Genomic DNA, 115,343 nt, shown 5'->3' on the forward strand with positions numbered 1-115,343 from the left:
TACCAACTGAGCTAATGACCCACTAAATTGTTTCGCTGCAAGAAGTGTGTAACACTATTGGCTGCTGCGGGCGCTTATAATACTTATTTAAAAATCTTGTGCAACCGAAATCGCCTGTTTTTTTCAATTTTCGCGTCTAAGCGCCTAATTTTAAATCACTCTGAGAAAAATTCAGCCATTTATATTTTGCTGAGTCGTTCTGTCGCCAGTTTTGCCGCTGTGGTACTGGGGTATTCTTTGATTAAATTCTCAAACAGAGCCTTTGCTTCAGCAGATTGCCCCACTTTTTGCAGTAAGGTTCCCAGCTTTAACATCGCATCAGGTCGCTTATTTGAGTCAGCAAACTGATCAACCACGGTACGGAAGTGCACCATGGCCTGATTGTCCTGATTCTTTATGGACTGTAACTGACCCAGCCAGTAATGCGCATTAGGAATATAGACAGAGTTTGGAAACTGCTTGAGGAAGCCTTCAAATTCTGGGATAGCGGCATCGTAGCGCTTATCTTTCATGATCAAAGCAACCGCTCTGTCATACGCCTCATTCTCGGATAAATCTGTGCTCACAGCCTGCGCAGTCGCACTATCAGGTGTTACAGCAGGTTGTAACTGCTTGCTTTGTTCATAGACTTGCGTAACTCGCGTTTCTATTTCCTGATAAAGCTCACGCTGGCGCTGCAACACTTTTTCGAGCTTATAACTTTGCTCTTCCGTTACACCACGGATCTGGCTTACTTCATCCTGAAGTTGATCAAGTTGCGTTTGTAATTCAGCCTGGATCAGGTTACGGTTTCGCATCAGGTTTTCAAGCACAGACAAACGTTGTTCAATAGTTTGGTTAGAACCAGCAGCATCAGATACAGCAGCGGGAGCTGCCCACAATTGGGAGCTCCCGCTGACTAAGATGATGGCTGCCAAAAAAGTATTCGGCTTCATAGCATCTCTTTACAATTAGTATACCAGTACCGCACGGCGGTTCTTAGCAAAGGCTTCTTCGGTACGCGCTTTATCCATTGGCTTTTCTTCACCATAGCTCACAACAGACATTTGGCTGTCAGACACGCCCAGACTCTGCAGGTATTTAGCAACCGCTTTACCACGGCTTTCACCCAGTGCGATGTTGTACTCAGGCGTACCACGCTCATCAGCATGACCTTCAATCAGTACTTTAACGCTAGGGTTTTTAACCAGGAAGTCAGCGTGTGCTTGCAGAAGCTCTACGAACTCGCTGCGAACAGTAGACTTGTCGAAATCGAAGTATACGATCTGCTTTTGACGCAACGCTTCATATTTCTTTCTCAGTTGCTCTTCTGCTGTCTCCTGAGGTGTCATTGTACCTACATCAACATTGCTGCCACTGTCCGCAGTTGCTGCGTTTGTTTCGCTGCCAGCACCTTCACCTGTGTTTGTTGAAGAGCTACATGCAGCCAGCGTCATCACAGGCAACGCGACCAAAAGGGCCTTGAGAGTTTTGTTAAGTTGCATCGAGTATATTCCTATATCTTTTATAAGTCTTACCAGCAAAATTACTGTAAAAATGGCGACCAAGCTGGTGCCTTAACCTGTCCGTCTAACACCGGCAGGCGGGCCTTAAAGCGGCCATCCATCGACACCAACGCAAGTACCTGCTTATTATTATGCAAGGTACTGTAAATAATCATAGAGCCGTTCGGCGCAATACTCGGTGATTCATCGAGTCTGGTACGCGTTAATACTTGAAACAGCCCAGAATCCAATTCTTTCTTGGCAATATGGTAACGACCCAAGGTACGATTTACCATTACCAATTGTTTACCATCTGGCGTGATCGATCCAGCTAAGTTCATGTCGCCGTCGAAAGTTACACGCCGTGATCTTCCTGTATCTAAATTTAACTTATAAATCTGGGCATTACCACCCCTTTCAGATGTATAGACTATTTCTTTGCCATTTGGGTGCCAGGTTGGCTCAGTATCTATACTACGATGCTTAGTCAGGCGTCTCTCTTTGCGCGTTTCCAGGTCAATTAAATACACTTCGGTTGCGCCGCCTTTGTCTTTAGACAACACGATCAGCATTTGTGTACCATCCGGCGAAAACTGAGGTGCGCCATTGATTCCAGGATAACTGGTCAAGATCTCACGTTTGCCCGTATAAATATCCTGAATGTAGATCTGCGACTGTCGATTCTCAAACGTCACGTACGCCAGCTTGTTACCATCAGGTGACCAGGCCGGAGACATCAGAGGTTCTTTAGAACGCAATAATACCTGCTCGTTAAAACCATCATAGTCAGCAACAACAAGCTGATAAGGCTTGTCCTGCTCTTCTCTTACAATCACATACGCAATCTTAGTGCGAAATGCCCCTTTTTCACCCGTCAGAGCTTCATAGACCACATCACTTATCTGATGTGCGTAATAACGAAAGCTTTGAGCATCAATCACACTTTGCCGTGCTTCCAAAACGTGATCCTGACTCTTCATCAGCTGGCCGTTAGTCATCATGCGGGTCTCACCACCGGTGATCTGCGCACGTATGACATCAATCAACTCGTACTTAACAAGGTAACGATTTGCAGGCTGCTGGGTAATGGTCCCGACCACAACGGCTTCCACGCCCAACTCAACCCAGGCATCGTAATCGACTTCTTCATCGGTTGTGGGTAGCTGAGGCATTTGCTCTTCTGCTACCGGCTTGAACTTACCACTACGGATCAAATCCGCTGCAATCACAGAACTTATTTCAGCTGGCGCTTCGCCGTTGCCAATGTATTTAAACGGAGCTATCGCGATAGGCCGGGCACTGTCGACCCCTTCTGTTATCACGATCTCCAGTGCTGCGTAGGCGACCCCTTGCGCAGCGAAAGCCAGAACCAAGAGTAAATTTCTTAAATGGTTGTACATGGTCTTCCTTTATAGAGTTGGTTTTATCGTCAGGTTAATGTTCTTAAGTTGTTCGAAAACATCTTTATTCTCTGAAACAGGTAAGGTATCTGCCATTCGCACAGCACGCAAAGCAGCCTCACACACCAGCTTATCACCACCCAGTGATTCTGCTTGTGTCACCAGCCCATTAAAGCCCAGGCGAATATTCAGGCGACATTGCTTGCCTTTCATTTTTTCATCTATTAACAAGTTAGATTGGATCCGCTGCATGATTAGCGCCTTATACTTATCAACTTCGGTTAGGACCTGCTGCTGACGAATTTTCGCTCTCGCTGCTTGTTCCTGAGCCAGTTGTTCTTGAAGCAGTTGCTCTTGTAACGCCTTCTGACGCGCCTCTTCGGCAGCTTGTGCTTTGCGCTTAGCTTCTTCCTCTTGCTGTTTACGTTTCGCCTCAGCCTGTCTCAACCTGTCCTCTTCTGCTTTACGTTTCTGCGCAGCAGCTTTGGCAGCCTTTTCAGCAGCCAGCGCTTCCTGACGCGCTTTTTCAGCTTGCTGACGCTCTTTGTTTTGAATTTCTTGTGCACGTTTAGCTTGCGCTTCCGCTTTACGTTTCTCTTCCAGCTTAGCGAGGCGTTGTTGTTCCAATTTTTTGATCCGTCTGGCTTCAGCTTCACGATCCTTACGGGCCTGCACGGCTCGGCGCTCTAAATCACGGATCCTTTGCTCTTCTGCGCGCTTTTGCTGCGCTTCTTTTTCCCGTAACTGCGCAATTTTTCGCTCAACTGCCTGCTGGTCAACTGAGATAGCAGAGACCGCTTTCACTTCTTCAATTTCGTTAATGGCGGGATTAAGCTGAACTTCCATTACAGTAGGACTAGAGAACTGAAAGTTGGCAGTCGCAAATAGTAGTCCGGCAATAGCGAAATGGAGTAAAAACGACTTTAATATTCCGCTGGTTAAAGCATCCATTAACTGTCCTCAAACGATTTTGTCATTAGCCCGACCGACGGTACGCCCGCATTTTTCAAAAAGTCCATCAACAAAAGTACTTCCTGATATGACACACGACCAGACCCTTTTATCATTACGGGGGTGTCGGGATTTTGCTGTAGCTTAAGCTTGATGACCGCAGCCACTTCTACCGCATCCATGGGCGCTTCTGGGTCGGTTCCTACCGACACATAGTAGCGGCCTTGCGCATCAATACTGGCAATAATCGGCGGCGCGTCCTTAGTTTCGACCAGATCTGACTCTTCCATTTGTGGTAGGTCGACCTTAACCCCATGGGTAATCAACGGAGCGGTTGCCATAAAGATAATAAGCAGCACCAGCATAACATCAATGTATGGCACCACATTGATCTCTGCGACAGGACGGCGTCTCTTATGCTGGTACATTTTGCTTGGCCTCAGTTAAGCTGGCAGCCTGACGATGCAAGATATTGGCGAACTCTTCCATAAAGTTGATGTAGTTTGATTCCAGTTTTTCTACATTTTTAGCAAAACGGTTGTATGCCATGACCGCCGGAATCGCCGCAAATAAACCCATTGCTGTTGCTATCAGGGCTTCAGCGATACCTGGTGCAACCATTTGCAGTGTTGCCTGCTTCACCTCTCCCAGGGCAATAAATGCGTTCATGATCCCCCAGACTGTACCAAACAGACCAATATAAGGACTGATAGACCCCACAGTTGCCAGGAACGAAAGTCCAGACTCAACTTTCTCTACTTCACGAGACAATGCAACACGCATCGAGCGGTGTGTACCTTCTATGATCATGCTCGCCGATCCTGTGTTTTGCTTTTTATGGCGTGCAAATTCTTTAAAACCGGATACAAACAGAGCTTCCAAGCCGCTTGAACTACCCGCTCTGGCAGTAATTTCATTATATAACTTGCCTAAGTCCATGCCCGACCAGAACTTCTGTTCAAATTTTTTTGCATCTGCCAGAGATTGCGCCAGTATGCTTCGGCGCTGAAAGATAATCGCCCATGAGGCAACCGACATGCCGACCAGTGTCAACATAACAAGTTGTACAAGGATACTGGCTTCTAAAATGAGATCTATGAAATTAAGTCCCGATTCCACGTTGTTATACTCCTAGAAAATAATTGTGTTCTCGGCCAAGGCAGCCTTCACCGTATTGACTGTAAGCCAGCAAAAAGGTTCAGGTAGTTTAACCACACTAATAAGGGCTTACAATCTCAATGCCGTAAAATTCACTTAAATGCCGATAATTCGCACATTCGTTACCTTGACTCGCATTCTTGCCCGGATAGACAGACGTCAGCCCGGTTGCACTTCACACCAAACACTACTGACATTGGACGTCATCAACGGCAAAAAATACCAGTGCCAAAGTTAAACTTGCCCTGAATTACAACGCCCGGCGTGTGATTGTGAAAGAAAATTTAAGTGGTCGGAGCTGTCGACTCCCCTCTGTGTTTATTTATTTATGCAAGCTGCATAAAAGTGTTGTTTTATTCACTATCTGAGAATAAACCCTCAAAACACGATTGGTAATACCAATTAACAACAAATAATCTAATATTCACAAATTGAGCATAATAAAGACAATCCTATATTTTACATGCACTTGAAGAGCATCTTGAGTTCACGATTTGTACAATACCTGACTTGAAAGACCCATCGCATTAGTTTTTTTTATAGCAAAACTGTAATTTTTCTAGTTTGATAAAATGCGTCAGTGGGCTTATTATACTCCCCGTACTGAGCGAGCAGCATCTCTCAATGCAAATGCACAGTTACTTAGGCCGCAGAAGTCTGATTTATTCTGCAGTCATGATGAGAAACTTTTGGATAACACCTTAACGGACTCATCAGTTCCCTGGATTACTTCCTTCAACTTGTTGTTTTCGCCCGCACACTGTGCGGGCTTTTTTTTGCCTGCGATTTACTCATATCCAGTTCACTCTCCTTTAAGGGGAGATACAAGTTCTTGCGCTAACCTAAAGGAAGTGGAATGAGCGTTAGATGAATGGCCAGAGAAACTGGAGAAGTATATAAAGCAAAGAAGCGCTTTCGAAGCGCCTCTAAGTGGTCAGAATTAATTGCTGAAGGACATCTTCATGCTGATGGTTTGGTTAAGTCAAAGTGCAAATAGGCTCTGTCAGAAACGATCCGCCCCCTCGGAGTCCGCTGGATAAACCCCTGCTGGATCAGGTAGGGCTCTATCACGTCCTCTATGGTTTCTCGCTCTTCACCGATGGCAGCTGCCAGGTTATCCAAACCGACCGGCCCACCGGTGAACTTTTCAATAATTGCAAGTAAGTACTTACGATCCATGTAATCAAAACCACATTTATCAACGTCGACCATGTCCAGCGCCTGACTGGCAATCACTTCATCTACGCTACCATCCCCTTTTACCTGAGCGAAATCCCGGACGCGTCTGAGTAAACGGTTGGCAATACGCGGAGTACCTCGTGCACGTTTGGCCACCTCTATTGCACCCGCATCACTGATTTCAAGATTCAAAAAATGCGCAGAGCGTGACACAATCGAAGCCAGCTCAGCCACAGAATAAAACTCAAGACGTTGCACAATACCGAAACGGTCTCTCAGTGGTGAAGTCAGAGACCCTGCGCGGGTCGTAGCCCCCACCAGCGTAAAAGGTGGCAAGTCCAGTTTAATTGAACGCGCTGCCGGCCCTTCACCAATCATAATATCGAGCTGATAATCTTCCATCGCGGGGTAGAGGATCTCTTCAACCTGGGGACTCAGGCGATGTATTTCATCAATAAACAACACATCCCCCTGCTCCAGATTGGTGAGCATTGCGGCCAGATCGCCGGCTTTTTCAAGCACAGGCCCTGAGGTGGTTTTGATATTCACACCCAGCTCATTGGCAACAATGTTGGCCAGTGTCGTTTTACCTAACCCCGGCGGGCCGAATATCAACAAATGGTCCAGCGCTTCTTCGCGGCTGCGCGCCGCTTCGATGAAGATCTCCATCTGCTGCTTTACATGCTGCTGGCCGGTATAGTCCGACAGTAGTTTAGGCCGTATCGCTCTGTCTACTGCCTCTTCACTGCCCTGCACTTCTGGCTCAATGAGTCTGTCTGCTTCTATCATAATTACTTAATCAGCCTTTCTTACATCATAGATCTCAGGGCTTCTTTGATCAGCCCTTCTGTATCCATGCCTGGTTTACTCACCGCTTTCAATGCTTTTTGTGCTTGTGCGGGTTTATAACCTAACGCAAGTAATGCAGCCAGCGCATCATCTTCAGGCATATTCGCCACGGTGGGGTCTTCCTGAGGTGCCAAAATGGCATCATCGCTGAATGGAGTCAGCAGATCATGGCCAAAGTTTTTCAATTTGTCCTTCATCTCAAGCACCAAACGCTCAGCGGTTTTCTTGCCTACACCCGGGATTTTCACCAAAGTAGAGGCATCGCCCTGATTGACGCAGTGAACAAACTGCTCTGCCGACATACCCGACAAAATGGCCAGTGCCAGCTTGGGACCGACGCCATTAGCCTTAATTAATTCGCGAAATAATGCTCTCTCTGTTTTATGGTTAAAACCAAACAATAATTGTGCATCTTCTCGCACCACAAAATGAGTATAGATGGTTGCCTCATTACCCGCCTGAGGTAACTCATAAAAACATGTCATCGGCATTTGTACTTCATAACCGACGCCACTGACGTCTAACAGGATCTCTGGTGGCTGTTTTTCTACCAGAATACCTTTGAGTCTGCCTATCATAATTACCTCAATCTTCCTCGTACGGTTTTTTTCGCATTGCCTGCCAGCTTAATCAGGTTTTGCTCGGAGTGTGCATGGCAAATTGCAATGGCCAGCGCATCGGCAGCATCGGCCTGGGGAGTACCCGGGAGTTTTAATAGTCGCTTGACCATTTCCTGAACCTGCGATTTATTCGCCCCGCCGGTGCCAACCACGGCTTGCTTAACCTGCCGGGCCGAATACTCAAACACCTCTATCTCTTTCATGGTGGCAGCGACGATGGCCGCCCCGCGTGCCTGACCTAGTTTTAAAGCAGAATCTGGGTTATGTGCCATAAAGACTTGCTCAATGGCAAACCCCTGCGGATTAAACTGCTCGATGATCTGGCTAACACCCTGATAAATCATCTGCAGCCGTTGTGGAAATGGTTTATCGCCAAGTCGAATACAACCACTGCCCAGATACTGAAACTGACTTCCCTGACGCTTAACTACTCCATATCCGGTCAGTCTGGAACCTGGATCTATGCCTAAAATTACTGCCAAGGCGCATACTCTCGTTGTTTTTTCGCTATCATGCCAAAATACTGTATAGATTTCCAGTTACCTTGGGTTTGCAGAATAAAAAAAAGCGGCTCAATCGCCGCTTTTTTATTCTTTTTGCTGCAATTAATCAGCGTCTTTTTGCTGTGCAGTCACTGTCACCGCGAGCTCTTTCAATGCATCCGGGTTAGCAACGCTCGGCGCATTGGTCATCAGACACGACGCCTGAGTCGTTTTCGGGAACGCAATCACATCACGGATGTTGTCTGTGCCACACAGCAACATCACCAGGCGGTCAAGGCCAAACGCCAGACCTGCGTGTGGTGGCGTACCGTACTTCAGAGCGTCCAGCAGGAAGCCGAACTTATCTTGCTGTTCTTGTTCATCAATGCCCAGGATACGGAAAGCCGCCTGCTGCATATCGTTGTTGTGGATCCGTACCGAACCACCACCGACTTCATAGCCGTTCAGTACCATGTCGTATGCATCTGAAATAGCGCCGGCCGGATTAGCTTCCAGTTCTGCCGCTGAAATGTCTTTAGGAGCCGTGAACGGGTGGTGAACTGCATGCAGGTTACCCTCGTCGTCTTCCTCAAACATTGGGAAGTCAACAACCCACAGTGGTGCCCACTGACCAAGGTTGGTCAGCTCAAGGTCCAGACCTACTTTCAGACGCAGTGCACCCATTGCTTCGTTGACCACGTTGCGCTTGTCAGCACCGAACAAAATGATATCGCCGGTCTGTGCGTTAGTGCGTTCAAGAATACCTTTGATCACTGCTTCGTTCAGGAACTTAGCAATTGGCGACTGAATACCTTCAAGGCCAGCGTCCAGGTCGTTGACCTTCATCCAGGCCAGACCTTTTGCGCCATAGATACCAACAAATTTGGTGTACTCATCAATTTGCTTACGAGATAGTGATGCACCACCCGGTACAGTCAACACCGCCACGCGGCCTTTTTCATCGTTTGCAGGACCTGCCAGTACTTTGAATTCGACGTCCTTAACCAAGTCGGCAACATCAATCAGTTCAAGCGGGTTACGTAAGTCCGGCTTGTCTGAACCGTAACGACGCATGGCTTCCTCGTAGCTCATGACCGGGAACTGGCCCAGATCAACGTCAAGCAGCTCTTGCCACATTTCACAGATCAAACGCTCAGTGATATCACGCACCTGTGCGGATGTCATGAACGAGGTTTCTAAATCGATTTGAGTGAATTCAGGCTGGCGATCAGCACGTAAGTCTTCATCGCGGAAACATTTAACAATCTGGTAGTAACGGTCAAAACCAGACATCATCAGCAGCTGTTTAAACAGCTGAGGCGACTGTGGCAATGCGTAGAAGCTGCCTTTATGGACACGGCTTGGTACCAGATAGTCGCGTGCACCTTCTGGTGTTGCTTTTGTCAGTACCGGTGTTTCGATGTCCAGGAAGTCATTGCTGTCTAAGAAGCGACGTACAAAGCTCGATGCTTTGGCGCGCAGTTTAATGCGGTCGCTCATTTCAAGACGACGCAGGTCGAGGTAACGATAGGTCAGTCGACGCTCTTCCGAGTTTTCCTGGTTAAAGTCCAGAGGCAAAGGTTCTGCACGGTTGATGATAGTCAGACCAGTGCCCAGGATCTCAACTTCACCAGTGGCCATGTCCTGATTGATTTGGCTCTCTGGGCGCGCACGAACAGTACCTGTAACCTGAACGCAAAACTCTTGACGTAAAGTGTTTGCAACATCCATCAGGCCTTCTACTTCAGGATCAAACACGACCTGGACCAAACCTTCGCGATCTCGCAGATCAATGAAGATCAAACCACCCAGATCACGACGTTTGTTGATCCAACCACATAGCTCCACTTCCTGACCTACATGGTCCTTGTTTAATTTTCCGCAGTATATTGAGCGCATAATAATCCTATTTGCCTACTAACTCTAAAGGGCATAATGAATGATAAATTTAATCGACAATTATATAAAATTGCCACGCTTTGTCATCCCACAAAACCGGGATTCTTTCGCTGTTACGATTTTTTCTCCTTCTGGACTTTGTTAGACTCTTCTTCAAGTCAATCAGGGAGCAAAATTCATGCTGTATTTGGGGTGTCCTCAGTGGAGCTCTGCACACTGGAAAGGTCGGTTTTTCAGCAGCGACTGCAAAGCCGCGGATATGTTGAGCGAATATGCGCAGATCTTTAACAGTGTTGAGGGTAATACCAGCTTCTATGCCAGCCCAAAACCAGACACCATCGCCACCTGGTCAAATTCGGTGCCAGAAGACTTTCGCTTTACCTTTAAAATACCCAAACAGATCTCTCACGAGCTGGCGTTGACTCATTGTCAGCAAGAGCTCAAGCAATGGCTCGAGCTGTTTTCGCCATTATTTTCACGACTTGGGATGGTGCTGCTGCAACTGCCTGCCAGCTGTAGCCCGCAATATCTTGGCCGGATAGCCGATTTTATCGCACAATTACCTGAGGAGTTGACCCTGGGCATTGAAGTCAGGCACAGAGCGTTTTTTGCCAAAGGCGACGCTGAAAAGCGTTTTAACCAGCTGCTGATGCAGACCGGCGTAAATCGCATTATTATGGATACTCGGCCTTTGTTTAGTGAATCGCCCAGTACCCCGGCCATTATTGATGCCCAGCAAAAGAAACCACGCGTGCCCGTCAATGTGATTGCAACGGCTCAGGCGCCCATGCTGCGTTTTGTCGGGTGCTCAGACTTGGCTGCAAACCGCACCTTTTATGCCCCCTGGCTCAACAAAATTCGCGACTGGCTAAACGAGGGGCGTACCCCTTATGTGTTCTTTCACACCGCCGACAATTATGATGCACCCCTGCTGGCCAGGCAGTTTATTCAGGATCTGGGCGTTGCGCATCAAGTACTCGAGCCATTTCCGGCAGAGCGCCAACCACAGCAACAGGCGTTAATTTAAGCACTTGACAAGTATCATGTTTTACAGGATGTTAGACGTTGAATAAAACAACAATAAGGAAAATACCATGTTATTAAAACTCAATAAAAAACCTGTAAAACAACTCTCTGATGACCAGTCTGCATTACCAGCCAAAGCGACCCGTGCCATTGGCGCAGGCAGAGCGGAAACTCAGAAAAGCGGTGGTAACTCACGCGCATCTGATTGCTGTGCACTGGCGGATAATTTACACTAAGTTCACTTACTGAAAGCACTGATATGGCAATGCCTGTGCCATATTTTCTTACATCAAAATGTACATGTAATTAAGCAATTTAGTATAAATTACGAAAATCAGGGCCCAGATGTGGCCCTATATATCACTCCCTGCCCGGCTCTTTACCTTCATAGTAAGGAAGCTTCGCATCTAACTCTTCCCAATTTGCTTTTGAGGTCACGTAGTTATGTGACATCGGCCGCTCCGCTATATCAGAATCAAGAATACCGAGTCGTAACCTGAGTTTTTCAGGGTTGTCCTGATTTGAACTGTATAAAGGAGATGCACAAATTCCGCAAAAGTGACGTAACCTGCCAGGTTTAAATGCGTAGTGACGAATATGCTCCTCGCCGGCAATCACTTTTAATTCATCACGATTAACAAAACCGTTAGTTGCATAAGCGGTGCCAGACGACTTGCGGCATAAAGAACAGTGGCAATGGATGATACTGGAAATAACTCCGTGCAATGCCAACTTAACCGCACCGCATAAACAACTTGCCTGATACATTTATTATTATTCCTGTTATGATCTTGTGTACACCAGCTTAGAATTTCCGAGTTAGAATTACTACCGTCATCATGAATTATTTGCCGTATTTTCAGCACTACCCTGCTGCGTTGCAGTCCCAGATCAAAACCTTGCTGGAACCTGATAAACTTGCAGCTTACTTCAAAGGTAAATATCCGCAGGGTCATCAGCTCCAGAGTACACAAGCACTTTATGATTACTGCCACAGCTACAAAAACAAATACCTTAAGAATGTGCCTCGTCTGCATAAGGTAAGCTATGCAAAGGGCCGGGATCTGATGACGGGAACGTTGGGACATCACAGCCAAACACGTAAACAGCACGGCGGAAAAGTAAAAACCCGCTATGAGATTGCGCTGTCCCAGCAGCTAAAATATGCGCCTGAAGCCGTATTGCGTGCATTGGTTGTCCATGAGCTCGCGCACTTCAAAGAGCTGGATCACAACAAGGCCTTTTATCAGCTCTGTTGCCATATGGAGCCTGAGTACCATCAGCTGGAATTGGACCTCAGGCTGTTTATTGTGCTCAATAAGCTGGGCGTCAGCTTCTACGACAATTCAGCCCAGCCAGATTAAGTTCATCGACAGGCCGGGCTGCGACCCTGACGGTTAGCGTCCTGCGCAAGGGTATTGGCCTGCGTCATTTTGCTTTGTAATAGCGCAATGCGGTTTTCTGGAGACGGGTGAGTCGACAAAAACTCCATAGGGCGCTCTCCCCCTGCTTTTTCCATGTTTTGCCATAACTCGACGGCCCCCTGCGGTTTAAAGCCCGCCTTCGCCATTAAGTCGAGTCCAATGACATCCGCCTCACTTTCATGACTACGGCTAAATGGTAGTGCAATTCCATACTGTGCCCCAAGCCCTAAGCCTTGCATAATGGCATTACGATACTGCACATTACCCATTTCAAGTGCCGCATTGCCAGCTTGCAGGCCAAGCTGTAACAAGCTATTTTGAGACACCCGCTCGTTAGCATGTTCTGCGATAACGTGTCCCACTTCATGTCCCATAACAGCAGCAAGTTGATGCTGGTTTTGTGCCACCTTCAGCAGACCGGTATGCACTCCAATCTTGCCACCAGGCAAAGCAAAGGCGTTTGCACTGGGCTCTTTAAATACCACGACTTCCCATTGCTGTTGTGCATACTGTGCCGGTAGTTGCGCAATCAGGGCATCTGCTATGCATTTTACATAGCCGTTGATCTTGGCATCGTTTTCTATCGTCTGCTCCTGCTTCATTTGCTCGAAGCTGGCGACACCCATCTTATCCATTTGTTGTTCTGAATATAGGGCTATTTGGGTACGTCCGGTGGGAGAGGTTTTACAACCAGCGAGGGTGATGGCCATAGCAGCAATAGCAAGTAGTTTTTTGTTCATGGACTTATGCCTAGAGTGAATTCACTTTTCTATTTTAAAAGGTGACGCGATCTGATGCAAATCAGATCAAAAAAGCCCGCAATCGCGGGCTTATAAATCAGGTAGTTACAACTTATTCAGCAGCTTTTGATACCATAACCATTGCGGGGCGTAATAAACGACCATTCAGGGTATACCCTTTTTGCATAACTGCTAAAACGGTATTTGGTGATACATCGTTGCTCGGTTGCATTGACATTGCCTGGTGTAACTCTGGGTTGAACGCTTCACCTTGTGGGCTTACAGCCTCAACACCAAATTTAGCCAGTGCGTCGTTGAATGACTTCAGCGTCATCTCAATACCTTCAAGGATTGACTTGGTCGCTTCGTTTTCTTTATCAGCAAATTCAATTGCACGCTCCAGGTTGTCAACCACAGGGAGCAGCTCATTAGAAAACTTTTCTAATGCAAACTTCTGCGCTTTCTCAACATCTTGTGCAGCACGGCGACGGACATTCTCGGCATCTGCGGCTGCACGGATCACGCTGTCTTTCTGACCTTCAATTGTTTGCTTAGCTGCTTCCAGTTCTGCATACAGGCCTGCAATCTCTTCTTCTGGGCTCAACTCAGCTTGCTCAGTTTGTGCACTCTCCTGCGCTTGTTCAGCTTGCTCTGCAGCACTTTCCTGTACGTCTTCTTGCACTAACTCTTGTTCCTGCTCTTGGGCTTTTGTCTGCTCAGACATGAAAAATTCTCTCCGATTCTTTACAACTGCCGTAATTATGGGGATTCAAATTTGTTATTCAAGCATCTTTTTTTGGGATTTGTGTAAATTCGCTGATTATTGCCTCAATCGGCGCATCAGCGGGACAAATCACGCAAAAGCGACTCTGGTACTCGCTCGACGTGAAGTAAGGTACACTCAAGACCACAAATCGCTCCAGATTCAGATAACTCAGCTCACTGCCCAGTAACACCGACAGGCCATTCTTTAGCGCTAACTGATCTTCCACCTGGTGTAAGAAGCTCACCCCCAGGTTGAGTTCATTATTCCCTTCAAGGCGGTTATACAGATAACGCTCTCCGACCACTATGCTATTGTCGGTACCCAACTGCAAGCTTAGCTCGCGACTCCATTGCATCAAAGAGCCACGGCAATCTGCCATCGCACTTTTCGCCATAGCCCGCATTCGGTGCAACCCCTCTTTTAGCGTTTGCGCACTGAATACAGTGTTCATCCAAGCCGCGAACTGATACCTTACCTGATCGGAATTCGATTCTGGTTTATTAATAAGGATATTATTGGACTGCCCGGTTCTGTCTATCAGTAATACCAGCCAATGTTTGCGATCAAAATCTAGTACTTCGACCCGAAATATGGTTTGTTCACTAACCTGAGGTAAACCAACAATACAGCACACCTGATACTTTTGGCTTAGGGTATGAGCAAAACCAGTCAGCTCCTCTCGCTCTGGTTCCCAGTAAGGGGCGATGTCTTCTAAGCCAAAGTACTCCTGCAACCAGTACTTAATTCCCAGATCAGAGGGAACCCGCCCAGCCGAAGTGTGAGGTGAAAAAAGTAGCCCCTGGTTTTCCAGGCGAGCCATAGCATTGCGTACCGTTGCAGAGCACACCGCCATACCTTTTAGTTTTGCTATCTTGCTCGATGCTACGGGATGGCCCTCACCGTTACAGTAAAGACTCATCACAGCAGAGAAGACTTGTTTGTCACGTGCACTAAGTTTCATAACATCATAAATAAGGTTAAATTTGCGAGTTTCAAGCGAATTCATTTTAAGATAATCTTGGCAACAGAAATTTTGCCAAGGAAACTCACTGAATGAGCGCACCATTTAAAACCATCGGCCTGATTGGTAAACCAAACCATGATGGCGCCGCACTGACATTACAACGCTTGTATACATTTTTGCAAGCACTTGGCTATGAAGTTTTTGTTGAGCAACGCGTTGGCAAACAAATCGCTGAATTGCCCGAGACAAACATACTCGATGTTGTGGCTTTGGGAGAGCGCTGTGACCTGGCTGTAGTGGTCGGCGGTGATGGTAATATGCTGGGTGCAGCTCGCGTACTGGCCCGCTTTGACGTTGCCGTGATAGGCGTTAACCGGGGTAATTTAGGGTTTCTGACCGATTTAGACCCCGATGGTTTTGAGGCAGAACTGGAGCAAGTCCTCAGCGGGAAATTCGTAGAAGAACAACGCTTTTTGCTTGAAGTCGAAGTGTTCCGTCACGCAGAACTTAAAAGTGCCAACCTGGCAGTAAATGAAGCTGTGCTACACGCTGACAAAGTCGCCCACATGATCGAGTTTGAGGCCTTTATTGACGAGCAGTTTGTCTTTTCTCAGCGTTCTGATGGGCTAATCGTTACTACTCCAACCGGCTCAACGGCTTACTCATTGTCCGGTGGTGGCCCTATCTTAACCCCTGAGCTAAACGCGATGGCCCTTGTCCCAATGTTTCCGCATACATTATCCAGCAGACCCCTGGTTGTTGACGCAAATAAACAAGTCAAACTGAAGCTCAGCCCAGAAAACACCGCAAGCTTGCAGGTAAGTTGTGACAGTCACGTCGTGCTCGCATTGCTTCCGGGTGACGAAGTGGTCATAAAAAAAGCAGAAAAAAAACTCCGTTTGATCCACCCTGTCAGTTATTCCTACTACAATGTTCTGAGACAGAAATTAAATTGGGGTAGCAGGCTTTACTAAGCGAACGAAGTTCAGCAAAATAAGTAAAATTTATTTTCTATTTTAGGGAAAAGTAAACCAACATGAGCTACGTTGTTTTCGTATCTATTACCTTATTGATCACCATTTTGGGGGTTTATGTGGTGATTGAGAATAACCGTAAAAAAGCACGCGAAGCCGAAAAGCGGGTGTTCAATGAACGTCTGAAAGAAATCAGCAATCACTTCAAAAGCAAAATTAGTGAATTCGTAAGTTATAAGCTGATCCGCCCAAAGCACGCGCCTCAGTTTAACGCCATTGTCGGCAACTTCTTTGTTGTTCAAGCCCACAATGACGAAAACTTGGAAGCACTCGAGCGTGTGACTGATCATTTGCTCGCCACAATTGGTACTGAATTAAATAAGTGTCGTGAAAATGGCAATATGGAGCTATTGGCCGATCAATTGTTTATGTTTGTCAGTGAGCTGCCCTCTGCCGGGATAGCCTATAACAAGGCATTTTACAGTGAAATTCTGCCAGCACTGATTTCACGGATCCAGACACCTGATACACCTGTGCAAACTGACACGCCGGAAACAGGGCAGGGTGAGGAAGAAGCCTCAGCTCAAACCGAGAACAACGACCCCTCGGTACAGCAACGAAAAGCCGCAGCCCTGTAAAAACCCTGGTAGTAAAACGCAATTTCAAGTTGCATTTCCAATAAATGCTGTATAAATTAACAGTAACTGTACTGTTTGGATATACAGCATGCTTCTTAGTCTGCAAATCAAAAACTTTGCCATTGTTAACGAATTAACCATTGACTGGCGCTCAGGTATGACTGCCATCACCGGTGAAACCGGTGCTGGTAAATCCATTGCAATCGATGCCCTCTCTCTGTGCTTGGGTGAACGGGCAGACGTTGCCAGTATCCGCCCTGGTGCCGCAAAAGCAGAGATAACCGCTCAATTTGATATCAGGCAGCTCCCCAACGCTCAGCAGTTTTTGAACGATCTCATGTTAGATGATGAAGAACAAAACTGCATTTTACGCCGTGTTGTTATGCAAAATGGCCGCAGTAAAAGCTTCATTAATGGCAACTCTGTAACGGCTGCGCAATTAAAAGAACTCGGCCAGCGACTCATTGCCATTCATGGTCAGCATGCCCACCAGCTGTTACTTAAACCCGAACATCAGCTGGGTTTGCTGGATGCCTATGCGGGTCACGATACCCTGTTACACGCTGTACGTGCTCAGTATCAGCATTATCACACATTACAAAAAGAACACGCGGAGCTCATCAAACAACAACAGGCGCAGGCGGCCAAAAAGCAACTGCTCGAATATCAAGTTCAGGAACTGGATGAGTTTGCGCTGGAAGAAGGCGAGTATGAGCAGATTGAAACTGAGCATACCCGATTGAGTCATAGCCAGACGCTGGCTGAAAGTTGTCAGCGCGAACTGATGTGTCTGTCTGAGCAAGATGACCAGACTGTTTTAGGGCAGCTTCAGCACAGTGTACAAACTTTCATTGAGCTGAGCAATTATGACCCTAAACTGCAGGAAATCAGCCAACTGCTGGGGGAGGCTGCAGTGCAGCTCGAAGAAGGCTGCCGAGAACTGCGTGCCTATGGTGAAAACATCGAGCAAGACCCAGAGCGTCTGCAGGCTGTCGAAGACAGGCTGGCGCAAGCAATGACCTTATCACGTAAACACCAGATCAGCCCCGAGTTGCTGCATCAGCATCATCAACAGTTGCACGAAGAGCTGGCATCTATCTGCTCTAACAATGAGCGCATCGAAGATCTACAGCACGAAATAGCTGAAGCGCTTCATGCCTATCAAATATCAGCGGCACAACTGAGTGAAAGCCGTGCGCAGGCTGCACTGACTTTGAATGATTTAATCAGTGAGAGCATGCATGAGCTGTCGATGGAAAATGGCCAGTTTGCTATTGAGCTTAACCAGCATGAAGACAGACGCCCCAACGAGCTGGGCATGGATAAAATCGAGTTTCTGGTTTCGACCAACCCGGGTCAGCCTCTACAAGCCCTGGCGAAAGTCGCATCGGGTGGTGAACTGTCACGGATCAGCCTGGCTATTCAGGTGATTATCGCGAACAGAGTTACCACCCCTACTCTGATATTTGATGAAGTAGACGTTGGTATTTCAGGTCCCACAGCCTCTCAGGTGGGTAAACAGCTTCGCCAGCTTGGTAACTCAACCCAAGTGATCTGTGTAACTCACTTGCCTCAGGTTGCCTGCAGTGGCCATCATCAATTCTTTGTTTCCAAACGTGTAGAAGGCGGTGAAACTTTTACGTCTATGCTGCCATTGGTGCAGGAACAACGCGTTGACGAAATCGCTCGCCTACTTGGCGGTGACAAAGTCAGCAGCACCACACGAGCCAGCGCTAAGGAACTGCTTGAGGTGCAGGGGGCGTAGCACCAGACGGGGGGGTTCCTAGATACCTCTTTGTGCAAGAGTCTCCGCTCTTATTTAAAGTTGTAGATAACCTCAGTGGTAGCCCTAGCAAGATTGGTTGCTCATCCGCTCAGTACCGATATACAGGTACGGGCGGTCCTGCGGTTAAATGCATGCCCCACATTACGCCAGATGCTTGGTCCATAACCCAAAGTTTGCCGTTCTTAACGACGGCAGATTCAGCACTTTTATACTGCCTTTCCTTGCAATATTTCGTGTGCTCTGGGTAACGGAATTATTACACCTCACAGAGCAGCCTTTAATTCTTAACCCAACACCCGCGACTTTCGCTCTGCCCTTCTATCTGAGGTGTTCGCACCTTCATTAGCGCTTCGCAGCACAGTGTTATTCGTCAGCCGGCGAACTGCTTGCTCATTTGCTCAGATTATCCCAACCAGATAACCCTTTCACACAATAAACCACTGTTCCTGACACATTTGCAACACAAAACCCGTTATAGTTATCGACAGGCGGCACTTCAAATCCTGATATTCCATTAACTGTGATCTTGGTATTTTTTCCGTTAATAACTTTGGATACTTGTATACCATTCTCATATTCCCAGCCAACAGACTGATCATGGATGTTCCCACACATAAATGCTTCGCAAGTAATACCAATTTGCTTAATTAAGTGTTCTATTTTGAGGCGAGAAAATATGTTCGATAACCAGGCAAAGATTTTGCTATTTAGCTGTTCTAAATGAGAAATCTTTAACACAGTTAGCGTCATATTTGCTCCGTCAAATTGAACAGGTATTAGGTGAAATTGGTATACAGTGGTGTTTTTGACTCGGCTGAATAATAGAGCAGGACGTATCAATCACCGCACATGCCGCGTGCACTGTGATGGTAGAACACAGGCAGATAAGAACAAGTCCTGTCCTTGATGCAATTTTTAATTGGGTATTCATTCCATTAGTTTTTCCTAAGTAATTTCCATTATGACTGTCTGTCCATATAACCTACGTATATAGTGAGAGCAGTGAACCGTCTACCCATGCCCGTGTCGGCAGCTGACCGCTCTCAAGACAAATCGAGTTTCCTTCTGAAGCCGGGTACGCAAAATATACACACTCTTCATCGACATGCGTTGCCCAATCGTTCACAGCATACATGCCCACTAAATTATGCTGTGTATCTATTACGACTAAGCGCGTAGCCGCCCTCAGTCCGGCGTTAAAATAACGACGATAATTAAATATCTTGTCTCCATTATTCAGCGAACCGAGAAACTGAAACTCTGTGTGCTCATCAACAATAAGGAGATCGGACTTTAACGCGATATTTTTAAATACCTGATTAGCATCTGCAAAAACTGGCAAAGATGCCAAAGCAATTAGGACGACAATATAGTTCATAATTCCTTCAAGTATAACCAAACTTCATGCTTAGCCTGAGCCTACCCTACTGAGTGTTCTAATCCAAGTGATGAACAAATTGGTAGGTTCAAAAAGCAAAAAACCTGCTGTTAACCAAAATGATTAACGGCAGGCTTATTTTTAAAGTACACCATACTCTGGCAGATAAACGACTTTACACGCCTAAATAATCCATGATCCCTTCTGCTGCGTTACGGCCTTCGAAGATGGCGGTGACCACCAAATCCGAGCCGCGAACAGCATCACCGCCGGCGAAGATTTTTTCGTTGCTGGTTTGGTGTGTAAATGCGCCCTTTTCAGGCGCAACAATACCGCCCCATTCGTTTATAGCAACATCATAGGCTGCCAGCCAGTCAAGGTTGTGGGGTTTAAACCCGAACGCCATGATAACGGCGTCAGCTTCAATCAAGTGCTCAGACCCAGGCACCTCTTGTGCCCGTCTGCGACCATTTTCATCCGGATCACCCAGCTCAGTCCGCACCATGCGAACACCCGCAACCTGACCGTGTTGATCGAGTTCAATGCCTTTAGGCTGAACATTGAAGCTAAACTTCACGCCCTCCTCTTTGGCATTCTTAACCTCACGACGCGACCCAGGCATATTGGCTTCGTCCCGGCGATACGCGCAGGTCACAGACTGTGCGCCCTGACGCACAGAGGTGCGCACGCAGTCCATCGCAGTATCACCGCCGCCCAGCACCACCACACGTTTACCAGCCATATCTATGTACGCCTGTTTGCTTTCGTCATAACCCATAACTCGATTGGTGTTACCAATCAAAAAGGGAAGCGCATCATACACATGATCTGCATCTTCATTGTCCAGTCCGGCGCGCATATATTGGTATGTACCGACCCCAATAAATACCGCGTCATAGTGTGCGAGTAGCTCGTCCATACTGATATCTTTGCCAATCTCCGTATTAAGGCAAAACTCGACCCCCATTTCTGAAAAAATCTCACGACGTTTCTCCATCACCGATTTTTCCAGCTTGAATGAAGGGATGCCAAACGTCAGTAATCCCCCGATCTCCGGGTTGCGATCAAACACCACAGGTTTTACCCCATTACGCACTAATATATCCGCACAACCAAGCCCGGCAGGACCCGCGCCGATAATGGCCACCTTTTTGTCAGTCCAGGTGACATAAGACATGTCAGGTTTCCAGCCTTGTGCAAATGCGGTATCCGTGATGTACTTTTCAATGTTACCAATCGTCACGGCACCAAATTCGTCATTGAGTGTGCATGAGCCCTCACACAGCCTGTCCTGTGGGCAAACCCGGCCACACACTTCAGGCAGGCTATTGGTCCGATGCGACAATTCTGCCGCCTCGAGGATCCTGCCCGTACGGATCAACTTTAGCCACTGCGGAATATAGTTGTGCACCGGACACTTCCACTCGCAATAAGGATTACCGCAATCCAAGCAGCGATCAGCCTGAGAGCTGACCTGCTGCTTTGAAAACGGCTCATAAATTTCGACGAAAGAGCTCTTGCGTGTCGTGATAGGCTTCTTTCTCGGGTCGATGCGCTGTACATCGATAAATTGATAGACATTTTCGCTCATACTTCCCCCTATTGTGCCTGGACACGCAATTCAGCACTGCTACGTGCACGGTGCCCCAACAAGCTCTTTACATCACTTGATTTTGGTTTGATCAGCCTGAACATAGGCACATACAACTCAAAATTAGCCAGGATCTGCTCCGCTCTGCAAGAGGCTGTGTTCTCCAGGTGCTCAGCAATCAAGCCTCGTAAATGCTCCTGCATGGTTGCTAACCCTTCCAAAGAGAGCACTTCAACCAGCTCAGGGTTATAGCGCTTGTCGAAATCTCCCGCCTCGTCCAGTACATAGGCAAATCCCCCGGTCATCCCGGCGCCAAAGTTAACGCCTACCTGACCAAGTACACAGACAACGCCACCCGTCATATATTCACAGCCGTTATCACCTAACCCTTCGACAGTCGCTTGCACTCCTGAGTTACGTACGGCAAATCGCTCTCCGGCTCGCCCGGCAGCGAACAACTTGCCACCGGTTGCACCATACAAACAGGTGTTACCCGCAATAGTGGCCTGATGTGTCAGAAAACTAGAGCCTACAGGTGGCCGTATCACCAACTTGCCACCAGCCATGCCCTTACCCACATAGTCGTTAGCATCACCAACCAGTGTCATTTCAAGGCCACCTGCATTCCACACACCAAATGCCTGCCCTGCGGTGCCGTGTAGTTCGATCACCACAGGATCAGCAGCCATACCTTGGTTACCGTGACGAGAAGCTATATACCCAGACAACATTGCACCCACAGAGCGGTCAGTATTTTTAATACGACTCACCAAAGAGGTACCCGTTTTGTCGTCTATCGCTTGTTTCGCTTTCTCAAGCAAGCTCTCATTGAGTTGACCCTGATAGTGCGACGTGTTCGGCGCACTGCAATAGAGTGTTTCGCCCGACGGATTCGCCGGTTTTGCCAGCAAAGGTTGTAGATCAAGCTTTTGCTGTCTTGCGGTTGTTCCATCCAGCACCTCGAGTAAGTCCGTACGCCCGATTAAATCGGTCAACTTGTTTGTGCCCAAAGATGCCATAATTTCGCGCGCTTCCTGAGCAATAAAGCGGAAATAATTCATCGCCATTTCTGGCAGGCCATGATAGTGCTTCTGGCGCAGCGTCTCATCCTGAGTAGCGACGCCAGTCGCACAGTTATTCAGATGACAAATACGCAGATATTTACATCCCAGAGCAACCATAGGCCCTGTACCGAACCCAAAACTTTCGGCGCCCAGAATAGCCGCCTTGATAATATCAAGACCGGTCTTGAGACCACCATCAGTTTGCAATCGAATGCGGTGGCGCAGGCCATTTTCTACCAATGCCTGCTGTGTCTCAGCCAGGCCAAGCTCCCACGGGCTACCTGCATACTTGACCGACGTGAGCGGGCTCGCCCCCGTTCCACCATCGTAACCTGCGATCGTAATCAAGTCCGCATAGGCTTTCGCAACCCCCGTTGCAATGGTGCCTACACCAGGTTCAGACACCAGCTTGACGGAAATCATTGCCTTGGGGTTGACCTGCTTAAGATCAAAGATCAATTGCGCCAGATCCTCAATTGAATAGATATCGTGGTGCGGCGGTGGCGAAATCAAAGTAACACCAGGCACAGAATATCTCAGTTTGGCAATGTAAGGTGTCACCTTTTCACCCGGCAACTGACCACCTTCACCAGGCTTAGCCCCTTGCGCAACTTTTATCTGGATCACATCCGCACTTTGCAGATAATGGGGTGTTACGCCAAATCGGCCGGAGGCCACCTGCTTGATACGTGAATTTTTCTCTGTACCAAATCGTAACTTATCTTCGCCCCCTTCCCCGGAATTAGAGCAGCCTCCCAGGCGGTTCATTGCAATCGCCAGTGCTTCATGCGCTTCCGGCGATAAAGCACCAATACTCATCGCAGCAGAATCGAAACGTTTGTACAATTCAGTTGCAGGTTCTACCTCATCAATGTTAATGGCGGTACAATCCGTTTTAAGCGCCAGCAGGTCTCGCAAATTGGTCACAGGCCGATTGTTTACAAGATTGGCGTACTTTTGATAATCGTCGTAGTTTCCTGATCGCACGGCAACCTGCAACGACTGCACCACGTCCGGGTTATAGGCGTGGTACTCACCACCATGAACAAATTTAAGCAAACCACCGTGAGAGAGCAACTTACGCTTACTATATGCCAGCTTGTGCAACTGTGAACCATCCGCTTCGAACTCTGCAAAACCAGCCCCCTGAATACGACTGCTGACGCCATTGAAGCACAGCTCCACAATTTCATCAGACAACCCCACCGCTTCAAATAACATCGAACAGCGATAAGAGGCAATGGTGCTGATCCCCATCTTGGACATGATCTTGTACAAGCCTTTATTAATCGCATTGCGATACGCCAACGTTACTTCGCGATAAGTTTTTTCAATCACTTTGCTGTCACACAGCGCAACCAAAGTCTCGTAAGCCAGATAAGGGTATATCGCTGTTGCGCCGAATCCGAGTAGTACCGCAAATTGATGCGGATCACGTGCACTGCCCGTTTCAACAATAATGTTAGAGTCACAGCGCAGGTTAGTATTCACCAACCTATGTTGCACAGCCCCAACGGCCATTGCCGCAGGTATGGGCATAGTATCCTGAGTGATATCGCGATCACTTAGCAACAACATCACGCATCCGGATGCAGCTTTGTTCTGGGCTTCATCACAAACACGTTCAATGGCGCCTTTCAGGCTTTCTATCTGTGGATTGTAGTTCAGAGATATGCGACACACACTGTAATGATCATCATCTGCCGCCAACAGCTGTTGAATATCAGAGAAGGTCAGGACAGGTGAATCAAATTGCAGACGCTTGGCATGGCCTGTTGTCTCGTTAAATACATTTTGCTCACGACCAATACAGGTTGCAAGTGACATCACGTGATTCTCACGTAACGGATCGATTGGCGGGTTAGTTACCTGAGCAAATTTTTGTCTGAAATAGTCATATAGCGAGCGTACTCCCTCGGAGAGCACTGCAAAAGGTGTGTCGTCTCCCATAGAGCCAGTGGCTTCCTGACCATTTTGGCCCATCACACGGATCACCTGATCGACCTCTTCGTTGCTGTAGGCGAACAACTTTTGATAAACGAGCAGTGTCTCGTCATTAAAATCACGCTTACCCGCGTCCGCTTCATTAAGCGCTTCAAATGGCGTTAGTCGCTTGACATTTTGCTCTAGCCAGGTCTTGTAAGGATGCCTGGCTTTCAGATCTTCATCAATTTCGTCAGACTGCCAGATCTTGCCATGCAGTGTATCCACCACCAGCAACTCACCCGGGCCAACACGCCCTTTCTCAACCACTTCATCGGGCTCGTAATCCCATATCCCTACTTCAGAAGCCAAAGTGATGAACCCATCCTGCGTAATGACATAGCGCGCAGGACGAAGACCATTTCTATCGAGATTGCAGGCCGCAAAGCGGCCATCAGACATAACGATGCCAGCGGGACCATCCCAGGGTTCCATGTGCATCGAGTTAAAATCGTAAAATGCTCTGAGTTCGTCATCCATCGCTCGGTTTTTCTGCCAGGCGGGCGGAACCAGCATACGCATAGCGCGAAAGATATCCATGCCACCGGCGAGAAACAACTCCAGCATATTATCCAGACTGGATGAGTCTGAACCACTTTCGTTTACAAATGGCGCTGCACTTTGTAAGTCAGGCAACAGAGGCGAGGCAAACTTATATGCACGCGCTTTGGCCCACTGTCGGTTTCCTGTAATCGTGTTTATCTCGCCATTGTGCGCCAGGTAACGAAATGGCTGGGCTAATGGCCAACGTGGTTGCGTATTGGTCGAAAAGCGCTGGTGAAACACACAAATTGCACTGGTCATTCGGATATCAGCCAGATCAAGATAAAAGTTAGGCAGATCCGCTGGCATCATCAGACCTTTATAGATGGTTACCAGACCCGACAGACTCGCGATATAAAAGTCTGGATCTGACTCCAGCTGCTTCTCAATACGCCGACGTGCAATATAAAGTCGACGTTCAAGGTCTTTTGGACGCCATCCCTCCGGTGCAGACACGAACACCTGTTCAAACAGGGGCAGCTGTTCCGTTGCAATAGGGCCAAGCATGCCAGGGTCAGTGGGGACAGTGCGCCAGCCCACCAATGTCAGTGTTTCTTTTTCTAGTTCGTTGTTGATGATGTCACGGGCTTGTTTGGCAAGCGATGGGTCTTGACTAAGGAACACCATACCAACCGCATAATTTTTACCCAGATGCCAATCATTTTCAGCCGCTACAGCTCTGAAAAAGCTGTCTGGCTTTTGTAATAATAAGCCACACCCATCCCCAGTCTTGCCGTCCGCAGCAATGCCCCCGCGGTGCTGCATTCTGTCCAGACCGGTAATTGCCGTGCGGATCAACTTATGGCTGGCCTGACCTTGTGTGTGTGCGATCAAACCAAAACCACAGTTTTCTTTTTCTAATGCCGAGTCATATAACATGGACTCCTCCCCTTGCTACAACTGCCAGCCGGTAATTTCAGACGAATTACTGGCAGATAATCAAAGCTAGCCCTGATTAGTATTCGAGTCAATACAATAAAGAATAGTTATTCACATACATGAATATTTCTCATAAAAAAGGTACTTAAATAATGCCCTTGAGTTTTACAAATATTTCAACACCCGTAGAAAAACACAAAATGACACCGGTATCAAACCAAAAAATCGATAAAAAAAACACACCAAAGGGGAAGTTTACGTTAACGTAACACCCAACATAACATTGAATAAATATTCATTATTTCGAGTGTGAATTTGGCAACCCCTTAATCTATGCAGGGTTGATGCTTGACGCATGCGTAAACTTAGTGTTGCAAAAGCTAAAATAGGCCGTGAAATTAACAACAAGACCTCAATGATTAGAAAAGGTGTTCGCAGGGAGGGGTTGGTAAAAATAGAAAACAATGACACATAAAAAAGGGCATGCAACTCACGCTGACATGCCCTGATACGACTTAAAACAGAATTACTCTGCTGTTTCCGCGTCGTCTTCTTTGTATTTTGCAGCCGTTTCTGCAATCAGAGGTTGCAACTCACCTTTTTGAAACATTTCAATGATGATGTCACAGCCGCCAATCAACTCACCTTCAACCCAAAGCTGCGGAAATGTTGGCCAGTTGGCATAATGAGGCAGCTCAGCACGGATGTCTGGGTTCAGCAGAATATCGACGTAAGCAAATTGCTCGCCACACGCCATCAGCGCTTGAGATGCCTGCGAAGAAAAACCGCAGTTAGGTAATTTGGGCGATCCTTTCATATAAAGGATGATAGGATTCTCTGCGATTTGCTGTTTAATCTTTTCAATGGTTTCCATTATTTACCTCAAAATGACGATAGCATAGCTCAGCATATCATCCACTTTGCCCGTCAACCTCTTTCTTCTGTCAGTTAGCCCGTACAAAATGAATGCAATCTAAGCCATTCATTCTACAAGTCTTGGCTATTGCCATTGCTGTTTGCCAAAACTTGAGTAAAATACTCAGGAATTATAGTATCACTATATGCCGTCAAATCGTATAGAAATGTAAGCTAAGATAGAGATTGCTTCTATTTGCTTTGGCAATTTAACAACGAAATGGAGATTAACATGGCTTTTGAACTACCGTCACTTCCTTATGCTATCAACGCGCTTGAGCCGCATATTTCTCAGGAAACTCTTGAGTTCCACCACGGTAAACACCACAACACGTACGTTGTAAAACTGAACGGCCTTATCCAGGGCACAGACCTTGAGAACAAATCTTTAGAAGAAATCGTGTGCAACTCTGAAGGCGGCGTATTCAATAACGCAGCACAGATCTGGAACCACACTTTCTACTGGCATAGCCTGGCACCAAATGGTGGTGGCGAGCCAACTGGTAAAGTAGCAGACCTGATCAACGCGAAATGGGGCTCATTCGCTGCATTCCAGGAAGCATTCAATGACAAAGCAGTTAACAACTTCGGCTCTAGCTGGACTTGGTTAGTACAGCTTGCCGACGGTACTTTAGATATCGTTAACACATCTAATGCGGCAACACCACTGACAGAAGAAGGCGTAACGCCAATCATTACTGTCGACCTGTGGGAACACGCTTACTACATCGATTACCGCAATGTACGTCCAGACTACCTGAAAGGCTTCTGGGCACTGGTTAACTGGGATTTTGCAAACGGCAACCTTGCTTAATTTCCAACTATGTAAAAAGGCGCTTTCAGAGTGCCTTTTTTGTGCTTTGAGGTCTTTCTCTCCTTCCTGAGGCATTTGTTCTTACCGCTTTTTTTGCCTCTTTACAGCTAAAAATCCGTATACAAATACCAACTCTGTCAGTGCCTGACTGTCATGCCCTTTGCAACTTTGGCCGCGAACGCGCATTGTCCTCAGCTTCAAACCAAATCCTAAGTAAAAACTGCATTCACAGTGCACAATTTAGCTCGTAATGAGAGGTTTTTTTCTCCTAATTTGAGCATTTGTTTGAAAAACTCGATTAAATGTACTGTAAAGCTCAATTGATGAAAAAATTTCACACCAGCACAGAGCGTTTAGTGAACATTAAATTACTGGAATTTTTGGGCAAATTTTAAATATCCCTACTAAGCTTTAAGTAGCCTTGCATTAAGAGACCGCATCATCAACAGGTTATTGGAGTTCATTATGAGTATATTTGAGCATTACCAGTCCAGATACGAAGCGTCCCAAGAAGAAGAGTTCACCATAGCGGAATATTTGGAAATATGTAAAGAAGACAAAGCAGCATACGCAAGCGCACCAGAACGTTTGCTGATGGCAATTGGTGAACCAGAAATGGTGGATACTTCAACGGATGCTCGGCTTAGTCGCCTGTTTTCGAACCGAGTTATTGCTCGCTACCCTGCATTTCACGAGTTTTATGGCATGGAAGACGCCATCGAACAGATCGTATCTTACCTCAAGCATGCTGCGCAGGGCCTTGAAGAATACAAGCAAGTACTGTATTTGCTTGGTCCTGTCGGGGGTGGTAAGTCATCTATTGCAGAGAAACTCAAATATTTAATGCAGCAGGTACCTATTTACGCAATCAAGGGCTCTCCTGTAAACGACCACCCTCTTAGCCTGTTTAACCCGCTTGAAGACGGTGAGTTACTAGACAAAGAGTACGGGATAAACAGCCGTTACTTACGCACTGTGATGTCTCCCTGGGCGACCAAACGATTACATGAATACAACGGCGATATTTCTAAATTCCGGGTCGTAAAACGCTATCCTTCTATTTTGGATCAAACCGCTATCGCCAAAACGGAACCTGGCGATGAAAACAACCAGGATATTTCAGCTTTGGTTGGTAAAGTTGATATTCGTAAACTAGAACATTATGCCCAGAATGATCCGGACGCCTATTCTTATTCAGGAGCATTGTGTCTGGCCAACCAAGGGTTGATGGAATTCGTGGAAATGTTTAAAGCGCCGATTAAAGTTCTGCACCCTTTGCTTACCGCTACACAGGAAGGCAACTATAATGGCACTGAAGGCATTTCCGCCCTGCCCTTTAACGGTATCATTCTTGCTCACTCCAATGAGTCAGAATGGCAATCGTTCAAGAACAACAAAAACAATGAAGCATTTTTGGATCGGGTTTTCATTGTTAAAGTGCCCTATTGCCTGCGGGTTTCTGAAGAAGTTAAAATCTACAAGAAACTTATTGAAAACAGTGAGCTAAGAACTGCACCTTGCGCACCTGGTACGCTCGAAACACTCGCGAAATTTTCTACGTTGTCGCGTATCAATGAGCCTGAAAACTCCAGTATATACTCAAAAATGCGCGTTTATGATGGTGAAAGTCTCAAAGACACAGATCCAAAGGCTAAGTCCTACCAGGAATATAGAGATTATGCTGGCGTTGACGAAGGGATGACTGGCCTCTCTACCCGTTTTGCCTTCAAGATATTATCTCGGGTCTTCAACTTTGACCATGCTGAAGTTGCAGCGAACCCAGTGCATCTATTCTATGTACTGGAACAGCAAATCGAGCGTGAACAGTTCAGCGCAGAAATTCAGGAACGTTACTTAAGTCACCTGAAAGGCTATTTGATCCCGCAATATGTTGAGTTTATTGGCAAGGAGCTACAAACCGCGTATCTCGAATCTTATTCTGAGTACGGGCAAAATATTTTTGACCGCTATGTCACTTATGCCGACTTTTGGATTCAGGATCAAGAGTACCGGGATCCTGATACAGGGCAGCTATTCGACAGAGCAGCCCTCAACGCAGAACTTGAGAAAATAGAGAAGCCGGCTGGCATCTCAAACCCTAAGGATTTTCGTAATGAAATTGTTAACTTTGTGTTGAGAGCACGAGCTCATCATAACGGCGCAAATCCTGTCTGGACCAGTTATGAAAAACTCAGAACAGTAATAGAGAAGAAAATGTTCTCGAATACAGAAGAGTTGCTACCGGTCATTTCTTTCAATGCAAAAACCTCTGCCGAAGATCAGAAAAAACACGAAGACTTTGTCAATCGAATGATGGAAAAAGGCTATACCCAGAAACAAGTCCGCTTACTATCTGAGTGGTATTTACGGGTTAGAAAATCTCAATAACATTAGCGGTTGGAGGGTGTTCTATGGCACATTTCATCGATCGTCGACTGAATGGCAAGAACAAAAGTACGCTGAACCGTCAGCGCTTTATCAGACGTTATAAAAAGCAGATCAAAGAAGCGGTTTCGGATGCCATTAACAAAAGAAGCGTCACTGATGTCTCTAGTGGAGAAAGTATTTCTATACCGCAAAGGGATATCAGTGAACCCATTTTTCATCAAGGGAAAGGGGGAAATAGAGAGCACATTCACCCTGGCAATGATCAATTCACGACGGGAGACAAAATTCAGCGCCCCCCCTCTGGTCAGGGTGGCGGTGCTGGAGAAGGTAACGCAAGTGACCAAGGTGAGGGTCAAGATGACTTTGTGTTTTCTATTTCAAAGGATGAATATCTGGATCTCTTATTCGAGGACTTGGAGCTGCCTAACCTGCAAAAAAGTCAGCTCGATAAATTAGTGCAAATGAAAACACACAGGGCCGGGTTTTGTAACGATGGCATGCCAAGTAACTTGGATATCGTAAGATCGTTGAAAGGCTCAGTGGCCAGACGAATCGCAATGACTGCCAGTAAAAGAAAGCAGCTTAAAGAGTTAGAAGAGCGATTGGCCGCTTTGCTACAAGAACCTGTACCTAAGCAAACGCAAATTCAACAGCTTGAACAAGAAATATCAGAACTAAAACGTAAGATAGATGCAGTGCCGTTCATTGATAACTATGACCTGCGATTCAGAAATTATGAAAAGCGACCACACCCGACAAGCAAAGCTGTTATGTTTTGCCTGATGGATGTATCTGGGTCCATGGACCAGGCGACCAAAGATATGGCGAAGCGCTTTTATATTCTACTCTATCAGTTCTTAACACGTACGTATAAAGATATCGAAGTTGTCTACATCAGGCACCACACGCAAGCGAAAGAAGTCGATGAACAAGAGTTTTTCTATTCTCAAGAGACAGGGGGCACTATCGTCTCAAGTGCGTTGAAACTGATGGATGAAATCATCGCAGACAGATATGCACAGGGAGATTGGAACATCTACGCCGCACAGGCATCTGATGGTGACAACTGGGCAGATGATTCTCCACACTGTACTGACCTACTGACGAACAAGCTATTAAAAGTGGTGCGTTATTATGCCTATATCGAAATCACCACACGCGCCCATCAAAGCCTTTGGCGTGAGTATCAGGGCATTGCGGATACATTTGACAACTTTGCTATGCAACACATTCGTTCTGTCGAAGATATATATCCGATATTCAGAGAGTTGTTCAAGAAAAACCGACAACAAAACGCAGCCTAACAGGGGGAGTGCCTATGACATATAACCCGCTAAATGATGGCCCGGACTGGACGTTCGACTTGCTTGAAGAATATCAGGCTGAGATTGCTCGAGTAGCGGCCCACTACAGACTGGATACCTATCCGAATCAGATTGAGGTGATCACCGCGGAACAGATGATGGATGCCTACTCGAGCGTAGGCATGCCTATTGGTTATGCACACTGGTCTTACGGTAAGAAATTCATCCAGACGGAGCAAACTTACAAACGGGGTCAAATGGGCCTCGCTTATGAAATTGTGATCAACTCAGACCCATGTATCGCATACCTGATGGAAGAAAATACCATGCCAATGCAGGCACTGGTCATGGCACATGCCTGCTACGGCCATAATTCATTTTTCAAAGGGAATTATCTTTTCAGAGCATGGACGGATGCATCGTCTATTATTGACTATCTGGTCTTTGCAAAGAACTATGTCGCCAAGTGCGAGCAAAAATATGGCATAGATGAGGTTGAAAATCTGCTCGACTCCTGCCATGCACTAATGAACTATGGGGTAGATCGTTATAAACGGCCACAACAAATCTCTATGTATGAGGAACAGAAACGTCAAAAAGAACGAGAGGACTATCTACAGTCTCAGGTCAATGAACTCTGGCGAACTATTCCCAAGGGTAAACAGCAGGATGAACGAGAAGATGTTAAGTTTCCATCCGAGCCTCAGGAAAATATCTTGTACTTTATTGAAAAGAACGCTCCATTGCTCGAATCCTGGCAACGAGAGATTATTCGAATAGTACGCAAGGTATCTCAATACTTTTATCCGCAGAGACAAACTCAGGTGATGAATGAGGGCTGGGCAACGTTCTGGCATTATACGATATTGAACCACCTATATGACGAAGGTAAGTTGAGCGACGCTTTTATGTTAGAGTTTCTACAAAGTCACACCAATGTCGTATATCAACCTCCTTACAACAGTAAGTTTTACTCTGGTATAAACCCGTATGCACTGGGTTTTAATATGATGGTAGATATTCGCAGGATCTGTGAAAACCCAACTGACGAAGACAAGTACTGGTTTCCGGAGTTTGCTGGTAAGAATTGGCTCGACACCCTTCATTTTGCCATGGAAAATTTCAAAGATGAAAGCTTTGTCAGCCAGTTTCTGTCACCCAAGATAATGAGGGATTTTAAGTTATTTACTATCATAGACCAGGAGAAATCACCTCACCTGGAGGTGGGTGCAATTCACGATGAGTCAGGTTATCAAAAGGTCAGAAATAGTTTGTCCGCGCATTATAATCTGAGTAATCACGAGCCCAATATTCAGGTATACAATGTGGATATACGAGGCGATCGCTCACTCACATTGAGGTACGTTCCACATAACAAGGTGCCTCTAGCTGATTCGAAAAAAGAAGTGCTTAAGCATCTTTACCGACTTTGGGGATTTCCAGTTAAACTTGAAGAGCAACAGGACGACGGCACTGTGAACATTCTGGGGCAGTGTCCTCAGGAAAATAAAGAAGACTCACTTTAGCAAAAAGCCCTTATAACAAGGGCTTTTTAGCATCTGTAAGTGATGTATCAGTTAAGACTAATGTGCCATAGACGGATCATACACAGTGACTATGTTCCGACCATTTTCTTTAGAGTGATAAAGCGCGGTGTCAGCGGCTTCAATCCACTGTTCATATTTTTCAAAATTGTCATCGCAGCAAGCAATACCCAGACTTACAGTCAGCTTAATCTCTTTATCGTCGTAATAGATTACTGAGTTTTCAATCAGACTACGTAGCCTTTCGGCAAACACCTTTGCGCCTTCAGCATCGGTATCAACCAAAGTTACAGCAAATTCTTCGCCACCATAACGCCCCGCTACGTCGGTTTCACGTAGTGTCTTTTGTAATAGATCAGAGATGTGGCGAATAGCCTCATCACCGCCGCTATGACCATAGGCATCATTGATACGCTTAAAGAAATCAATATCAAACATTAACAAACTGCTACTTCCGTGGCTTCGCTGTAAACGTTTAAACTCGGTTCTTAGACTTTGCTCCCAATAGCCACGATTAGCAAGCTTAGTGAGGCTATCTGTGCGGCTCATTTTTTCCAGCGTTTTGTTAACCCGCTCGAGCTCAAGCTTGTTCATTGCCTCATCGGTCACATCGTAAATAATCACACAAATATGTGCCACTTCACCTGTGACTGTCGTCAGTGGGATAAAGGTCGCATTCTGATACATGTAATCGGCTTTCCCTGTAATAGGCCGATAATTTTTAAAGCGGAAAATATATGGCTGCTGTTCCCAAATCGTAAATGATCGATTTTTGAGTACAAATACAGGTTCAGATTTGCTCTTAAACCAGGCCTCGTCAATACTAGGAAACAAATCAAAGACATCTTTGTCTTTTACCGCGCTAGGTAGCAGACCCGAGTGGTTTTCCATAAACCCATTCCAAACACACACTCGATAGTTCCTGTCCAAAACGACCAGGCCGACATCAACTGTGTTAAACATATCCATCAACCAATGGATCTCATTCATGTCAAAATCAGATGCAGGCATAATTCTAATCTTCTAACAGGTACTCAACTTTATATTTGAGCGTTTTAAGTGAGTCTTCAGTAAACAACAACATTAAATCGCAATTAATATTGTGGTCTTCAATTCCGTAACTTATTTCAATCGCTAACGTACGTTGCCAGCGGTCTTTGTTCGCTTTGACGAGCTCAGAAACTTCACAATGCTGCCCAAGCACAACCGGGTGTCCTTGGCTAAATGGCATATCTAATTGCTTTGATAAGCCCGTTAGGATGGCGCCGATTAGAATATTGCTAATATCCATCAGCAGCTCAAGCTCTACTTTTTGATTGAGCTCGCCCGTATAGCTCATCAGCGACGCAATTTCTTTAAAGCTGGAGTCATTGAGTAAAAGCAAAGCTTCTCCCGATACCCCGCCTCCGATAAAGCCCTGACATACACCCGACGTCGTTGCGCTCGCGTCAATCGCTTGCAACGCCATGTGCAGCTCATTAACCTCTAGCACGTTTACATTTGGGATAGGTAATTCTACGAATACGTTAAGTAGTCGAGCAAGCAAATCACCTGCCTGCCCCATTGCGACATTCGTGATCTCTTGATATATGTCTCGGATTTCAGGTTCAAGTTGCTCACCGAGTTTATGCACCAGATTGGCACGAATGGCTTTGTCTTTGATCCCATGATGCGTGATAATTTCTTCTAATTTTGCAGCATCACATGGCTTGCGTATAAAATCAATTGCACCTAATTCCATGACTCTTTGGTGCGCATTTGGCTGGATATCTCCAGAGACGACAACTGTCAAAACATTCAATCCTTGTTCGTTTATTGCTTGTAATACCTCATACCCATCCATGTGAGGCATATTTAAATCTAAAAAGAGAATCTCGGGTGATATCGCTTTTATTTTCTCAATGCAGTCCAAGCCATGTTCTGCAAATTCCACTTTAATATCCCAGTCATCTGGCAATGATCTCGCCAGTTGCCGGCGAGCCAATTTTGAATCATCGCATATCAGGACAGGTGTTGACATAAAAGCTCTCTTCGCATTTTTAGCTAACAGGTTGTGTTAAGCCAAAAATTTTCTATTTATAGTTATGACATAGCAGCATTTTAGGACTTACATGGTAATCAAAGCTTAACCGATTTACAATCCAATTTACTGCAAAGGTTGGTTATATAATTCCAGTATAATACACTGACGGGAATTGCGAAAAATTAAAAAGGGAATACGTTATGCGAATCATATCCTTGCTTACAGCATCACTGTTGACGTTGACTAACCCAGCCTATGCCAGTGAGCTACAAGAAAACCAGGTTGACGCAGGAAAAGTCAGTGCACAGGGGAAGCCTGTCACTCTATTAGGTCAGGGCATTAAAGTGGGCGATTCGGCCCCCGATTTTAAAGTGGTTGATGGCAGCTTCGTGCCAGTGACATTAGCCAATTACGTCGGTAAACCCGTTTTGATCAGCGTCGTGCCTAGCCTGGATACCGGGATCTGCTCTTTGCAGACCAAGTATTTTAACGAAAAAGTGGCAAAAGAGTTCTCGGATGTCGCGATGCTTACCATTAGCGCGGACCTGCCCTTCGCTCAAAAACGCTTCTGTAAAACAGAAAACATTGATCAGATTGATACATTATCAGATTCAGTTTGGCGCGATTTTGGAGCCAAATATGGTCTCTACATCAAGGATATGGGACTGCTGAGTCGAGCGGTGCTGGTGCTGGACAAAAATCATAAGGTCGTATACAAGCAACTTGTTAGCAATCTGGCCAGTGAACCTGATTATCAGGGCGCCATTGAGGCGTTGAAGCAACTTTAGTTCCCAAAGAAGTAATCGACTTTGACGGTGCACAGATGTAAGTACAGGGTTACCGCCACATCTATGCGCCGTTTCATATCCTAAGATAGTACCATATCTATGTGTTCAATACCGTCTTCCAGATAAGCCTCACTGCATACTTCAAACCCTAGAGACTGATAAAATTGAATCAAATAGGTCTGTGCCGAGATATGTATGGGTTGCAAGCCATAATGTGTACGGCAGACTTCTATTGCTCTACTCATCAAGGACTGGGCTATCCCTTTACCACGACAGGCTTGTGAAACAAGAACACGACCAATCGCACTGACGCCCAACGCAGATTTATAGCACCTCGCATAAGCCTGTAACTCGCCTTCCTCGATTAAAAAAACATGTAAGGTATCTGACTTTTTATCTGTCTCATCAATTTCCTGGTAAGCACAGGCTTGCTCTACAACAAACACCGCAATACGCGTCTGAAAAATACTAAACAGCTCGTCGTGGGAAAGTTCGTAAAAGGTTTTAACTTGCATGGATTTATCACTTGAAAAGAAACGCCTCTGACGAGGCGTAATAATGGTTTAGGCGAATAGCCTTTCCAATTGGTCACATAACTGAGATAAGTTCACCTGGTCATGCTCAATAGTCAGGTCAACATAGCCATCACCTCGAAACGCCCTGTCCAGCTCAATCAGCACATGCGTGCGATGTGCTTCGGGGACAAATGACAGTTCTACTTCCTGAAGGCCAAACAAAGAGGTGTTAGCCGGGCGATATTCTATCTCCTGATAACACCCCGATACAGACTGAAAGTTAGATGCCTTCAGGTATCCTCGTTCAACATCCGCCTTCACCATTCTAAAACCAAGTTTATCCATGGCCATAAGACAGTTTTTAACGGCTTCATTGGGATAGATATGTAACAAATCTTTGTCACTAGGATCCATGGCCAAATCAATGTCTAGCCCTGTTTCCAGCCAAACATAGCTATGATTATATGGCGCATTAATTTCAGTAATCGGGGTTTCAGAATGCAAGCGAGCCTCAAATGGGATCACTTTTTTCTCGCCCGGCGCAATTGTGAACTTGCTGCCAACACGCCACTTTTCGATTACCTGATTTGCATAGTACTCACCACTGTCGCCTTCAACCTTGACCTTTGTCATCAACGCCAGCTCCAGACCACTCACTTCTTGCTCTACATCACCACCCAACACAACTATTTGCGCTTGGAATTTTTGACCTGGATGCAAATGTTCTGTTTCTAAAATTGTATCTACTTTCGCGGCACCAATACCTACGGATGCCAAGAGCTTTTTAAACATCTTATCTCCTCTCGAGGATGTCCCCTTATCCGCATCTTAACCACATTTTTTCTGGTTTGTCAGCGAAAATTTATAGCAATCAGATAAATAGTTGACCGCCATTGCCTAAACGCTCCCTTTGAGGCCTATATTAGTTAATCAATGTACTAATTTTTCATTTATAAATCAGTTTGTTTTGTTACACTGCTAACACCTTCGACTTGACTGAATCACTATGGAATTACTGTACTTCGCCGTTGCCTTTGCCTGTGGCTTTTCCGTCTATCAACTCAAACTCCCACCATTAATTGGCTTTTTGTTGGCGGGCTTTGTCCTCAACTTGTTGGGGCACAGCAGTACCGACTTACTCACCCAGCTGGCCGACTTAGGTGTGACTCTACTGTTGTTCAGTATTGGCTTAAAACTAAAAGTATCCAACCTGATTAAGCCCCAAGTTTGGGCGCCAGCTAGCCTGCATCTAGTCACCAGTATTGCTTTTTTCGCCTCCTTATTATTGATGTTAGGCGCATTTGGTTTACCCTTATTTGTCGACTTGTCATGGCAAAGTGCCTGTCTGGTTGGCTTTGCTTTTAGCTTTTCCAGCACTGTGTTCGCAGTTAAAGTGCTAGAAGAAAGAGGAGAGATGGCCAGTTTGCACGGTAAAATCTCTATTGGGATCCTGGTTATGCAGGATATCTTTGCAGTGATCTTCCTTGCTATCAGCACAGGCAAGTCGCCTAATATATGGGCACTTGCTCTGCTTGTTGGCTTACCGCTATTGCGGCCACTGTTGTTCTGGGTACTTAACCGCTCAAAACATGGTGAACTTTTGCCATTGTTCGGTTTTTTCTTTGCCTTGGTACTGGGCTACCACGGATTCGAGCTGGCTGGCCTGAAAGGTGATTTAGGTGCCCTGATCATCGGTATGTTGTTTGCGCCACACAAAAAAGCAGGGGAACTGTCTAAAGCACTACTGAATGTCAAAGATATATTGTTGGTTGGCTTTTTCCTTAACATCGGCCTGAATGCCAATATTTCTCTCGAAGCTGTGCTGATTGCCGTGCTACTTGCAATCGTGCTGCCTGTCAAAGTCTTCATTTACTACCTCTACACCAACATGTTCAGACTGCGCGCCCGAACCTCACTGCTTAGTGCATTTACCTTGTCCAACTACAGCGAGTTTGGCCTGATTGTCTGTGCGGTAGCCGCCAGCAGTGGCATGATCACCGCCGACTGGCTTGCTGTAGTCGCATTGGCTGTGTCAGTCACCTTTGTACTGGCCACCCCATTGAATAAAAAAGCCAATGAAATATACGTTAAGCTTGAACCGCTGCTCGTTAAGTTTGAGAGTGATAAACGGCTTGAAGAAGAGCTGCCGGTTAACCTGACCGACACACGGATCGTGATATTTGGTATGGGCCGAATTGGAACCGGTGCCTATGAGACCATTCACGCTTCCCACCCTGGCGCTGTCGCAGGTGTCGATATCAAACCTGAGGTAGTTGAAAAACACATCAGCCTAGAGCGTCGGGTACTGCTCGCGGATGCAACTGACCCTGATTTCTGGCAAAGGGTAAACCATTCCAATGTCGACATGGTCATGCTGGCAATGCCCAAGCATATGCAGAATATTTACGCCCTGGAACAGCTCAAGGCATCTGGGTTCTCAGGTCAGGTTACCGCCATTGCAAACTATCCGGATCAACAAAAAGAGCTGGAAGATTTGGGCGTCCATTCTACTTATAACTTCTATTTAGAAGCTGGTAGCGGCTTTGCTGAACACGTTAAAGAAAAATTATTTTCATAGTCTGCAAAATAATTCTCAGTATCAATAGGGGTACTGAGAATTATTTCTAATTCCGCATCATACACTTACATCTAGACGTCTAAATATCAGGCACATAATCGTGGCATCTTTGTAACTATACGATTTACAAAGCTTTACATCATCGTTGGTAATTGCCCCTCAATTCGAAGTAAACTGGCTTCAGTAGGTTAGTTGCACTAATCTATTTTCTCAATTTAAATCTGATACTTATACCCCTCAATCAGGAACATTGAGTGGGCACTCTAATTATTCGAGAGGGCAAGCATGTTAAAAAATAAATCAGCTTCTTACTTTCCTGCAGCGGTGGATGATGCAAATGCAGGCCCGCTCGCAAAATTGCAAGCGCAACTGGATGCTATTCAAGATTCGGGAATGACAGCGTTGACAATTAGGGACATCCTTTTTCAAAAAATGCTCGATATGCATTCTGTCCCCAAAAAGCACTTTTTACGTGACCAGGATACGCCTGACAGACTTGATGACCCGGCTATCATTGAGCAATTGAACGCGCTGGGTTTCTATCGCACCTCACAAGGTCAGGTGCACTAAGATACAGTTTTATGGGAGCCTACTCTCCCTCATAGGCTGGCAATGCCCGTCGCCAGCCTATTTCTCTCTCCTTATAACAGCACTTATCCGCTTAGGTAATAAGCAGCCAGCTGCCTCTTTGAGTGGTTTAAAGTAAATGGCAACTAAACTGTCATGTCCAGCATCATAACGACCCACCCCTATTTCTATTTTCTCAACTTGCGACGCGCGGATCAAAGAGCCTCCTAGCCTGTCCCATATTGCTAATGCAGAGCCCAGATTGGTATCAAAGTGGGCAGGATCAGCGCTGTGGTGAATTTGGTGTTGTGCTGGGCTGATAAACCAGTTTTCAACCTTATCTCCCCAGCTAAACCAGATATGCGAATGACGTAAATTTGAGCCAAAAATATTAAATAAGAAAACGAAGGCATTAGCCCCGAGAATATCGAACATGCTCAATGCCGTCCCAAACAGGAAATATCCTAGCCCCACCACCACGCCTTGAGTCAGTGCCATGCGACAAGCGTATAAGTAGCTTTCTACTGGGTGTGAGCGATAGATTGTAAACGGCGTCAGCACTTTGGCAGAGTGGTGTACTTTGTGAAACTCCCACAAAAATGGAATCTTATGAAGCGCAAGGTGTAACAGATACCGCGTCAAGTCATCAACCAGAAACAGCATCAGCGTAAACAAAAAAATCACCACTGAGTCATCCCAGGCCAAATGTAGGGGGGCGCCAAACAACCATTCGAGGCCATCTGAAATTGCGATAGCAACCGGCACCATAGTCAATACTATGGGAGCAAAGGTGAGCGCTTTGATTAGTTTGTTGGCAACAAACAAGCCGTAATCCAGTTTTGCACTGTCAGATAGCCAAACGTCACGCGGGAACAAAAATCCCAAAAAACCTTTAAGTGAGCGTGGGCCATTCAACTTGCTGTATACCAGACCCGCCATAGCAATAGCACTGAGAAGGTACAGCCAATAGATTCGTTTATTCGCATCCAATAAATAACCGGGCAAAGAAGATAGGCTTTGCCAGAGCGTTTCTATCATAAAGTGGACTGACTCCTTTAAAAAAGGCCACTAATTAGCGGCCCTGTAAGTATACAGATGCGCAGCTGATCGCGCATCTGTGATTGGTTTACACATTTTAGAATGCGTATTTATAACCCAGTGTAAACTGGCGAGGCTTACCAGGTCGTGCTCCATAAGGACGACGACTCACGATCTTCGTCTCGTCCAGCAAGTTATCAACTTTAGCATACACCTGACCGTACTTGCCTAACTCATAGACCGCTGACAGGTCAACAGTTGTAATCGCTGACACTTCTTTACCCTCAAGCACCAGATCATAGCTACCATTGGGCGCATTAGGATCTGTGCTGCTATCCCAACTACGACCCGCAGCTTCAGACATTGAACCGACGTACTTCACCGCCAACGAGACACGCCAGTCAGGGGCTGAAACGCCTATGTTAAAGCTGGCCTGATGCTCGGGTAAATACGGAAGTTCATCGCCGCTTTTTACATGGCCCCATTGCGCGAAGTTAGTGTACCTGTCATTTTTAAACTCCCCTTTGGTATAGGTATAAACAAAGCCATAAGGGATATCAATTTGCAGATTCAGCGGATAACGCTGGCTAAACTGAGCTTCCAATCCATAGACATGCGCCTCGCCGCCATTGAACTCTTTGCCTACTTCAAGCGCGCCACAGTTAGATTGACCGCAACTTTCTTTCAGGTTACTGTAATCATTGAAGAAACTGACTACTTCCAGCTGAGTCACGCCATCGTTAAAGCGACCACCAAATTCATAGTTAGTACTTTTCTCAATTTCGATATCAACCGACTGCTGTGGTGAAGCAGGCGAGAACCCCTGATGTACACCAAACAGAATGCCAGAATCTTCAGACAGCTGGTAGAAGCCACTCAAACCAGGCAACCAGATACGTGTCGTTTTATTCTGCCAGTCATCTGCATCCACCGTATTCTGATAAGCCATGTCCATCAGTTCACCACGAATACCTAAACCAAGCGTCAGCGCGTCAATAGTCACCTTATCCTCGACATAAACAGACCAGGCTTTGGTATTTTCGGTGTTTTGATCGGTATAAACTTTGTCCAGCCCCAGATTAAATGCACTTCCCTCTTTCATGCCGTACGTTTCGGTGAAGTGTTTACGCTCAATCTCATCTTCATGAAAGCGTACACCGAACGATAACGTATTTTCGTAGCCAGCGAGGTTAAATTTGGCAGAACCATCAATCTGGATACCCTGCGAGAAATACTCACGGTCATTGGTACCCATAGTCAAAAAGTTAGGCCGCCCACTAAAGGGAATTGAGTCTTCTGTACCACTAAGAACCTGATACAGACGCTGATACTTTTCATCTTCCGGATTTGCCAGTATCTCTGGCAAAGTCGCGTCAGTATTCGTCAGGCCGTTTAGCTTCAGCCAGGCACGTTCATAGTCATTGCGGTACACGCGCGAAGTCAGGCTGATATCCTGATACTTCAGATGATGTGAAAACATCACCTGGCTGTGTTTGGTGTCCATATTATCAGGCTGAGATGCTGCATAACGACGATAAGGGGTGGCGTCAAAATCCGCATCCGTCAGACCAAGATAGGTTTCGTTCGACAACTCATCCGCATAACTGAGTTTCAACCCAAACGTATGCTCAAACTCACCTTGCTGCATCTTATAGTTGAACTTAGCCAGTAAATCATTTTTCTCGAATCCTGTGTCTGCACCGCCATCCAGGTCTTTAAAACCGTCCGCTTGCAGATTAACACCTTCGAGCAGGAAGCCAACATTATTGACTACTGAGCCAAAATACGCATGCGCTTTGGTGTAACCATCACTGCCCGTTGCCAAGTCAATGGCCCCTTCCGAAAACTCTGGCACGGCACGAGTCACCAAGTTTAGTGCACCAGCAACAGTCTGAGGACCATGTTTAATGGCTGCTGGGCCTTTGAAGACTTCAACGGCCGTCATACGGGTTGTGACGGGAAAATAATAGGCCGCTGGAGCCGAATATGGTGCCGGGCCAATCAACACCCCATCTTCCATAATGGTGATTTTTTTGCTTCGCTCAGGTGTTACACCCCGAAAGCCGATATTTGGGCGCAGACCATAGCCATCTTCCTCACGGATATTCACACCCGGTACCGAAGACAAGATACGATGAATGTCATCATATTCAAATTCTGCTAACTGCTCTTCACTTAACAAAGTTGCCGAGCCGGCTTCGGTACGCAGCTTATCGTAATGACTCAGGATCTGAATGTGCTCCATGTCGTCATTTTTTGTATCATCATTTGCCAGTGCCTGAGGTACAGCCAGCGCCACAGCTATGGCCAACACAGATCTTTTCATCATGGGTCCTTTAGTCATTGTCACCTGCCGATGTTTTTGGAAGTTCCAGAGCCAGCTTTTGGATGAAATCGTTCTTAAGCTGATCGGTGACGTCTTTCACCTTTGCGTGTGTATTCGTCACGCCTGCTTTGTCTTCGTTCAGCGCTTGTTGTAAATTATCATTCAGTGCTGCTGTCGCGGCCTTAGCATTTGCGATGCCCTGGATCATAACGTCTTTGGTTTGACTGGCAGACTGATTGTCCAGGAAATCATCAAATCCGGTTGTATCGTCACTGTCTGTGCCTTGTCCAAGGAAGATCTGCTCAAACGCGGCAATATTCGCCTGAATATTCTCAATAGAATGCTTAGCATATCGTGACTCAACGGCTTCAGGACATATTTCAGTACCACACTGGTTGGCAAACAAGCCCAATGGAGTCGCTAATTTGTAATCCTTTAACTCTTCAGTCATGTAGAACAGTGCATCAGAAATACGGTTTACCGCTTCAGTAACAGTAGCAAACTCACTGCCCGATTCACCGGCATTTTTCAATTTAGCGGCATAACCTTGATCGCCAGCCCACTCAAACATCAAGCGCTCTGCGGTTTCTTTAAGATCCTTGGAAGCTTCAACGGCATACTGGCAGCGCATTGTTCGACGCTGCTGTTCATCCTGAGTATTCCACTGTGCCAGAATATCTCCCGCAGCAGCGGCTGAACAACTGTGGTCTAAGTTACTATTAAATAGCAAGTACTCCAATGCATCTAAGCCTCTACGTTTGTCGCTACGCTTACTGATATCATAAGGCACACCATTGATATTCCCCTGCGCAAAGTAAGCAACATCCTGATCAACATTACAGTAATTGGTATCTGGCCATGAATAAATGTCTTTACGAAGCGCTTTGTCATCGGCCAACAAAGGGCCCACTATCATAAGCTCAGCATGTTGCCAGCTCACCATAGTCTCTTTCCAGCTGTTCTGTGCCGCCAGCAGTGCTTCATCTCTCGCCGCTTTTGCAGCCTCGTCGCTCAGCGTTGGATCGAACGCAGTTTCCAGGTCACAGTAGGCTTTAACTATGTCTGGCTGTGTGCTTGCTTTGTTCGCAAATTGCTGGAAAGTCGGGGTAAACACATTATCAGTCAGGTTTGCAATTAACTTTTGCTGGCTGAAAGTCCCTTGGTTGTCCCCCTGACCTGAATCTGGTGTATCGGAGCCACCATTGGATGAGTCCTGATTATCGTTACCGGTATCTTGATTATCATTACCAGTGTCTTGGTTATCGTCTGGGCTAGTCGCTTGTTTATAGCCAGGGCCTGCAGAGCTGGACGTACTTTCGCCACACCCGCTTAATGCCAAACCAATGGCCACTGCCAATAAAATAGGTCTGGAGTGTATTCTCATTATGTGCCTCAAATGAATAGTCTAGATACGCAAAAGGCTAGCAAAATTTGCTAACCTTTTGACAGTTCAAAGAATCGTTAAAAACTTACCAGTTGGCAACATTCTCTGCATCAAAGCCGTATACTTCCTCAAGGATGTCACGGGCCGCTTGCAGATCAACTTTATAGGCTGCGATTGCATCTGCGGTAATCGCAGGCTGAGTGCCCATCAGAGTATGCATTTGTTCAAACTTGCCCACGTTGCCGTCTGCATAGAAAGGTGAGAAACGGTTAAACTGGAAGTTTAGCGCAAAGCCTTTCATTTCTGACCAGTGCTTAGCCAGAGTAGCAAAGTCCGAAGATGTGTACTCTTCCTCAGCTGTGCCTGCCAATTCTGCCGCCAACAAATCTAAATCTTTTTGAGTATCATTGATATAGTGAACCACAGTTGCAGCAATGGCCTTTTCCCATGCCAACAATGCGTCTTTCGCATGACCTTTCAGAGTCTCCATTTGCGTTTCGCTCAACGCACCTTCTGTCGAGTTGATCAACTCACGGCCTTTGTAGAAGGCTTCATAAGCATCTTTAGTCAAATCAGTTGCGACAACCGCTTTTCGGTCACGTTTGGCTGCATTGGTGGAGTTGCCAAAATTGTACTCTGAGTTGAAGTCAATTTTACCGTCAGCATTTGCATCGTTATAGCCTGCCTTGAATGCATCTCGGCCATCTTTACCGGCAATTTCATCGTCAGTGTAACTCATGTAGTTGCGTGCCGCGCCGAAGTAACCAAAACCTTCGTCCCATTGATGTTCAAGGTTGGTATACGCTTTACCTTCAACAGCAGCAGTGTTGTCGGTCATCAGGCCTTTGCCTTCTGTGTCATAATCCAGGTAATCATCGGCCGCTTGCGAGAACGCCACTGCACCGTATAGGAACTTCTGAATTAACTGATTAAGATCAACACCATTTTCAGTAACATAGATAGTGTCGATATCATTACCGCTAGGATCTAACGGAGCCTCAGCCAGTGCACGCTCAGCCAGCTGGTCAAATAACTGCTTTACAAACAGTTCAGGAATAGGTGTTTCACCATCTGCAGCGATCGCGGTCCAGCCTGCAAAGCTGCCATCTTCTGTCCAGTCTTTGTACTGGCCTTTAGCATCATTACCCGCAATTTTACCACTGAGGTCTTTGTGCGATGAAGAAATGTCAGTCAATTTAGTTTGCGCAGCAGGATCTGTGACGACGGTCAGATCGCGTTGCCCCCAAACATTACTGTATTCTTCTTCAGAAACAGCGTAGAAGCTATTTATCGCAGCTAACAAGGTCTCTTTTGTTGCGTTGGTATCTTTTGCATCGTTAACAAACTGGGCACTGCCGATATAGTTAAACAACTCTTTAATCAACACATGGCGAGCGATCTGGCCTGAGTAAGCAACACTAGACTTGCCTTCTTCAAAACGGCTGGTGAAATCATAATCCATTAAAACGTCAGTAATCTTGAACGTTATGTCAAAATTCTTTTCATTTTTGCCGCCATCAGTAACAGTCACTGTCACCGTCACTGATTGTTCTTTTTCGTAATCTAAGTAATGATCCGATTTTAACTTGAGGACGCCTTCAACGACTTCAAAGCGTGTATCTGATACTGCGAAAGAATGATTGTCATCGTCGTCAGTCACCACGAAAGTGCCAATCTCTACTGCAACCATGTTTTCAGTCACAGTTACTTCTGTCACTTCTTTTCCATCCGCATCGCGACTTACTAGCGTCAACTCTGTAGGCGCTTGGTTTGCAGCTGGTGTAGTCGTATCTGGCGTCTGAACATTGTTGTCATTCGAGCTTGAACCACCACAGGCAGACAAACCTAAAGTCGCAACGATAATAGAAGTAGCAAGCAGAGATTTTTTAAAAATCATTGAGCATTCCTTAATAAAGCAATGTTAAAAATTATTCTTAGTCGCGTTAAGTATACACCGCTTTAAATAGCAATCAATTCTATTTACGTTGCTAAATGCACGATTTAGATCAAGGAACATGCAAGTTGTTTCACCTGAAAAGGCTTCGAGATATAGACCCGGCAATATAAAAAGACACTCAAGGCATTGATAATCAATGTTTTTTATGAGGATTTAGATATGTGAAAGTGTTACAGGCTAAGGAGTATGTACAATTGAGAGCGAATGGATAGTTCGAATAATTGGAACTATCCAATATAAAAGTTTAGTCAAACTATGACTTTAATTTGGGGAGTTCCATGCCTCCTTTACAAAAAGATAACCCTTACGCCAAACCGTTTTAATTTTTTCTGCGCCGACGGCGGTATCTCCCAACTTTCTGCGCAGACATGACACGCGTACATCTACCGTACGGCTGTTCGCCTGATAGTGCTGCCCGACAACCTTTTTGTATATCTCTTCACGACTGACCACTTCCGGCGCTCGTGAGGCCAGTAACCACAGCAGCTCAAATTCATGGCTGGTTAAATTAACCGGCTGCTGTGCCAGCGACACGCTCCGCTCATTAAAGTTTAAATAAAGTTCTCCAAAGTGAAGCGCATGTGGCATGCCTGTGCAAGGCACCGGAGTGACCGGATACTTGCGAGCCAGTGCATCCAGACGGGCACGCCATAACCGGGGTTTAGCCATGCAAGGGATAACGTCATCCGCACCAAGCTCCAGCATGAGGCTTTGCAAGTCCTCGTTATCTTCATCAAGTGACACCACCAGGGGCGCATCGAAGCACGATTTGAGCGTATTAATGGTGTCATATTGCGCACTGGTAGCCAAAGCCTGGCCGATCACAATACTGTCAACCTGCAAAGTGGCATAACCTTGCCTGGTTGCGTCATGAATATTGATAAACCGCATAGTGTAACCATGCTGCTGCAGTGCCTCGAAAGGCGCGATGCTGTGTCCTTTTTCATCTTGTGCGATTAATACCGTTGACACGAAAAAGCCTCGTTCGAACTATGTGTGACGGTTAGTCTAGTGACGCCAGCTGAACAAACGCTTTACACAGCAAACAAACGCTCTGCAACACGAAACAAGGCGCTCACGACTGGGTCCTGCAGTCGCTTCTTCTTGCAAACCAGGCCGATTTCAATTTCTTCACTCTGCAAGCCCAATGTCTGCACCTGATTTCTGAACGGACTTTGCTCCAACACAACTTCGGGTACATAGGCAACGCCAAACCCCAGACTGGTCAATGCCACCATTGCTTCATGCCCTGAAACATGCGCATAAATTTTTGGCTGCAGCACTTTTTTCTTGAAAAACACATCCAGACGCTCTTTCAATACGCCGTGTTCTGGCACAATGAAAGGTACCTGTTCCCAGGGCAACTCTCCCCGGTGATGTTCAATCAGGTCACTTAGCGGACATTTCATCGTGGGAGCAATAAACAACAACCGGGAACGGCCGATACTCAGATATTCAAGCCCCTGAGGAAGGTTGCGTGGCCTAACAGCGACTGCCACATCAACGACTTCACCTTGCACCTGTGCAATGGAGTTTGCCGGGTCACCGGTCAGTAGGTTCAGATCAACCTGAGGAAAATCCTGCCGATAACGCGCAAACAAATCATAAATAAAGCTGTACGATGCGGTGACCGAGCAAAACAGGCTCAGCTCCCCGCTCAATGGCTTGTCTTCATCCAGGCATTCACTTTTGAATTGGCGCCAACTTGTCAATGTAGCCTGTGCATATTGAATAAATGCCTGCCCCTGCGGGGTCAACGCGACACTGCGATTGTCACGGATAAACAACGGCGCCCCAATCTCCTCTTCCAACTGCTTTATCTGGCGACTTAGCGTGGGCGGACTAATGTAACAACGTTCACTGGCTCGTGAAAAATGTAAGGTATCCGCCAGTGCCAAAAAATACTTTAACTGTTTATGATCCATCTTGGTTACACTCAGAGCGTTTCATTATATGAAATACAATAATTTAAATATATCATTTTACGCAACTTAAACTTGCTACTAGGCTACAACCTATACCTTATTCCAGAAGAATCAAACAGGACAAATCATGGCGAACTATTTCAATTCACTGCCACTACGAGAGCAACTTGCTCAACTGGCTCAATGCCACTTTATGGACCCCAAAGAATTTGAGGACGGCGTGAACGTTCTGCTTGGTAAAAAGTTGGTGATCGTTGGATGTGGCGCTCAAGGTCTTAATCAGGGTCTTAACTTACGAGATTCTGGTCTGGATGTCAGCTACGCATTACGTCAATCAGCCATTGATGAAAAGCGTCAGTCATTCCTTAACGCCAGCGACAATGGCTTTGAGGTCGGAACCTATGAGACCTTGATCCCACAAGCGGATCTGGTACTCAATCTGACCCCCGATAAACAACACTCAGCGGTTGTTGAAGCAGTCATGCCGTTAATGAAGCAAGGCGCCACACTGGCCTATTCGCATGGCTTTAATATAGTCGAAGAAGGAATGCAGATCCGAGATGACATCACTGTCATCATGGTCGCTCCCAAATGTCCTGGCACAGAAGTCCGCGAAGAATATAAGCGTGGTTTTGGTGTACCAACACTTATTGCTGTTCACCCTGAAAACGATCCTCAGGGCCATGGTCTGGCTCAAGCAAAAGCCTATGCAGCCGGCACAGGCGGACACCGCGCGGGTGTCCTGCATTCATCTTTTATCGCTGAAGTGAAGTCGGATTTGATGGGCGAGCAGACCATTCTGTGCGGCATGCTGCAAACTGGCTCTTTGCTGTGCTTTGACAAAATGGTTGAACAAGGTATTGAACCAGGTTACGCATCGAAACTTATCCAGTACGGCTGGGAGGTGATCACCGAAGCACTCAAGCATGGTGGTATCACCAATATGATGGACCGTCTGTCGAACCCTGCCAAAATCAAAGCATTTGAATTGAGCGAAGAGCTCAAGACCATCATGCGTCCGCTATACAACAAACATATGGATGACATTATCAGCGGTGAATTCTCACAGGGCATGATGGCAGATTGGCATGAAGACGATGCAAAACTGCTGAGCTGGCGTGCCGAAACCGCCGAAACGGCATTTGAAAAACAGGCCAATTGTGAGCAAGACATTGCAGAGCAAGAGTTTTTTGACAATGGTATTTTGATGGTTGCGATGGTCAAAGCAGGTGTAGAGCTGGCGTTTGAAACTATGACAGCGGCTGGTATTATCGAAGAGTCCGCCTACTACGAATCTTTGCATGAAACGCCTTTAATTGCCAACACCATAGCACGTAAAAAGCTGTTCGAAATGAACCGCACTATTTCAGACACAGCGGAATACGGTTGCTACCTGTACAACCATGCCTGCTTACCATTGCTTAAGCCGTTTATGGAGAAAATCGGTACAGACGTTATTGGTGAAGGCTTGTCACAAAGCTCCAATGAAGTGGATAACCAGGCGCTTATCAACGTCAATGCCGCTATCCGAAACCACCCCGTTGAGGTGGTTGGCAATACCCTGCGTGGCTATATGTCAGCGATGAAGAAAATAATATAATAAATTGATAGGTAAAGACTTTAAAGTAATTAGAGGCTTTACCTCAAGCAAATTTGCCATTTTAGTTCGCTTGTTAGAAACCAAGGCCCACCTGCGATGCAGTGGGCTTTTTTGTCATTCTAAATATGACACTATTATGACAGTAACGTTATACCTATAGGTGTTAATTATTGACCATGCTAAAATTATCAGTCACGGGATCAAAAAGTAGTGAGATTAATGCATAACACTGGTTTAACAATTACACAACGAATTACTCTGCTGGGCAGTTTAATCGCGGTTGTTGTCGCTTGTCTGATCGGCTTTATTTCTACCTATCAGGCTAAGTCTATGATCGAAACCCGTATGCTGGGGTCAGAGTTGCCCAGCAAGGTTGAGAGCATCAACAAGTCGATTAGCCAACAAATTGGCCAGCTTAAGAGTGCGGCGAAACAACTTTCAAGCAATCAGTTTTTGCTTGATTCGGTCAATAAAGGTGAGCTAGATGAGCAGGTCTTGCTCAGAGAATTAGCGCGCGTACAAAATCAATACGCACTGGTCACCGCTTCCTGGGCCAACAGAGAAACTCGACAATACTGGAACCAAAACGGGTTCTTACGGGTACTCAATCAACAACAAGATGGCTGGTTTTTCCAGTTTACCCAAAGTAGCGAAGAATATTCCATTAGCATCTATCAGGAAGCACCTGGTGATGTGAAGATGTTCGTTAATCATCAACAAACCAATGGCGTTGGCTTGGCGGGCCTGGCAAAAAGTATCGATGCGATGCAAACCATGCTAGCCAATATGAAAATTGAGCAGAGCGGATTTGTGTTTGTTGTCGAGAAGTCCCAAGGGGTTGTGCAACTTCACCCCGATGCGAGCAAAGTCGCCAAAACAAAACTCGCAGATCTGTACGGGGCAACAGCTGCAGGGCAGTTGCGTAATAGCCGCGATTTTGTGGTCCTTGATTTGGAAGCCGATGGCGCTGCTTCTTTGGTTGCAGCCAGTCCTATCGAAGGCACTGAGTTGTTGGTTATTGCACAAGTACCCAAAGCGGAGGTATTTGCTCAAGTATCTTCGTTACAATGGCAGATTATCTTCTGGGCACTCGTTGTAGTCGCTGTGGTATGTGTGGCCAGCATGCTTATGGCACGTAACCTGAGCGCCCCCTTGTTAAAAATGGCAGATGTGTTTCGTCAGCTTGGCAACGGTGATGCAAAACTCAACTATCGCGTCCCCAATGCAGAGCAGCCGGAATTGCAAGCATTGGGTCAGGGGTTTAATCAATTTATCGAAAAAATTGAAGCTGCTATTTGCAATGTCGCAAAAGAAAGTAGTGATATTCGTGTTGCCAGTGAGCATGTCTTTGCCCAGGCAAAGAAAAACTCTTTGTCACTGGATGAACAAAAATCCCAGACTTTGTCTGTAGCCGCAGCGATAAACCAGATGGCTGCAACTGTGCAGGAAATAGCCGGAAGTGCAAACAATACAGCTAAACTCACAGACGAAAGCCGCGAGCACACGAAACATAGCCATAGCTGCGTGCAGCAAAGCCAAACGACCTTACATCAACTGGCACTGGATATTCAGCAAATGGCAGATCAGGTGGCCACCTTGGCCAGCAAAACTCAGTCAATCGCCAGTATTTTAGACGTAATACGGGGTATCTCGGAGCAAACCAATTTGCTGGCGCTCAATGCTGCAATTGAGTCTGCACGTGCAGGTGAACACGGTCGAGGTTTTGCCGTGGTTGCCGATGAAGTTAGAGCGCTCGCCAGCAGGACCTCTCAATCGACAGATGAAATTCAGGCAACCATTCAGGAGCTCACAGCCGCATCTGATTCGATCGTGACACAAATTGCACAGTCTTCTGAGCAAGCGCAGCAAAGTGTCGATAACATGCAGACATCCGTAGAGTTAATGAATACCATCACAGAAACAGCGGATCAGATCAATGATATGACCACCCTGATAGCTACGGCAACTGAGCAACAAAGCAACGTTGTTGCGGATGTTGGCCGCAGTATCGAGCAGATTAGCGTGATCAGTGATGGCGTGATGAGTGAGCAACTCGATACAGAGCAAGCGATTCAGCAATTAGCCAATTCGGCCAAAGCACTCGACAAACTGGTCGCCAGCTTCTAGCCCAAACAAGGCGGCTGACAACGTTTAGCCGCTTATTTTATCTTGTCAGAATCCTTTCTGCTTTTGCATATTAACGCTTTGAGGTGCACTCACCTTCATTCATCTGCAATGGGTTGTAACAAATTTTGCCCCCTTAATCGATCATAGTAACTACACTGAAAGAAAGCTTAAGAATTTAGGAGTGTCCTATGCAGTGTTTGATGCGCTTTGCCCGATGTTATCTCTGCCCTATTCTGGCTGTTTTTACTTTATTGCTCAGTGGATGTAAATCGACTCAGGTCCAACCAAAAATCGAGATGCGGCTTCTTGATAACGCTCCTTTCAAACAACATTCGGTTGAATCTCAGCAGTCCATCTTTGCATTAGATGCCAATATTCGAGCGACTTTAGAGCGCTACCTGGCTCGGCATGACGGTTCCAATATCAAGGTTGCTGATCAGCTGCTCCAGTTTCTGGTAGAAAATGGCGATTCAAGCTTGTCTTATATGCGTGGTGCGAACCTCAGTGCGACAGAGACATTTTACGACCTCAATGCAAACTGCCTTTCTCTGTCGATTCTGGCCTTTAGCTTGTCTGAGCACTTGGGCTTTAAAGGCCAATTCCAACGCGTTCATATCCCCGAATACTGGGCTCAAACAAAGGGTTACAGCTTGTTGACCGGTCACGTAAATGTCGTCGTAACCCAAACCAACATAAGTGCCAATAAAAATAGTGACCATTACGAAATTTTATATACCCGCCCGGCACGTGTCATCATCGATTTTGATCCAAATAGCCGTGCGCAGAAGTTCGCGACTTCTAAAATCAGCAAAGATCGTATCACTGCGATGTTTTACAGCAATAAAGGCGCAATGCATATGATCAACAAGGAAATGGATTTGGCATATAGCTATTTCAGGGCCGCCATCGAGATAGATCCGTTTTATTCTGCGGCATGGGGAAATTTAGCTGTGCTATTTCGTATCAATGACCACTTGCCCCAGGCCGAAGCACTCTATCAGCAGGCTTTGCTGATCAACAACGAGAATAAAACAGCCCTGGGCAATTTGGCCCTATTGTACGAACTGACAGACAGACAGCAGCAAGCTAAGGAAATAAGAGCACAACTCCATGCATTACGTAAAGACAATCCTTACTATCAAATAGCACTTGGCGATGAGGCCTTTGCAAATGAGGACTATCAAAAGGCACTGAAGCACTACCGCGCAGCAAACAGGTTGTCTGGTTCACTACACGAAGGCTATTTTGGGATGGCTAAGGTCTATTACATTCAGGGAGAGTTAGAACTCAGCAGAGCATTTTTAAACAGAGCACTGAATCACGCCAATTTTAATCATGATAAAAAGCGGTATCGGAACAAACTGGAGTGGCTAAGTGCAACTGCTAGGAACTAGCCTGCTATGGCTGAGCAGCATTATTTCGATTGCACAGGCTGCCAGCAAAATTGAAGTAGACCTAAAAACGTTAACGAGTGAGGCGCATGCGGGCCGGGGCTCTGGTCATACTGACATCAACAAAAGTGCACGTTACATACATTCACGCTTTGCTGAGACTGGAATAGACGTCTATTTTCAGTCATTCCGCTTTCCCCAGGGCTTCAGTAAACTGGCTTACGGGCACAATGTTGTCGCGACCCTACCCTGTAATGCGCCTCCCTGTGCACCTGCATTAGTCATCAGTGCGCATTACGATCATTTAGGTCGCAGAGGAACACGTTACTATCCTGGTGCTAATGATAATGCGTCAGGGGTTGCTGTTATGCTAGATGTAGCACGCCAGTTAGCAACAAAAATACGACACAGGGAAATTCTCTTTGTTGCAACCGATGCCGAAGAAAAAGGCCTGTACGGGGCGCACTTCTTTGCTGCAACGCTAAATCCCGAGCATGTCGCTTTGAATATCAACCTGGACATGCTCGCAGTTAACAAAAGAAATCGCCTATATGTTCTGGCCCCAAATCAAGCGAGCACATATGCAAAGGAGATTATACAGGCGTTTAATCAGGACATCCGTGCTCAGGTATTTACATCAACAGCGCGTATGTCACGTCGCCTGGATACGCCCCGGGTTGACTGGTTAAGAGCCAGTGACCATTACGCTTTTCATAAAGTTGGTATCCCGTTTGCTTACTTTGGGATTGGTACAGATCCCTTGCATCATACGTATAAGGATCAGTTTGATAAAATAGATATACCTAAGCTGACTCAGGTTTCGGCGCATATTAACGCTTTTATTTCTGCGTTATCCGTGTCTGCTGCCCCTTGAACTAATGCGATTTTACGAGCCTTGGGTAACCGCTTAAATCTCCATTCCAGCCTTGCAGCGGTGCGCTTATCTTCAACAGCCAGCGTGTAAACTAGTTTAAGCGGACCTTTTCCTCGTAAGCTTTTGGCCCCTTTACCGGCAGCATGCGCTGAAAAGCGCTTAGGGACGTCATTGGTGATCCCGGTATACCAGTGGCCAAACTTATTTTCAATTACATACAGGTGCCAAGGTGGCTGTGCATTACTCATGCCCGTAACTACTCATTAGAATCTGTGGAACTATTTTAACTGTGAATGGTCGAAACTTACCAATAATTCTACTTTACCTTCTTTATCCATTCTGTATCATTCATACAACCAAAAATAAGGATACACATACATGCAGTTAAAAAAGCGCCTTTTTGTTTGGCTTAGTATTATTCTTGCGACGACCATGCTATCTGCTTGCTCCAGCTGGGTATACCGGATAAACGTCCCTCAGGGCAATTTCCTGGAACAGTCCGATGTCGATAAGCTCAGAATCGCTATGACAAAAGAGCAAGTTTTATATGTATTGGGCACCCCGGTGGCTAAAGACGCGTTTAACAGTGAGATCTGGCATTACTCATATGTGTTCAATCTGGGCAGAGACTCAGAGCAACGCCGTGAGCTAGTCGTTTATTTCAAAGATGATAACCTGAGCGAGATATCTGGAGACTTTGATAAACCTGCAGATTTCAATACACCGCTGTCAGAATAAACCTAATATTCAGCGTTTCTGTTATAGCAGAGCCATAGCTCTGCTTTAACTTCCCATCACTGCAATTAACACCACGACACTAAAGAGCATCTGCATCGACATACTAAGCCAGGCAAGTACGTTTACCCCGATTAAACTCCAGGGTGACGAGTCCTGCGGATAGAGTGGACTGCGTTTTAGCCACCGAGCCAAAGCAAAAAACAGTAAAGTCAGACTCGAGATCATGATCGTCGCAGAAAGCTTATTACTATGTGTCTCATTAAAAAAGAAGTTTAACTGTACGGGCATCAGAATTGCGACCAATGCATACAAGCTGTAAACACGTGCTACTTTTTCGTATTTTGCAGCAAAAGACAGTTCGATGATCCCGCGCTGTTCCAAAAACTTCTTTGCGGCAACCGCCTGTACCTGATTAGCAAGGCGGTACGGAGTCATACCAGTGACATCTGCCAGTCTCGGGTCTACATTCATAGACTCAACCAACTCAAGCATCGAAGTTGAATTGGACATGACCGCGTAATGCATTAAATTCCGGCCTAAGTCATCCAGAGACTGGTGACAATGATGCGCAGTCAATGCCTGAGCTGCGCTGACAAACCCCTGTTCGACCAGCCACATCATGGCAGACTTCCCATCTGGATCTTTGCTCTGACCAGTTGCCCCCTGCTCAATCAGCTTCAGAGCGATAGATTGCTTGGCATTCTTAGACATTAGATGGGCCAGCAAAGCCTGATCTAACAGGCGCTCAACCTCTTCGCCACAGCACAAATGCTTAAGCAGTCCCACATAAGTATCATCCCCCTGCAACCGTTCAACCGCCACTTGCAAAGTTTCAACCTTGTCCTTAAGTACCACTTCAAGCATGTGCCCCAAGTCCGACTGTAAGTCTTGATCAGCAACCTTCCATAAGTCACATGCTTCCTCAGCAGTTAACGTTAAACCATGTTGCAATAGTACACTCAAAGCCCGGGTATAAGACTTACTCAATAAAAGTGAAGCCGGAGAGGCTTCAGTCTGGTAGGCAAGCTGTGCCTTGATATCGGCGTAATGGGAGAATACTCCTAATAACTTAGCAATTAACTCATCCTGGCTGACACCAGCTGCACCAATATGCAGTAATAAGTCATCACAGTATGTCTGATGTGCTTGATCATAGTCATCAATATGCTGATAGCGACAAGATTCGAACGGCTCCAGAGGTTTCAGCCATAAAATATACATCAGCGGTGGTAAGACCGACGAACGCACACCTTGCTGATCGGTCACGGTCTCACACTCAGGCCAAGCCTCAAGTGCATCCAGAATAAAAGCCCCATTGTTTTCAACCAGCCCCTTGAGTAGCAGAGGGTACTGAGCCGGCCAAATTAAAACATGCTCCATTAAAGAATTAACCACCTTATTTGTCATATCGTGCACTTAATGCCATGAATATTGTCGCAGTGCTGTTTGCGGAATGATACCAATTGCATCATAAAAAAGCTGCTGCTGATCTCAAGAATCACATCACTTTACCTAATACGAAAACAATTCCGCAATGAGCCAAAGTCGATATGCTCATTGTGCACCATACCAGAGCGCCATAGAACGACTCAGGGTCCACGTATTCAAGTTTATCGCCTAGCCTAAATTGCAATTTTTATTACAGATAGAGTGGGCATTGCAGTTTAATACCAATTTGCTGAATTAAGTGTTCTAATTTGAGACAAGGAAGTATCGTCGACAACAAGGCAAAAAATTTCGCTATTTAGTTGTTCTAAATGAGAAATATTTAACACCGTTAGCGGCATATTTGCCCCTTCAAATTGAACAGGTATTAAGTAAAATTGGTATAAGCCCCACTCTGGGACGTCGATTAAGTTACTCAGCTCTGGGCTTGAGGTCATGAACGATTAAGATATACAATAGAAGTGAACGTCCAATGAAGGCCCTGTGATAGGGAGCAAGTCAAGATGGAAAACACCTTACCCACCTGGCACGTAATACTGATTATTGTGATGGTACTTGGGTTCATTATCAGCAATATTATGCTATTGAAATATATGACCCGATTTGATGTCAAAGGCAAGCTAGATAAACAAACTAAGCCAGACTCAGAGGCCAAGAAAGAAGAAGAGGAAGAAAAGTAGGGCTGGCACGCACCTGCCCTACCTCAGAGATTAACCTACCAACCAATGCGCCATAAATGCAATCACGGGTAGCGTGACCAGAGTGCGCAGAATAAAGATACAGAATAGCTCAAACAAATTGACCGGTATTTTGCTGCCCAGCAACAAAGCCCCCACCTCTGACATGTAAATCAGCTGAGTCACACTCAATGCTGCCACGATAAAGCGTGTCACATCACTTTCTATGTTTCCTGCTGCCAAAATTGACGGGATAAACATATCAGCAAAACCAACCACTATCGTTTCAGCTGCTTTTGCAGCTTCGGGCACCTGAAGTAATTCGAGGTAAGGCACAAATGGCTTACCCAGGATCTGAAACACTGGCGTATGTTCTGCAATAATGAGCGCAAACGTACCGACTGCCATGACTACAGGCAAGACAGCAAACACCATATCCAGCGCATTGTGCACGCCTTCTTTCAATGTCCCTTTAACGCCCGGCGCTTTTTCCGCTTTTGCCAGCGCAACGTCCAGTGCATGACCAAACAGTGTTTTTCCTTCAGGCACCAGCTCAGCACCGGGGTTGGCATCGCTGCCGTCGACATAACAATCTTTTTTCCACCGCAGAGGAGGCAAACGCGGGACGATAATCGCCGCTGCGATCCCCGCTGCACATACGGTTAAGTAAAATGGCGCGAACAGATGCTCCAGTTTCACCTGACCAATAACAACCAGACAGAATGTAATAGAAACAGCTGAGAAAGTCGTGCCTATAATAGCGGCTTCTCTTTGCGTGTAGTGCTTATCTTCGTACTGACGTGACGTCATAAGAATTCCGACACTGCCGTCTCCCAACCAGGATGCCACACAGTTTACGGCACTGCGACCGGGCACACCAAACAAAGGGCGCATCACTTTAGTTAGTAAGGTACCTACCAGTTCTAGCAGACCAAAATTCAGCAGCAATGGCAGCAACAGGCCGGCTAAGACAAAAACAGAAAACAGCACCGGTAATAGATCGTTGAGCACCAATGATCCCGTATGTGCAGAGTGGATTGCTTCTGGCCCAACTTTAAAATAAGTCATTAGAATAAACGCCATACCAGCAAGGCGAGTAATCAACCAAATAGGACTCACGGCAAACAAATGTCTGAATAAATGATTTTTCATCAGCTGCCTTGGCTTAACCAGTGCAACAAAGGCACTTATCAACCCTGTGATACATACTATGGTCACTATCATGGCCTGTGCGAAGGGCGCTATCCAGCCTTGCAGTGCTTTAGCCATAACAGCGATAGGAATAGTCATTGCCTCACCGATTGCAACAGGTGTCATAAATAAAAACACCCCAATCAGGGAAGGCACGAGAAACGCAAATAGCGTGCGCCAGTTTGGCGACGCTGAACCCGTAGATTCTGACATCATATGATTACCCACTAAAAAGAAAAAGAGCGTAAGGCTCTTTTTCATGTTACTTCAACTCATTGTTTTTATTTTAATATTTTGATTTTTTAAAATATTATATTTGCAGACCCCGATTGCGCAAGACCTCTAACAGAGATTGCAACAATAGGTCCATGGTCTGTGCATCCAGCACTTGTTCCTCACCATCCAGCCAAGTCAACGCAGTCTGACCATCGTCGGTTGTTGACACCTTAACGACATAATCGCCGTCGGCAATCGGCAGCACTGTAGCTTCTTCACCCCAGATAGAATCCCAGACGCTTTGCTCAGGCGCTTCGTAACGAACTTTCACCTGCTCATTGTCTCTATCCAAACGAATCACGGTGAAATTCACACGTTCAAGGAAATTAGACAAGCGATCCATTACGGCACTCTTCTCAACCAGTGTCAGCATTGCAGCATTGCCGTCGCTGTCAAAACCGCCTTCCAGAGACAATAAGCCTTGCTGCTTACGCAACTCAACCGCTAACAACCTGTAACGATAATCAAACTCCGCAATCACTTCGTTTAATGCACGTACTTCTAGCTGCTGCTTTAACATGTCATTTAATGGCGCATTATCACTTTGATAATCCAGTAATTTGGCACTCAAAGAAGCAGTTCTCTGGTGCTCTTTTTGTTCAACGGTAAACTCAAAGCGCTGGCGCGATACTTCAACAATATCTTCCCAAAACCAGCCTTCGTCCTTCTTGATTAATGAGTACCAACCTGTTTCCACAGTGCCTTGTTGGCGCGCATCCGTGACAACCTGTGTATTGTGGTTTGCCATGACGCCATCAAGCGACTGCCAAATAAAAGCCGACAGGTCTTCAATACCATCGTTTTTATCAAAGTAGACACGAGCGACTTTGTCTTTATTTTCAGCCCAGCTCCCTTGAGCCAGTGTCAGGACCTGCTGAGGCGGTCGATATAGTTTATCTTGTCCATCCGGGTTGTTGTCATAAACAGCAACTGCCATCTTATATTCCGGATCCTGATAAGGCTGTTCAAGCCCTGATGGCACGCTAATGGCTTCATTAACCCGATAATTTTTGCTGTCATGTGCATCATTTGGAAATACACTACATCCCGTTAAACCAAGTAAAACACTTAAAGTCAGTGCTTTTGGAACCCAATACTGCACGAATAAAACTCCTTAGCAAACCCTGTTATATTTATTTACGGTAAACGAATATCGTCTTTATATGAGTGAGGATTGCCGATTTGGTTCACTGCCGGAGAAACTTTTTATATTCGCCCGGCGAGCTTAAACAACTTGCAAAATTTGCCCTATGTTACTTGCCTCGTCCAGTAAACACAAGCTGTGAGCTGCCCGACTCCGATATCCAGTTAAGGCAAAATCGCAAAGCGACTCTCTGCCAGTATCCCAACTGACTAACTTATGTTAGTATTTACGGCTATACATCTAAAACTTGCCATCAGGCATTACCATTATTCTCAGCGTATAGGGTGTTCTTGAATGACCACATTTACCAACCAACAATTGGTTTTGACCGCAATCGGAGAAGATCGCTCGGGGATCGTCAGCGAACTGACCAAGCTGGTCAGTGAGTGTAATTGCAACATTATTGATAGTCGCATTGCGATACTCGGTAATGAGTTTACTTTCATTATGTTGCTTTCCGGCGACATGGCAGCCATCAGCCGAGTCGAGCATACCCTACCTACGAAAGGGATGGAACTGGGCCTGCTTACCATGATGAAACGTACGGCCAGCCATCAGCAGAATGAGTTCAGTGCCGGATATACTCTTGAGTACAATGGACTCGACGCACCAGGTACCCTGAGTAAAGTCACGCGTTTTTTTGCCGACCAAAATATCAGCATTTGTTCTTTGAAGTCTGATACTTATGAAGAAAATGACGCATTACATATGCGCTGTGAAATCGAAGTCAATATTCCCATTGAAGTAGATGCTGACGCGTTTAAAATACAGTTCGAGCATCTCTCAAACTCACTAAATCTGGATTATATTTTTCGACGCATTCGTTAAGGAGCATCCTATGAATACGCTACAAGCAGGCGCTCAGGCCCCGCAATTTACCTTAGAAAATCAAGATGGTGAAAGCATTTCACTCAGTACTCTTCTGGAATCCAAACAGGTACTGGTGTATTTCTACCCAAAAGCACTGACACCAGGTTGTACGGTACAGGCTGAACAACTCAGAGACCATAAAGAGCAGCTGGCGCAATACAATACTGTGGCAGTGGGGATCAGTCCAGATCCGGTCAAAAAGTTAAAAAACTTCGAAACCAAAAAAGAGCTGAACTTTGATCTGCTATCCGATGAAGACCACGCTATTGCTGACGCATTTGGTGTGTGGGGATTAAAAAAGTTTATGGGTAAAGAATATGACGGGATCCACCGCATCAGCTTCCTGATAGGCCAAGATGGCACCGTTAAGCATGTTTTCAACAAGTTTAAAACCAAAGAACACCACCAGGTCGTTATTGACTATCTGGCAGCACACTAGTACTGCTGTACATCTAGTCATAAAAAAGGGGCTAAATTGAGCCCCTTTTGTGTTTTTCACGTATCAATGCCGCTAGCCTCGGGCATCCAGCATCAAGCGCTTCATGTCTCTTACTGCCTTCTCCAGCCCATCAATGGCAGCTCTGGCAATAATTGCATGGCCAATGTTGAGTTCATAAATTTCCGGCATCTGAGCAATGGGTTTTACGTTGTGATAATGCAAGCCATGGCCTGCATTGACTACAATACCCAAGCCATGCGCATATTTTACCCCAGTCCGGATCCGCTCCAGTTCAGCTTGCATCTCAGCGTCTGATTCTGCATCTGCGTAAGCGCCAGTGTGGATCTCGATATACGGCGCACCAGTGTCTTTGGCTGCATCGATTTGCTGAGGATCTGCATCGATGAATAAAGACACTTTGATACCTGCATTTGCCAGCCGAGTCACAGCCTGAGTAACTTTTTCTTTATTCGCAACGACGTCAAGGCCACCTTCTGTGGTCAGCTCTTCGCGTTTTTCCGGCACCAGGCAAACGTATGCAGGCTTTACTTCACAGGCTATATCCAGCATCTCGTCTGTCACGGCAATTTCCAGGTTCATACGGGTCTGAATGGTTTTTGCCATCACATACACATCGCGGTCCTGAATATGACGACGATCCTCACGCAAGTGGATGGTAATACCATCTGCCCCGGCATGTTCAGCAACAGCGGCAGCATGTGCTGGGTCCGGATAACTGGTGCCTCTCGCCTGACGCAATGTGGCAATATGATCGACGTTTACGCCCAATAATATCTCTTTCATTGTTATTACCTTGATTGAAATAGCTCTCTGCTTTTCAGCGGTTTATGGCCAAGTAATGGCCTGAATAAATATCTGCTAAGACCCTTCGCCTGACGTCGTACCTGATCGTCAGTAAAATCGCGCTGGGCAATGTGTTGAAGCACTCGGCCTGAAAAGCCAATATGCGGATCATCTGTTCTGACAAACCCCAATTCCCGAGTATATTGGTAGTAAGCCCCCTCGACAATCGCCTCGCCATCGGCATCACAGTCAAACTCAACACCAAACCCCAACTGCTCCAGCAATTGGAATTCAAAACTGCGTAACGTGAGCTCAAACGCGCTCCTGCGTGCATTTTCAGTCTGCTTGTGTAACTGCTGCAGATGGTGATGATACAGTGAGAATATCTCTTCAAGCGGCTCATTAACCGGGATTACCCGAGTACTGAGTTCGTTAAGGTAAAAGCCACAATACAAGACCTGCCCTTTCATTGCTAAAGGCTGGGTGTGCAGTTCAATATCGTTGAGGTACTTTAGATCATGACGACCGCTATAACGGACTAAGAGCAGGCTGAAAGGTTGAAGATGTGCGTTGTGCCTGAGTGCCTGACGCCCTTTTATACGGGCCAGCATCATCAGCTGGCCCACTCCCTCGACAAGCATATTAAGCATCACCTGAGAATCACTGTGTGGTCGGCGATGCAACAAATAAGCTTGTCGAAAGTCGTTGTTCAATTAGTCTTCCCCGTAGCCAAGACTACGCAGCGCCCTCTCATCATCTGCCCAGCCAGATTTCACTTTTACCCAGCATTCGAGAAATACTTTGTTGTCCAGCATCTCTTCCAAATCACGACGTGCTTCGCGACCAATGACTTTGAGTTTCTCACCCTTGTTGCCGATCACCATGCGCTTTTGCGACTCACGCTCTACCAGGATCAACGCATTGATCTGCCAGACCCCGTTGTCGAGCCACTTAAATTGCTCAATTTCAACGGTCACTGAATATGGCAACTCGTCACCCATAAAACGCATGAGTTTCTCACGCACAATTTCAGCAGCCAGAAAGCGCATTGAGCGGTCTGTTACATAGTCATCAGGAAAGAAAAACTCGCATGCCGGCAGATGTTTATGCACTTCGGCTTTAACCATATCCACATTACGGTTTTGCTTGGCCGAAATAGGAATGATCCCGACAAAATCGCCCTGCTCTGACAGCCATTGAAGATGTGGCATCAGGGCTTCGCTTTTGTCTTTGACCTGATCACTTTTATTGATCACAACCAAAACCGGACGACCACTATCCTTAACCTTATTGAGGACCATTTCATCATCTTTAGTCCACAAAGTACCCTCAACAACGAAAATCACTAATTCAACATCACCAATAGAGCTGGACGCAGCACGGTTCATCAAACGGTTAATGGCCCGCTTTTCCTCACTGTGGAGTCCTGGTGTATCGACGTAGACCGCCTGATAGTTATCCTCAGTATGGATACCCATGATACGGTGTCGGGTAGTTTGTGGTTTGCGTGAAGTAATGCTGACCTTTTGTTCAACCAGCTTATTTAATAACGTCGATTTACCAACGTTAGGTCGTCCGACAATTGCGACCATGCCACAGTGGGTATTAGGAGTCATTCTTTAAAATCTTTAGTGCTTTTTCAGCGGCCTTTTGCTCGGCCTTACGGCGCGAACTACCCACTGAGATAATACTTTCCATCCCTTCCACAATACACTCAACCGTAAAGGTCTGATTGTGTGCCTGTCCCTTGGTATCTATTACAGTATAACCGGGTAAAGGCAATTTGCGTGCCTGCAAGTATTCTTGCAACAGGGTTTTTGGGTCTTTCTGGTTATGACCAGGAGAAATCGCTGCCAAACGCGTGTCGTACCATTTTAATACCAGCGTCTTACAGGTCTCGATGTCTGAATCTAAAAACACCGCGCCAATAATCGCTTCGACCGCGTCAGCCAGAGTTGACTCGCGGCGATAACCGCCGCTTTTCAATTCACCCGGACCTAGTCTGAGATAATCCCCTAAGCCAAACTCAACACCGAACTCGGCCAATGTCTGACCTCGTACTAGTGTAGAACGCATCCGGCTTAGATCACCTTCTCGCGCTTTTGGAAATTGCTTATATAAGGCATTAGCAATAACAAAACTCAGGATAGAATCGCCTAAAAACTCCAGACGTTCGTTGTGCTGCCCTTTGTGGCTACGGTGTGTCATTGCCTGCTCTAGCAGGCTTTGCTCCGAAAATTCGTAACCAATCTTTTTATATAATTCTGTGACGTTTTTTTTCATGCTACTGAATATTACCTAGGCGTTCGAAACGAACCCCTGTTGGAACCCAACCAGGCAAAATGCTGTTCGGGCCATTTTCAAAATCGAAACTCATCCAAATAAATACGGCTTTACCAACCAGGTTTTCTTTTGGTACAAAGCCCCACATACGGCTGTCCTGACTGTTGTTACGGTTGTCACCCATAGCGAAGTAACTGCCCTCTGGTACAACCCATTCGTCACGTCGCGTGCCCGGCTGCTGATAATAGCGCTCAGTCAGTTCGGGGAGCTGAGGCGTCACAAGCACATCGTGACTGACACCCGGCAGGCTCTCTGTCAGACGCACCATTTGCATTGCGCCGTGTTTGAATTCATCGCGATTAACAATATCAAGGTTAATTTTGTTAAATTCGCCACACGCAAGACCATCACGTTGCTGTTCGTCATCATTGCAATGAGGCTTGATATAAAGCTGACGGTCACGGTAAACGATGCGATCTCCAGGTAAGCCAATGATACGCTTGATGAAGTCTATACGCTCATCCAGTGGAAACTTAAACACCGCGATGTCACCGCGTTGCGGATCGTCCACTTCAACCAGCTGGCTGCGCCAGACCGGGTCTTTAATACCGTACGCGTATTTCTGTACCAATATAAAGTCCCCATCCAGCAGTGTTGGCATCATTGAACCAGACGGGATCTGGAAGGGTTCAAAAATAAATGAACGGAACACTGTGATCGCAGCAATCATCGGAAAGATAGATTTTGCGCTTTCAGTGATGGCAGGCACCGGTGCTATTTGCTCGATGACTTCCTGATCAAGCGGCTGCTCAGATGCGCCCTGTGCTAATGCGATACGCTCTTTACGCTTTGGCGCGTAAAGCAAATGATCGATTAGCCAGATCAGGCCTGAACCAAGCGTCAACAACACCAAAAATACTGAAAAATAACCTGCCATAATAATTCCTGTTACTTACCTACTTTAAGAATCGCAAGGAAAGCATCTTGTGGCACTTCAACGTTACCCAGTTGCTTCATACGTTTCTTACCTTCTTTTTGCTTTTGCAGTAGTTTCTTCTTACGACTGACATCACCACCATAACACTTCGCGATGACGTTTTTACGTAACTGTTTCACGGTTGTACGCGCAATCACGTGGTTACCTATCGCCGCCTGAATAGCAATATCAAACATTTGGCGTGGAATGAGCTCACGCAATGCATCAGCCAACTGACGTCCGCGACCTTGCGAGTTCTCACGGTGTGCTATAATCGCCAGTGCATCAACCCGATCGCCATTGATCAGAATGTCCACACGTACCATGTCGGAAGTCTGGAAACGCTTAAAGTTGTAGTCCAAAGAGGCAAACCCTCGGCTGGTCGACTTAAGCTTATCAAAGAAGTCCATTACCACTTCTGCCATAGGTAACTCATACGTCACCGCAACTTGCTTACCGTGGTAGCTCATCTTGGTCTGCACGCCGCGCTTTTCAACACATAAAGTGATGACATTACCCAGGTATTCCTGCGGAACCAGAATGTTGGCTTCTACAATCGGTTCACGGATTTCAATGATGTCATTAACAGGCGGTAGATCTGACGGATTATCTATTTGGATCACGCCATCTTTGGTTTCTACTTCGTACACTACCGTTGGTGCCGTCGTGATCAGATCCATATCATATTCACGTTCCAGACGTTCCTGAATAATCTCCATATGGAGCATCCCCAGGAAGCCACAACGGAAACCAAAGCCCAGTGCAGTTGAGTTTTCCGGCTCGAAGAACAAGGACGCATCATTAAGGCTCAGTTTGTTCAATGCATCACGGAAGTTCTCATAATCATCAGAGGAGATTGGGAACATACCCGCGTAAACCTGAGGCTTAACGCGTTTAAAGCCTGGTAAGCGTTCTTTCGCAGGTTCTTTGGTCAGGGTAATAGTGTCACCCACTGGCGCACCATGAATGTCCTTGATACCCGCAATAACGAAGCCTACTTCACCGGTTTTCAGAACCCCGGTTTCTGTTTGTTTTGGTGTGAAAATACCAACTTTATCAGCAATGTGTGTCTGATCTGTCGACATAATCTTAATCTTGTCACCACGGCGCAGCTCACCATGCTTAATACGTACCAGTGAGACAACGCCCTGATATGAATCAAACCAGGAGTCAATGATCAGTGCCTGCAGTGGTTGCTCTGGCTCACCCTCGGGTGGCGGCACGTCGCGCACGATCATTTCCAGTACCTCATCGATACCGATACCGGTTTTAGCACTACACTGCACGGCTTCAAGTGCTTCGATGCCGACGATTTCTTCAATCTCTTCGGCAACACGCAGCGGATCGGCTTGCGGCAAATCGATTTTGTTCAACACCGGCAGTACTTCAAGGTCCATTTCAATCGCGGTATAACAGTTAGCCAGAGTCTGGGCCTCTACGCCCTGACCCGCATCAACAACCAACAATGCGCCTTCACATGCTGCTAGTGAACGTGATACTTCGTAGCTAAAGTCTACGTGTCCCGGCGTGTCGATAAAGTTTAACTGGTAGGTTTCGCCATCATTAGCCTTGTAGTTCAGAGTCACACTCTGCGCTTTAATGGTGATCCCACGCTCTCGCTCAAGGTCCATCGAATCCAGCACCTGCTGCTGCATCTCGCGATCTGTTAAGCCGCCGCATACCTGGATTAAGCGGTCCGAAAGGGTCGATTTCCCGTGGTCTATATGGGCAATAATTGAAAAGTTACGGATGTGCTTCATATACTGGATTCTAAACTTCTGTTTTTCACAAATAGAGATTAAACGCCGATTTTACAATTTATTTGGCGCAATCACCATCTATTTGCGTTAGGGGAAGGCTAATTGGATAAATTTTTATCACTTTAATGTCATGGCGCAGTGCTTTCGTACGTTGTTTGGCAAATTTAAAGCCAACCAAACCGCCAATCACTGCAGAAAATATTTGCCAGGGCTCTGACGCGCCCAATATAAGGTGTGAAATAAATATGGCAATAAACGCTACCACCAGAGGTAACAGGTAAACCCAAAGTGCGTTTTCGACCACTTTGCTGTCATCCAGCGCCAGGGTCATTTTTTGTCCCACCTGAACGGACTCATTACACTCTATCGGCAACGCCTTTTTGTTACTGCCAAACAGTTTACTAAAAACTTGCGAGCCACATTTGCCATTACAGCCCGCACAAGCTGGTTTTTCCTCGGCAACCAGCCAGACTATACCGCGCTCAACACGGGAAACAGTGAGTGTTTGTTCTATCATAATGGTCGGGTTACTGACTCAGCAATGGCTTTTGCTGTCATCGTTGGGATTTTCCCAACCACCGACACATCAAATGCACCTGAATTATGCACATATACCGTTGTCGCACCCGAACTCAATGCACCGCTTGCTCTTTGTCCGGACAGCGGCCTTTGCACAAAGACTGAGAACTCAACCAGCCCATCAGAAAACAAAAAGTAGTCTGCTAATTCATTGTTCAAATCGAGCTTGTGTCGATCTGACTTGAGTAGCTTGAAACCCTCAGGTAACCACCCAATTCGCCAATTGTTTTGTAATTTTGGGGTGTTTTCCGTTTCAGCCAACGACGCCAGAGGCATTGGAAAGCTTTTGCTACTTAACTCTATCAATGGCTGCGCTGGTTGCTCCGTCACACTGATGTGAGTGAGCTGCAATTGCTCCAGCACTTCACCTTGCTGTGTTACGTAAGCAGCTTTTAACAACAATGCAGATTGAATATCAATCCACAACCAATAGTTATATTTGTGCTCATCTTTAGAAACCAGGCGAACCAACTGTGCCGCTCTGTCAGCAATACGTTCTTTGCCACCCAGGACAAAATCATAGCTACTGGCTAATTTGCCCACTTCACCAAACAGAATCTCTGGGATAGGGCCAGCTATGGCATCGGTTTCAATAGAATAAGGCTGTGTTTGTGGTTCAAAATAGGTAACTTTATTGTCGACGCGCACCACTTCAAGGCCTGCGCCGTTTTGTCGGCTGAGAATTTCCAACTCACTGTTATCGACTTTACCGTGGATCCAGCGATAAGGTTCCATACCTTTACCTTTCACCACCACAAATGACGCATCAAAGTTACGCTCCTGAATGGCAGAAGACATATCAGTGAGCAGCTGTTTTGCATTAATGATTTCGCTGGCAACAACCTGGGCACTCAGGCCCACTCCCAGTAGTAACGCAAGCCACTTCATCTACTTTTCTTGTTCCTCTTTTTCTTCCTGTGCTTGTTGGGCCAGAGCATGTGCCATTCTGGACTGTCGCTGATGCTCGAGCACCAAGGCGCCAATACGTTGCTGCTGCAACTCTCTGAGGCCTTTCTCTGCACTTTCCAATGCTGGCTCTGATGACAGACTAACCGGCGAAACTGAGCCAGTTAATGGCGTAGATTGTAACACAGGAAAATCACTGGTGGTTTGTTCCTGTGGGGTATAATTACTTACGCCCAGAACAGCAACCAGAGATACGCTGGCTGCAATTGCCACTTGTGCCAGAGGTTTGCGCCAACTTGACAAAGCGACCACCTTATTTTCTGTACTCGCCTGCTGAGATGTCTGCTCAGACACCTGAGCGCCATGGGTGGGCTCATCTGCAAGTGCATCAGCCAAACTGGCGGTGATATCAATACAAGGTGCCTGATTTTGCTGACTACGCATGGCGTCGCCTATCAGAGCATAACGAGCAAACTTTTCGGCATCGAACTGCGCCTGACTGGCATTATCCAGTGCCTGTTCGGCATCAAGTATACTGGATGTCACTTGCCCGTCTTTGACATTAAAGTTTGATTGCGTCATCTACTTATTACCTATGAGTGGGTTAATATTATTGTCAATGGCTTCTCGTGCCCTGAAAATCCGCGATCTGACTGTCCCTACCGGACAATCCATCACAACAGCAATTTCTTCATAGCTCATGCCTTCGATCTCTCGTAATGTGATCGCGGTCTTGAGGTCATCGGGTAACGACTCGATGGTCCTGAAAATTACCGCTTTGATCTCGTCACTAAGCAACAAGCTCTCCGGAGAAGCGTTGGATCTGAGCTGTTCAGCTCCATCGTAAAACTCGGCCTCTTCAGCATCAACATCATTTGCCGGTGGCTTACGCCCCTGCGCTACTAAATAGTTCTTTGAGCAGTTAACTGCAATTCGATACAGCCAAGTATAAAATGCACTGTCTCCCCGAAAATTGGGCAAAGCACGATATGCCTTAATAAACGCTTCTTGTGCCACATCGGCCACATCGCCAGAATTAGACACATATCGCGAGATTAATGCGGCTACTTTGTTCTGATATTTGGCAACCAACAAATTGAACGCATTTTTATCTCCTTGCTGAACACGCCGAACTATTTCTAAATCTAAATCCTGCTCGCTCATTCGAGCCGGTACTCCTCTTTGTTATTACTTGTTTTTCACACACATTGTCGCGCATTGTTGCCATCTTTTACAGCTACTCTGACTAAGTGCTGAATAAAAAGTTCTGTTTTTTTGATATTTTTTTTAAAATACCCCGTATTGACACGTCATAAACGTATTCAGTGTGGAATATACCAAGTACCTGCGATCCTGCGCTAAGCATAGCAGACTTATCAGATCACGCAGAATAAAAGGTTTAATTAGCTAAGACCCACTAACATGAAAGAACAAGTTCAACACCAAACAGACGTCATTATTGTCGGTAGCGGCGCAGCCGGGCTAAGCCTGGCTCTGTCTTTGGCAAACACCTGCCGCGTCACAGTGCTCAGTAAAGGTGACCTGCGTGAAGGCTCAACCTTGTATGCTCAGGGTGGCATTGCTGCGGTGTTTGATAAGAAAAATGACAGTATAGAATCTCACGTTGAAGACACCCTGGCCGCAGGCGCGGGCTTGTGTGACAGAGAAGCCGTTCATTATACCGCCTCCAATGCGAAGCAGTGCCTGAAATGGTTGATCGAACAAGGCGTTCCGTTTGATATGGAGTTCGATAGTAAAGGGCGGGAACGCTTCCACCTGACTCGTGAAGGCGGTCATAGTCATCGCCGCATACTCCATGCAGCGGACGCAACGGGCAAAGCGGTACAGTCGACACTGATCGAGCGCGTCCAGGAGCACCCCAATATACTTCTGCTGGAACAATACAATGCGATTGATTTGATCACGCATGGCGCACAAGAGCAAAAAGTCGCACATGGACTATACGTTTACAATCGCCGGGCAAATCAGGTCGAGACCGTTACCGCAAAGTTTGTCGCCCTTGCAACGGGCGGTGCCAGTAAAGTGTATCTTTATACGTCAAATCCGGACGTTTCCAGTGGAGATGGCATTGCGATGGCGTGGCGAGCGGGCTGTCGGGTTGCTAATATGGAGTTTAACCAATTTCATCCAACCAGTCTTTATCACCCGGAATTACAGAACTTTCTTATCACCGAAGCAATGCGTGGTGAGGGAGCATTACTAAGGCGCCCGGATGGTACGCGCTTTATGCCGGATTTCGATGACAGGGAAGAATTGGCTCCTCGTGATGTTGTTGCCAGAGCCATAGACTATGAAATGAAGCGCCTGGGGGCAAATTGTGTCTATCTGGATATCTCTCATAAAGACAAAGACTTTATCATCGAGCACTTTCCGACTATATATGCCAAGTGCCTCAGCGTAGGCCTGGATATCACCAAAGAACCAATCCCTGTCGTGCCAGCCGCACACTACACCTGCGGTGGCGTCATGACCGACTTTAACGGTCTGACGGACATTAGCAACCTATACGCTATCGGAGAAGTTGCTTATACAGGGTTACATGGCGCCAATCGTATGGCGAGCAATTCGTTACTGGAATGTATCGTCTTTGCCCACGCTGCTGCCAAAGACATCCTTGCAAAGCTGGATACCCAGCCATTACCACCTGCGCAGCCAGACTGGGATGAAAGCCAGGTCAGCGATTCAGACGAAGAAGTGGTGATCACACACAACTGGCACGAATTAAGATTGTTTATGTGGGATTATGTCGGTATTGTACGCTCGACTAAGCGACTGGAACGTGCACTTCGCAGAGTAGAACTGTTACAGCAGGAAATTCAGGAGTACTACTCCCACTTCAGAGTCAGCAATAACCTGCTTGAGCTTCGAAACTTGGTGCAGGTAGCAGAGTTAATCATTCGCAGTGCGCTGGACAGAAAAGAAAGCCGTGGGCTGCATTACACGCTGGATTATCCGCAAAGCGCGTCCACAACCAAACCGACTATACTGACTCCCAGTAAAATCAAACGTTAATATTGGTGCCTGAGACTATCGCCTTGCGCTGATAACTCAGGCCATCTCAAATACATGGCGACACACATGTCGCCAGTGCTCTTCTTTCATTGCATGGCGCATAATACCAATACGTTGAGTTCGATGCTCAGTCTTGACAGTTAATAATAACGTGCAATGAAAATAGACCTGCGCATCTTTTAACTGCCCTTGCCATTGATACTGGCCATCAGACACTATCACTGTCATATGCTCGGGTAAAATTCCCAGGTAGCCGGTTGATATGAAATATTTATGTGCACGTCGCCTGGCAAAGGCATGCCCGAACAAGCAAGTTCCGATATGCCACCACCAAAGTTGTGGCACGACCACTATCAAAACCAGCGCCAGGCAGCAAAAAAAGACCACAAAGACTTTGTGGCCTGGTGTATTGTTTTCGAAATAAAAGCTAAGCGCGGACTCGGTCAAGAACGAATTTCACCATAGCATCCAGCTCGGGATACGGACACGCTTCATGGCCCATAAACCAGGCAAACAAATCGGGGTCTTCAACTTCCAACAATCGTTGAAACACCAGCTTATCCTGTTCAGATAGCTGATCGTAAGCCTCATCAACGAAAGGCTCCAGCAAAATATCCAGCTCCAGCATGCCACGGCGACATGCCCATTTTGTGCGGGCCTTTGAATACAACTCAGCCATAATTTCCACATACCCCTAAATTTTATTATGTCTCAGCAATTATAACGTATCCTGAGGTGCCCGTTAACTGTTCGAATAAACAATAATCGTGTCTTTGGCGCCTATCTCGGATGCAATATTTACGGTAACATTAGGTAATTTCTTCAACAAGGATCAATAAGATGGCACAAGCAAATGCATATCCTCTTTCTTTACAATTGATCTCTGTGAGCGGCGCCGAAAAGTTGAGTTACCTGCATGGTCAGATTACCCAGGACCTCAATCTGCTGACGGATGATAACTTCCTGTGGGCCGGGCACTGTAGTCCTAAAGGTAAATTATGGGCGACACTCAGGCTGAGTAAGTTAGCTGACCAATATCTGCTGTTAGGTTCAAAAGCGGAAACAGACGCATCCTGCCGGGAGCTAAAAAAATACGGTGTGTTCGCGAAAGTCGATATTGATATTACGCACCACCAGGTCATTGGCGTGTTAACTGATGAGATGACCCAAACCTGTGAGCTGCTGGGGCTAACGTTTGCGCAGCAGGCGAATGCTTGTACGTTTGATGGTAAAAATAAGGCACTGAAACTAGACGACCAACGTTTACTCCTGATTGTTGAGCACGGCTATGCACTGCCACAAGGTGTTGCCCTGCATACAGACCCCACTCCATTTGAGGCCGCCTCAATTCTGGCCGGTGAGCCTCAACTGAGCGAGACCAGTATTGATGAATATGTACCGCAAATGGTTAACCTCCAGGCACTGGGCGCAATCAGCTTCAAAAAAGGCTGCTATACTGGGCAGGAGACAGTTGCCCGGATGCGTTATTTGGGCAAAAACAAGCGTGCCTTGTACATTGTCAAAGGTCTGGCTGACGCTCACCCACAAGAGTCTGAGTTGGAAATACAATTAGATGGAGATAACTGGCGCCGTGCGGGCAAGGTACTTCATCAGGCTTACGACAGTGCGAGTAAGGACTATTATGCGTTGGCAGTGATGGCCAATGATTTAACTGAAACATCAGTTTTGCGTGCTAAAACGCACCCGGAAGTTCAGCTGACACTGCAGCCACTTCCCTACTCTTTAGAAGACAATTAAGCGGATAGATTATGAAAATTGCCCCGAATACCGTTGTAAAAATGCATTATGCGGTGCTGGACAACGATGACAACAGCATCGACAACACCTTCGATGATGAACCCCTTGAGTTTATCGTTGGTACAGGTTACTTAATCTCAGGTCTGGAAGATGCCCTGATCAACAAACAAGCCGGGGACAAATTAAGTGTTACCGTTGAGCCACAGAATGGTTACGGCGAACGCCATGATAACCTGATGCAAGCGGTGCCAAAAAGCATGTTTGAGGATATGGAAGTTGAAGTAGGCATGCAGTTTCGTGCGACCACTGACGAAGGCGAGCAAACGGTCATTGTGATTGGTGTTGAGGGTGAAGACGTCATCGTTGATGGTAATCACCCGCTTGCTGGTATCACACTGAACTTTGATGTTGAAATTCTGGAAGTGCGCGAGGCGACACCAGAAGAGCTGGCCCATGGCCATGTTCACAGTGAGGGCGGCTGCGGCCACCAGCATTAATAGTCTCTGAGCCGAATGCGTGCTCAATGTGAAGAAACACTTATATCAAGTAAATTGGTATAGCTCACAAAAAAGCGCCTATTGGGCGCTTTTCTCAATTTCCTCAAGGGCTGCAAGTACACCGCTTTGGTCATTGGTACCAATGCGGTATTTAGACCCATCGGCAAGTACAAACTCAATGGCTTTAAAACCATGTGCTGCGTATACCCAGCCATCATGGGTGATCTTAACGCCAATCCCGTGACGAAATGAATTGGTTACCGCGCAATATGATTGCAGCTCATCCACTTTGACCGATTTTTTCAGGACCCCTGGACCAAACCACCAACTTACCATCCGCTTATCTTTATCCACTTCAAGCGTTAGTCCATAGAACAGGTAGCCAATCAGGGCCAGTATACCGATGAAACCATACAGCAGTGCGTTATGGCCTAACAAAAATATGGCGAGTGCTACAAAAGTAGCAAACCACGTCAGAAACATCCAAATTATCCAGGACCATTGGGTCTTTTTGTACATCAGCTAAACTACCTTAATTAAAACTATAAACAAGTGTGACACCAATCTCGCTATCAACTTTCTCTTTGTTTTCCTCTGGTTGAGAGTGATATCGATAGGTATAGGCCACCTTAAGAGAAACACCGCCCATAACCTGACTGATCAGCGCGGTTTCAGATAAAATACGTGCGCCAAGGCCCGACAGTGATCTTTCATAACTGACATCCTGATTAAAACGGGTACGCTTAGATACAGTTCGTTCCCACTGCAATGCGGCGCGCAACAAGTGACCTCTTTCAACCCGTTCTTGCTCCGACTCCAGTTCGGTCTCATCTTCACGTCGGTACATTGACAAACCCGGTCCGATATCTAAATCAACCGTATTCTTTCGTCCCTCAAAAATGCGATTACCGTAACCAACAACAAATGTTGCGGTGTATTCCCGACCATTGAATTTGTCGACCTCGTAATCCCCGTAGACAAATAGGGAAGTGTTCTTCTGCCCTATTTTATAGTTGCCCTGCGCTGACAAAAAGTACCGGGAAGCCGTTTCATCTTCAATGTTGGTATCCGGATCAACTTCACGGCGGTAAGCACCGTCGAACTTAAACTGGTTACGCCAGTATTTAAAATCCTGATACAAATTGCTTTTAAGTTTAAACGCGGTATTACTGGTATTGCCTCGATTGAGCAACACACCAAATTCTACATCACCATATAAAAATTCACCCTCGTGAAGAGCATGGATCTCTTCATCTGACAGCTCACCATATTTATGAAAATCTTCAAATGGATCAACAGCAAGTGCTTTCACGCTGAACAAGAGTCCAGCGTAGCATAGGAAAAGAATGGTGTACTTCACTGAGCTGATTTCTCTTACTGCTTCCAGATTATGTGGCAAAACGGGGCATCTAAATCACGGCTGATCAGTACTTTAGCAAACATCAGGTCACCTTGTTCTGTTTCTAGACCTACGCTCACCTGAACAAAATGTTCCGCTTCGGTCTCCTGTTCATACGCGACCAGCGACGCCCAGCTTTCGTCTGGAATACTGTCTTCAATATATCCCAGCTCTTCGCTGTGGGCATTGAATAGCTCAATATCTTCTATGGTAAGATTGTCAGGGGCAAGCTCTAAGAAAATATCATAGGCCTGCTGGCTCACTTCTTCGATGGAACTTAAACGTGCAGACATTACATCACCTCGTCTGTCAAAATTGAGTGGTATAGTAACAAATTGCAAATTTGCAATGCTACGGCTTTTAGTTAGTTTTAACAAAAATACCGCTCAGTTACATGAAAATAGCAAATTTGCCATCCAGTTTGTGCGCTAATTACCACTGGCACCGTTAAAGTAATTACTCTATGCTTGCCCTGCAAACTATCAGACTAAAAATGATGTGCCAAAGAAGGAAAAACACATGGTCCAGTTAGAGACAATTGATGGTATCGCCTGGGTTACCCTCGACAGACCCGAAAAACAAAATGCTTTATCTTACGACATGTTTAAACAGTTGGATAACATCATCCATAAACTCAAACATAATCGCCAGTTACGTGCTGTTGTGCTGCAAGGTCAGGGGCAACACTTTTGTTCTGGACTGGATGTGGGCGCTGTCATGAAAAAGCCAGCTAACATCGTATCTCTGTTATTTAAATGGCTACCAGGCAATGCCAATCTCGTACAACGGGTCGCACTAGGCTGGCGCGCATTACCTGTGCCCGTGTTTGCTCTGATACGGGGAAATTGCCTGGGTGGAGGCTTACATATCGCGCTCGGAGCAGACTATCGTATTGCAACGCCAGATGCCCAATTTGCCATTATGGAATCACGCTGGGGGCTATGTCCTGATATGAGTACCAGTATACTATTACCGGGTATACTAAAACATGATCAGGCACTTTGGCTGGCGTCGAACCCACAACGTATTGATGCTCAGCAGGCCTGTGAGTTGGGTTTAATCACGCAAGTCAGCGATGACCCTTTGCTCACCATTCAACAACGTCTCACCCAGGTAACCGCTATTTCTCCGGATGCCCTGGCTGCCATCAAGCACTTATATAACACCGCCTATCATCCCCGGCGCAGGAAGTTGCTGTGGCAGGAAACCTGGTTTCAGATTAAGTTGCTACTGTCAAAAAATACACGAGTGGCCATGCACAACGGTCGCCATACGGAGCAGCCTAAACCGTTTGGTCAGCGCAAAAAATGGTAAGAAGGTCGCATTGTGAGCGATACAATTGCCACCGAGAATGACATTAGATTTAATCTCTTGAGTGTCCATTATGATGATTACTCTGCGATTTATCGCATCCCTTAGCATTCTTATCGGGTGCCTCTGGGCTGCCAGGCTGCTCACAGCTGCCCTGGCTTTGAGTCTGCCAGCTCCTCTGTTGGGCATGTTGCTGTTATTTGGCTTACTGCAGTCAGGTATACTTGATAGTAAATACCTACTCCCATCCTGTGGCCCAATATTAAAATACATGGCGTTATTTTTTATACCCGCCGGGGTCGGCCTTATTACCTATCTGGAGGTGTTTAACCACAATGCCTGGTTGTTGGTGAGCGTTCTGATCCTGGTACCCGTGCTGGGCCTCTTACTGACAGGTAAACTGGCAAGTCTGGGCAGGTATCATGATTAATCTACTGGTGGGTTGCACCTTCACTGTGGTGCTATTTGCCCTTATGCGACAGGTAAACCAAAGGTGGCAATCGCCTCTGCTCAATCCCGTGTTGTTATGTATTGTAACTCTCAGCACGACGCTGCTACTTGGCGACATTGACTACATTGACTACCGTAATGCAACACAGCCTGTCAGCTTCTTTCTGGAAGTCGCAGTGGTTGCTCTTGCCCTGCCCCTTTATCAACAACTCCACACCATACGACCATATCTGTTGCTCATAGGTCTCACTAGCTTTATTGGGATCACTTGTGCAACACTGATTGCCTTTTGGCTCTGTCAGTTATTCAGCGCCCCCTATACACTCACAGCGTCTTTGATGGCCCTGTCAGTGACCACGCCTATCACACTTATCGTTACTGATTCACTCAATGGCCTTCCCGGTGTCGCCGCCATCATGGTGATCCTGATTGGTGTGCTGGGAGGCGTATTCGGCTTGTCGTTGCTTACCCTGGCGGGAGTGACCAAACCTCAGGCTAAAGGCATAGCACTGGGTGTGGCCTGCCATGCAATTGGTACCGCCGCAGCCATGGAACATCACCCGGCGGCAGGAGCCTTTGCATCTGCCGCGATGATTATCAGTGCAGTCATCACCGCAAGCTGGGTGCCAATGCTTTTTGCGTTGTTACAAGGCATAATCAGCTAAACTGAGAAAAATAATATCAATCATCAAAAAATAAGCTGAAATGCTCGCCCCGTTTCAGCAATGCAGGAGCACAGCATGATAGAACAAGAAATAGCACAGATCGAACACTACTACGTGCTGATCCGGGATTACCTGGTGACTTACAGTATGCAATTGTTAGGTGCCTTGGTGATCCTGATCCTTGGATTATGGCTTGCTAAGAAAGTGGCTAAAGGCACAGAGAACCTGATGCTCAGACACAATATCGACGTAACCCTGACAAACTTTGTCAGCAATGTGGTCAAAGTCCTGATTATTATGATGTTCACTATCATTGCGCTGGGTAAAATTGGCATCAGTGTTACCCCGTTTGTTGCTGCAATTGGTGCTGCTTCACTCGGTGCCGGCCTGGCCGTTCAGGGGATGTTATCTAATTATGGTTCTGGATTAGCGATTATTGCCACCCGTCCGTTTGTAGTCGGTGATACCATTGCCGTCAAAGGGGTTTGTGGTCAGGTAAAAAGTATCGAGCTGGGCCACACGATCCTTATCAATGAAGAAAAAGTCGAGATCACCATTCCCAATAAGCATATTATTGGTGAAATTATGCAAAACTCTTTTGCTCACTCTCTGGTCAAAGGAGAAATTGGCATCGCTTACAGTGCCAGCGCAGACAAAGCCATCGCCATCATCAATGAGATTTTGTCAGATAATGACGCTGTGGCCGACACCCCACAAGCTCAGGTTGGCATAGAAGCCTTTGGCGACAGTGCGGTTATCATTAGTTACCGCTACTGGGTGCCCACGACACAGATAATCGAACATAAACTGGCCATCAATGGCGCTATTTATGCTGCGATCCAGGCTGCTGACATAGAAATTCCGTTCCCGCAGCGGGTTGTCACCCTCAAAGAGAAGCCAGCTTCTGCCGATTGATCCTGACTGTTTTTCACTCTATGCTTGTCAATGTTTTGTTTACAAAACATACAACATGTAAAACGGAGTGATCTATGAACACAAGAAAGTTAATGAAGATATGCTGTGCCGCAGGCCTGCAGATGATTGCAGTGCACAGCTGGGCCCAGGCCGATACAGTCAACTATGACTGCAGCGCACTCGCCGAATGGTCCAGTTCAATGGTGTACCGCAAAGGGGATCAGGTGCGTGATCAGGCTCAAGCTTATGAAGCAAAATGGTTCAACCAAAATGAACTGCCCGCGAATAATTCCGATACCTTTGACGTGTGGCGCCAACTTGGCCAGTGCATCAGCGGCAACGCCCCGGTGGTTACCCTGGTAAGCCCCCGGGATGGTGCTGTGCTGAGCAAAAATGACAGCGCTGTTTTCTCTGCGAATGCCAGTGATCAGGATGGCGATCTCGCCCAGGTTGAGTTTTTTGTCAACGACATCAGCGTCGGTATACTCAGCCAGCCTCCTTATCAGCTTACCTGGTCAGCACAGCTAGGCATGCACACAGTGAGCGCGGTGGCAGTAGACGCCAAAGGAAACCTCAGTACACCAGCAACAGCTGGCATTACGGTGCGAGATGACAACGGCAATGTGCCACCCGCTCTCGCCATTGAAACACCGACAAACAACCAAGCATTTAAAGTTGGCGATACCGTTAGCCTTGCTGTGCAGGCCACTGACACCGATGGCCAGGTTGTGCAGGTCGAAATGTGGCGAGATGCTCAGCGTCTGACAACACTCAGTACCCCGCCTTTTCGCCATGATTTTGTGACCGTGAGTCCCGGCAAAAAACAGCTCAGAGTCATTGCACAAGACGACAAAGGCGCAACCGCTGAAGCCAGTGTGACCATTGAGGTGAGCGCTGCAAGCTCAGGTGGCTGCGCAGGTCTGAGCACTTATCGAGCCGGTCAAAACTATCAAAGTGGCGAGCTGGTAGCACACAATAATCGCAAATATCGCTGCGACATCGCTGGCTGGTGCAGCTCCAGTGCTGCATGGGCCTACGAGCCCGGCACAGGTCAACACTGGCAGGACGCCTGGAGCGATTTGGGGATCTGTGCGATCGCGCCCGAGATTAACTTTAGTCAGCCTAACGATAATGCCACTTTGCTGCGTAACCAGCCCACACAGATTGCCGTCAGTGCCACCGATGCAGACGGGACTATCTCACAATTAGAGTTATTTGCTAATCAAACCTTACTTGGCAGTACCGCGCAAAATGCACTGACTGTTGAGTGGACGCCAGGCAACACCGGGCCCGTTACTCTCAATGCCGTTGCAACCGATAACGAGAGCAATCAGAGCCAACAAACTATCCAGGTCACGGTTACCGATCAGCCACTGGTCGTTGATTTAACCGCCCCAACTGCGGGAACTCAATATGTACTGGGTAATACAATCACCATCAAAGCCAATGCTCAGGCGCTCAGCGGTCAGATCTCGATAGTCGATTTTTATGCCAACGGGGTAAAAGTTGGCAGTGATACCCAGGCACCTTATGAGTTTAACTACGCGCCAGCAACAGTTGGACAACACAGCATCTATGCAACCGCGACCAGCACATCGGGAGATACAGCAAGCAGCCCGGCCGCTACTGTCACTGTCATTACGCCACCGGTTGGCAAAACCCATAAACTCATAGGCTACTGGCACAACTTTGTTAATCCGGCTGGCTGCCCTATTCCATTGGATCAGATCTCCGATGCCTGGGACATCATTGATATTGCCTTTGCAGAAAACGACCGTTCCTCTAATGGTACGGTTCACTTCAAGCCCTTTGAAAAAGACATTCGATCCAATTGCCCCCCTGTTGATCCGGTTAAATTTAAAACCGATATGCAAGCATTACAGGCACAGGGCAAGGTATTTGTCCTTAGTCTGGGCGGTGCCGAAGGGACTATTACATTAAACACCGATGGTGATGAAGCCAACTTTATCAGCAGTCTCACTGCAATCATTCAGGAATGGGGTTTCGATGGCCTGGATATTGACCTGGAAAGTGGCTCTAATTTGTTACATGGCACACAAATACAAGCCCGCCTGCCCAGAGCAATTAAGCAGATAGAGCAGAATATCGGTGGTGATATGGTGCTCACCATGGCGCCGGAACATCCTTACGTTCATGGCGGTATGATAGCCTACTCCGGCATTTGGGGCGCATACATTCCATTGATCAACGAACTCAGAGACACGCTGGACTTACTGCATGTGCAGCTCTATAACAATGGTGGACTGCCCAACCCATACGAGCCAGGCAGCGCACCGGAAGGCTCAGTCAATATGATGGTCGCACACGCCAAAATGCTGATTGAAGGGTTCGACTTAGCCGATGGTAGCCGCTTTATGCCGCTTAGGGATGACCAAGTTGCCATTGGCCTGCCATCCGGTCCGCAATCCGCCAACTCTGGTCAGGCTCCCATTGCCAATATCATCGCGGCGCTGGATTGCCTCACCAAAGGCACCCAATGCGGTACCATAGTGCCCAGTCATAACTACCCTGCTTTTGGGGGCGTTATGACCTGGTCTATCAACTGGGATAAATTCGATGGCTACAACTTCTCAGTACCTGTTGGTAACAAGCTCACTGAAATGAATCAGGGTCAATAAACACCTAACCACAGGGTAACGGCGACCTCCTGGCCGTTACCCCCCTTCCGCTATTTTTCTTGGCATTTTGCCGCTGGCAGAGTGGCATAATTAACGCTAAGGTGAGGGTTATCCGTTAGCACCCATTTTAGTCAAGGAGATCACATGAGTAACAACACCTATACGCCTCCCAAGGTGTGGACACACCAGCCCAGTAGCGATAATAAATGGGCTAATATTAATAGCCCTGAATCAGGTGCCAGATATGAGCAGGCACTGCCTGTCGGCACCCACCCTTTGCAGCTTTACTCACTTGGTACACCAAACGGTCAAAAGGTGACTATTTTGCTGGAAGAATTGTTGGCCCGTGGGGTGGCCGAAGCCGAATACGATGCACACCTGATCAATATTGGAGAGGCTGAGCAGTTCTCGTCTGGTTTTGTTGCCGTCAATCCAAACTCAAAAATTCCTGCCCTGGTCGATAAATCAGGTGAAACAGAGGTCAAGGTATTCGAATCGGCCTCTATTCTCGTTTATTTGGCCGAAAAGTTTGGCCAGTTTCTCCCGTCTGCTGGAGCACAAAGAACAGACACCCTGAACTGGTTATTCTGGGCACAAGGCTCAGCCCCATTTTTAGGAGGCGGGTTTGGCCACTTTTATGCCTATGCAGACGATAAACAGGAATACCCCATCAACCGCTTTGCTATGGAAGCTAAGCGCCAGTTGGATGTATTAGACAAACGACTGGCACACTGCCAATATGTTGCAGGTGAACACTACAGTATTGCCGATATGGCTATCTGGCCCTGGTATGGCAACCTTGCCCTGGGCAAACTCTATGATGCCGGCGAATTTTTACAGGTTGGGCAGTATACCCATGTGGTACGCTGGGCTAAACAGATTGAATCTCGCCCGGCCGTACAACGTGGCAGGATAGTCAACCGGACCTTTGGCGAGCCACAGGAGCAACTACCCGAGCGCCACAGTGCAGCAGATATTGACGCTGTATTGAATCAGTAAACAGGTCCTTTCAGGGCAAGCGCGCGGTTCCCGCCCCCTTGCCTTTTTATTGCCTTACCATTCCTTCCTCCGGGTGCTCCGGCACCTCACGCTCAATGTGATAAGAGCAACCCCTCAAAGTACGTGACAACCCACAACAAATAAATATAAATGACAATCATTTTTATTTATGTTTTTATATATAAATTAAATACCGATGACTGTGACCGTACCATATGTTACTGACGAGGAACCCTTAATGCTGCAATCTTATCCTGTATTGAATGACACCACTAGCTTGCTTGAAAATGCACTCGCCCCATGGCAAACAGCAATCACCAAAGGCAACCACGCTTTTGAAAGCCAGTCATTTTATTTAGCAAGAGATCAGTATCACAGTGCCCTCTATCTGGTTGGCAATTTAATCGAGTATTTTACTCATCAATACGATAGCCAACTTCAGGAAGAAGCATTAGCACATTGCTGTCCAGCTTTTGTTGTGGCTGCACATAATCTGGCCGACTGCTATCTTGCCCTCTCAGAACCACACAAAGCTTGTGAACAGCTTATCAATGTGCACCTCAGTCTCACCCAGCTTTGTGATCATGCTAATCCCCAGATAGCGATGACTGCGATGCGCCATAGTCTGAAAACACGCGCGGAACTAATACGGTTTATTAATTCCCATGAAGCGCACACCACCTTGGTTAGCTGGGCTACTCAGGTGCTGGATGCACCACATTCAACGACTCATTTTCATTAACTAAAAGGAGAGAAGTATGGCGTTTACTCTGCCTGCATTACCTTATGCCTATGAGGCACTCGAACCGCATATAGATAGCAAGACGATGGAAATTCATCATACCTTGCATCACCAGACGTATGTCAACAAAGCCAATGCTGCACTCGCAGGGAGCGAGTTTGAGGGTCAATCAAGCATCGAATTGCTCACCCATATTCGCGATCTGCCCGAGGCCCTGCGCGGCGCCGTGCGTGACCACGTTGGTGGCCACAATAACCACTCTTTATTCTGGGAGATCATGTCACCACAGGGCGGACACTTGCATCAGGGCACTCTATCCGACGCGATTAACCATGCATTTGGTGACTTTGAGGCCTTTAAAGCCCAGTTTACACAAGCCGCTGTCAGCCGCTTTGGCAGTGGCTGGGCCTGGCTGGTGGTAAACGATCAGAAGCGCCTTGAGGTAACCAGTTCACTGAATCAGGATAGTCCGTTCATGGACGGGTTGACACCCATTTTAGGCTTGGATGTCTGGGAACACGCTTATTATCTGAAATATCAAAACCGCAGACCTGAGTATATTGAAGCATTTTATAAGGTGATCCACTGGCAGGAAGTGGAACGCCGCTTTATCGCCGCCGTTGAATAAATCACACAAACAAAAAAGCCAACGTAAGAACGCTGGCTTTTTTACCGGTGGCGCAGTTAAGGTTTTTGCGCCGCAATTGGCCCGTGTGGCAAGTCAACATGCGGGTTCTGCCCGCGCTGCCTGAGCAGATGATCCATCAAGGTGATTGCCATCATGGCTTCTGCAATGGGAATAGCTCGGATCCCAACACACGGATCGTGACGGCCTTTGGTGATCATTTCTACCGACTCATTCTGGGTATTTATACTCTGACCCGGGATAGTGATACTTGAGGTCGGCTTGAGTGCGATAGAGGCAATGATATCCTGCCCGGTTGATATCCCCGCCAGCACACCTCCAGCATGATTGCTGGTAAACCCCTCAGGGGTAAGCTCATCACGGTGCTCTGAGCCCTTCTGCTCAACCACATCAAACCCGTCACCAATCTCCACGCCTTTTACAGCATTGATACTCATCAGAGAATGTGCGAGCTCCGCATCCAGCCTGTCGAAAACCGGTTCGCCCAGACCGACGGGGACGCCTTTTGCAACCACTTTCACTTTGGCACCCACAGAGTCCCCTTGCTTTTTAAGATCGCGCATATAATCATCCAGCGCGTCCAGCTTAGAGGCATCGGGGAAAAAGAACGGGTTTTGCTCAACCTGCTGCCAGTCAAATTGCTCAGCTTTGATTGGCCCCAATTGAGAAAGACAGGCATGGATCTCAACGCCATGCACGTGCTTCAGGTATTTTTTGGCAATTCCCCCTGCTGCAACGCGGATCGCCGTCTCTCTGGCTGAAGAACGTCCGCCCCCGCGATAATCACGATGGCCATATTTATGCCAGTAGCTATAGTCACCATGACCAGGGCGGAAAACATCTTTGATTTTACTGTAATCTTTGGAACGTTGATCGGTATTCTCAATCAACAAACCAATACTGGTTCCGGTTGTTTTCCCTTCAAACACCCCAGAGAGTATTTTGATTTCATCTCCCTCGCGGCGTTGAGTCGTATAGCGGCTCTGCCCGGGTTTGCGTCTGTCCAGATCAACCTGTAAGTCCGCTTCGTCCAGTTCAAGCCCAGCCGGGACACCATCCACAACGCCGCCCAGTGCGACACCGTGGCTTTCTCCAAAGGTCGTTACCCTGAATAATTGGCCTATGCTATTGCCTGCCATTGATTTTCCTCATTCCAAAAAAACACCATTGCGCTTCCCTGACCACAGGAAAACGCTTAGTCGTTGAAGTAATCCAGTAACTGTTTCTTACTGATCATAAACACGCCCAGTCCGCCGCGTTCGAATTCCAGCCAGGTAAACGGTGCGCCGGGATAAAGCGCTTCCATATGTACCATAGAATTACCCACCTCGACAAATAACAGACCGTCTTCGGTAAGGTGTGCAGCCGCCTCTTGCAACAAGGTACGTGTCACATCCAGACCATCTTCTCCAGATGCCAGACCCAACTCTGGCTCATGATGAAACTCTTCTGGCAGGTCGGCCATATCTTCGGCGTCGACATAAGGCGGGTTCGCAACAATCAGGTCATACTGTTGGCCAGGCACACCACTAAACACATCGGACTGGATAGCAAATACCTGATCCTGAACCTGATGATCGTTGATGTTTATTTCTGCAACGGCCAGAGCATCAAAAGAAATGTCTACCGCGTCAACCTGAGCCTGCTCAAATGCTTTTGCAAGTGCAATTGCAATACACCCGGAGCCAGTACACATGTCCAAAATACGAGTGACTTTTTCCGGCGACGAAAGCCAGGGCCTGAACTGAGCTTCGATCAGTTCAGCAAAAGGCGAACGTGGTACCAGTACGCGCTCGTCGACGTAAAAAGGCAGCCCGGAAAACCAGGCCTGATTTGTCAGGTAAGCAACGGGGATCCGCTCATCGATACGCAGTCGAAGGTACTCTACCAGCCTGACTTTTTCGCTGTGCGTGAGCCGTGCACTGGTGAGCTCTTTAGGCGCGTCAACGGGCAAATTGAGCAAAGGTAATACCAAACTTACCGCTTCATCCCACGGGTTGTCGGTACCATGGCCAAAAAACACACCATTGCCAGCAAACTGACTGGCCGTCCAGCGTAACCAATCCTGAATGGTTACTAAATCCTGATAGGCTTCTTCAGCCATCGCCTGAGAAATAACAGAGTCACTCATGAGTTGTTCTCACTACTAATTGCATGGCGGCATTGTAACGGTTTTTAAGCTAGGTTTTTACGCTTTTTTTCTTTAAAATGTCGCCATGAACACAGATAAACCAAACTCACAACTGCCAGACGACGATTTTGCTCTGTTTCGAGAAGCAATATCAGGCACCAGTCAGTTCAAACAAGATACAGTGCAACAGGCACGGCGCCAGACACGCTTTAAGGGTGAAGTGATCGCCGAGCAGAAGAAGCAACATCAGGCCGAATTCTACTTTTCGGACGAATATGTCCCAGACATAGACACCCATGGTACGGTTAATTACGTGCGCCCGGGTGCCGACAAGTACCTTGCCAAGCAATTGCGTCGCGGTGATTATGCGCCTGAGCTTATTCTTGATATGCACGGCATGAACAAAGAAACGGCGAAAGACGAGCTGGCAGCCTTGATCCATGCCTGTAAAAAACAGCATGTTGCCTGTGCTTGTGTGGTACATGGTATCGGTGAGCGTGTGCTAAAACACAAAGTACCTCAGTACCTGGTCCAACACCCGGATATACTGGCTATGCATCAGGCTCCGCTTGAATATGGCGGCAAAGGCGCTGTACTGATACTGGTGGACCTGCCACAAAGTATGGAGTTTCGTTGCTAAACACCTTTGGGGGCAGCAGGCCACAGACACGCCGCTGCCCATTACACTATATCTATCGCTGATGGCGGTATTGACACGACCCTGCGCCATCCGTGTTCTGGGCGCGCCCTTCCTCCAGCTACATTACCCATTCGACAAAACGCTCTACCGATAGTTTGTTTTAACACCCTGCTCACCAAGCTAGCGACACGGTAACAAATACGTTATATTGCCAGTTAATCTGACTATTTATATTGCAACATTTACTCTCATACCATGAATGAACTTTTAAGCTCAGATTTGAGCATCCTACTCCTGGAGCCGTCCCAGACACAAAGACGGATCATCAGTAACGAACTTCAGGAAGAAGGGATCCAAAATATCGAGTGTGTTGATACACTTGCAGCCGCCATGGAAAGCCTGAATAACAGTAAGCCTGACTTGGTGATCAGTGCTTTGTATCTGCCTGATGGCGAAGCTCTGACGTTATTGCAGCATATCCAAACGACTCTGTCTGACCACCATTTGCCCTTTATGCTGGTATCCAGTGAAACCCGCAGGCTACAACTGGAAGCATTCAAGCAGTCCGGGGTGGTTGCGATTCTGCCCAAGCCATTTAACAAAACCCACCTGGGCAAGGCCATCAATGCTACTTTGGATATTTTATCTCCGGAGGAACTTGAGCTGGACCTGTATGACATTCAGGAGTTAAGGATCCTGGTCGTAGATGATTCACGCCTGGCACGTAATCACATCCGCCGGGTACTCAACAACCTGGGCGCGACGCTGATCAGCGAAGCAGAACATGGCGCAGAAGCCTTGTCCATCCTTGAAGATACTATGTTTGACTTGATCATCACAGACTACAACATGCCAGAGGTGAATGGTCAGGAGCTCGCGGAAGCCATTCGTAACTCGAATGAGCATAATCATGTGCCCATCCTGATGGTCTCTTCTGAAGCGAACGAAACCCACCTGGCCAATATCGCACAGTCCGGAGTGAATGCACTATGCGACAAACCGTTCGAGCCTCAGGTCGTGAAACAATTGATCTATCAGTTGCTTGAACAAAATTAACCAAAAATTGGTTAAGATAACCACGCCACTGGTCAAAATTACAATTCACATTTTGACCAGTACGCCACAAAAAAATAAAATCAATTAAAATTCAATAACATAAAATTATTTCCGAAGCTGGCACAACCTTTGTAATAGTTAGAACGACTAACTCATTAAAGTATCGTTACTAACTCAAAAGGAACCAGATCATGAAAACTGCCACCCAACTTAGCATCCTAGTTTTTACCCTTGCCATGAGCACCAGTTCATTTGCAGCAGGTAGCACCAGCGTTACAGCAAGTGTCAACGCCAGTACTGCGGCCAGCCTTAGCGCGATGGCGAATATGAACACAAGCAGCAGCTCAGTCACTCAGGAAGTGCTCAGCGACATCAAATCTCATGTCAGCAAAGCGATTAAAGCAAACCTGATTGACCTTAAAGAAAGCACCAAAGCCACACTGATAGAGTCTTTCACGCCGCAGAGCAAAGAGGCACGTGAAGACAAAGATAAAGGACAATAAGATGCTGAATGAAATGACACTGTTGAGCTTGCTGGTTACACCGGTTATCAGTTTAGTCCTGGCATATGGTTCGGTTGAATTGATTAGACTGATCAACCACAAGTGGTCGCTGGGGCGTGCATCATGATTGAGCGAGACTGGGTATTGTATCAATCTACAGTAACTCATGACCCGGCCCGGGGATTTATACAACCTCCTGCAGCTTTGATGGTCACTCGCTCAGCGCTACGCAGTAGCAAGTACTTTGCTTTGTTATCGACAACATTACTTTGCCTTCACACAGGCGACTTGGTTAAGCGGATCGGCACAAAAAAACCCGCACCAGGCGGGTTTCTTAACTGAATAACGCTGGACTTACAGGTCGCCTTCGTTTTCAGATAGGAACTTAGCAACACCTTCAGGGCTTGCGTCCATACCTTTTTTGCCTTCAGTCCAACCAGCTGGACATACTTCACCGTGCTCTTCGTGGAACGCCAGCGCGTCAACCATGCGCAGCATTTCGTCGATGTTACGGCCAAGAGGCAGATCATTGACTACCTGGTGACGTACGTTACCTTCAGAGTCAATCAGGAAAGAACCACGGAAAGCAACACCTGCTTCTGGGTGCTCAACGTCATATGCCTGACAGATTTCGTGCTTCACGTCAGCAACCAGGTCATATTTAACCGGACCGATACCGCCTTCGTTTACAGGGGTGTTACGCCATGCGTTGTGAGAGAACTGAGAATCGATAGATACACCGATCACTTCAACACCACGCTTTTGGAATTCTTCGTAACGCTTGTCAAATGCGATTAGCTCAGAAGGACAAACGAAAGTGAAGTCTAGTGGGTAGAAGAAAATAACCGCTTTCTTACCTTTGATACGCTCATGTAGATTGTAACCATCTACGATTTCACCGTTACCTAAAACTGCAGCTGCTGTAAAGTCAGGTGCCTTGCGGCCTACTAATACACCCATTGTTATCTCCAAATAGTTAGTTTGAGTTCCAAAGTCTCACAATCACACAGAGCCACGCGCCATATCGGGTGTGGTTTTCTGTATCACTGCGAATTGTCACTTATTATTGAGGCGTTTTATAAAAAAACAACCCCGATACCAGATGGTATTATTTGGCGCTCAGTGTATGCTGTTCCTTCAAAAGGATACAATCGAATTATCCGATAGCAGCCATCTAATAAATTGATGGTACAGTAAATAGCCGATGTTCTGCTCTTGCAGACACAAAAAAAGCACCCTGAGGTGCTTTTTATCATCGGACATTCAAACTTAGTCCATAATATCGTCTGGCATATCACCACGCAGTTGCTGCCATATCTCACCTGAGCGATGACCGTAACGACGCATCAGTGCAATAGCACCATCATGCTCACCTTTTTCAGCCAGTGCAGTAAGTTCTGCATAGAATTCACGCGCCAGTTCACGCGTGCGCGGATCTGAGAAATAATGGCAACCGATCTTAGAGTACAAACCTTTAAATCCATTGAGGATCAATACGTAGATTTTGTTATTGCCGGCACTGGCAAGTTGATGATGAACCCGATAGTCGTATTCAGCAAAGGCTTCCGCCGTATCAGCCACTTCTGCATGCTTAGACAGAATATCGATCACCGACTGTGGATTAAACTTAATCGCGGCACGGGTATAGATTGCACTGATATTAGTACGTGCAGACAGTAACTGGTCCGTTAATTCGGGTACCTTGTCTTCATCCAAACGCGCCAGGGTCTCAAGAATATTGAGACCAGAAGTTTCCCAGAAATTATTAACCCGAGTTGGTTTACCATGCTGAATAGTTAACCACCCATCACGCGCCAGACGCTGTAACACTTCACGTAACGTGGTGCGAGTGACACCTATAAGCTCTGACAGCTCGCGCTCAGCCGGCAAAATGGAGCCCGGAGGAAATTCGCCATTCCAAATCGACTCTACAATGTACTCCTCAGCAAAACCTGCTGGGCTCTTGGCTTTAAAGATTCTCATTTAGCACCACTTTTGACAACATAAGGTACGTCGACAAGCCTGTGCTTCTGTGCGTAGCACACCAACAGGCTTCTGCAACTCAATAATCCACTGATTGTACCAGATGATTTGCAACTAACAAGGCATATCTGTGTCGCTGTGTAACCTCACAGAGCAACATACAGAAAAAGCCCTAAGAAAGGGACGCATGATGAGAATCAACCATACTTTTTACCGTATATTATTGCTTAATGCCTATCCCCTGAACCACAGCAGCAAGCCCCGTATGATAGCGCCCTTCCACCACAGGACGTTGCAGTTGTTCAAGGTGAGTCCACTTTACTGCTTTTACCTCTTGGGCCAGTTGAACTTTAGTGAACATGGTATCAATGTCGTTTCCACCGCCCGTACCAAAGTGAATTTGCGCTGGTGAATAAGCTTCTGTCAAAAATACCCCACCCGGTACCAGAGCCTGCACCACTCGCTGATGCAGTTTCGCACGCAATGCCTGACCAAACGGCGCAAAAATAGCAATGACGCTGTCCCACTTTTCTCGACCGAGGTCAAAATTTGCTAGGTCCGCCTGAATAAACTCAATCGACACGCCTGCAGAGTGAGCCAATTGTTGCGCTTTTTCTATGCCTTTGATCGAGGCATCCACCGCCGTTACCTCAAAACCCAGCTTTGCCAGATACACCGCATTACGACCTTCTCCTTCGGCCAGACTCAGTACCCGCTTGCCTGTCAGTTGTTTTACCTGTGCCTTCAGAAAGTCGTTTGGCTCCGTGCCATAAGCGTAATCAGATTCAGCAAAACGCGTGTCCCACATCGGATCAAAATTCATCACAGTCTCCTCTCGTCAAGTGATACAAACCATGCTACAACTTAAAGTCGACTTTAGGTCAAGACCAAATAATCAAATGAGTTCAGAAGCACATGGATATAGCAGAAGTTGCCAGGGCCTCCGGGCTCAAACCTTCCACCCTCAGATACTATGAACAAAAAGGGCTGATCTGTAGTGCCGGACGCCATGGGCTGCGCCGTTATTACGACGCCACGGTGCTGGAGAGGCTAGCGCTGATAAACCTCGGACGCTATGTTGGTCTTTCTCTGGATGACATTAGCCATATGCTGCTGCCAAACGGAGTGAACGTCGACCGGGCGCTACTGCGCCAAAAAACGGCTGAGTTGGATAAGCAAATAGCAACAATGCAAGCCATCAGAGAAGGCCTTCATCATGCAGCGAACTGCCCAGCACCTAATCACCTTGCCTGCCCAACCTTTCAACGCCTGCTTAAGCTGGCAGGTAAGCGCCTGAAACCTCGACAAAGTAAGCTTTAATGTCGCAAGCGGTGGAGCAAAACGCCAAAAGATTTTCTTTCATTTATTATCATAAAGTTAGACTCAAAATATGCAGCCCCCTGGCATAGGGAATTGTCAATTCCGGCCAGATTAGGCAGCTGACAAAACAAACCATGGTAGCGTTGTGACATTGTATACTCAAAACAGATGTCACCATGACACAACCCAGGAACACTTTGCTTGACGTAATCCGAGGCACCGCCTTACTCGGTATTTTACTGATGAATATTCGTCTTTTCTCGGAACCTTACGCGGCTTATTTTTCGCCGCTGGCACACACGGATCAATCACCTTTGGGATATACCTGGTGGTACATTCAATACTTGTTTGCTGATCAGAAGTTTATGGCCATGTTCTCTATGTTGTTTGGGGCCAGCACAGCCCTTATCTGCGATAAGATGAGACAGACAGGTCATTCTCCATATGGGTATTACCTCAAACGGCTTTTAGTCCTGCTGGTATTTGGTCTGGTTCATGCCTATCTGATCTGGCATGGCGACATCCTGGTGTACTACGCTCTGTGTGGCATTTTCCCCCTGCTGTTTGTTCGCGTGCCGCCAAAATTAACCTTGCTCTCGGGGCTGCTATTGCTGACGCTAGGCAGTAGCAAGAGTCTGACAACGTATCACTCCCTGCTCGCTTTACCCGACCCGATATTAACTCAGGTTATCGCTGAGCACTTTGCCCATTCGGTGCTCGTTAGCCAACCTGAAATCGACGCCTTTACCAGCAACTGGCATGCACAGTTGAACATGCGGATAGCACTGGCTAGCGAGTTTCATCTTGAGACTTTTCCCAGTTGGGGAGTGTTCAGGGTCTCCGGCCTGATGCTCATTGGTCTGGCCTTGTACCGTATAGGATTTCTCTGTGGCAAGTTTCCTCTTCGCTTCTATGGCGGGTTTGCGTTTTGTGCAATACCTGCTGGCATAACCTTGTCACTGATTGGTTTGTGGCTTAATCACCTACAACAGTGGACGTTCCCTCACTTCTTTTTCAAAAACGCTCTTTGGAATTACTGGGGTTCTCTCGTGACAGGATGTGGCTACATTGCTTTACTGACCTGGGTCAGCCAACAGCAGTGGCTAACAGGCTTACGTCATGACTTAAGCCAGATAGGACGCATGGCGTTAAGTAACTATATACTGCAAAGTCTGTTATGTACTGTGTGGTTTTATGGACTGGGAGGCTTTGCCGCAACACAGGCCTGGGAGGCGATAATAGTCGTTGTGGTTATCTGGACGATACAACTACACACTTCCCGCCTGTGGTTAAAACATCATCCATCCGGGCCCATAGAGTTGGTGTGGCGCTGGTTGTCGGGGCGCTGATTGACACCCGCACGCCATTTCGCCGGAGTGACCTGGTGATATTTTTTAAAGGCTGTATAAAACGCGGCTCGGGTGCCAAACCCCGACTGGTAGGCAATTTCTTCTACTGACTGAGTCGTCTCTTCCAGCAACTGCGCGGCATGGGTGACCCGAAAGCGATTGATATAGTCATGATAACTGATACCTAAATGCTCATTCAGCAACTGCGATAAATTATGGGTGTTGAGCCCAACCTGCTGCGCTAATGCAGACAATGTCAGTTCATTACTCAAATAGGGTTGCTCGTCGCGGATCAGCTTATCAAGCTTACGCGCATAGTAGTTTGAAAGCTCAGGTGTCAGTCCAGACTTGTGGTACTTGCCTGCCATAATCAGCTTTTGCTGTTCTGTGTAGAGGATCCTGGGTGAACGGATCACATACCAGGCTACCACAAGTAAAAATAGCTGCAGAGCCGTGTTGAGAAAAGCCCGGCTATGCGTCACCTGTAGTTGTGTTGTTGCCAATGCAGTGTAGTAAACCACTTCCACCAGCAATATTGTTATGTTTAGCCAACAAAAACGCTGCAGCCAGCAAAGTAACGGGGGTTGTGGGTCATTGCTTGCCTGACTTAGCTTAACTGTCGCGTGTCGTAATTGCAGGCTGACCGCAATAACAAAGCTGAGCTCGACTGGCGCAATTAACTGATAAGCAACTTTATTGCTGATTAGCGGCGCCATAATTATCTCACCTTCTAACAGCAACACGTGCAGCAAAAACAATCCAGCCGGCAAGAACATCAACCCGAGCGAGATTGGGCTTGCCTGCCGATGAGGTATCTGAGCCGTCACATAAAGGTAAAAGAGCGGACCAAGCATCAGCGCCAGTGGCACAATAAACTGATGTAAGGTGTCACCGGGGCCCGTGGCAATATCAACCAATTGCACCACCCCGATTAACGCAAAATAACCCAACAAGTAATGGGTGCTGTTACGCTGCTTAAAGGGTAAGGACAAAGAGATGAAGACGAATAACAAACTGGTTGTCGCACTACTCACCAACACTAACTCATGCAGAAGCATCTTCCCCTCCCCGACCGGTAGTTGCGAATAACATAACTAATATACTTGCAAGTGACTCTGGTGCAGTTTCCAACAGGCTAACGCTCTGCACAACATCCCTCAACACTGAGGGACTTAGGTAAAGTAATCACAACTGGGAATGGCGGCGCCTATTACCCCGGCAGGCGATACTTACCCTGAGCACAGACACGAATCTTTACGCTATTGGCCTACACGCCTAACCATTATCCACGCTCAAAGCAGTCTGGATTATCCCGTATCAGGTTCTGCAATGACAGAAACAGCGGCTCAGGCAGTGCATTCGGAGAAAACCAACGCCACTGCAGGCATTTGTTCGGCTCCAGCAACTGCGGCTCTTCATTTAGGCACTCTCCTGTCACAAACAGGGTGATATAATGTTTGCCATCAGACTCAAATACATCATTGGTGTAGTCAAGTCTGGTCACCTGGGTCAACGTCAGGCCAGTTTCTTCTAATACTTCGCGGCGCGCACACTGCTCTACGCTCTCTCCCATTTCAAGGTGACCACCCGGTGTTGCCCAGGTATGAGCCCCGTGCGACCCGATGCGCTCACCAAGTAAAATTTTATCCTGACGCTTAATCACCACGGCGACACCAACACGTACTACTGATTGCATTACTTCTCCCTCACTATTTGGCTGGCGTGAAGATACCACACTTTGTGCCCAAAACGCGCCTAGAGCGGAAACTTCTATCCTATTCAGCAGTCAAACCGCACAACTAATCTGAAACAAGTTGCCCGGACGCATTGACACAGCCATAATGGTGGGCAAAAAAAGGAACACCTATGTTAAATAAACTTGCTGAATTTTCTCGCACCCGACTTGCCTGGGGTGCCCTGTTTTTCTCGGCTTTCGTGCTTGAAGTGATTGCCTTGTATTTCCAATATGCAATGGGGCTGGAACCTTGCATTATGTGTATTTACCAGCGCACAGCAGTACTGGGGATTGTTGCGGCGGGCCTTATCGGTCTGGCCTCACCGACCAGCCTGCCGGTGAGGCTCCTGGCTATGAGCTGTTGGGGTGTGTCGGCCATTTGGGGCTGGCTGTTAGCCAAAGAACACATTGCGATGCAGACCACCACAGATCCGTTTGCGTTTACCTGTGACTTTGTACCTAACTTCCCAAGCTTTATGCCCTTACATGAATGGCTGCCCGCCTTCTTCGCGGCAACCGGAGATTGTGGTAACATTGACTGGTTTTTTGTGGGTCTGTCGATGCCAGGCTGGATGGAAGTGATTTTTGCACTTTACAGTATCAGCTTTATCGCGTTTGCCGCCGTATTTGTTGTTAAAAGATGAGAAATAAATGGTTTTCAGACTGAGTAAACTAGCCGAATTAGATGGCTTTGCACTGCGCGACAAGCAACGTATTAAGGCGTTGGCACTGGCGCAGTTACCCTCTTCGCAAAAGGTCCTGCTCAACATTGCCAAGCTGATGTTGCTCACTCCGCTGTTTATGGCGCTCGCGTTTATACACGGCTGGTTATTGTTACCCGTTTTACTCCTGTGTGGGCTGGCTTATCCACTACTGACCGTGCCGCTGGAGATCCAGTTTGCCAAGCCCTATCTGCGTCAGGCAATTGCAGAGTTTAACAAAGGTCAGGCATAAAAAAAGTGGTGCACAGCACCACTTCTCTACTCGTCAGTCATACAGATTAAGCGCGGCAATCCGGCCCTTTGCTTAACTCTTCACACCAGACCGTCCAGGGTTTAGTTGTATAGCCGCCGCCCACCTGTGGGGTGTTGGCCAACGCCAGTTGTTGGTGTTGTTCATTAAGGCGTTTTAGTTTGTTGGTTTTTAATTGTAGTTTCATTACTTCGCTTCCTTCTTGGTTATTGTTTCAACACCATAAAATCACAAAGCTTTCGTTTGCTGCAAGCTCAAAAAACAGACAAATGTTACAAGGTGATGCTGCTGACATATCCCTTTCACATTATTGCGATTTACTGAGTTTCCCTGGGTATTCAATTTGGTAAACAGTCCAGCGAACCGCTTTATTACTGCTATAATCAAGTGCAATGACCCACGTTTGGGTCACCAGATCTGCTTGTTCCTCCAGGGAGTTGGAATAATCGCCATAGTTTGGGTACTCAATGAAAAACAGACTCCCTTATATCGCAAGCTTCTGTGCACTGATTAGCGCCGCCCCTAACGCTCACACGGCACCAGACAGTGACAATGATGTATTCACGCTGTCTATTGACGAGCTAATGGAAGTGACCGTTGAGGCACGCAAAGTTAAAGAAAACGCACTGACTATTCCGGTTTCGATTTCCGTTATATCGGAGCAATTTTTGCGTGAGCGCAACCTTAATACCCTGCTTGAGGCCGCTTACTTTATCCCAAATATTGATGTCACCACCGTGGGCGAAAACTCCGGCTGCACACACTGCGCGAACATTACCATCCGGGGCATCGGTCAGGTGGACCCTTTACCCACAGTCGACCCCAGTGTGGGTCTCTATCTCGATGGGGTCTATTACGCCCGCTCACCTGGCGGGATCTTTGATCTGTATGATGTCCGCCAGATAGAAGTGTTAAGAGGACCACAGGGCGCTATTTTCGGCAAAAACACCATAGGTGGTGCCGTCACGCTTTACACACACGATCCCGCTCCTGACACATTTGCTGATGGAGAGGTCACTTTTGGTGCGTTTCAGCGCCGGGATGCGCGTTTGCGTGCCAACGTCGCATTGAACGAGTCGCTGACCAGTCGCTTCACATTTACCCACCTAAATCGTGATGGTTTTGTCAAACGTGCCAATGGTGAACTTGAAGGAGGACAGGACGAGTGGGCAGCAACTGCCAAGTTTCGCCACCAGATCAATCCTATATTGACGGTTCAATTATCTTTGGACCAACGCCGGATTAATTCAGGATCAGCGCCCTCCATACTCGCGGCCAAAAATGACCAGGCCGATCTGCTGGTTTTGTATAATGACTTAGTCACCCAAAGTGGTATCACAGAGCCCTATCCTGCATTACAGATCTTTGACGATGCACACCAAAGTGCAGCCCTGGGCACAAACTTTAATACCTTGGATCAATCGGGCGCATTGCTTTCGCTCGAGTGGCAAACACCGCAACGCTGGCAGCTTAAATCTCTGACAGCCTACCGGGAGTTCTATGCAACATATGGTCGAGACTTTGACAACAACCCCGCAGTAATAGGCGATACTCAGGATTTTCAGCGTCAGTTTCAATTTAGTCAGGAGTTGCATATCAGCGGCAGTAACTTAGACGACCGGATGCAATGGTTAGTGGGTTTGTTCCATTTTGACGAATCCATTAAACACCTGACTGATCTGGTATTCATCGGAGGTCTTTATCAGGCGCTGGAAAATGTACCGGGCCCGCTGGATGGTTCACCGCTTAGTAACCCCACCAGCATAGGTGGCCCGGGCAACCCGCTCAACATTGGACTGGATATAGACAGTGGTTTTGATAACCAGGTAGAGATCCAAAGCACTGCAATTTTTACCCATACTAAATACGCATTAACAGAAGACTGGGCTTTTCACCTCGGTGGCAGACTGACATTTGAAGACAAGATGCAGCAGGTTCAAAGTGACGCAGACAATGCCGATGTTATCTTAATCGACAGAACCTATCAGACTGAAGGACAAAACAATGGGGGTCCCATTACACGAAGCTGGCGGGTATTTTCTCCACAAGGCGGAATAGAGTATCATCTCAATGAAAAACAATTCGTTTATCTGAGTGCCTCTCGGGGGTTTAAATCAGGTGGCTTCAACGGCATTCCCAACTCGCCTACCTCAGCTCAGCCCTTTGATCCCGAATACCTTACCGCTTATGAACTGGGATATAAAGCAACCCTGTTAGACGATACCTTACAACTCAGCCTGGCAGCCTTTGATATGCAACACAAAGCCATGCAGCTGCGTGGGGGTCAGTCTACCGACGCGGGGCTTGAGATCTTTATCGATAATGTCGGAGAAACCAGTATTCAGGGCATTGAAGCCAGTTTTGAGGCACTCCCCGCACACGACTGGCGCATTGCAGGTAACCTGTCTTATACCGATGCGCAGTTTGACTCAGTAGGCACCGCTACACAAGTTACGACTGACAGTAAACTCATGCGTTCGCCTCGCTGGACAGCCGCTCTGGGAATACGTTATCACTGGGCGAATGCGAACCTTAGCGCGCCGATGAAGATTGGCCTGGACTGGGCATTTCGTAGTAAAACCTATAACGATGTCTTTAACACAGAGCTTGGCGCACAGGGTAGCTTCGCTTTAGTTAATGCACGTATCAGCCATGCGCTCACTAAGCAGTTGGAGATTGCCCTGTTTGTTCGCAATCTTATGGATAAGCGCATACTCATAGGCGGCAATGACTTCACGGAAGTTTTTGGTGTCGCTGAACATTATCTGGCCCCGCCCAGAGAGTGGGGTCTCTCCCTGAAATACGAGTTTTAACGATCGAATATGATGACATATACTAAACTCCTTCTGTTTAACACTGTGATGCTCCTAAGCATCAGCCTGTGCTTTAGAGCAGCAGCTCAACTTCAGTTGCTCAGTGATGATCCATTAGATATCAAGATGGTGTTTTCAGATCAGGCTCTGGATATATCAACCGACTCCAATAATCTGGTTTTTGATTACCTTGCTCACAATACACCTGGCTTTACGCGTCCGCCTTTATTACTGGCACCGGGTACTCGTATTGATCAATTACTGCAAAGTACCCTGCCTTTTTGCGCGCTCAACCGGATTAAAACACAGCGCAGAGCAAAGCAGTATCTTTTCAGTTTACCTGTGCACCTCTATCCCAGTCACAGACTGTATTTTTTACCATTAAATATTGAGTTATCTCCTTTTCTCAACGCTCAGGGGCAACTGACTGACCTCACTGCACTGTTAAAAGCTCATCCAAAAACCACCTTACTGACAGAAGCACAGCGCTCTTATGGAGATTATCTGGATGGGCAACTGAGTCGTATTAACAAAACACAATTAATCCGACGTCCGGGCGGAGACAGCTACAAAGCAACTGTCACTATGTTTGAAAGAGGCAGGGCTAGCTTTATTCTTACTTACCCGACAACGATTCAACGCTATGCCAGCCAGCTGACACTCAATCAGGTGCACAGCCTGGAAATCGCCAATAACCCGCCGTTTGTTCTTGGCCACATTGCATGCTCAGATACCCCTGAATCCCGGCAGTTCCTGCAAACTATTAATGAAGCACTGAGCAAGCTGTACCAACAAGAGCGCTTCTTAGCGTTACACCTGCGTTACTTGCCAAACACAGAAAGAACTTATTTCAGAAAGCAGATAGAACAACAGATCACCAAGGCGCTTGTTAAGTATCAGGTGACACAAAATGATGGGCAATAAAAAGAGCAGCCTAGGCCGCTCCTGGAGATGAACAAACAATACTGAGCCCGTGCTAAAATGCGACCTTTCCTTTTAACTTCGCGAGCATGTTTACGCCGATCCCTTTAACCCGTAAAAGTGCATCCATATCCGGAAAATCACCCGCCTCTTCACGTGAGCGAACAATGGCTTCGGCTTTCTTCTTGCCAATGCCAGGTAAGCGTATCAACTCCTCAACGGTGGCACGGTTGACATTCACTACAGCATCAGCAACTTGCTGTGCTTGTGCAGGTGCTTGCTCTGGTTGAGCTATAACCGGGAGTGCGGCAGACAGTGCTAATGTAGCTAAAAGTGTTTTGATATTCATAATAAGATCCCTCAAGTTCAGATTCCATTTCTTGGTGCATACACATCAATGTATATGTACAGTTAAAATAAAGTAAATATCAGCAAATATGTCAAAATTATGTCCGCGTTTTTCAGTTGCTTTTTTTTCATACAGAACTAAAAGTAGAAACTCAACCTCTGAACGAACACGGATCTGTCGCTGGCGCCCTAGTCGCAATTTGGCTATCCAGGTTGAGCAACTTATTTTGTCCGGGGGGTCGTATTTATACAGGTAACTAAAGGATGTAAATGAAGGATGCCTAGGTACAGATGGGCGATACTAATGCATAATAGTGCTTTATCAGTTGTAATTATTAACGAGACAAGTTACTGTATATAAAAACAGTGTTCGTGGAGAGTGATCATGGCGGTTATCGTAAAGTATGTGGTAGAAAGAAATGGAGTAGAGCGTATGACATTTACCAGCAAAAAAGAGGCTGATGCTTATGATAAAATGCTGGATGTTGCAGAAGCGCTTGAAGGCATGTTAGAAAAAGTGGATGTCCCGCTCAGTGAGCAGCAAGTTGAATCGCTGGCACTTGAGATTGCCAAACAAAAAGATGATTTTATGGCTATTCTGAAAGGTTCTAAGGTGCCGTCAAAGAAAGACAACGAAGAAAAGCCTGCCAGTAAAAAAGGTGATGACGATAAGGTCACGGCAATCAAACAAGCCTGATACCAAATGATTTAAATAGGCCACAAAAAAGCCAGTATTCTCACAGAATACTGGCTTTTTAAATTCAGGTGAATTTATTTAAGCACGGTCGCCACGGCATCTGCAAAGTAATCGATGTTGTCTTTGCTCACACCAGCAACGTTTACACGACTCGAGCCAACAATATAAATTGAATACTCTTCGCGTAGTCTGTCAATTTGTGCTTTGTCTATTCCAAGGAATGAGAACATACCATTTTGGCGCTCAATGAAAGAGAAGTCCTGCGCTGTGCCCTTTGCATTCAGGTTATCTTTAATCAAGCTGCGTAGACCGTTAATTCGGTCGCGCATTTCAGCCAGTTCCTGGTGCCACTCCTGTGTCAACTCCTCACTGCCCAGGATAGTATTGACAATGTCTGCACCATGTGCAGGAGGCATAGAGTAAATACTACGCACAACACTCAATAACACTGAGTTAGACACATCCGCAACCGCAGCATCTTTAGCGATAAATGAACAGGCACCAATACGCTCGCGGTACAGACCAAAGTTCTTAGAACAGGAAGAACAGATCAACAGCTCATCAACGGTTGCAGCCAACAAGCGTAGTCCCTGCGCATCTTCCTCCAGGCCACTACCAAAACCTTGGTAGGCGATATCAATCAGTGGTGTAAAGCCGACTTCTTTGGCCAGCTCTGCAACTGTCTTCCATTGCTCTGCGTTTAAATCCATACCACTTGGGTTATGGCAACATGCGTGAAGCAGTACTACATCACCTTTCGGTACTTGCTTCAGTGTATCTATCATTTCATCGAACAATAACCCTTTGTTCTCATAATCATAATATGGGTATTCTTTAACCTGCAGGCCAGCTGCCTCGAACAAACTAATATGGTTTGCCCAGGTAGGGGTTGTCACCCAAACCGTCGCATTAGTATTACAACGCTTGATAAATTCAGCCGCAACACGCAAAGCACCAGTGCCGCCCGGCGCTTGTGCTGTTCTGACACGATTTGCCAGTAATGCTGGGTGCTCATTACCCAGAAGCAACTTTTCCATTTTGTCGCAATAATCCAGGTTACCCGCTAAACCAATGTAAGATTTAGTTGTTTCATTTTCCAGACGAAACGCCTCAGCCTTTTTTACCGCCTTCAGAACCGGGGTATGACCCTGTTCGTCTTTATACACCCCAACCCCTAGGTCAATCTTATTCGGGTTAGTATCTTTTTTATAGGCGGCCATCAGGCCCAGGATTGGATCCGTCGGAAGTGGTTTTAGTTCTGAAAACATGGTTCTCTCTTTTCCTAATTAACGTAAACGAGGTTTTCTGGCTCGTTTGTCACGGGGTTAACTCTGGACTCATATTAACATAAGTTGTTACGAAGACGAGCCTGCTTACCTTGGAAGATATTCAATCGCGCGAAGACAAGCGGCAACTAAAACTGCCAGTTTGTATTCATCAAAGCACTCTTTCTCAAAAGCTTCTGCGTCAATGATCCCGAGGCACCGGCCCTGCGCGTCTAATAATGGTAAACACACCTCAGCCTGCACTTTTGGATCGCAGGTGTAATACTCACCGCCATTCGCGACATAATCTGGAATATTATTGATCACTCTCGCTTTTTCAGATAAGAAGGTCTGAATGTTATTTGACGTTGCAGCAAAAGCATCGGTAATGGGGAACAAAGGTCGACTGGGCGCACCATAGTAAGCTAATTTAAGTAGCTGCTGTAAACCATCGGCTTCTCTGGCTTGATAAATACCAAACCAGTCTACCCCAGTGGCAGTTTTAACATACTCGGCAATAGCCTGTAATCGGGATAAATTGTGCTCACTGTCGCTGTTCTGGCTGACATATTGAGCAAGTAAAAAAGGCGCTTCCTGCAAATGGCCAAACAGGCTGCAACTGCCTCCCTCACCCAATTCAGGGATCTGATACGACCATATTGCATCAGGGGTGTAGCTTTCAATATACGCGTCCAGCTCCGCAAGCTGACCCGCTACAGTGCTTTCACTAATGGATAAATTACTATGGGATAGATAAGCTGAAATCATTTGGCCATCCAAACATCTAAATATCCATTAAATTTAACACGTAAGGCAGTGCTATGCCAGCATGTTGTAGGAATATTTTATTTTAAGATAGATACATCTCAGAAGAACATGCTGTTAGCGAAGTGAGTAAATAAGTTCAACCTCATTACCGACCTGATTGTATGTCACACTTTGCGCGATTTCAGAGAGCAACTCCACGCCCCTACCATGTTCCTGCTGAGATTGATGCAGCGCAGTCGTATTGTGGTCGAACCCGTTACCCGAGTCACAAATATTAAAAATAATACGGTACTCTTCAGGGCTAAAGCGTACATTTATAATGATCAAGGCATCTTTGAGATTCTCCAATGCACGTGCCCTTTGATGATAATATTCTATAAAGCCATCGTCCTGATTTTTCAGATCGGATTTTAATCCCAGCACACCATGGTCCAGGGAGTTATTATAGGCCTCCGACAGCAGCAAAAAGACATTAGATCTATGTGCATGAAGCCCTTCTACTTTAGATAAAATATCCACCAGCTCCAGCACAGGATCTGTGTATCGCATCTGCTCTGCATTCAGTGAAATGCTGATATTAAAGGGTAATGTAGAGTATTCTGGCGGTAACGCTTCCGTTGATTGATCAGGCAGACAGTTTATGATTGCAATGCTTAAATCGTCTTGTTGCTCTTTATGGCCGCTGTACTCCCTTACCTGCTGGATAATATCCTTTGTAGAAATATCCACCTTACAGCTCAATACATCGATCAGCCGTTGCTCACCAAATAGCTTCCCTTCAGGATCCTCGCTCTCTATAATGCCATCCGTCGCCATGACAATGCGGGTACCCACATCGACTTCAAAGTGCAAAGTGTTACGCTCAAACTCATCCTCGTCCAGGATCCCCAGCGACATGTGCTGAGATTCAATGGTCTTGAGCACCTGCCCGTCACTATCGATCAGATAAATATCCGGAAAACCGCCAAGCCAGGCAGAAACGTTTCTGCCGGAGCTGCTAATTTCAACAATGGCTGCTGCACAGAACATATGTCCGGGCAACAAGGTGTTCAGTGAGCTGTTAAGTTCGGCTGCAATATCATTCACCGCCATACCTTTTTGCACCATGGTATAAAATATCTTTGATGCTGGTAGTGCGCCCACCGCGGCCGCTAATCCGTGCCCCGTAAAATCCCCAAGCAAGCAGTAAAAGCCGCCGATGGGGCTTTTGGCCATTAAAAACATATCGCCATTAAACATAGACGCGGGTGAAAGGTGGTAGTCACACAGGTCGGCAAAGTCCTCCTGGCCAGACAATGCATTACGAAAAATATGTTCTACTATCTCGTGCTCGCGCTCAATCTGGTTGTAGTGATATTCTAGCTGTTTTTTTTGTTCGTAAGCCTCTTTACTCAGCTTTCTTGTTCGAGCGTGTGCCCGGATTTTGGCGGATAGTATAATCCGATCGAAAGGTTTATGAATGAAGTCGTCGCCTCCGACATGAAGGCATTTTTCAAAGCTAGCGTGGTCTTCCAATGCGGTGATAAAAATAACAGGTAAGTAGACATCACCAGCATGCTCTTTTATTTTGGGTGCAGTTTCGAAGCCATCCATTACAGGCATCATTACGTCCAGCAATACGATGTCTACATCATGGTCTTTCAGCAAGTCCAACGCCTCCTGACCGTTATTAGCAACTAACACCTCGTAGTGCTGGTGCTCGAGCATGGTTTGCAGCAATCGACAGTTGAGTGGCTGGTCATCCACAACCAAAATTAGCATACACTAATCCCTAGTGGTTTAATCAATATCGAATTTCTTATCGAATCGTGAAATCTGCAAAATCTTTTTCAGCTGAGGTCTGCAATTGCTGATCTGTATGCTCGATACCGAATCTCCCAGGGTTTTCTTCATATTGAGCAACATTCCTAACGCTGAACTATCCATATAGTCTGTATCACGCAAATCAACGACGACTTTCTCAGTTTGATTGCCTACTTCTGCATAGGCCTGACGAAAAGATTGGACCAAGTTAAAATCAAACTTTCCTTTGATTTGTATCGTTAAAGTTTTTCCGTCCGCTGAAGCATTTTTGCTCAGGCTCATCGCAAGCTCCTACTTTGGTTGAATTTTGGTATCCATGATGTTGTTTTAAATATAAACCGATAAGTGAAATTAGCCAAAAAATTATCTCGCTTCAAAACGCTTTTTGTTACCATGGCCGCATTCAGCTTCAAACAGGAGAGTCAAAATGTCAGAGAGTCGTTTAGTTTACTCAACCGAGTCTGGCCGCATAAAGCACACTGAATCCAAGCCTGAACCGCAAGCAAAACTGTTTAAAGATGGCGCGGTACGAATCGAACGCCAAACGAAAGGTCGCAAAGGCAAGGGCGTCATGCTGGTTGTTGGTATTGACCCGGCAGAGCACGATATGAAAAAACTGGCAAAAACTTTAAAAAGCAAAATGGGTCAGGGCGGCGCACTCAAAGATAATGTGATAGAAATCCAGGGTGATGACCGTAATAAGCTAAAAGCGCTGCTCGAAGCACAAGGTTTCAAAGTAAAAATCGCGGGAGGCTGAGCTCAGTCAAAAGGCGAGCCTGATATCTTCACGCTCGCCAACGGGCTTAATGCGCCTGTTTGCCCTGTCCTATACCTGGGTGTTGGCTTTGCATCAGAATTTCGTGTTCAGTTAAAGGCGCACTGTAATAGTAACCTTGTACGATAAAGCAGTTATTTCTTTGTAAAAACGCCACCTGCTCTTGAGTCTCTACCCCTTCAGCGATCACTTTCATGCTTAACTTCTGAGCCATCGCTATGATGGCTGCCGTGATTTCCATGTCATTCGAATCTTGAGGAATGTCCTTAACGAACGAGCGGTCCACTTTTAGCACATCAACCGGAAAGCGCTTCAGGTAACTGAGCGAAGAGTACCCTGTGCCAAAGTCATCGATAGACAAGGACACACCCAATTTCTTCATTTCCAGAAGTTGTTCTATCGCCGCCTCAACATCCCCCATTAACATGCTTTCTGTTAACTCAAGATGCAACATATCGGGAGACAGGCCGGTTTCTTTCAACGTAGTTGAAATATACTCAATCAACTCTGCATCCTTGAATTGCCGTGCAGACAGGTTGATGGAAATATCCGCTGTGCGGCCACTGCGGCGCAATCTTGCTGAAAATTGACAGGCTTCTCGCAATACCCAAGCGCCCAGTTCCACTATCATACCTGTCGCTTCTGCGATAGGAATAAATTTAGTTGGTGCAATAAACCCTTTTTCAGGGTGATACCAGCGAACCAGTGCCTCATACCCCACTACTTGTTCAGTAATGCTGTCAATCTGAGGTTGGTAACGCAAGCTAAACTGGCCCTCTTTAATGGCCTGACGAAGCTCGTTCTCGATATATAAACGCTCGTTGGCTGCCGCGTCCAGTTCCTGAGAATAAAAGTGAAAGGTGTTTCTTCCCTTCGCCTTGGCTTCGTACATAGCAAGATCAGCATGTTTTAGTAACTGCTCTTCTTCTTTGCTGTCAAAAGGGGCCAGTGTGATACCTATACTGGCACTAACAATGACCTCATTGTTACCAAGTCGGATTGGTTTAGCGAGTGTCCGTTGAATTGTGTGAGCCACATCCATGGCATTATCTCGACTTTCTATGCCACTAAGAAGCACAGCAAACTCATCACCGCCAAGGCGTGCGATCGTATCTTCAGCTCGCAGCCGCTGCTTTAGGCGTTCGGCCACTTCAACCAATAATCGGTCCCCGGCATCGTGACCCAGAGTGTCATTGATACGCTTGAACTCATCGAGGTCGAAATAAAACAACGCAAAAGCATAATGTCCGCGTTCGGCAAGTGCCATTGATTTGCGCAACTGCATACGGAAAAAGGTGCGATTTGCCAGTCCGGTCAGCGTGTCAAAATAGGCCAGTTCTTCCATTTTACGCTGGCTTTCTTTAACAAAGGAGATATCCTGCGCCGATGCAACATAGCTGGATATTCTGCCACTTTCTTCGCGAATAGGAGATATGCTCAGGCTCACCCAGATTTGCTCATCCGAGACACCTTGTAGCAGCGTGTCGCCTCGCCAATAGTTGCGGCTGCGTAGGTCAAAATCTATATCGTCAACGATAATCGCCATTTCTTTAGAAACAATCCCAAGCAAAGGTGCCCCTATAAAATGGGCTTCATTAAAGCCGGTCATCTCCAACATTTTGGGATTCACGTATTCAATTTTAAACCTGTCATTGGTGATCAGTACCCCTGTTCCCGAGAATTCCACAGCTTTACCGAGGCGATTCGCTTGTTTTTGCGCAGACTCTCGTTCCGATACCCGAGTATTGAGACCATGGATCAGCTTGCGGGTTTCGCTGCTCATATCATTAATTGATGCATTCAGCACACCTAACTCATCGCTGGCATCAGGCAATTCAGGGTGTTCAAGCTGGCCTTTGCCGAATAATACCAACGCATTCACAGACTGATTGACACGTTTTAAAATCAGATGATAGATAACCTGATGCAGCAGTAAGGAAACAAAGAGACCGTACAAGATAAATAGACCAGAAAATTTCCATTTAAGATTATTGAGAGCGAACAACGCTGTATCACGCTTTTTGTAATAACCCACATACCAGTCTAACTCTGTCAAATGGACCACATTAGCGAGATAGGATTCCTGTTTATACCCAAACTCACTTTGCAAGCTGGGTAAGTTAACCCGCAACGTGCTGTCTATCATCTCCTGAAACGCTACCGGCAATGAGGATTTATCTGCCAGTTCATTACTGTGAGCAATAACCCCCATATTAGGTGCAGATAAAACTCTTCCCTGCTTATCAAACACAATATAACTGAGGGTGTCAGAAGCCTCTGGAAGGCGCCTCAGCAGCACATCCAACTCCAAATCGCTGCCTGTATAGCCCTGATATGTGTCATCTACATACAGAGGGACTAGCACGCTGACCACCCATTTACTCCAGACCCCATCAAAGTGGATCCCTGACCATAGTGCCTGACGAGTCGGATTCAGTTCTTCTCTCAATAGAGGTAAGGCATGAATGCTGAAATGATTACTTCCTTTACCATCAATCAACAAGGAGTTGGGTGGCGATATCCGAACAAAATCGTCGGTGGTATAGAGATAAAAATTAAAAAAGTCCTGAAGAAGTAAAGGAGATAACGAATTCCAGACATACTCAGATTCACTGAGCAACGCCTGATTTTGTGCATTTAGGTTTTTCGCAGGTAGATAAGCTGCCGAAATACCGTTAGCAGCAATACTGTTAATACGACCATCTGTGCGATTGATTTGTATCTGAGAAGCTGATGCGCGCTGCTCCCCCTGATCCGAGAAAAGTGTTCTGCCGACAACCATATTGGCTTGTTGCGCCAATTTCTTCTTCAACGTTAAGAATTCGGAAAAATGAGCGAGTGTTTGCTCACTTTTTTGCTTTAACTCATGAAATTCTTCATACACAAGTTGCTTTTCTTCGGTTTTCAACATCAGTGCAGCGGCAATAACGCCGGCAATCAAACAAACGGCAGCCGTTAACACCGGGAGTTTGACACTAAGTGAGTTAAAACCAAAGCGAGACACAGGTCGTCGATAGCCCACGATAAACCTTTTAGCTAGTTGTCGTTTTTCAAGAGTATATGGCCAGAATATACCAGATCACGGAGAACCTCGCCAAACACTTTGCCAGATATGTCTTAATTCGGGCTTGTATAGTTAAAATGATCTGTGGTAATAATAGCTTTAATTAAATTAAGAACGACATTTTTAGACAGATTTATGACTTTAACGACACGCAATTACTTTTTCTTTTTTAGCTTCTTTAGGTGAAGAGGCTTAACTGTTTGCGTGTAAAAATCAGATAGCTAAGCCTCCCACACTGGGAGGCTTTTTTTTGGCAAAATGGGAGTGAGGACCTATGACACAAGATACTTTGGATGCGCTGCGTAAGGACATCAATGAAATTGATTCCGAGCTGTTGATCCTGCTGGCAAAACGTCGCAGATTGAGCCACAGCGTACTGGAATACAAGATCACCAATAACAAGCCTATCAGAGACGAGGCTCGCGAGCTGGCGCTGCTGGAAAAACTCATCAGCTACGGCAAATCACTAGGGCTGGACCCTTTCTATATCAATAACGTTTTTCAGGTGATCCTGGAAGATTCAGTATTGAATCAACAAGCGCTGCTACAGAAGAGCCTGAACCCCGAGTCTCTGAGTGATACGCATAAAGTCGCTTATCTGGGTGGACAGGGATCTTACAGTCAGCTTGCCTGTCACAAGTATTTTAGCCGTCGCCCCGGTACACTGGTCGAGCTTGGGTGTCAGACATTTTCGGACATTACCCAATCTGTTGAAAAAGGTCAGGCTGACTACGGTATACTGCCGATTGAAAATACCAGCTCAGGGAGTATCAATGAGGTGTTTGATTTGCTTCAGCATGCTCAGGTGTCGATTATCGGTGAGGTAACACACAGTGTTGAGCACTGCTTACTGGCACAAGAAGGTACTACCCTCAAAGACATCAATAAAATTTTCGCCCATCATCAACCCTTTGCGCAATGCAGTCGCTTCCTCGAAGGGCTTGGCGACCTGACACAGGAAACCTGTGACTCCACGTCTAGCGCTTTGAAGCTGGCAGCAGACACACCAAACAGTGCCGCGATTGGCTCCGCACAGGCTGGTAAAGGCTTTGGTCTGGACGTGCTGAAAAGCGGCCTGGCTAATCAGGCAGAAAATCACAGTCGCTTTATCGTCGTTGCACGTCAGCCACTACAAGTATCGACTCAGATCCCTACCAAAACCAGCCTGATCATGGCAACTAAGCAAAAAGTCGGCTCTCTTGCCGATGCCTTGATGGTGTTCAAAGAACACAATATCAATATGACCAAACTGGAATCACGCCCTGTGCCAGGTAACCCTTGGGAAGAAGTGTTTTATGTTGACCTACAGGCTAATGTCGCCGATAAACAAGTACAAAGCGCCCTTGAATCTCTGAAAGAACATACTCAGTATGTGCGTATTCTGGGTTGTTACCAAAGCGAATCTCTGCAAGCGGTAGAAGTCGTGTAAAGAAAGAGAGCGAGGCTTGCCTCGCTCTGCCATCGTAAAACTAAGATATGACCTTAGCGTCGTTGGCCTTATTGAGCAGGCCCCGGCTTTGACGTAAAAAGGTTTGTGCATTGTCCGAGAAATAGCTTTTAGCCTCTTCAAAGGCGGCCATAAGTGCCGCTTTGTCGCCTGATTGCAAACGACCCAGCGTTTGCTCAAAGGTATCCTGGTAGCTTGCCAGCAGCCCTTCCACTTCATCAAACTGCGCCAGCATAATATCGGTATAAAGCTCACCCGACTGCGCAAACAGCCGCCCAACCATCATCAGTTCAAGCTGATAAATCGGTGAAGAACACCCTTTGAGCTCTTCCAGCGTGTGGCACTGACGAGCCAGAAACTGACCATAGACAAACGTCGTGAGGTGGCGCATAACCTGAATGATTTGCATAGCCTGATCGTGCTTCTTAGCCGCCATATTAGCCAAATGGCACCCCCAGATCCTGAGTTGCTCAAGCAATCCCTGATACGCCTCACTGTTGCGCCCGTCACACACCACCACAGTCTGCTTCACCCAATGTGAAATATCTGGTCCAAACATGGGGTGTAACCCCACCACAGGCCCAGGATGCTTTTTCATCATCGCTTGCAGGGGCGCTTGTTTAACAGAGGTAATATCTGCCAGCACGCAATCGTCGGGAAGTGGCGGTAATTCATTGATCACTTGCTCCAGCGCATTAATCGGGACACTCAACAACACCAGTTTGGCGTCCGAGAGTATCGCGCGCTGATCTGCTTGCTGCGCTTTATCCAAAATACGTACATCATACCCTGAGCGCTCTAACTGGCGGGTAAACAATTGGCCCATGGCGCCAGCGCCACCCACTATCACCACGGGTGATAATTGAGGGGCTGCGCAAGCCAGTTCACTTTGCTGATTCTCATAGGCTTCGCGCATCATTCGGCGTAATATATCTTCAACGAGGTCCGGGTTGACGCCCTTTTTATCTGCTTGCGCTCGCCTTGCCTCAATCAGGTCCGCCTCTCTTTGCGGCACATGCAGCGGTGCCCCGGTGACTTGCTTGATTTTTCCAACCTGCTCAGTGAGTTCTCGCCGTTGTGCCAGCAGGTCAACCAACGCACTGTCGCAGGCGTCAATTTTTTCCCTGAGCAAAGTTAGTTCAGATGTTTGACTCATTCCCATACTGTAAACTATTATTTACTTTAGTAAACCAAAAGGTACACCAGTCTAATGCCAACTCGCTTAGATTAGCAAGCTCTTTTACCGCGATTAAATCTCATCATAGTCCACACTAAAGCAGTGTTGATCATTGAATTAAAGCGGATCAATATTAAAAGTCGTAGACATCTAGGCAGGCAATTGAGGAAGTAAGATGATTAGGGCCTAAAACCAAAACGGGCCACTCAAAGAGTGGCCCGTTTTTAAGCATTGGTAAATGCGACGTATTAGTTAAGTTTTTCTTTAATACGTGCAGACTTACCAGAACGCTCACGCAGATAGTAAAGTTTCGCACGGCGAACTGCACCACGACGCTTCACTGCAATGCTGCTAACAAGAGGGCTGTGCGTTTGGAATACACGCTCTACACCTTCACCGTTCGAGATTTTACGAACTGTGAATGCAGAGTGAAGACCACGATTACGCTTAGCGATTACAACACCTTCAAAGGCCTGTAGACGCTCTTTCTCGCCTTCTTTAACGCGAACCTGAACAACTACTGTGTCACCAGCGCCGAAAGCAGGTACGTCTTGCTTAAGCTGTTCAGCTTCAAGCTCTTTAATAATATTTTGGTTTACTTTTGCCATTTTATTTCTCACATTCCTAGGAGTAACTGTCTTCTAGCCACAAGCTTCATGTTCTTGCTGAAATTCAGCAAGCAAACGCGCTTGCTCCTCAGTCAGAGCTAGGTTACGCAACAAGTCTGGACGGCGTAACCAAGTTCTTCCCAGTGACTGCTTTAAGCGCCACTCGGCTATCGCTTGGTGGTTTCCGCTGAGTAATACAGCAGGCACCTGTTTTCCATCCAACGTTTCTGGCCGAGTATAGTGTGGACAATCTAATAAGCCGTCTGAGAACGAATCTTGTTCTGCAGACTGGTTGTGTCCTAACACACCAGGCACCAATCGAGCGACTGCATCGATTAATGTCATGGCGGGTAGTTCACCCCCACTTAGAATAAAATCCCCGACGGACCATTCTTCATCGACATACGACTCAATGATCCGCTCGTCTATACCTTCGTAGCGACCAGCGACTAAAATCAACTTTTCGGATTGAGCCAGTTCGGCCGCTCCTTGTTGATCTAACTTCCGCCCTTGTGGAGACATGTAAATTACTTTAGCGCCTTCCCCTGCTGCCTGTTTGGCATTGAGGATGGCTTGTTTGAGAGGCTCGACCATCATTAGCATACCCGGACCACCACCATAAGGACGGTCGTCAACGGTTCTGTGCTTATCCAGTGCATAGTCTCTCGGGTTCCAGCAGTGAAAGTCGATCAGCCCGTTTTTCACGGCCCGACCGGTGACACCTTGCTGAGTTACCGCGTCAAACATTTCAGGAAAGAGTGAGATCACTCCAACCCATAGTTTTTGCTGTTCACTCATTAAAACGCCGGATCCCAGTCTACAGTAATTTCTCGTGCTTCGTGCTTAACTTCAATCACAACAGAATCTGTCAGGAATGGAATTAAGCGCTCAGACTGACCAAATGCATCTTTTTTGTTTGCTTTCACAACCAAAACATCATTTGATCCTGTCTCCATCAAGTCATCAACATGACCCAGGTTATACCCTTTTGTCGTAACGACTGTCATACCGATGAGATCTCGCCAATAAAACTCCCCTTCTGGTAATTCAGGAAGCTGCTCTACATCTACTGAGATTTCTGCATTGGTCAATGCCATTGCTTCGTCTCTGTCGTTGATGTTCGCAAACTTGGCGATAAAGCCCTTGCTGTGGCGACGCCAGTCACTCACTTCAAGGGTTTGCCATTTACCTTGTTGACCTATCAACCATGGGCTGAAATCGAAGATCCCTTGGGGATCATCAGTAAATGAATGCACCTTAAGCCAACCTTTGATGCCATAAGGAGCACCAAGTTTACCAACAACGATTGTCGAGGTTTTTTCTTGACTCATGGTTACACTTACGCCTATTAAGCCGCTTTACGAGCGTCTTTAACCAGTTTCGCTACGCGATCAGAAAGACCAGCGCCCTGACCTACCCAGTGATCAACACGGGCAAGGTCTAGACGAAGTTTTTCTTCTTGACCAGCAGCGATTGGGTTAAAGAAACCTACTTTCTCGATGAAACGACCGTCACGCGAGAAACGGCTATCCGCAACCACGATTTGATAGAATGGACGCTTTTTAGCGCCGCCACGTTGCAAACGAATAGTTACCATACCGTCCTCTACATAGATTGACTGTTTTCATTAATAAGATTTGCTTCCCACTTTGGGAAGCTGGGGAATTGTACGTCTTTTTTCACGCATTGCAAGTGTGAAATCCATTTTATTACTAAATGATGAAGATGCTCGGTAATTGACAGAAGATAACGCCTAAATTGTGTGAATGCGATGACCGGCCGGAGCGATATCGCATCTGAAGGCACACGTATAAAAGAAGGCTGCAAAACAGACACCCTTCTTTATAGATACAGTGGAACTTTAACTGTGCTGACTAGAAGGTGATTTTAACCTTGGCCGCCAGATAACGTCCCGGCATTGTATACTGAGACAAGCTGATATCGGCAGTGTTACCTGCAACCCGCTCGTAGTTAACGTATTCCTTATCCAGCAGGTTGAAGATACCCATATTCAGCTGCCAGTTTTGCCATTGATAGTCCGCAAAGACATCGACCGTGGCCCAGCCAGCGGTTTTAATTGCAGCATCAGAGGGGACTTTATCCATATGACTGGCTGCACGCAACGCCGTTGTCAACGACCACTGCTCAGACTCATAACGCGCTTTAACAAAGCCATTAAGCGGGCTCAACGATTCTATGTAGTCATCGGTCTGTGAATTTTTACCATGCAGGTAGGTCAGGCCACTGTCGATGGCAAGCTGCTCGCTGCGCCACAGGGTCATATTCGCTTCAATCCCTTTGATTTTTACTTCTTCAATATTCTGGTATTGAAACACCTGTTTGCTGACATTGGGAATAAAGGTCGGCTCGGTGCGTACCAGTTGGTTGGCAATAAAATCATCAAAAGTCGAATGGAATACGGCAAGGGAGAACTGACTGCTATCGAAATTACCTTTTAAGCCCAGCTCTATGCTGTCACTGTATTCCGGATCCAGGTCTGAATTGGGGATGATCTGGTAGAAAGGCTCAACACCGTGACTCTGATAAGCCTGATCGTGGGGCGGGATCTTAAACCCACGCGCATACTGGCCCACCAGGCTGAGATTCTGGGACAAGTTGAATACCACGCCCAGTTTAGGCGACAAAGCTGTTGCATCAATTTTGTCAAAGACCCCGTCGGTATACAGCGCACTTTGCTTAGGGTCCATCTGATAACTGTCCAGTCGCAAGCCCGCATTTACGCTCAAGGTATTGGGCAGCAGCGTCACGTTATCCTGGACAAATAGTCCAATCAGCCTTGTATCCGCGCCGGGGAACGCTTTTTGTGGCTCATGATCTTTGACCAATGTGCCTTGCAGGTTGCGCCGTGACTTATAACGCGGGCGTTGCGTGTCATACTGGTCGAAGTCAGCCCCATACACGAATTGATGCGCGACATCGCCAACGGTTAACTGTTTGTCCAGTACCAATCGGGTGCCAACAATCTGCTGCTCAAAGCGATAGTCATTGGTATCAACGTAAGGGCCTGAGCGGTCAGCACCAGCACGAGTTTGGTCGCTGCGCTGCTCGTAATCGCTGAAGTATACCTGGGCCTCCAGGTTATCGTATAACCTGGTTGCCGCGCTGCTTTTATATAGTACAGACACTGACAGGCTGTCGTTCTCTTCCTTTGTTTCGTGGCTCTGAGCTGCCAGTACCTGCTCGGTTTCCTGCGTGTAATAATCTAAAGTGGTTAACAAGCTGGACTGCGGCCCCAGAGTCAGCTCACCTTTGAGTACCGCAGCCGTAGAGGTGTAGTCCGCTTCAGGTAAGGTTTCATCATAATTCTGTGCCTGGCTGCCATCTCGGCGCGTTAACTGGACCGATGCAGCATGCTCGCCAAGGCGCTTTGCAAACACGCCGCTGAGGCTTTGCTCGTCACTGGCACCGTGATAACCGGCGCTGAGATGCGCATAGCTGGCAGCATCCGCCAGATAATCAGACGCCGATTTAGTGGCTATGACGACGATGCCGCCGAGTGCATCAGAGCCGTAAAGTGAAGATGCAGCCCCCTTCGCGACTTCGATTTGCCTGACCCCCTCTAAGTCCAGATAACCACGGCCGATTAACAAGCCCTGACCTCCTTCGTAGGCATCATTGAGTCGACGACCATCTTTAATATACACAACCCGGTTGCCGCCAATGCCGCGCACAGTGATCGCCTGGGCGTTACCCGCACTGCCCTGTGTGGTTATACCGGTTTGATAACGAAATGCCGAGGCCAGGTCGATACCGACTTCCTGCTCCAGAGCCTGCTCGGTCACCACACTGACGCTGCCTGCGACATCCGACAGCTTCTGCTCGACCCGTGAACCGCTGACCACAATCACGTCTGCCGACTTTTCAAATTCATCGGCCTTAACATCGGTCGTACCAAAAAGTGCCGCCACTACACCAAGCGCAATACTGCTGTGCTTTAAAGTCATTAGAAACCTCATTCAGGGAATTAAACAGAACTATTTTGCTGAGCACTATAATGTTCCTAAAACTCATTTGCAAATGATAATGGTTTGCATTTTTATATTTATGTAGATTTAACAGGTCTTATTCAGTAGAATCGGCATCTAACAAGACAAGCACCCTCTATTTCTGCGTGACAGATGAATTAAAAAATTGTGACGGGAAGTGCAGAGGAAACCAAAAACCATTGTGTTAAATGAGATAAACCATGCGTAAATTTATGTTTCTGATTTTGATATCAATGCTCAGTCAACAGGGGCTCGCCGCACAGCGGATAGTTGTCGCGGGAGGCTCTATAACAGACATAGTATTTGCTCTGGGGGCAGGAGAAAACGTCGTGGCTGTAGATACCTCCAGCACCTCACCTGTTGCTGCAACGAAATTACCTAAGGTAGGCTACTATCGAGATCTGGCCGCTGAAGGCGTGCTGTCGCAGCACCCTGAGCTGATCCTTGCTTTGCAAGGCAGCGGCAGGCCCGAAGTTTTGACTCAGTTGCGCAATACCGGAGTGCAACTGAACCTGTATGATAAGCCAACCAATATCAATGAATTATTTAACCTGATAGCTCAGCTTGGCCAGGATCTAAGCCAGCCAAGTCAGGCACAACGGCTTATAAATGAATTGAAGCAAGCTTTACCACCCAAAGCACCACCATCCCCCCTCCGTGCGCTCTTTATTCTCTCTGCCGGCGATCGAGGCGTCACCGTAGCCGGCCCAGAAACAGTGCCTGATCTGCTCTTTGGCTATACGGGTGTGCGAAATCTGGCAACGGCGCCCGGCTACAAACCCTTTAATCGTGAAGCTATGTTAGTCAGTTCGCCCGACTTTTTGGTTGCCCCAAGTCATGTTGTTTATAGTCTCGGAGGCCCTGAACAATTTTGTCAGCAAAGTGCCCTGGCGCTGCTACCGGCCGCTCAACAATGCAGACTACTGGTGATGGATTCTTTGATCTCTATGGGAATGACCACCCGACTGCCTGAAGCCATCGC

Annotated in this window: 113 protein-coding genes (1 of these 113 running past the window's edge); 45 read left to right on the forward strand and 68 right to left on the reverse strand. The window is 46.8% G+C overall.

Annotated elements, in window-relative coordinates; genetic code table 11:
- Nucleotides 1–179 precede the first annotated feature (179 nt).
- The 10 genes from ybgF to aspS all read right to left on the reverse strand — a co-directional run bounded on the left by ybgF (nucleotide 180) and on the right by aspS (nucleotide 10,022).
- The gene (gene ybgF / locus CWB98_RS07730) at nucleotides 180–935 is read right to left on the reverse strand and encodes a tol-pal system protein YbgF (protein ID WP_138544342.1); all 756 of its coding nucleotides are present in this window, start codon (nucleotides 933–935) and stop codon (nucleotides 180–182) included.
- A gap of 15 nt (nucleotides 936–950) precedes the next feature.
- Nucleotides 951–1,484, reverse strand: coding sequence for a peptidoglycan-associated lipoprotein Pal (pal, locus tag CWB98_RS07735; RefSeq protein ID WP_138544343.1), 534 nt, complete (start codon nucleotides 1,482–1,484; stop codon nucleotides 951–953).
- Between the two features lie 41 nt (nucleotides 1,485–1,525).
- On the reverse strand, nucleotides 1,526–2,884 hold the full coding sequence (gene tolB / locus CWB98_RS07740) for a Tol-Pal system beta propeller repeat protein TolB (RefSeq protein ID WP_138544344.1): 1,359 nt from the start codon (nucleotides 2,882–2,884) through the stop codon (nucleotides 1,526–1,528).
- A gap of 9 nt (nucleotides 2,885–2,893) precedes the next feature.
- A complete protein-coding gene (gene tolA / locus CWB98_RS07745) occupies nucleotides 2,894–3,835 on the reverse strand; it encodes a cell envelope integrity protein TolA (protein WP_054014003.1) in 942 nt (313 codons plus the stop codon).
- Nucleotides 3,835–4,263, reverse strand: coding sequence for a protein TolR (gene tolR, locus CWB98_RS07750; RefSeq protein WP_138544345.1), 429 nt, complete (start codon nucleotides 4,261–4,263; stop codon nucleotides 3,835–3,837). The genes tolA and tolR overlap by 1 nt, the downstream gene beginning before the upstream one ends.
- Nucleotides 4,250–4,954: a protein TolQ gene (gene tolQ / locus CWB98_RS07755; protein WP_138544346.1), complete on the reverse strand. Its 705-nt coding sequence runs from the start codon at nucleotides 4,952–4,954 to the stop codon at nucleotides 4,250–4,252. The genes tolR and tolQ overlap by 14 nt, the downstream gene beginning before the upstream one ends.
- 999 nt (nucleotides 4,955–5,953) lie before the next feature.
- Nucleotides 5,954–6,961: a Holliday junction branch migration DNA helicase RuvB gene (gene ruvB / locus CWB98_RS07760; protein ID WP_138544347.1), complete on the reverse strand. Its 1,008-nt coding sequence runs from the start codon at nucleotides 6,959–6,961 to the stop codon at nucleotides 5,954–5,956.
- Nucleotides 6,962–6,981: 20 nt separating this feature from the next.
- A complete protein-coding gene (gene ruvA / locus CWB98_RS07765) occupies nucleotides 6,982–7,599 on the reverse strand; it encodes a Holliday junction branch migration protein RuvA (protein WP_138544348.1) in 618 nt (205 codons plus the stop codon).
- 2 nt (nucleotides 7,600–7,601) lie between these two features.
- Nucleotides 7,602–8,123 (reverse strand): crossover junction endodeoxyribonuclease RuvC, encoded by a 522-nt coding sequence (gene ruvC / locus CWB98_RS07770; protein WP_054014007.1) that lies wholly within the window; start codon nucleotides 8,121–8,123, stop codon nucleotides 7,602–7,604.
- A gap of 123 nt (nucleotides 8,124–8,246) precedes the next feature.
- Entirely contained in the window at nucleotides 8,247–10,022 is a 1,776-nt protein-coding gene (gene aspS, locus CWB98_RS07775; protein ID WP_138544349.1) for an aspartate--tRNA ligase, read from the reverse strand.
- Nucleotides 10,023–10,200: 178 nt separating this feature from the next.
- Here aspS and CWB98_RS07780 point away from each other — a divergent pair, with 178 nt between their 5' ends.
- On the forward strand, nucleotides 10,201–11,049 hold the full coding sequence (locus tag CWB98_RS07780; protein ID WP_138544350.1) for a DUF72 domain-containing protein: 849 nt from the start codon (nucleotides 10,201–10,203) through the stop codon (nucleotides 11,047–11,049).
- 67 nt (nucleotides 11,050–11,116) lie between these two features.
- On the forward strand, nucleotides 11,117–11,284 hold the full coding sequence (locus CWB98_RS23910; protein ID WP_171045608.1) for a hypothetical protein: 168 nt from the start codon (nucleotides 11,117–11,119) through the stop codon (nucleotides 11,282–11,284).
- Nucleotides 11,285–11,408: 124 nt separating this feature from the next.
- Here CWB98_RS23910 and CWB98_RS07785 read toward each other — a convergent pair whose 3' ends face one another.
- Nucleotides 11,409–11,816, reverse strand: coding sequence for a GFA family protein (locus tag CWB98_RS07785; protein ID WP_138544351.1), 408 nt, complete (start codon nucleotides 11,814–11,816; stop codon nucleotides 11,409–11,411).
- A gap of 71 nt (nucleotides 11,817–11,887) precedes the next feature.
- On the opposite strand from CWB98_RS07785, the gene CWB98_RS07790 reads away from it, so the two are divergent.
- Nucleotides 11,888–12,412 carry a M48 metallopeptidase family protein gene (locus tag CWB98_RS07790; RefSeq protein WP_138544352.1) on the forward strand — a complete coding sequence of 175 codons (525 nt, stop codon included), beginning with the start codon at nucleotides 11,888–11,890 and terminating at the stop codon, nucleotides 12,410–12,412.
- A 2-nt stretch (nucleotides 12,413–12,414) separates the two neighbouring features.
- Here CWB98_RS07790 and CWB98_RS07795 read toward each other — a convergent pair whose 3' ends face one another.
- From CWB98_RS07795 to CWB98_RS07805, 3 genes are all read right to left on the reverse strand, one after another.
- Nucleotides 12,415–13,212, reverse strand: a complete 798-nt coding sequence (locus tag CWB98_RS07795) for a M48 family metallopeptidase (RefSeq protein ID WP_138544353.1) — start codon at nucleotides 13,210–13,212, stop codon at nucleotides 12,415–12,417.
- A gap of 112 nt (nucleotides 13,213–13,324) precedes the next feature.
- Complete coding sequence (gene grpE, locus CWB98_RS07800) at nucleotides 13,325–13,936, reverse strand: nucleotide exchange factor GrpE (protein WP_138544354.1); 612 nt, start codon at nucleotides 13,934–13,936, stop codon at nucleotides 13,325–13,327.
- A 58-nt stretch (nucleotides 13,937–13,994) separates the two neighbouring features.
- A complete protein-coding gene (locus tag CWB98_RS07805) occupies nucleotides 13,995–14,939 on the reverse strand; it encodes an HrcA family transcriptional regulator (protein ID WP_249364639.1) in 945 nt (314 codons plus the stop codon).
- A 92-nt stretch (nucleotides 14,940–15,031) separates the two neighbouring features.
- Between CWB98_RS07805 and nadK the strand changes: the two genes are divergently transcribed.
- The 3 genes from nadK (at nucleotide 15,032) to recN (ending at nucleotide 18,319) form a co-directional block, all read left to right on the forward strand.
- Entirely contained in the window at nucleotides 15,032–15,916 is an 885-nt protein-coding gene (gene nadK / locus CWB98_RS07810; protein WP_138544356.1) for an NAD(+) kinase, read from the forward strand.
- Between the two features lie 62 nt (nucleotides 15,917–15,978).
- The gene (locus CWB98_RS07815) at nucleotides 15,979–16,554 is read left to right on the forward strand and encodes a hypothetical protein (RefSeq protein ID WP_138544357.1); all 576 of its coding nucleotides are present in this window, start codon (nucleotides 15,979–15,981) and stop codon (nucleotides 16,552–16,554) included.
- An 88-nt stretch (nucleotides 16,555–16,642) separates the two neighbouring features.
- Nucleotides 16,643–18,319, forward strand: coding sequence for a DNA repair protein RecN (recN, locus tag CWB98_RS07820; protein WP_138544358.1), 1,677 nt, complete (start codon nucleotides 16,643–16,645; stop codon nucleotides 18,317–18,319).
- 411 nt (nucleotides 18,320–18,730) lie between these two features.
- Here recN and CWB98_RS24240 read toward each other — a convergent pair whose 3' ends face one another.
- From CWB98_RS24240 to CWB98_RS07845, 5 genes are all read right to left on the reverse strand, one after another.
- Nucleotides 18,731–19,090, reverse strand: coding sequence for a hypothetical protein (locus CWB98_RS24240; protein WP_212751128.1), 360 nt, complete (start codon nucleotides 19,088–19,090; stop codon nucleotides 18,731–18,733).
- A 232-nt stretch (nucleotides 19,091–19,322) separates the two neighbouring features.
- Nucleotides 19,323–19,718: a hypothetical protein gene (locus CWB98_RS07830; RefSeq protein WP_138544359.1), complete on the reverse strand. Its 396-nt coding sequence runs from the start codon at nucleotides 19,716–19,718 to the stop codon at nucleotides 19,323–19,325.
- Between the two features lie 175 nt (nucleotides 19,719–19,893).
- Nucleotides 19,894–21,309 carry an FAD-dependent oxidoreductase gene (locus tag CWB98_RS07835; RefSeq protein WP_138544360.1) on the reverse strand — a complete coding sequence of 472 codons (1,416 nt, stop codon included), beginning with the start codon at nucleotides 21,307–21,309 and terminating at the stop codon, nucleotides 19,894–19,896.
- A gap of 8 nt (nucleotides 21,310–21,317) precedes the next feature.
- A complete protein-coding gene (gene gltB, locus CWB98_RS07840) occupies nucleotides 21,318–25,778 on the reverse strand; it encodes a glutamate synthase large subunit (protein ID WP_138544361.1) in 4,461 nt (1,486 codons plus the stop codon).
- Nucleotides 25,779–26,304: 526 nt separating this feature from the next.
- Complete coding sequence (locus tag CWB98_RS07845) at nucleotides 26,305–26,652, reverse strand: Grx4 family monothiol glutaredoxin (protein WP_054014022.1); 348 nt, start codon at nucleotides 26,650–26,652, stop codon at nucleotides 26,305–26,307.
- A gap of 273 nt (nucleotides 26,653–26,925) precedes the next feature.
- Here CWB98_RS07845 and CWB98_RS07850 point away from each other — a divergent pair, with 273 nt between their 5' ends.
- From CWB98_RS07850 to CWB98_RS07865, 4 genes are all read left to right on the forward strand, one after another.
- On the forward strand, nucleotides 26,926–27,507 hold the full coding sequence (locus CWB98_RS07850) for a Fe-Mn family superoxide dismutase (protein ID WP_138544362.1): 582 nt from the start codon (nucleotides 26,926–26,928) through the stop codon (nucleotides 27,505–27,507).
- A gap of 465 nt (nucleotides 27,508–27,972) precedes the next feature.
- Nucleotides 27,973–29,895: a PrkA family serine protein kinase gene (locus CWB98_RS07855; protein ID WP_138544363.1), complete on the forward strand. Its 1,923-nt coding sequence runs from the start codon at nucleotides 27,973–27,975 to the stop codon at nucleotides 29,893–29,895.
- 23 nt (nucleotides 29,896–29,918) lie between these two features.
- A complete protein-coding gene (locus CWB98_RS07860; protein WP_138544364.1) occupies nucleotides 29,919–31,199 on the forward strand; it encodes a YeaH/YhbH family protein in 1,281 nt (426 codons plus the stop codon).
- A 14-nt stretch (nucleotides 31,200–31,213) separates the two neighbouring features.
- Nucleotides 31,214–32,725, forward strand: coding sequence for a SpoVR family protein (locus CWB98_RS07865; protein ID WP_138544365.1), 1,512 nt, complete (start codon nucleotides 31,214–31,216; stop codon nucleotides 32,723–32,725).
- 57 nt (nucleotides 32,726–32,782) lie between these two features.
- On the opposite strand, the gene CWB98_RS07870 is transcribed toward CWB98_RS07865, so the two are convergent.
- Both CWB98_RS07870 and CWB98_RS07875 read right to left on the reverse strand, forming a co-directional pair.
- Nucleotides 32,783–33,754: a sensor domain-containing diguanylate cyclase gene (locus CWB98_RS07870; protein WP_138544366.1), complete on the reverse strand. Its 972-nt coding sequence runs from the start codon at nucleotides 33,752–33,754 to the stop codon at nucleotides 32,783–32,785.
- A 4-nt stretch (nucleotides 33,755–33,758) separates the two neighbouring features.
- Nucleotides 33,759–34,763, reverse strand: a complete 1,005-nt coding sequence (locus CWB98_RS07875) for a response regulator (RefSeq protein WP_138544367.1) — start codon at nucleotides 34,761–34,763, stop codon at nucleotides 33,759–33,761.
- Nucleotides 34,764–34,966: 203 nt separating this feature from the next.
- On the opposite strand from CWB98_RS07875, the gene tpx reads away from it, so the two are divergent.
- Nucleotides 34,967–35,554, forward strand: a complete 588-nt coding sequence (gene tpx / locus CWB98_RS07880; protein WP_138544368.1) for a thiol peroxidase — start codon at nucleotides 34,967–34,969, stop codon at nucleotides 35,552–35,554.
- Nucleotides 35,555–35,634: 80 nt separating this feature from the next.
- Here the strand turns inward: tpx and CWB98_RS07885 are convergent, their stop codons facing one another.
- Nucleotides 35,635–36,069, reverse strand: a complete 435-nt coding sequence (locus CWB98_RS07885) for a GNAT family N-acetyltransferase (RefSeq protein ID WP_138544369.1) — start codon at nucleotides 36,067–36,069, stop codon at nucleotides 35,635–35,637.
- Between the two features lie 48 nt (nucleotides 36,070–36,117).
- Nucleotides 36,118–36,861 carry a sporulation protein gene (locus tag CWB98_RS07890; protein ID WP_138544370.1) on the reverse strand — a complete coding sequence of 248 codons (744 nt, stop codon included), beginning with the start codon at nucleotides 36,859–36,861 and terminating at the stop codon, nucleotides 36,118–36,120.
- Nucleotides 36,862–37,075: 214 nt separating this feature from the next.
- Between CWB98_RS07890 and CWB98_RS07895 the strand changes: the two genes are divergently transcribed.
- Nucleotides 37,076–38,647 (forward strand): cation:proton antiporter family protein, encoded by a 1,572-nt coding sequence (locus CWB98_RS07895; RefSeq protein WP_138544371.1) that lies wholly within the window; start codon nucleotides 37,076–37,078, stop codon nucleotides 38,645–38,647.
- Between the two features lie 285 nt (nucleotides 38,648–38,932).
- Nucleotides 38,933–39,217, forward strand: a complete 285-nt coding sequence (locus CWB98_RS07900; protein ID WP_138544372.1) for a hypothetical protein — start codon at nucleotides 38,933–38,935, stop codon at nucleotides 39,215–39,217.
- A 57-nt stretch (nucleotides 39,218–39,274) separates the two neighbouring features.
- Here CWB98_RS07900 and CWB98_RS07905 read toward each other — a convergent pair whose 3' ends face one another.
- The 6 genes from CWB98_RS07905 to ilvY form a co-directional block, all read right to left on the reverse strand.
- Complete coding sequence (locus CWB98_RS07905) at nucleotides 39,275–40,252, reverse strand: sterol desaturase family protein (protein ID WP_138544373.1); 978 nt, start codon at nucleotides 40,250–40,252, stop codon at nucleotides 39,275–39,277.
- 97 nt (nucleotides 40,253–40,349) lie between these two features.
- Nucleotides 40,350–42,578, reverse strand: a complete 2,229-nt coding sequence (locus CWB98_RS07910; protein WP_249364643.1) for a TonB-dependent receptor family protein — start codon at nucleotides 42,576–42,578, stop codon at nucleotides 40,350–40,352.
- 10 nt (nucleotides 42,579–42,588) lie between these two features.
- On the reverse strand, nucleotides 42,589–43,962 hold the full coding sequence (locus CWB98_RS07915; protein ID WP_138544375.1) for an imelysin family protein: 1,374 nt from the start codon (nucleotides 43,960–43,962) through the stop codon (nucleotides 42,589–42,591).
- Between the two features lie 85 nt (nucleotides 43,963–44,047).
- Entirely contained in the window at nucleotides 44,048–45,859 is a 1,812-nt protein-coding gene (locus CWB98_RS07920; protein WP_138544376.1) for a DUF4856 domain-containing protein, read from the reverse strand.
- 321 nt (nucleotides 45,860–46,180) lie between these two features.
- Nucleotides 46,181–46,891 carry a winged helix-turn-helix domain-containing protein gene (locus CWB98_RS07925; protein ID WP_138544377.1) on the reverse strand — a complete coding sequence of 237 codons (711 nt, stop codon included), beginning with the start codon at nucleotides 46,889–46,891 and terminating at the stop codon, nucleotides 46,181–46,183.
- A gap of 62 nt (nucleotides 46,892–46,953) precedes the next feature.
- Entirely contained in the window at nucleotides 46,954–47,844 is an 891-nt protein-coding gene (ilvY, locus tag CWB98_RS07930) for an HTH-type transcriptional activator IlvY (protein WP_138544378.1), read from the reverse strand.
- A 127-nt stretch (nucleotides 47,845–47,971) separates the two neighbouring features.
- Here ilvY and ilvC point away from each other — a divergent pair, with 127 nt between their 5' ends.
- From ilvC to CWB98_RS07950, 4 genes are all read left to right on the forward strand, one after another.
- Nucleotides 47,972–49,444, forward strand: coding sequence for a ketol-acid reductoisomerase (ilvC, locus tag CWB98_RS07935; protein ID WP_138544379.1), 1,473 nt, complete (start codon nucleotides 47,972–47,974; stop codon nucleotides 49,442–49,444).
- A 219-nt stretch (nucleotides 49,445–49,663) separates the two neighbouring features.
- Nucleotides 49,664–51,571 carry a methyl-accepting chemotaxis protein gene (locus tag CWB98_RS07940; protein ID WP_138544380.1) on the forward strand — a complete coding sequence of 636 codons (1,908 nt, stop codon included), beginning with the start codon at nucleotides 49,664–49,666 and terminating at the stop codon, nucleotides 51,569–51,571.
- Nucleotides 51,572–51,759: 188 nt separating this feature from the next.
- The gene (locus CWB98_RS07945) at nucleotides 51,760–52,965 is read left to right on the forward strand and encodes a tetratricopeptide repeat protein (protein ID WP_138544381.1); all 1,206 of its coding nucleotides are present in this window, start codon (nucleotides 51,760–51,762) and stop codon (nucleotides 52,963–52,965) included.
- Entirely contained in the window at nucleotides 52,946–53,836 is an 891-nt protein-coding gene (locus CWB98_RS07950) for a M28 family peptidase (protein ID WP_138544382.1), read from the forward strand. The genes CWB98_RS07945 and CWB98_RS07950 overlap by 20 nt, the downstream gene beginning before the upstream one ends.
- On the opposite strand, the gene CWB98_RS07955 is transcribed toward CWB98_RS07950, so the two are convergent.
- The gene (locus tag CWB98_RS07955; RefSeq protein WP_138544383.1) at nucleotides 53,776–54,084 is read right to left on the reverse strand and encodes a GIY-YIG nuclease family protein; all 309 of its coding nucleotides are present in this window, start codon (nucleotides 54,082–54,084) and stop codon (nucleotides 53,776–53,778) included. The genes CWB98_RS07950 and CWB98_RS07955 overlap by 61 nt on opposite strands.
- Nucleotides 54,085–54,214: 130 nt before the next feature.
- Between CWB98_RS07955 and CWB98_RS07960 the strand changes: the two genes are divergently transcribed.
- Nucleotides 54,215–54,574, forward strand: a complete 360-nt coding sequence (locus tag CWB98_RS07960; protein ID WP_138544384.1) for an outer membrane protein assembly factor BamE — start codon at nucleotides 54,215–54,217, stop codon at nucleotides 54,572–54,574.
- A 45-nt stretch (nucleotides 54,575–54,619) separates the two neighbouring features.
- Here CWB98_RS07960 and CWB98_RS07965 read toward each other — a convergent pair whose 3' ends face one another.
- Nucleotides 54,620–55,954, reverse strand: coding sequence for an ankyrin repeat domain-containing protein (locus CWB98_RS07965; RefSeq protein WP_138544385.1), 1,335 nt, complete (start codon nucleotides 55,952–55,954; stop codon nucleotides 54,620–54,622).
- A gap of 569 nt (nucleotides 55,955–56,523) precedes the next feature.
- On the opposite strand from CWB98_RS07965, the gene CWB98_RS07970 reads away from it, so the two are divergent.
- Nucleotides 56,524–56,700 carry a DUF2897 family protein gene (locus CWB98_RS07970; protein ID WP_082353096.1) on the forward strand — a complete coding sequence of 59 codons (177 nt, stop codon included), beginning with the start codon at nucleotides 56,524–56,526 and terminating at the stop codon, nucleotides 56,698–56,700.
- A gap of 30 nt (nucleotides 56,701–56,730) precedes the next feature.
- On the opposite strand, the gene CWB98_RS07975 is transcribed toward CWB98_RS07970, so the two are convergent.
- A complete protein-coding gene (locus CWB98_RS07975; RefSeq protein WP_138544535.1) occupies nucleotides 56,731–58,101 on the reverse strand; it encodes a YjiH family protein in 1,371 nt (456 codons plus the stop codon).
- 97 nt (nucleotides 58,102–58,198) lie between these two features.
- Nucleotides 58,199–59,266 carry an outer membrane protein assembly factor BamC gene (gene bamC / locus CWB98_RS07980; protein WP_138544386.1) on the reverse strand — a complete coding sequence of 356 codons (1,068 nt, stop codon included), beginning with the start codon at nucleotides 59,264–59,266 and terminating at the stop codon, nucleotides 58,199–58,201.
- 336 nt (nucleotides 59,267–59,602) lie between these two features.
- On the opposite strand from bamC, the gene CWB98_RS07985 reads away from it, so the two are divergent.
- Nucleotides 59,603–60,136 (forward strand): glycine cleavage system protein R, encoded by a 534-nt coding sequence (locus CWB98_RS07985; protein WP_138544387.1) that lies wholly within the window; start codon nucleotides 59,603–59,605, stop codon nucleotides 60,134–60,136.
- Between the two features lie 10 nt (nucleotides 60,137–60,146).
- Nucleotides 60,147–60,617, forward strand: coding sequence for a thioredoxin-dependent thiol peroxidase (gene bcp, locus CWB98_RS07990; protein WP_138544388.1), 471 nt, complete (start codon nucleotides 60,147–60,149; stop codon nucleotides 60,615–60,617).
- 72 nt (nucleotides 60,618–60,689) lie between these two features.
- Here bcp and pdxJ read toward each other — a convergent pair whose 3' ends face one another.
- The 10 genes from pdxJ to rpoE are packed head-to-tail and all read right to left on the reverse strand — an operon-like array spanning nucleotide 60,690 to nucleotide 69,089.
- Nucleotides 60,690–61,421 (reverse strand): pyridoxine 5'-phosphate synthase, encoded by a 732-nt coding sequence (gene pdxJ / locus CWB98_RS07995; RefSeq protein ID WP_138544389.1) that lies wholly within the window; start codon nucleotides 61,419–61,421, stop codon nucleotides 60,690–60,692.
- A 5-nt stretch (nucleotides 61,422–61,426) separates the two neighbouring features.
- Nucleotides 61,427–62,134, reverse strand: a complete 708-nt coding sequence (gene recO / locus CWB98_RS08000) for a DNA repair protein RecO (RefSeq protein ID WP_138544390.1) — start codon at nucleotides 62,132–62,134, stop codon at nucleotides 61,427–61,429.
- Entirely contained in the window at nucleotides 62,135–63,037 is a 903-nt protein-coding gene (era, locus tag CWB98_RS08005; protein WP_046006768.1) for a GTPase Era, read from the reverse strand.
- A complete protein-coding gene (gene rnc / locus CWB98_RS08010) occupies nucleotides 63,027–63,704 on the reverse strand; it encodes a ribonuclease III (protein ID WP_138544391.1) in 678 nt (225 codons plus the stop codon). The genes era and rnc overlap by 11 nt, the downstream gene beginning before the upstream one ends.
- Nucleotide 63,705: 1 nt before the next feature.
- Nucleotides 63,706–64,641, reverse strand: a complete 936-nt coding sequence (gene lepB, locus CWB98_RS08015) for a signal peptidase I (RefSeq protein WP_138544392.1) — start codon at nucleotides 64,639–64,641, stop codon at nucleotides 63,706–63,708.
- A gap of 11 nt (nucleotides 64,642–64,652) precedes the next feature.
- Entirely contained in the window at nucleotides 64,653–66,440 is a 1,788-nt protein-coding gene (lepA, locus tag CWB98_RS08020) for a translation elongation factor 4 (protein ID WP_138544393.1), read from the reverse strand.
- Nucleotides 66,441–66,498: 58 nt separating this feature from the next.
- Entirely contained in the window at nucleotides 66,499–66,957 is a 459-nt protein-coding gene (locus tag CWB98_RS08025; protein ID WP_138544394.1) for a SoxR reducing system RseC family protein, read from the reverse strand.
- Nucleotides 66,954–67,907 (reverse strand): MucB/RseB C-terminal domain-containing protein, encoded by a 954-nt coding sequence (locus CWB98_RS08030; RefSeq protein WP_138544395.1) that lies wholly within the window; start codon nucleotides 67,905–67,907, stop codon nucleotides 66,954–66,956. The genes CWB98_RS08025 and CWB98_RS08030 overlap by 4 nt, the downstream gene beginning before the upstream one ends.
- Nucleotides 67,908–68,507 (reverse strand): sigma-E factor negative regulatory protein, encoded by a 600-nt coding sequence (locus tag CWB98_RS08035; RefSeq protein WP_138544396.1) that lies wholly within the window; start codon nucleotides 68,505–68,507, stop codon nucleotides 67,908–67,910.
- Nucleotides 68,508–69,089 carry an RNA polymerase sigma factor RpoE gene (gene rpoE / locus CWB98_RS08040; RefSeq protein ID WP_138544397.1) on the reverse strand — a complete coding sequence of 194 codons (582 nt, stop codon included), beginning with the start codon at nucleotides 69,087–69,089 and terminating at the stop codon, nucleotides 68,508–68,510. It abuts the gene before it with no gap.
- Nucleotides 69,090–69,347: 258 nt separating this feature from the next.
- Between rpoE and nadB the strand changes: the two genes are divergently transcribed.
- Nucleotides 69,348–70,958, forward strand: a complete 1,611-nt coding sequence (nadB, locus tag CWB98_RS08045) for an L-aspartate oxidase (protein ID WP_138544398.1) — start codon at nucleotides 69,348–69,350, stop codon at nucleotides 70,956–70,958.
- A 36-nt stretch (nucleotides 70,959–70,994) separates the two neighbouring features.
- On the opposite strand, the gene CWB98_RS08050 is transcribed toward nadB, so the two are convergent.
- A complete protein-coding gene (locus tag CWB98_RS08050) occupies nucleotides 70,995–71,405 on the reverse strand; it encodes a protein YgfX (RefSeq protein WP_138544399.1) in 411 nt (136 codons plus the stop codon).
- On the reverse strand, nucleotides 71,386–71,637 hold the full coding sequence (locus CWB98_RS08055; protein WP_046006778.1) for a succinate dehydrogenase assembly factor 2: 252 nt from the start codon (nucleotides 71,635–71,637) through the stop codon (nucleotides 71,386–71,388). Before CWB98_RS08055 ends, CWB98_RS08050 begins: the two co-directional genes overlap by 20 nt.
- Nucleotides 71,638–71,798: 161 nt before the next feature.
- On the opposite strand from CWB98_RS08055, the gene CWB98_RS08060 reads away from it, so the two are divergent.
- Entirely contained in the window at nucleotides 71,799–72,716 is a 918-nt protein-coding gene (locus CWB98_RS08060) for a YgfZ/GcvT domain-containing protein (RefSeq protein ID WP_138544400.1), read from the forward strand.
- An 11-nt stretch (nucleotides 72,717–72,727) separates the two neighbouring features.
- Nucleotides 72,728–73,213: an FKBP-type peptidyl-prolyl cis-trans isomerase gene (locus tag CWB98_RS08065; RefSeq protein ID WP_138544401.1), complete on the forward strand. Its 486-nt coding sequence runs from the start codon at nucleotides 72,728–72,730 to the stop codon at nucleotides 73,211–73,213.
- Nucleotides 73,214–73,291: 78 nt separating this feature from the next.
- Here CWB98_RS08065 and CWB98_RS08070 read toward each other — a convergent pair whose 3' ends face one another.
- The 3 genes from CWB98_RS08070 to CWB98_RS08080 are packed head-to-tail and all read right to left on the reverse strand — an operon-like array spanning nucleotide 73,292 to nucleotide 74,905.
- Nucleotides 73,292–73,696, reverse strand: a complete 405-nt coding sequence (locus tag CWB98_RS08070) for a hypothetical protein (RefSeq protein WP_249364640.1) — start codon at nucleotides 73,694–73,696, stop codon at nucleotides 73,292–73,294.
- A 49-nt stretch (nucleotides 73,697–73,745) separates the two neighbouring features.
- Nucleotides 73,746–74,573: a DUF481 domain-containing protein gene (locus CWB98_RS08075; protein ID WP_432765882.1), complete on the reverse strand. Its 828-nt coding sequence runs from the start codon at nucleotides 74,571–74,573 to the stop codon at nucleotides 73,746–73,748.
- A gap of 14 nt (nucleotides 74,574–74,587) precedes the next feature.
- Nucleotides 74,588–74,905, reverse strand: coding sequence for a DUF440 family protein (locus CWB98_RS08080; RefSeq protein WP_138544404.1), 318 nt, complete (start codon nucleotides 74,903–74,905; stop codon nucleotides 74,588–74,590).
- Nucleotides 74,906–75,131: 226 nt separating this feature from the next.
- Between CWB98_RS08080 and CWB98_RS08085 the strand changes: the two genes are divergently transcribed.
- From CWB98_RS08085 to CWB98_RS08120, 8 genes are all read left to right on the forward strand, one after another.
- A complete protein-coding gene (locus tag CWB98_RS08085; RefSeq protein WP_138544405.1) occupies nucleotides 75,132–75,926 on the forward strand; it encodes a crotonase/enoyl-CoA hydratase family protein in 795 nt (264 codons plus the stop codon).
- A gap of 70 nt (nucleotides 75,927–75,996) precedes the next feature.
- The gene (locus CWB98_RS08090; protein WP_138544406.1) at nucleotides 75,997–76,353 is read left to right on the forward strand and encodes a CidA/LrgA family protein; all 357 of its coding nucleotides are present in this window, start codon (nucleotides 75,997–75,999) and stop codon (nucleotides 76,351–76,353) included.
- Entirely contained in the window at nucleotides 76,346–77,038 is a 693-nt protein-coding gene (locus tag CWB98_RS08095) for an LrgB family protein (protein ID WP_138544407.1), read from the forward strand. The genes CWB98_RS08090 and CWB98_RS08095 overlap by 8 nt, the downstream gene beginning before the upstream one ends.
- 75 nt (nucleotides 77,039–77,113) lie before the next feature.
- The gene (locus CWB98_RS08100) at nucleotides 77,114–77,953 is read left to right on the forward strand and encodes a mechanosensitive ion channel family protein (RefSeq protein ID WP_138544408.1); all 840 of its coding nucleotides are present in this window, start codon (nucleotides 77,114–77,116) and stop codon (nucleotides 77,951–77,953) included.
- A gap of 74 nt (nucleotides 77,954–78,027) precedes the next feature.
- A complete protein-coding gene (locus CWB98_RS08105; protein WP_249364641.1) occupies nucleotides 78,028–80,592 on the forward strand; it encodes an Ig-like domain-containing protein in 2,565 nt (854 codons plus the stop codon).
- A 144-nt stretch (nucleotides 80,593–80,736) separates the two neighbouring features.
- The gene (gene yghU / locus CWB98_RS08110) at nucleotides 80,737–81,591 is read left to right on the forward strand and encodes a glutathione-dependent disulfide-bond oxidoreductase (RefSeq protein WP_138544409.1); all 855 of its coding nucleotides are present in this window, start codon (nucleotides 80,737–80,739) and stop codon (nucleotides 81,589–81,591) included.
- A gap of 238 nt (nucleotides 81,592–81,829) precedes the next feature.
- Nucleotides 81,830–82,333 carry a hypothetical protein gene (locus CWB98_RS08115; protein ID WP_138544410.1) on the forward strand — a complete coding sequence of 168 codons (504 nt, stop codon included), beginning with the start codon at nucleotides 81,830–81,832 and terminating at the stop codon, nucleotides 82,331–82,333.
- 16 nt (nucleotides 82,334–82,349) lie between these two features.
- Nucleotides 82,350–82,961, forward strand: coding sequence for a superoxide dismutase (locus tag CWB98_RS08120; RefSeq protein WP_138544411.1), 612 nt, complete (start codon nucleotides 82,350–82,352; stop codon nucleotides 82,959–82,961).
- Nucleotides 82,962–83,017: 56 nt separating this feature from the next.
- On the opposite strand, the gene aroC is transcribed toward CWB98_RS08120, so the two are convergent.
- Together aroC and prmB are read right to left on the reverse strand one after the other, a co-directional pair.
- Nucleotides 83,018–84,118 carry a chorismate synthase gene (gene aroC / locus CWB98_RS08125; RefSeq protein WP_138544412.1) on the reverse strand — a complete coding sequence of 367 codons (1,101 nt, stop codon included), beginning with the start codon at nucleotides 84,116–84,118 and terminating at the stop codon, nucleotides 83,018–83,020.
- Nucleotides 84,119–84,174: 56 nt separating this feature from the next.
- Nucleotides 84,175–85,110 carry a 50S ribosomal protein L3 N(5)-glutamine methyltransferase gene (gene prmB, locus CWB98_RS08130; protein ID WP_138544413.1) on the reverse strand — a complete coding sequence of 312 codons (936 nt, stop codon included), beginning with the start codon at nucleotides 85,108–85,110 and terminating at the stop codon, nucleotides 84,175–84,177.
- Nucleotides 85,111–85,195: 85 nt separating this feature from the next.
- Here prmB and smrB point away from each other — a divergent pair, with 85 nt between their 5' ends.
- The 3 genes from smrB (at nucleotide 85,196) to CWB98_RS08145 (ending at nucleotide 87,309) form a co-directional block, all read left to right on the forward strand.
- Nucleotides 85,196–85,750: an endonuclease SmrB gene (smrB, locus tag CWB98_RS08135; protein WP_138544414.1), complete on the forward strand. Its 555-nt coding sequence runs from the start codon at nucleotides 85,196–85,198 to the stop codon at nucleotides 85,748–85,750.
- A 255-nt stretch (nucleotides 85,751–86,005) separates the two neighbouring features.
- Complete coding sequence (locus CWB98_RS08140) at nucleotides 86,006–86,806, forward strand: response regulator (RefSeq protein ID WP_138544415.1); 801 nt, start codon at nucleotides 86,006–86,008, stop codon at nucleotides 86,804–86,806.
- Nucleotides 86,807–86,997: 191 nt separating this feature from the next.
- Nucleotides 86,998–87,309: a hypothetical protein gene (locus tag CWB98_RS08145; RefSeq protein WP_138544416.1), complete on the forward strand. Its 312-nt coding sequence runs from the start codon at nucleotides 86,998–87,000 to the stop codon at nucleotides 87,307–87,309.
- 354 nt (nucleotides 87,310–87,663) lie between these two features.
- Here CWB98_RS08145 and CWB98_RS08150 read toward each other — a convergent pair whose 3' ends face one another.
- The 3 genes from CWB98_RS08150 to CWB98_RS08160 all read right to left on the reverse strand — a co-directional run bounded on the left by CWB98_RS08150 (nucleotide 87,664) and on the right by CWB98_RS08160 (nucleotide 90,115).
- The gene (locus tag CWB98_RS08150) at nucleotides 87,664–88,269 is read right to left on the reverse strand and encodes a peroxiredoxin C (protein ID WP_010382361.1); all 606 of its coding nucleotides are present in this window, start codon (nucleotides 88,267–88,269) and stop codon (nucleotides 87,664–87,666) included.
- Between the two features lie 309 nt (nucleotides 88,270–88,578).
- A complete protein-coding gene (fadR, locus tag CWB98_RS08155) occupies nucleotides 88,579–89,292 on the reverse strand; it encodes a fatty acid metabolism transcriptional regulator FadR (RefSeq protein WP_138544417.1) in 714 nt (237 codons plus the stop codon).
- A gap of 220 nt (nucleotides 89,293–89,512) precedes the next feature.
- Nucleotides 89,513–90,115, reverse strand: a complete 603-nt coding sequence (locus CWB98_RS08160; protein ID WP_212751129.1) for a class I SAM-dependent methyltransferase — start codon at nucleotides 90,113–90,115, stop codon at nucleotides 89,513–89,515.
- Between the two features lie 92 nt (nucleotides 90,116–90,207).
- On the opposite strand from CWB98_RS08160, the gene CWB98_RS08165 reads away from it, so the two are divergent.
- Nucleotides 90,208–90,612: a helix-turn-helix domain-containing protein gene (locus CWB98_RS08165; RefSeq protein WP_138544418.1), complete on the forward strand. Its 405-nt coding sequence runs from the start codon at nucleotides 90,208–90,210 to the stop codon at nucleotides 90,610–90,612.
- A gap of 176 nt (nucleotides 90,613–90,788) precedes the next feature.
- Nucleotides 90,789–91,961, forward strand: a complete 1,173-nt coding sequence (locus CWB98_RS08170) for a DUF418 domain-containing protein (protein ID WP_138544419.1) — start codon at nucleotides 90,789–90,791, stop codon at nucleotides 91,959–91,961.
- Here CWB98_RS08170 and CWB98_RS08175 read toward each other — a convergent pair.
- Both CWB98_RS08175 and CWB98_RS08180 read right to left on the reverse strand, forming a co-directional pair.
- On the reverse strand, nucleotides 91,910–93,019 hold the full coding sequence (locus CWB98_RS08175) for a helix-turn-helix domain-containing protein (RefSeq protein ID WP_138544420.1): 1,110 nt from the start codon (nucleotides 93,017–93,019) through the stop codon (nucleotides 91,910–91,912). The genes CWB98_RS08170 and CWB98_RS08175 overlap by 52 nt on opposite strands.
- Before the next feature lie 224 nt (nucleotides 93,020–93,243).
- Nucleotides 93,244–93,657 carry a nucleotide triphosphate diphosphatase NUDT15 gene (locus CWB98_RS08180; RefSeq protein ID WP_138544421.1) on the reverse strand — a complete coding sequence of 138 codons (414 nt, stop codon included), beginning with the start codon at nucleotides 93,655–93,657 and terminating at the stop codon, nucleotides 93,244–93,246.
- A gap of 170 nt (nucleotides 93,658–93,827) precedes the next feature.
- On the opposite strand from CWB98_RS08180, the gene dsbB reads away from it, so the two are divergent.
- Both dsbB and CWB98_RS08190 read left to right on the forward strand, forming a co-directional pair.
- The gene (gene dsbB, locus CWB98_RS08185; protein ID WP_138544422.1) at nucleotides 93,828–94,340 is read left to right on the forward strand and encodes a disulfide bond formation protein DsbB; all 513 of its coding nucleotides are present in this window, start codon (nucleotides 93,828–93,830) and stop codon (nucleotides 94,338–94,340) included.
- 7 nt (nucleotides 94,341–94,347) lie between these two features.
- Entirely contained in the window at nucleotides 94,348–94,650 is a 303-nt protein-coding gene (locus tag CWB98_RS08190; protein ID WP_138544423.1) for a hypothetical protein, read from the forward strand.
- 46 nt (nucleotides 94,651–94,696) lie between these two features.
- Here CWB98_RS08190 and CWB98_RS23915 read toward each other — a convergent pair whose 3' ends face one another.
- The gene (locus tag CWB98_RS23915; protein WP_171045609.1) at nucleotides 94,697–94,855 is read right to left on the reverse strand and encodes a hypothetical protein; all 159 of its coding nucleotides are present in this window, start codon (nucleotides 94,853–94,855) and stop codon (nucleotides 94,697–94,699) included.
- 280 nt (nucleotides 94,856–95,135) lie between these two features.
- Here CWB98_RS23915 and CWB98_RS08195 point away from each other — a divergent pair, with 280 nt between their 5' ends.
- Nucleotides 95,136–97,481 (forward strand): TonB-dependent receptor, encoded by a 2,346-nt coding sequence (locus tag CWB98_RS08195; RefSeq protein WP_138544424.1) that lies wholly within the window; start codon nucleotides 95,136–95,138, stop codon nucleotides 97,479–97,481.
- A 9-nt stretch (nucleotides 97,482–97,490) separates the two neighbouring features.
- Nucleotides 97,491–98,405, forward strand: a complete 915-nt coding sequence (locus CWB98_RS08200; RefSeq protein ID WP_138544425.1) for a hypothetical protein — start codon at nucleotides 97,491–97,493, stop codon at nucleotides 98,403–98,405.
- Nucleotides 98,406–98,457: 52 nt separating this feature from the next.
- Here CWB98_RS08200 and CWB98_RS08205 read toward each other — a convergent pair whose 3' ends face one another.
- Nucleotides 98,458–98,751 carry a ComEA family DNA-binding protein gene (locus tag CWB98_RS08205; RefSeq protein ID WP_138544426.1) on the reverse strand — a complete coding sequence of 98 codons (294 nt, stop codon included), beginning with the start codon at nucleotides 98,749–98,751 and terminating at the stop codon, nucleotides 98,458–98,460.
- Between the two features lie 384 nt (nucleotides 98,752–99,135).
- On the opposite strand from CWB98_RS08205, the gene CWB98_RS08210 reads away from it, so the two are divergent.
- Nucleotides 99,136–99,447: a YebG family protein gene (locus CWB98_RS08210; RefSeq protein WP_138544427.1), complete on the forward strand. Its 312-nt coding sequence runs from the start codon at nucleotides 99,136–99,138 to the stop codon at nucleotides 99,445–99,447.
- Between the two features lie 74 nt (nucleotides 99,448–99,521).
- On the opposite strand, the gene CWB98_RS08215 is transcribed toward CWB98_RS08210, so the two are convergent.
- The 4 genes from CWB98_RS08215 to CWB98_RS08230 form a co-directional block, all read right to left on the reverse strand.
- Nucleotides 99,522–100,715 carry an amino acid aminotransferase gene (locus CWB98_RS08215; protein ID WP_138544428.1) on the reverse strand — a complete coding sequence of 398 codons (1,194 nt, stop codon included), beginning with the start codon at nucleotides 100,713–100,715 and terminating at the stop codon, nucleotides 99,522–99,524.
- A 105-nt stretch (nucleotides 100,716–100,820) separates the two neighbouring features.
- Nucleotides 100,821–101,480: a GAF domain-containing protein gene (locus CWB98_RS08220; RefSeq protein WP_138544429.1), complete on the reverse strand. Its 660-nt coding sequence runs from the start codon at nucleotides 101,478–101,480 to the stop codon at nucleotides 100,821–100,823.
- Between the two features lie 114 nt (nucleotides 101,481–101,594).
- Nucleotides 101,595–103,241 carry a fused response regulator/phosphatase gene (locus tag CWB98_RS08225; RefSeq protein ID WP_138544430.1) on the reverse strand — a complete coding sequence of 549 codons (1,647 nt, stop codon included), beginning with the start codon at nucleotides 103,239–103,241 and terminating at the stop codon, nucleotides 101,595–101,597.
- An 18-nt stretch (nucleotides 103,242–103,259) separates the two neighbouring features.
- The gene (locus CWB98_RS08230; protein WP_054014087.1) at nucleotides 103,260–103,565 is read right to left on the reverse strand and encodes an STAS domain-containing protein; all 306 of its coding nucleotides are present in this window, start codon (nucleotides 103,563–103,565) and stop codon (nucleotides 103,260–103,262) included.
- A 145-nt stretch (nucleotides 103,566–103,710) separates the two neighbouring features.
- Here CWB98_RS08230 and CWB98_RS08235 point away from each other — a divergent pair, with 145 nt between their 5' ends.
- Complete coding sequence (locus CWB98_RS08235) at nucleotides 103,711–104,040, forward strand: stress response translation initiation inhibitor YciH (protein WP_138544431.1); 330 nt, start codon at nucleotides 103,711–103,713, stop codon at nucleotides 104,038–104,040.
- Between the two features lie 46 nt (nucleotides 104,041–104,086).
- Here the strand turns inward: CWB98_RS08235 and CWB98_RS08240 are convergent, their stop codons facing one another.
- Complete coding sequence (locus tag CWB98_RS08240; protein WP_138544432.1) at nucleotides 104,087–107,080, reverse strand: bifunctional diguanylate cyclase/phosphodiesterase; 2,994 nt, start codon at nucleotides 107,078–107,080, stop codon at nucleotides 104,087–104,089.
- 316 nt (nucleotides 107,081–107,396) lie between these two features.
- Here CWB98_RS08240 and CWB98_RS08245 point away from each other — a divergent pair, with 316 nt between their 5' ends.
- On the forward strand, nucleotides 107,397–108,551 hold the full coding sequence (locus tag CWB98_RS08245) for a chorismate mutase (protein WP_138544433.1): 1,155 nt from the start codon (nucleotides 107,397–107,399) through the stop codon (nucleotides 108,549–108,551).
- A 40-nt stretch (nucleotides 108,552–108,591) separates the two neighbouring features.
- Here the strand turns inward: CWB98_RS08245 and tyrA are convergent, their stop codons facing one another.
- The 6 genes from tyrA to CWB98_RS08275 all read right to left on the reverse strand — a co-directional run bounded on the left by tyrA (nucleotide 108,592) and on the right by CWB98_RS08275 (nucleotide 114,319).
- Nucleotides 108,592–109,725 (reverse strand): bifunctional chorismate mutase/prephenate dehydrogenase, encoded by a 1,134-nt coding sequence (gene tyrA, locus CWB98_RS08250; protein WP_138544434.1) that lies wholly within the window; start codon nucleotides 109,723–109,725, stop codon nucleotides 108,592–108,594.
- A 269-nt stretch (nucleotides 109,726–109,994) separates the two neighbouring features.
- A complete protein-coding gene (gene rplS / locus CWB98_RS08255; RefSeq protein WP_054014092.1) occupies nucleotides 109,995–110,354 on the reverse strand; it encodes a 50S ribosomal protein L19 in 360 nt (119 codons plus the stop codon).
- 33 nt (nucleotides 110,355–110,387) lie between these two features.
- Nucleotides 110,388–111,152, reverse strand: a complete 765-nt coding sequence (gene trmD, locus CWB98_RS08260) for a tRNA (guanosine(37)-N1)-methyltransferase TrmD (protein WP_138544435.1) — start codon at nucleotides 111,150–111,152, stop codon at nucleotides 110,388–110,390.
- Nucleotides 111,152–111,685, reverse strand: coding sequence for a ribosome maturation factor RimM (gene rimM / locus CWB98_RS08265; RefSeq protein WP_138544436.1), 534 nt, complete (start codon nucleotides 111,683–111,685; stop codon nucleotides 111,152–111,154). Before rimM ends, trmD begins: the two co-directional genes overlap by 1 nt.
- Before the next feature lie 17 nt (nucleotides 111,686–111,702).
- The gene (rpsP, locus tag CWB98_RS08270; protein WP_010382415.1) at nucleotides 111,703–111,951 is read right to left on the reverse strand and encodes a 30S ribosomal protein S16; all 249 of its coding nucleotides are present in this window, start codon (nucleotides 111,949–111,951) and stop codon (nucleotides 111,703–111,705) included.
- A gap of 277 nt (nucleotides 111,952–112,228) precedes the next feature.
- On the reverse strand, nucleotides 112,229–114,319 hold the full coding sequence (locus CWB98_RS08275) for a TonB-dependent hemoglobin/transferrin/lactoferrin family receptor (protein WP_171045610.1): 2,091 nt from the start codon (nucleotides 114,317–114,319) through the stop codon (nucleotides 112,229–112,231).
- A 242-nt stretch (nucleotides 114,320–114,561) separates the two neighbouring features.
- Here CWB98_RS08275 and CWB98_RS08280 point away from each other — a divergent pair, with 242 nt between their 5' ends.
- Nucleotides 114,562–115,343: the 5' portion of a heme/hemin ABC transporter substrate-binding protein gene (locus CWB98_RS08280; RefSeq protein ID WP_138544438.1), read on the forward strand. The gene runs 37 nt beyond the window's last position; only the first 782 of its 819 coding nucleotides appear in the window; it begins with the start codon at nucleotides 114,562–114,564; its stop codon lies off the right edge, out of view.

It is taken from the genome of Pseudoalteromonas rubra (genome assembly GCF_005887115.1).
In the GTDB taxonomy this organism is placed as follows: Bacteria; Pseudomonadota; Gammaproteobacteria; order Enterobacterales; family Alteromonadaceae; genus Pseudoalteromonas; species Pseudoalteromonas rubra_F.

Excerpts from the sequence above, each read along its gene's own strand:
- tolB (WP_138544344.1), bottom strand. The coding sequence starts at position 2,884 with ATGTACAACCATTTAAGAAATTTACTCTTGGTTCTGGCTTTCGCTGCG.
- prmB (WP_138544413.1), bottom strand. The coding sequence starts at position 85,110 with ATGAGTGACTCTGTTATTTCTCAGGCGATGGCTGAAGAAGCCTATCAG.
- fadR (WP_138544417.1), bottom strand. The coding sequence starts at position 89,292 with ATGAGAATCTTTAAAGCCAAGAGCCCAGCAGGTTTTGCTGAGGAGTAC.
- CWB98_RS08055 (WP_046006778.1), bottom strand. The coding sequence starts at position 71,637 with ATGGCTGAGTTGTATTCAAAGGCCCGCACAAAATGGGCATGTCGCCGT.
- CWB98_RS08060 (WP_138544400.1), top strand. The coding sequence starts at position 71,799 with ATGGCACAAGCAAATGCATATCCTCTTTCTTTACAATTGATCTCTGTG.
- CWB98_RS08190 (WP_138544423.1), top strand. The coding sequence starts at position 94,348 with ATGGTTTTCAGACTGAGTAAACTAGCCGAATTAGATGGCTTTGCACTG.
- CWB98_RS07885 (WP_138544369.1), bottom strand. The coding sequence starts at position 36,069 with ATGCAAGTTAAAACCTTTTACGAACTTTCCCACGACGAGCTGTTTAGT.
- CWB98_RS07915 (WP_138544375.1), bottom strand. The coding sequence starts at position 43,962 with ATGAGAATACACTCCAGACCTATTTTATTGGCAGTGGCCATTGGTTTG.
- CWB98_RS23915 (WP_171045609.1), bottom strand. The coding sequence starts at position 94,855 with ATGAAACTACAATTAAAAACCAACAAACTAAAACGCCTTAATGAACAA.
- CWB98_RS08215 (WP_138544428.1), bottom strand. The coding sequence starts at position 100,715 with ATGTTTTCAGAACTAAAACCACTTCCGACGGATCCAATCCTGGGCCTG.
- CWB98_RS07830 (WP_138544359.1), bottom strand. The coding sequence starts at position 19,718 with ATGAACTATATTGTCGTCCTAATTGCTTTGGCATCTTTGCCAGTTTTT.
- CWB98_RS08080 (WP_138544404.1), bottom strand. The coding sequence starts at position 74,905 with ATGTCTGCACGTTTAAGTTCCATCGAAGAAGTGAGCCAGCAGGCCTAT.
- ilvC (WP_138544379.1), top strand. The coding sequence starts at position 47,972 with ATGGCGAACTATTTCAATTCACTGCCACTACGAGAGCAACTTGCTCAA.
- CWB98_RS08275 (WP_171045610.1), bottom strand. The coding sequence starts at position 114,319 with ATGACTTTAAAGCACAGCAGTATTGCGCTTGGTGTAGTGGCGGCACTT.
- CWB98_RS08120 (WP_138544411.1), top strand. The coding sequence starts at position 82,350 with ATGGCGTTTACTCTGCCTGCATTACCTTATGCCTATGAGGCACTCGAA.
- tyrA (WP_138544434.1), bottom strand. The coding sequence starts at position 109,725 with ATGAGTCAAACATCTGAACTAACTTTGCTCAGGGAAAAAATTGACGCC.
- CWB98_RS07850 (WP_138544362.1), top strand. The coding sequence starts at position 26,926 with ATGGCTTTTGAACTACCGTCACTTCCTTATGCTATCAACGCGCTTGAG.
- CWB98_RS08195 (WP_138544424.1), top strand. The coding sequence starts at position 95,136 with ATGAAAAACAGACTCCCTTATATCGCAAGCTTCTGTGCACTGATTAGC.
- tolR (WP_138544345.1), bottom strand. The coding sequence starts at position 4,263 with ATGTACCAGCATAAGAGACGCCGTCCTGTCGCAGAGATCAATGTGGTG.
- lepB (WP_138544392.1), bottom strand. The coding sequence starts at position 64,641 with ATGGCAGGTTATTTTTCAGTATTTTTGGTGTTGTTGACGCTTGGTTCA.
- CWB98_RS08035 (WP_138544396.1), bottom strand. The coding sequence starts at position 68,507 with ATGACGCAATCAAACTTTAATGTCAAAGACGGGCAAGTGACATCCAGT.
- tolA (WP_054014003.1), bottom strand. The coding sequence starts at position 3,835 with ATGGATGCTTTAACCAGCGGAATATTAAAGTCGTTTTTACTCCATTTC.
- CWB98_RS08160 (WP_212751129.1), bottom strand. The coding sequence starts at position 90,115 with ATGAATTTTGATCCGATGTGGGACACGCGTTTTGCTGAATCTGATTAC.
- pal (WP_138544343.1), bottom strand. The coding sequence starts at position 1,484 with ATGCAACTTAACAAAACTCTCAAGGCCCTTTTGGTCGCGTTGCCTGTG.
- rpsP (WP_010382415.1), bottom strand. The coding sequence starts at position 111,951 with ATGGTAACTATTCGTTTGCAACGTGGCGGCGCTAAAAAGCGTCCATTC.
- ruvA (WP_138544348.1), bottom strand. The coding sequence starts at position 7,599 with ATGATAGGCAGACTCAAAGGTATTCTGGTAGAAAAACAGCCACCAGAG.
- CWB98_RS07805 (WP_249364639.1), bottom strand. The coding sequence starts at position 14,939 with ATGAAACTTAGTGCACGTGACAAACAAGTCTTCTCTGCTGTGATGAGT.
- CWB98_RS07860 (WP_138544364.1), top strand. The coding sequence starts at position 29,919 with ATGGCACATTTCATCGATCGTCGACTGAATGGCAAGAACAAAAGTACG.
- CWB98_RS07795 (WP_138544353.1), bottom strand. The coding sequence starts at position 13,212 with ATGAACAAAAAACTACTTGCTATTGCTGCTATGGCCATCACCCTCGCT.
- CWB98_RS08065 (WP_138544401.1), top strand. The coding sequence starts at position 72,728 with ATGAAAATTGCCCCGAATACCGTTGTAAAAATGCATTATGCGGTGCTG.
- CWB98_RS07965 (WP_138544385.1), bottom strand. The coding sequence starts at position 55,954 with ATGGAGCATGTTTTAATTTGGCCGGCTCAGTACCCTCTGCTACTCAAG.
- CWB98_RS07895 (WP_138544371.1), top strand. The coding sequence starts at position 37,076 with ATGGAATTACTGTACTTCGCCGTTGCCTTTGCCTGTGGCTTTTCCGTC.
- CWB98_RS08150 (WP_010382361.1), bottom strand. The coding sequence starts at position 88,269 with ATGGGTGTATTAGTAGGCCGCAAGGCACCTGACTTTACAGCAGCTGCA.
- nadK (WP_138544356.1), top strand. The coding sequence starts at position 15,032 with ATGAGCGCACCATTTAAAACCATCGGCCTGATTGGTAAACCAAACCAT.
- yghU (WP_138544409.1), top strand. The coding sequence starts at position 80,737 with ATGAGTAACAACACCTATACGCCTCCCAAGGTGTGGACACACCAGCCC.
- lepA (WP_138544393.1), bottom strand. The coding sequence starts at position 66,440 with ATGAAGCACATCCGTAACTTTTCAATTATTGCCCATATAGACCACGGG.
- CWB98_RS08085 (WP_138544405.1), top strand. The coding sequence starts at position 75,132 with ATGGTCCAGTTAGAGACAATTGATGGTATCGCCTGGGTTACCCTCGAC.
- recN (WP_138544358.1), top strand. The coding sequence starts at position 16,643 with ATGCTTCTTAGTCTGCAAATCAAAAACTTTGCCATTGTTAACGAATTA.
- CWB98_RS07875 (WP_138544367.1), bottom strand. The coding sequence starts at position 34,763 with ATGTCAACACCTGTCCTGATATGCGATGATTCAAAATTGGCTCGCCGG.
- CWB98_RS07975 (WP_138544535.1), bottom strand. The coding sequence starts at position 58,101 with ATGTCAGAATCTACGGGTTCAGCGTCGCCAAACTGGCGCACGCTATTT.
- CWB98_RS08200 (WP_138544425.1), top strand. The coding sequence starts at position 97,491 with ATGATGACATATACTAAACTCCTTCTGTTTAACACTGTGATGCTCCTA.
- CWB98_RS08180 (WP_138544421.1), bottom strand. The coding sequence starts at position 93,657 with ATGCAATCAGTAGTACGTGTTGGTGTCGCCGTGGTGATTAAGCGTCAG.
- smrB (WP_138544414.1), top strand. The coding sequence starts at position 85,196 with ATGAACACAGATAAACCAAACTCACAACTGCCAGACGACGATTTTGCT.
- CWB98_RS07865 (WP_138544365.1), top strand. The coding sequence starts at position 31,214 with ATGACATATAACCCGCTAAATGATGGCCCGGACTGGACGTTCGACTTG.
- CWB98_RS07970 (WP_082353096.1), top strand. The coding sequence starts at position 56,524 with ATGGAAAACACCTTACCCACCTGGCACGTAATACTGATTATTGTGATG.
- aspS (WP_138544349.1), bottom strand. The coding sequence starts at position 10,022 with ATGCGCTCAATATACTGCGGAAAATTAAACAAGGACCATGTAGGTCAG.
- CWB98_RS08245 (WP_138544433.1), top strand. The coding sequence starts at position 107,397 with ATGACACAAGATACTTTGGATGCGCTGCGTAAGGACATCAATGAAATT.
- CWB98_RS07985 (WP_138544387.1), top strand. The coding sequence starts at position 59,603 with ATGACCACATTTACCAACCAACAATTGGTTTTGACCGCAATCGGAGAA.
- CWB98_RS07780 (WP_138544350.1), top strand. The coding sequence starts at position 10,201 with ATGCTGTATTTGGGGTGTCCTCAGTGGAGCTCTGCACACTGGAAAGGT.
- CWB98_RS07815 (WP_138544357.1), top strand. The coding sequence starts at position 15,979 with ATGAGCTACGTTGTTTTCGTATCTATTACCTTATTGATCACCATTTTG.
- bcp (WP_138544388.1), top strand. The coding sequence starts at position 60,147 with ATGAATACGCTACAAGCAGGCGCTCAGGCCCCGCAATTTACCTTAGAA.
- CWB98_RS08030 (WP_138544395.1), bottom strand. The coding sequence starts at position 67,907 with ATGAAGTGGCTTGCGTTACTACTGGGAGTGGGCCTGAGTGCCCAGGTT.
- CWB98_RS07910 (WP_249364643.1), bottom strand. The coding sequence starts at position 42,578 with ATGAAAAGATCTGTGTTGGCCATAGCTGTGGCGCTGGCTGTACCTCAG.
- CWB98_RS08220 (WP_138544429.1), bottom strand. The coding sequence starts at position 101,480 with ATGATTTCAGCTTATCTATCCCATAGTAATTTATCCATTAGTGAAAGC.
- rnc (WP_138544391.1), bottom strand. The coding sequence starts at position 63,704 with ATGAAAAAAAACGTCACAGAATTATATAAAAAGATTGGTTACGAATTT.
- CWB98_RS07855 (WP_138544363.1), top strand. The coding sequence starts at position 27,973 with ATGAGTATATTTGAGCATTACCAGTCCAGATACGAAGCGTCCCAAGAA.
- CWB98_RS08095 (WP_138544407.1), top strand. The coding sequence starts at position 76,346 with ATGATTAATCTACTGGTGGGTTGCACCTTCACTGTGGTGCTATTTGCC.
- CWB98_RS07870 (WP_138544366.1), bottom strand. The coding sequence starts at position 33,754 with ATGCCTGCATCTGATTTTGACATGAATGAGATCCATTGGTTGATGGAT.
- dsbB (WP_138544422.1), top strand. The coding sequence starts at position 93,828 with ATGTTAAATAAACTTGCTGAATTTTCTCGCACCCGACTTGCCTGGGGT.
- CWB98_RS07900 (WP_138544372.1), top strand. The coding sequence starts at position 38,933 with ATGTTAAAAAATAAATCAGCTTCTTACTTTCCTGCAGCGGTGGATGAT.
- CWB98_RS07785 (WP_138544351.1), bottom strand. The coding sequence starts at position 11,816 with ATGTATCAGGCAAGTTGTTTATGCGGTGCGGTTAAGTTGGCATTGCAC.
- ilvY (WP_138544378.1), bottom strand. The coding sequence starts at position 47,844 with ATGGATCATAAACAGTTAAAGTATTTTTTGGCACTGGCGGATACCTTA.
- CWB98_RS08235 (WP_138544431.1), top strand. The coding sequence starts at position 103,711 with ATGTCAGAGAGTCGTTTAGTTTACTCAACCGAGTCTGGCCGCATAAAG.
- CWB98_RS07955 (WP_138544383.1), bottom strand. The coding sequence starts at position 54,084 with ATGAGTAATGCACAGCCACCTTGGCACCTGTATGTAATTGAAAATAAG.
- rpoE (WP_138544397.1), bottom strand. The coding sequence starts at position 69,089 with ATGAGCGAGCAGGATTTAGATTTAGAAATAGTTCGGCGTGTTCAGCAA.
- CWB98_RS08090 (WP_138544406.1), top strand. The coding sequence starts at position 75,997 with ATGATGATTACTCTGCGATTTATCGCATCCCTTAGCATTCTTATCGGG.
- CWB98_RS08165 (WP_138544418.1), top strand. The coding sequence starts at position 90,208 with ATGGATATAGCAGAAGTTGCCAGGGCCTCCGGGCTCAAACCTTCCACC.
- CWB98_RS08100 (WP_138544408.1), top strand. The coding sequence starts at position 77,114 with ATGATAGAACAAGAAATAGCACAGATCGAACACTACTACGTGCTGATC.
- era (WP_046006768.1), bottom strand. The coding sequence starts at position 63,037 with ATGACTCCTAATACCCACTGTGGCATGGTCGCAATTGTCGGACGACCT.
- rimM (WP_138544436.1), bottom strand. The coding sequence starts at position 111,685 with ATGAGTCAAGAAAAAACCTCGACAATCGTTGTTGGTAAACTTGGTGCT.
- aroC (WP_138544412.1), bottom strand. The coding sequence starts at position 84,118 with ATGGCAGGCAATAGCATAGGCCAATTATTCAGGGTAACGACCTTTGGA.
- CWB98_RS07945 (WP_138544381.1), top strand. The coding sequence starts at position 51,760 with ATGCAGTGTTTGATGCGCTTTGCCCGATGTTATCTCTGCCCTATTCTG.
- pdxJ (WP_138544389.1), bottom strand. The coding sequence starts at position 61,421 with ATGAAAGAGATATTATTGGGCGTAAACGTCGATCATATTGCCACATTG.
- CWB98_RS08170 (WP_138544419.1), top strand. The coding sequence starts at position 90,789 with ATGACACAACCCAGGAACACTTTGCTTGACGTAATCCGAGGCACCGCC.
- CWB98_RS07940 (WP_138544380.1), top strand. The coding sequence starts at position 49,664 with ATGCATAACACTGGTTTAACAATTACACAACGAATTACTCTGCTGGGC.
- grpE (WP_138544354.1), bottom strand. The coding sequence starts at position 13,936 with ATGTCTGAGCAGACAAAAGCCCAAGAGCAGGAACAAGAGTTAGTGCAA.
- gltB (WP_138544361.1), bottom strand. The coding sequence starts at position 25,778 with ATGTTATATGACTCGGCATTAGAAAAAGAAAACTGTGGTTTTGGTTTG.
- ruvB (WP_138544347.1), bottom strand. The coding sequence starts at position 6,961 with ATGATAGAAGCAGACAGACTCATTGAGCCAGAAGTGCAGGGCAGTGAA.
- CWB98_RS08140 (WP_138544415.1), top strand. The coding sequence starts at position 86,006 with ATGAATGAACTTTTAAGCTCAGATTTGAGCATCCTACTCCTGGAGCCG.
- trmD (WP_138544435.1), bottom strand. The coding sequence starts at position 111,152 with ATGAGTGAACAGCAAAAACTATGGGTTGGAGTGATCTCACTCTTTCCT.
- CWB98_RS07790 (WP_138544352.1), top strand. The coding sequence starts at position 11,888 with ATGAATTATTTGCCGTATTTTCAGCACTACCCTGCTGCGTTGCAGTCC.
- CWB98_RS24240 (WP_212751128.1), bottom strand. The coding sequence starts at position 19,090 with ATGACGCTAACTGTGTTAAAGATTTCTCATTTAGAACAGCTAAATAGC.
- CWB98_RS08105 (WP_249364641.1), top strand. The coding sequence starts at position 78,028 with ATGAACACAAGAAAGTTAATGAAGATATGCTGTGCCGCAGGCCTGCAG.
- CWB98_RS07960 (WP_138544384.1), top strand. The coding sequence starts at position 54,215 with ATGCAGTTAAAAAAGCGCCTTTTTGTTTGGCTTAGTATTATTCTTGCG.
- CWB98_RS08115 (WP_138544410.1), top strand. The coding sequence starts at position 81,830 with ATGCTGCAATCTTATCCTGTATTGAATGACACCACTAGCTTGCTTGAA.
- CWB98_RS08230 (WP_054014087.1), bottom strand. The coding sequence starts at position 103,565 with ATGAGCCTGAGCAAAAATGCTTCAGCGGACGGAAAAACTTTAACGATA.
- ybgF (WP_138544342.1), bottom strand. The coding sequence starts at position 935 with ATGAAGCCGAATACTTTTTTGGCAGCCATCATCTTAGTCAGCGGGAGC.
- CWB98_RS08145 (WP_138544416.1), top strand. The coding sequence starts at position 86,998 with ATGAAAACTGCCACCCAACTTAGCATCCTAGTTTTTACCCTTGCCATG.
- CWB98_RS07835 (WP_138544360.1), bottom strand. The coding sequence starts at position 21,309 with ATGAGCGAAAATGTCTATCAATTTATCGATGTACAGCGCATCGACCCG.
- nadB (WP_138544398.1), top strand. The coding sequence starts at position 69,348 with ATGAAAGAACAAGTTCAACACCAAACAGACGTCATTATTGTCGGTAGC.
- rplS (WP_054014092.1), bottom strand. The coding sequence starts at position 110,354 with ATGGCAAAAGTAAACCAAAATATTATTAAAGAGCTTGAAGCTGAACAG.
- CWB98_RS07890 (WP_138544370.1), bottom strand. The coding sequence starts at position 36,861 with ATGTTTAAAAAGCTCTTGGCATCCGTAGGTATTGGTGCCGCGAAAGTA.
- CWB98_RS08175 (WP_138544420.1), bottom strand. The coding sequence starts at position 93,019 with ATGCTTCTGCATGAGTTAGTGTTGGTGAGTAGTGCGACAACCAGTTTG.
- tpx (WP_138544368.1), top strand. The coding sequence starts at position 34,967 with ATGCGAATCATATCCTTGCTTACAGCATCACTGTTGACGTTGACTAAC.
- CWB98_RS08205 (WP_138544426.1), bottom strand. The coding sequence starts at position 98,751 with ATGAATATCAAAACACTTTTAGCTACATTAGCACTGTCTGCCGCACTC.
- CWB98_RS08070 (WP_249364640.1), bottom strand. The coding sequence starts at position 73,696 with ATGTTTCTGACGTGGTTTGCTACTTTTGTAGCACTCGCCATATTTTTG.
- CWB98_RS08210 (WP_138544427.1), top strand. The coding sequence starts at position 99,136 with ATGGCGGTTATCGTAAAGTATGTGGTAGAAAGAAATGGAGTAGAGCGT.
- CWB98_RS07920 (WP_138544376.1), bottom strand. The coding sequence starts at position 45,859 with ATGATTTTTAAAAAATCTCTGCTTGCTACTTCTATTATCGTTGCGACT.
- CWB98_RS07905 (WP_138544373.1), bottom strand. The coding sequence starts at position 40,252 with ATGATAGAAACGCTCTGGCAAAGCCTATCTTCTTTGCCCGGTTATTTA.
- CWB98_RS08025 (WP_138544394.1), bottom strand. The coding sequence starts at position 66,957 with ATGATAGAACAAACACTCACTGTTTCCCGTGTTGAGCGCGGTATAGTC.
- CWB98_RS08225 (WP_138544430.1), bottom strand. The coding sequence starts at position 103,241 with ATGCTAATTTTGGTTGTGGATGACCAGCCACTCAACTGTCGATTGCTG.
- CWB98_RS23910 (WP_171045608.1), top strand. The coding sequence starts at position 11,117 with ATGTTATTAAAACTCAATAAAAAACCTGTAAAACAACTCTCTGATGAC.
- CWB98_RS07845 (WP_054014022.1), bottom strand. The coding sequence starts at position 26,652 with ATGGAAACCATTGAAAAGATTAAACAGCAAATCGCAGAGAATCCTATC.